The sequence below is a fragment of the Chryseobacterium viscerum genome (genome assembly GCF_002899945.2).
Classification (GTDB): Bacteria; Bacteroidota; Bacteroidia; order Flavobacteriales; family Weeksellaceae; genus Chryseobacterium; species Chryseobacterium viscerum.
The window spans coordinates 177,337-292,679 of sequence record NZ_PPEG02000009.1 but is presented as its reverse complement, the minus strand read 5'-3'; the positions used below and the strand labels follow the sequence as shown (position 1 = coordinate 292,679).

At 35.4% G+C, this 115,343-nt stretch carries 96 protein-coding genes, 8 tRNA genes and 1 other RNA gene (1 of these 105 running past the window's edge); 24 read left to right on the top strand and 81 right to left on the bottom strand.

Going from position 1 to position 115,343, the window contains the following annotated elements; genetic code table 11:
• A protein-coding gene (locus C1634_RS20945) for a M43 family zinc metalloprotease (RefSeq protein ID WP_165835373.1) crosses the window boundary here: on the top strand, nucleotides 1–852 show its final stretch. 930 nt of this gene lie to the left of the window's left edge; the window shows 852 of its 1,782 coding nt (coding positions 931–1,782); the start codon falls outside the window, past its left edge; the stop codon is at nucleotides 850–852.
• A gap of 326 nt (nucleotides 853–1,178) precedes the next feature.
• Here the strand turns inward: C1634_RS20945 and C1634_RS20940 are convergent, their stop codons facing one another.
• The 3 genes from C1634_RS20940 to truA form a co-directional block, all read right to left on the bottom strand.
• Nucleotides 1,179–2,936 (bottom strand): ABC transporter ATP-binding protein, encoded by a 1,758-nt coding sequence (locus tag C1634_RS20940; protein WP_109739075.1) that lies wholly within the window; start codon nucleotides 2,934–2,936, stop codon nucleotides 1,179–1,181.
• Nucleotides 2,937–3,224: 288 nt separating this feature from the next.
• Nucleotides 3,225–3,566, bottom strand: a complete 342-nt coding sequence (locus C1634_RS20930) for a hypothetical protein (RefSeq protein ID WP_103231912.1) — start codon at nucleotides 3,564–3,566, stop codon at nucleotides 3,225–3,227.
• A gap of 28 nt (nucleotides 3,567–3,594) precedes the next feature.
• Complete coding sequence (truA, locus tag C1634_RS20925) at nucleotides 3,595–4,326, bottom strand: tRNA pseudouridine(38-40) synthase TruA (protein WP_103231911.1); 732 nt, start codon at nucleotides 4,324–4,326, stop codon at nucleotides 3,595–3,597.
• A 109-nt stretch (nucleotides 4,327–4,435) separates the two neighbouring features.
• On the opposite strand from truA, the gene lpxK reads away from it, so the two are divergent.
• The 6 genes from lpxK to C1634_RS20895 all read left to right on the top strand — a co-directional run bounded on the left by lpxK (nucleotide 4,436) and on the right by C1634_RS20895 (nucleotide 10,323).
• The gene (lpxK, locus tag C1634_RS20920; RefSeq protein WP_103231910.1) at nucleotides 4,436–5,461 is read left to right on the top strand and encodes a tetraacyldisaccharide 4'-kinase; all 1,026 of its coding nucleotides are present in this window, start codon (nucleotides 4,436–4,438) and stop codon (nucleotides 5,459–5,461) included.
• Nucleotides 5,445–6,260: a purine-nucleoside phosphorylase gene (locus C1634_RS20915; protein ID WP_103231909.1), complete on the top strand. Its 816-nt coding sequence runs from the start codon at nucleotides 5,445–5,447 to the stop codon at nucleotides 6,258–6,260. Before lpxK ends, C1634_RS20915 begins: the two co-directional genes overlap by 17 nt.
• A 205-nt stretch (nucleotides 6,261–6,465) precedes the next feature.
• Nucleotides 6,466–6,981, top strand: a complete 516-nt coding sequence (locus C1634_RS20910) for a TlpA family protein disulfide reductase (protein ID WP_109739074.1) — start codon at nucleotides 6,466–6,468, stop codon at nucleotides 6,979–6,981.
• Nucleotides 6,982–7,069: 88 nt separating this feature from the next.
• Nucleotides 7,070–7,522: a GNAT family N-acetyltransferase gene (locus C1634_RS20905; RefSeq protein ID WP_103231907.1), complete on the top strand. Its 453-nt coding sequence runs from the start codon at nucleotides 7,070–7,072 to the stop codon at nucleotides 7,520–7,522.
• 186 nt (nucleotides 7,523–7,708) lie between these two features.
• On the top strand, nucleotides 7,709–8,806 hold the full coding sequence (dinB, locus tag C1634_RS20900) for a DNA polymerase IV (RefSeq protein WP_109739073.1): 1,098 nt from the start codon (nucleotides 7,709–7,711) through the stop codon (nucleotides 8,804–8,806).
• Between the two features lie 44 nt (nucleotides 8,807–8,850).
• A complete protein-coding gene (locus C1634_RS20895) occupies nucleotides 8,851–10,323 on the top strand; it encodes an alpha-amylase (protein ID WP_103231906.1) in 1,473 nt (490 codons plus the stop codon).
• 73 nt (nucleotides 10,324–10,396) lie between these two features.
• Here C1634_RS20895 and C1634_RS26140 read toward each other — a convergent pair whose 3' ends face one another.
• From C1634_RS26140 to C1634_RS20885, 3 genes are all read right to left on the bottom strand, one after another.
• The gene (locus C1634_RS26140) at nucleotides 10,397–10,564 is read right to left on the bottom strand and encodes a hypothetical protein (RefSeq protein ID WP_153816327.1); all 168 of its coding nucleotides are present in this window, start codon (nucleotides 10,562–10,564) and stop codon (nucleotides 10,397–10,399) included.
• Nucleotides 10,565–10,811: 247 nt separating this feature from the next.
• Entirely contained in the window at nucleotides 10,812–12,152 is a 1,341-nt protein-coding gene (locus tag C1634_RS20890) for a carboxylesterase family protein (protein WP_103231905.1), read from the bottom strand.
• A gap of 228 nt (nucleotides 12,153–12,380) precedes the next feature.
• Nucleotides 12,381–13,283: a helix-turn-helix domain-containing protein gene (locus tag C1634_RS20885; RefSeq protein ID WP_109739072.1), complete on the bottom strand. Its 903-nt coding sequence runs from the start codon at nucleotides 13,281–13,283 to the stop codon at nucleotides 12,381–12,383.
• Between the two features lie 131 nt (nucleotides 13,284–13,414).
• On the opposite strand from C1634_RS20885, the gene C1634_RS20880 reads away from it, so the two are divergent.
• Together C1634_RS20880 and C1634_RS20875 are read left to right on the top strand one after the other, a co-directional pair.
• Nucleotides 13,415–13,825 (top strand): cupin domain-containing protein, encoded by a 411-nt coding sequence (locus tag C1634_RS20880; protein WP_103233290.1) that lies wholly within the window; start codon nucleotides 13,415–13,417, stop codon nucleotides 13,823–13,825.
• Between the two features lie 14 nt (nucleotides 13,826–13,839).
• A complete protein-coding gene (locus C1634_RS20875; RefSeq protein WP_103233289.1) occupies nucleotides 13,840–14,892 on the top strand; it encodes an NAD(P)-dependent alcohol dehydrogenase in 1,053 nt (350 codons plus the stop codon).
• Nucleotides 14,893–14,941: 49 nt separating this feature from the next.
• Here C1634_RS20875 and C1634_RS20870 read toward each other — a convergent pair whose 3' ends face one another.
• On the bottom strand, nucleotides 14,942–15,370 hold the full coding sequence (locus C1634_RS20870; protein WP_103233288.1) for a winged helix-turn-helix transcriptional regulator: 429 nt from the start codon (nucleotides 15,368–15,370) through the stop codon (nucleotides 14,942–14,944).
• An 83-nt stretch (nucleotides 15,371–15,453) separates the two neighbouring features.
• Between C1634_RS20870 and C1634_RS20865 the strand changes: the two genes are divergently transcribed.
• Complete coding sequence (locus C1634_RS20865) at nucleotides 15,454–16,332, top strand: NAD(P)H-binding protein (protein WP_109739071.1); 879 nt, start codon at nucleotides 15,454–15,456, stop codon at nucleotides 16,330–16,332.
• A 157-nt stretch (nucleotides 16,333–16,489) separates the two neighbouring features.
• Here C1634_RS20865 and C1634_RS20860 read toward each other — a convergent pair whose 3' ends face one another.
• The 29 genes from C1634_RS20860 to tuf form a co-directional block, all read right to left on the bottom strand.
• A complete protein-coding gene (locus tag C1634_RS20860; RefSeq protein ID WP_109739070.1) occupies nucleotides 16,490–17,773 on the bottom strand; it encodes an alkaline phosphatase family protein in 1,284 nt (427 codons plus the stop codon).
• A 109-nt stretch (nucleotides 17,774–17,882) separates the two neighbouring features.
• Complete coding sequence (locus C1634_RS20855) at nucleotides 17,883–18,728, bottom strand: GNAT family N-acetyltransferase (protein ID WP_109739069.1); 846 nt, start codon at nucleotides 18,726–18,728, stop codon at nucleotides 17,883–17,885.
• A gap of 183 nt (nucleotides 18,729–18,911) precedes the next feature.
• Nucleotides 18,912–19,670 carry a T9SS type A sorting domain-containing protein gene (locus C1634_RS20850; RefSeq protein WP_103233284.1) on the bottom strand — a complete coding sequence of 253 codons (759 nt, stop codon included), beginning with the start codon at nucleotides 19,668–19,670 and terminating at the stop codon, nucleotides 18,912–18,914.
• A gap of 1 nt (nucleotide 19,671) precedes the next feature.
• Nucleotides 19,672–20,196 (bottom strand): ankyrin repeat domain-containing protein, encoded by a 525-nt coding sequence (locus tag C1634_RS20845; RefSeq protein WP_103233283.1) that lies wholly within the window; start codon nucleotides 20,194–20,196, stop codon nucleotides 19,672–19,674.
• Entirely contained in the window at nucleotides 20,193–20,738 is a 546-nt protein-coding gene (locus C1634_RS20840) for a YceI family protein (RefSeq protein WP_103233291.1), read from the bottom strand. The genes C1634_RS20845 and C1634_RS20840 overlap by 4 nt, the downstream gene beginning before the upstream one ends.
• Before the next feature lie 10 nt (nucleotides 20,739–20,748).
• Nucleotides 20,749–21,096: a hypothetical protein gene (locus C1634_RS20835; RefSeq protein WP_228410126.1), complete on the bottom strand. Its 348-nt coding sequence runs from the start codon at nucleotides 21,094–21,096 to the stop codon at nucleotides 20,749–20,751.
• Nucleotide 21,097: 1 nt separating this feature from the next.
• Nucleotides 21,098–21,940: a DUF5777 family beta-barrel protein gene (locus C1634_RS20830; protein ID WP_103233281.1), complete on the bottom strand. Its 843-nt coding sequence runs from the start codon at nucleotides 21,938–21,940 to the stop codon at nucleotides 21,098–21,100.
• 126 nt (nucleotides 21,941–22,066) lie between these two features.
• Nucleotides 22,067–22,717, bottom strand: a complete 651-nt coding sequence (locus tag C1634_RS20825) for a Crp/Fnr family transcriptional regulator (RefSeq protein ID WP_103233280.1) — start codon at nucleotides 22,715–22,717, stop codon at nucleotides 22,067–22,069.
• A 202-nt stretch (nucleotides 22,718–22,919) separates the two neighbouring features.
• Entirely contained in the window at nucleotides 22,920–25,076 is a 2,157-nt protein-coding gene (locus C1634_RS20820; RefSeq protein WP_103233279.1) for a TonB-dependent receptor, read from the bottom strand.
• 35 nt (nucleotides 25,077–25,111) lie between these two features.
• A complete protein-coding gene (locus C1634_RS20815) occupies nucleotides 25,112–25,630 on the bottom strand; it encodes a hypothetical protein (protein ID WP_103233278.1) in 519 nt (172 codons plus the stop codon).
• Between the two features lie 47 nt (nucleotides 25,631–25,677).
• The gene (locus C1634_RS20810; protein WP_123921536.1) at nucleotides 25,678–26,148 is read right to left on the bottom strand and encodes a hypothetical protein; all 471 of its coding nucleotides are present in this window, start codon (nucleotides 26,146–26,148) and stop codon (nucleotides 25,678–25,680) included.
• Between the two features lie 3 nt (nucleotides 26,149–26,151).
• Nucleotides 26,152–28,989 (bottom strand): T9SS type A sorting domain-containing protein, encoded by a 2,838-nt coding sequence (locus C1634_RS20805; RefSeq protein WP_103233276.1) that lies wholly within the window; start codon nucleotides 28,987–28,989, stop codon nucleotides 26,152–26,154.
• 252 nt (nucleotides 28,990–29,241) lie between these two features.
• A complete protein-coding gene (locus C1634_RS20800; protein WP_002976436.1) occupies nucleotides 29,242–29,547 on the bottom strand; it encodes a DUF3467 domain-containing protein in 306 nt (101 codons plus the stop codon).
• An 87-nt stretch (nucleotides 29,548–29,634) separates the two neighbouring features.
• Complete coding sequence (gene rpoC / locus C1634_RS20795) at nucleotides 29,635–33,900, bottom strand: DNA-directed RNA polymerase subunit beta' (RefSeq protein ID WP_109739067.1); 4,266 nt, start codon at nucleotides 33,898–33,900, stop codon at nucleotides 29,635–29,637.
• A gap of 83 nt (nucleotides 33,901–33,983) precedes the next feature.
• The gene (gene rpoB / locus C1634_RS20790) at nucleotides 33,984–37,805 is read right to left on the bottom strand and encodes a DNA-directed RNA polymerase subunit beta (protein WP_103233641.1); all 3,822 of its coding nucleotides are present in this window, start codon (nucleotides 37,803–37,805) and stop codon (nucleotides 33,984–33,986) included.
• Between the two features lie 454 nt (nucleotides 37,806–38,259).
• Nucleotides 38,260–40,857 carry a T9SS type A sorting domain-containing protein gene (locus C1634_RS20785; protein WP_165835372.1) on the bottom strand — a complete coding sequence of 866 codons (2,598 nt, stop codon included), beginning with the start codon at nucleotides 40,855–40,857 and terminating at the stop codon, nucleotides 38,260–38,262.
• A 30-nt stretch (nucleotides 40,858–40,887) separates the two neighbouring features.
• On the bottom strand, nucleotides 40,888–42,027 hold the full coding sequence (locus tag C1634_RS20780; RefSeq protein WP_123921534.1) for a hypothetical protein: 1,140 nt from the start codon (nucleotides 42,025–42,027) through the stop codon (nucleotides 40,888–40,890).
• A gap of 131 nt (nucleotides 42,028–42,158) precedes the next feature.
• Complete coding sequence (locus tag C1634_RS20775; RefSeq protein ID WP_109739066.1) at nucleotides 42,159–42,605, bottom strand: hypothetical protein; 447 nt, start codon at nucleotides 42,603–42,605, stop codon at nucleotides 42,159–42,161.
• A 326-nt stretch (nucleotides 42,606–42,931) separates the two neighbouring features.
• Nucleotides 42,932–43,297 carry a 50S ribosomal protein L7/L12 gene (rplL, locus tag C1634_RS20770; protein WP_007845452.1) on the bottom strand — a complete coding sequence of 122 codons (366 nt, stop codon included), beginning with the start codon at nucleotides 43,295–43,297 and terminating at the stop codon, nucleotides 42,932–42,934.
• A gap of 46 nt (nucleotides 43,298–43,343) precedes the next feature.
• Nucleotides 43,344–43,937, bottom strand: a complete 594-nt coding sequence (gene rplJ, locus C1634_RS20765; RefSeq protein ID WP_103235447.1) for a 50S ribosomal protein L10 — start codon at nucleotides 43,935–43,937, stop codon at nucleotides 43,344–43,346.
• 17 nt (nucleotides 43,938–43,954) lie between these two features.
• Entirely contained in the window at nucleotides 43,955–44,647 is a 693-nt protein-coding gene (gene rplA / locus C1634_RS20760; RefSeq protein ID WP_047099699.1) for a 50S ribosomal protein L1, read from the bottom strand.
• 11 nt (nucleotides 44,648–44,658) lie between these two features.
• Nucleotides 44,659–45,102 (bottom strand): 50S ribosomal protein L11, encoded by a 444-nt coding sequence (gene rplK / locus C1634_RS20755; RefSeq protein ID WP_103235446.1) that lies wholly within the window; start codon nucleotides 45,100–45,102, stop codon nucleotides 44,659–44,661.
• A 268-nt stretch (nucleotides 45,103–45,370) separates the two neighbouring features.
• On the bottom strand, nucleotides 45,371–46,039 hold the full coding sequence (locus tag C1634_RS20750) for a hypothetical protein (protein WP_109739065.1): 669 nt from the start codon (nucleotides 46,037–46,039) through the stop codon (nucleotides 45,371–45,373).
• 6 nt (nucleotides 46,040–46,045) lie between these two features.
• On the bottom strand, nucleotides 46,046–46,693 hold the full coding sequence (locus C1634_RS20745) for a hypothetical protein (RefSeq protein ID WP_109739064.1): 648 nt from the start codon (nucleotides 46,691–46,693) through the stop codon (nucleotides 46,046–46,048).
• Nucleotides 46,694–46,701: 8 nt separating this feature from the next.
• A complete protein-coding gene (locus C1634_RS20740; RefSeq protein WP_103233342.1) occupies nucleotides 46,702–47,322 on the bottom strand; it encodes a hypothetical protein in 621 nt (206 codons plus the stop codon).
• Between the two features lie 555 nt (nucleotides 47,323–47,877).
• A complete protein-coding gene (nusG, locus tag C1634_RS20735; RefSeq protein ID WP_103233341.1) occupies nucleotides 47,878–48,420 on the bottom strand; it encodes a transcription termination/antitermination protein NusG in 543 nt (180 codons plus the stop codon).
• Nucleotides 48,421–48,440: 20 nt separating this feature from the next.
• Nucleotides 48,441–48,647 (bottom strand): preprotein translocase subunit SecE, encoded by a 207-nt coding sequence (secE, locus tag C1634_RS20730; protein WP_103233340.1) that lies wholly within the window; start codon nucleotides 48,645–48,647, stop codon nucleotides 48,441–48,443.
• Nucleotides 48,648–48,659: 12 nt separating this feature from the next.
• Nucleotides 48,660–48,730 (bottom strand) — tRNA-Trp (locus tag C1634_RS20725).
• A 56-nt stretch (nucleotides 48,731–48,786) separates the two neighbouring features.
• The gene (tuf, locus tag C1634_RS20720) at nucleotides 48,787–49,998 is read right to left on the bottom strand and encodes an elongation factor Tu (RefSeq protein ID WP_103233339.1); all 1,212 of its coding nucleotides are present in this window, start codon (nucleotides 49,996–49,998) and stop codon (nucleotides 48,787–48,789) included.
• Between the two features lie 322 nt (nucleotides 49,999–50,320).
• Here tuf and C1634_RS20715 point away from each other — a divergent pair, with 322 nt between their 5' ends.
• The gene (locus C1634_RS20715) at nucleotides 50,321–51,820 is read left to right on the top strand and encodes a DUF4394 domain-containing protein (RefSeq protein ID WP_103233338.1); all 1,500 of its coding nucleotides are present in this window, start codon (nucleotides 50,321–50,323) and stop codon (nucleotides 51,818–51,820) included.
• A gap of 91 nt (nucleotides 51,821–51,911) precedes the next feature.
• Here the strand turns inward: C1634_RS20715 and C1634_RS20710 are convergent, their stop codons facing one another.
• From C1634_RS20710 to rpsU, 15 genes are all read right to left on the bottom strand, one after another.
• Nucleotides 51,912–55,010: an efflux RND transporter permease subunit gene (locus C1634_RS20710; protein WP_109739063.1), complete on the bottom strand. Its 3,099-nt coding sequence runs from the start codon at nucleotides 55,008–55,010 to the stop codon at nucleotides 51,912–51,914.
• Between the two features lie 69 nt (nucleotides 55,011–55,079).
• Nucleotides 55,080–56,165, bottom strand: coding sequence for an efflux RND transporter periplasmic adaptor subunit (locus C1634_RS20705; RefSeq protein ID WP_103233163.1), 1,086 nt, complete (start codon nucleotides 56,163–56,165; stop codon nucleotides 55,080–55,082).
• Nucleotides 56,166–56,169: 4 nt separating this feature from the next.
• The gene (locus C1634_RS20700) at nucleotides 56,170–57,411 is read right to left on the bottom strand and encodes a TolC family protein (RefSeq protein WP_103233162.1); all 1,242 of its coding nucleotides are present in this window, start codon (nucleotides 57,409–57,411) and stop codon (nucleotides 56,170–56,172) included.
• Nucleotides 57,412–57,630: 219 nt separating this feature from the next.
• Nucleotides 57,631–58,995, bottom strand: coding sequence for a sensor histidine kinase (locus C1634_RS20695; protein ID WP_103233161.1), 1,365 nt, complete (start codon nucleotides 58,993–58,995; stop codon nucleotides 57,631–57,633).
• On the bottom strand, nucleotides 58,996–59,676 hold the full coding sequence (locus tag C1634_RS20690) for a response regulator transcription factor (protein WP_103233160.1): 681 nt from the start codon (nucleotides 59,674–59,676) through the stop codon (nucleotides 58,996–58,998).
• Between the two features lie 255 nt (nucleotides 59,677–59,931).
• Nucleotides 59,932–60,003: transfer RNA gene (locus tag C1634_RS20685), tRNA-Thr, on the bottom strand.
• Between the two features lie 41 nt (nucleotides 60,004–60,044).
• A tRNA-Gly gene (locus tag C1634_RS20680) sits at nucleotides 60,045–60,117 on the bottom strand.
• Between the two features lie 87 nt (nucleotides 60,118–60,204).
• Nucleotides 60,205–60,285, bottom strand: a tRNA-Tyr gene (locus tag C1634_RS20675).
• Nucleotides 60,286–60,305: 20 nt separating this feature from the next.
• Nucleotides 60,306–60,379, bottom strand: a tRNA-Thr gene (locus C1634_RS20670).
• A gap of 89 nt (nucleotides 60,380–60,468) precedes the next feature.
• Nucleotides 60,469–60,541, bottom strand: a tRNA-Gly gene (locus tag C1634_RS20665).
• 88 nt (nucleotides 60,542–60,629) lie between these two features.
• Nucleotides 60,630–60,710 (bottom strand) — tRNA-Tyr (locus C1634_RS20660).
• Nucleotides 60,711–60,730: 20 nt separating this feature from the next.
• Nucleotides 60,731–60,804, bottom strand: a tRNA-Thr gene (locus tag C1634_RS20655).
• Between the two features lie 108 nt (nucleotides 60,805–60,912).
• The gene (locus tag C1634_RS20650; RefSeq protein WP_103233159.1) at nucleotides 60,913–61,203 is read right to left on the bottom strand and encodes an HPF/RaiA family ribosome-associated protein; all 291 of its coding nucleotides are present in this window, start codon (nucleotides 61,201–61,203) and stop codon (nucleotides 60,913–60,915) included.
• On the bottom strand, nucleotides 61,200–62,087 hold the full coding sequence (locus C1634_RS20645; protein ID WP_103233158.1) for a tyrosine-type recombinase/integrase: 888 nt from the start codon (nucleotides 62,085–62,087) through the stop codon (nucleotides 61,200–61,202). The genes C1634_RS20650 and C1634_RS20645 overlap by 4 nt, the downstream gene beginning before the upstream one ends.
• Before the next feature lie 83 nt (nucleotides 62,088–62,170).
• Complete coding sequence (gene rpsU, locus C1634_RS20640; protein WP_045501128.1) at nucleotides 62,171–62,368, bottom strand: 30S ribosomal protein S21; 198 nt, start codon at nucleotides 62,366–62,368, stop codon at nucleotides 62,171–62,173.
• A 270-nt stretch (nucleotides 62,369–62,638) separates the two neighbouring features.
• Here rpsU and ssrA point away from each other — a divergent pair.
• Nucleotides 62,639–63,036, top strand: a transfer-messenger RNA (tmRNA) gene (gene ssrA, locus C1634_RS20635).
• 439 nt (nucleotides 63,037–63,475) lie between these two features.
• Here the strand turns inward: ssrA and C1634_RS20630 are convergent.
• The 3 genes from C1634_RS20630 to C1634_RS20620 all read right to left on the bottom strand — a co-directional run bounded on the left by C1634_RS20630 (nucleotide 63,476) and on the right by C1634_RS20620 (nucleotide 66,374).
• On the bottom strand, nucleotides 63,476–65,107 hold the full coding sequence (locus C1634_RS20630) for a hypothetical protein (RefSeq protein WP_109739062.1): 1,632 nt from the start codon (nucleotides 65,105–65,107) through the stop codon (nucleotides 63,476–63,478).
• A gap of 2 nt (nucleotides 65,108–65,109) precedes the next feature.
• Nucleotides 65,110–65,754 carry a hypothetical protein gene (locus C1634_RS20625; RefSeq protein ID WP_103233155.1) on the bottom strand — a complete coding sequence of 215 codons (645 nt, stop codon included), beginning with the start codon at nucleotides 65,752–65,754 and terminating at the stop codon, nucleotides 65,110–65,112.
• A gap of 65 nt (nucleotides 65,755–65,819) precedes the next feature.
• Nucleotides 65,820–66,374 (bottom strand): hypothetical protein, encoded by a 555-nt coding sequence (locus C1634_RS20620; RefSeq protein WP_103233154.1) that lies wholly within the window; start codon nucleotides 66,372–66,374, stop codon nucleotides 65,820–65,822.
• Between the two features lie 177 nt (nucleotides 66,375–66,551).
• Here C1634_RS20620 and C1634_RS20615 point away from each other — a divergent pair, with 177 nt between their 5' ends.
• Entirely contained in the window at nucleotides 66,552–66,959 is a 408-nt protein-coding gene (locus C1634_RS20615) for a helix-turn-helix domain-containing protein (protein WP_103233153.1), read from the top strand.
• Nucleotides 66,960–67,074: 115 nt separating this feature from the next.
• Here C1634_RS20615 and C1634_RS20610 read toward each other — a convergent pair whose 3' ends face one another.
• Together C1634_RS20610 and C1634_RS20605 are read right to left on the bottom strand one after the other, a co-directional pair.
• Nucleotides 67,075–67,686: a DUF1700 domain-containing protein gene (locus C1634_RS20610; RefSeq protein WP_103233152.1), complete on the bottom strand. Its 612-nt coding sequence runs from the start codon at nucleotides 67,684–67,686 to the stop codon at nucleotides 67,075–67,077.
• A gap of 2 nt (nucleotides 67,687–67,688) precedes the next feature.
• A complete protein-coding gene (locus C1634_RS20605) occupies nucleotides 67,689–68,021 on the bottom strand; it encodes a PadR family transcriptional regulator (RefSeq protein ID WP_109739061.1) in 333 nt (110 codons plus the stop codon).
• Between the two features lie 514 nt (nucleotides 68,022–68,535).
• Between C1634_RS20605 and C1634_RS20600 the strand changes: the two genes are divergently transcribed.
• Together C1634_RS20600 and C1634_RS20595 are read left to right on the top strand one after the other, a co-directional pair.
• Nucleotides 68,536–68,889, top strand: a complete 354-nt coding sequence (locus tag C1634_RS20600) for a hypothetical protein (protein ID WP_103233150.1) — start codon at nucleotides 68,536–68,538, stop codon at nucleotides 68,887–68,889.
• A 105-nt stretch (nucleotides 68,890–68,994) separates the two neighbouring features.
• Complete coding sequence (locus tag C1634_RS20595; protein WP_123921532.1) at nucleotides 68,995–69,339, top strand: hypothetical protein; 345 nt, start codon at nucleotides 68,995–68,997, stop codon at nucleotides 69,337–69,339.
• 396 nt (nucleotides 69,340–69,735) lie between these two features.
• Here the strand turns inward: C1634_RS20595 and C1634_RS20590 are convergent, their stop codons facing one another.
• From C1634_RS20590 to C1634_RS20495, 20 genes are all read right to left on the bottom strand, one after another.
• Nucleotides 69,736–69,912 carry a histone H1 gene (locus C1634_RS20590; RefSeq protein WP_103233148.1) on the bottom strand — a complete coding sequence of 59 codons (177 nt, stop codon included), beginning with the start codon at nucleotides 69,910–69,912 and terminating at the stop codon, nucleotides 69,736–69,738.
• A 178-nt stretch (nucleotides 69,913–70,090) separates the two neighbouring features.
• Nucleotides 70,091–71,845 (bottom strand): TonB-dependent receptor, encoded by a 1,755-nt coding sequence (locus C1634_RS20585; RefSeq protein ID WP_109739090.1) that lies wholly within the window; start codon nucleotides 71,843–71,845, stop codon nucleotides 70,091–70,093.
• Between the two features lie 8 nt (nucleotides 71,846–71,853).
• The gene (locus tag C1634_RS20580) at nucleotides 71,854–73,215 is read right to left on the bottom strand and encodes a PKD domain-containing protein (protein ID WP_103234470.1); all 1,362 of its coding nucleotides are present in this window, start codon (nucleotides 73,213–73,215) and stop codon (nucleotides 71,854–71,856) included.
• A gap of 33 nt (nucleotides 73,216–73,248) precedes the next feature.
• Nucleotides 73,249–76,497, bottom strand: a complete 3,249-nt coding sequence (locus C1634_RS20575) for a SprB repeat-containing protein (RefSeq protein ID WP_228410125.1) — start codon at nucleotides 76,495–76,497, stop codon at nucleotides 73,249–73,251.
• Between the two features lie 13 nt (nucleotides 76,498–76,510).
• Nucleotides 76,511–78,616 (bottom strand): fibronectin type III domain-containing protein, encoded by a 2,106-nt coding sequence (locus C1634_RS20570; RefSeq protein WP_103234468.1) that lies wholly within the window; start codon nucleotides 78,614–78,616, stop codon nucleotides 76,511–76,513.
• Nucleotides 78,617–78,680: 64 nt separating this feature from the next.
• Nucleotides 78,681–80,102: a hypothetical protein gene (locus C1634_RS20565; protein WP_123921530.1), complete on the bottom strand. Its 1,422-nt coding sequence runs from the start codon at nucleotides 80,100–80,102 to the stop codon at nucleotides 78,681–78,683.
• A 108-nt stretch (nucleotides 80,103–80,210) separates the two neighbouring features.
• Nucleotides 80,211–80,846, bottom strand: a complete 636-nt coding sequence (locus tag C1634_RS20560; protein WP_109739059.1) for a hypothetical protein — start codon at nucleotides 80,844–80,846, stop codon at nucleotides 80,211–80,213.
• A gap of 69 nt (nucleotides 80,847–80,915) precedes the next feature.
• On the bottom strand, nucleotides 80,916–81,917 hold the full coding sequence (locus C1634_RS20555) for a hypothetical protein (RefSeq protein WP_109739058.1): 1,002 nt from the start codon (nucleotides 81,915–81,917) through the stop codon (nucleotides 80,916–80,918).
• Nucleotides 81,918–82,013: 96 nt separating this feature from the next.
• The gene (locus C1634_RS20550) at nucleotides 82,014–83,045 is read right to left on the bottom strand and encodes a hypothetical protein (RefSeq protein WP_109739057.1); all 1,032 of its coding nucleotides are present in this window, start codon (nucleotides 83,043–83,045) and stop codon (nucleotides 82,014–82,016) included.
• Nucleotide 83,046: 1 nt separating this feature from the next.
• Nucleotides 83,047–88,899, bottom strand: a complete 5,853-nt coding sequence (locus C1634_RS20545; RefSeq protein ID WP_103233658.1) for a fibronectin type III domain-containing protein — start codon at nucleotides 88,897–88,899, stop codon at nucleotides 83,047–83,049.
• Between the two features lie 62 nt (nucleotides 88,900–88,961).
• Complete coding sequence (locus C1634_RS20540) at nucleotides 88,962–93,665, bottom strand: hypothetical protein (RefSeq protein WP_185145153.1); 4,704 nt, start codon at nucleotides 93,663–93,665, stop codon at nucleotides 88,962–88,964.
• 355 nt (nucleotides 93,666–94,020) lie between these two features.
• Complete coding sequence (locus C1634_RS26545) at nucleotides 94,021–94,395, bottom strand: toprim domain-containing protein (RefSeq protein ID WP_394337110.1); 375 nt, start codon at nucleotides 94,393–94,395, stop codon at nucleotides 94,021–94,023.
• Nucleotides 94,396–94,868: 473 nt separating this feature from the next.
• Entirely contained in the window at nucleotides 94,869–95,504 is a 636-nt protein-coding gene (locus C1634_RS20530) for a hypothetical protein (RefSeq protein WP_123921528.1), read from the bottom strand.
• Nucleotides 95,505–95,529: 25 nt separating this feature from the next.
• Complete coding sequence (locus C1634_RS20525; protein ID WP_103235579.1) at nucleotides 95,530–96,684, bottom strand: relaxase/mobilization nuclease domain-containing protein; 1,155 nt, start codon at nucleotides 96,682–96,684, stop codon at nucleotides 95,530–95,532.
• Nucleotides 96,677–97,126 carry a plasmid mobilization protein gene (locus C1634_RS20520; RefSeq protein ID WP_109739055.1) on the bottom strand — a complete coding sequence of 150 codons (450 nt, stop codon included), beginning with the start codon at nucleotides 97,124–97,126 and terminating at the stop codon, nucleotides 96,677–96,679. The genes C1634_RS20525 and C1634_RS20520 overlap by 8 nt, the downstream gene beginning before the upstream one ends.
• Before the next feature lie 147 nt (nucleotides 97,127–97,273).
• A complete protein-coding gene (locus C1634_RS20515; protein WP_165835369.1) occupies nucleotides 97,274–98,152 on the bottom strand; it encodes a toprim domain-containing protein in 879 nt (292 codons plus the stop codon).
• A 389-nt stretch (nucleotides 98,153–98,541) separates the two neighbouring features.
• Nucleotides 98,542–99,528, bottom strand: a complete 987-nt coding sequence (locus C1634_RS20510) for a replication initiation protein (protein WP_109739053.1) — start codon at nucleotides 99,526–99,528, stop codon at nucleotides 98,542–98,544.
• A 129-nt stretch (nucleotides 99,529–99,657) separates the two neighbouring features.
• The gene (locus C1634_RS20505) at nucleotides 99,658–99,978 is read right to left on the bottom strand and encodes a DUF3853 family protein (RefSeq protein WP_109739052.1); all 321 of its coding nucleotides are present in this window, start codon (nucleotides 99,976–99,978) and stop codon (nucleotides 99,658–99,660) included.
• 246 nt (nucleotides 99,979–100,224) lie between these two features.
• Nucleotides 100,225–101,145 carry a hypothetical protein gene (locus C1634_RS20500; protein ID WP_109739051.1) on the bottom strand — a complete coding sequence of 307 codons (921 nt, stop codon included), beginning with the start codon at nucleotides 101,143–101,145 and terminating at the stop codon, nucleotides 100,225–100,227.
• Nucleotides 101,142–102,359, bottom strand: coding sequence for a tyrosine-type recombinase/integrase (locus C1634_RS20495; RefSeq protein ID WP_449397349.1), 1,218 nt, complete (start codon nucleotides 102,357–102,359; stop codon nucleotides 101,142–101,144). The genes C1634_RS20500 and C1634_RS20495 overlap by 4 nt, the downstream gene beginning before the upstream one ends.
• An 809-nt stretch (nucleotides 102,360–103,168) precedes the next feature.
• Between C1634_RS20495 and C1634_RS20490 the strand changes: the two genes are divergently transcribed.
• The 5 genes from C1634_RS20490 to pyk are packed head-to-tail and all read left to right on the top strand — an operon-like array spanning nucleotide 103,169 to nucleotide 107,350.
• On the top strand, nucleotides 103,169–103,408 hold the full coding sequence (locus tag C1634_RS20490) for an acyl carrier protein (protein WP_002976354.1): 240 nt from the start codon (nucleotides 103,169–103,171) through the stop codon (nucleotides 103,406–103,408).
• Nucleotides 103,409–103,442: 34 nt separating this feature from the next.
• Nucleotides 103,443–104,687, top strand: coding sequence for a beta-ketoacyl-ACP synthase II (gene fabF, locus C1634_RS20485; RefSeq protein WP_103233925.1), 1,245 nt, complete (start codon nucleotides 103,443–103,445; stop codon nucleotides 104,685–104,687).
• A gap of 9 nt (nucleotides 104,688–104,696) precedes the next feature.
• Nucleotides 104,697–105,461, top strand: coding sequence for a ribonuclease III (rnc, locus tag C1634_RS20480; RefSeq protein ID WP_103233926.1), 765 nt, complete (start codon nucleotides 104,697–104,699; stop codon nucleotides 105,459–105,461).
• A complete protein-coding gene (locus tag C1634_RS20475; protein WP_103233927.1) occupies nucleotides 105,439–105,912 on the top strand; it encodes an IPExxxVDY family protein in 474 nt (157 codons plus the stop codon). Before rnc ends, C1634_RS20475 begins: the two co-directional genes overlap by 23 nt.
• Nucleotides 105,905–107,350: a pyruvate kinase gene (gene pyk / locus C1634_RS20470; RefSeq protein ID WP_103233928.1), complete on the top strand. Its 1,446-nt coding sequence runs from the start codon at nucleotides 105,905–105,907 to the stop codon at nucleotides 107,348–107,350. The genes C1634_RS20475 and pyk overlap by 8 nt, the downstream gene beginning before the upstream one ends.
• Before the next feature lie 113 nt (nucleotides 107,351–107,463).
• Here pyk and C1634_RS20465 read toward each other — a convergent pair whose 3' ends face one another.
• The 4 genes from C1634_RS20465 to hutI form a co-directional block, all read right to left on the bottom strand.
• On the bottom strand, nucleotides 107,464–108,759 hold the full coding sequence (locus C1634_RS20465) for an aldehyde dehydrogenase family protein (RefSeq protein WP_103233929.1): 1,296 nt from the start codon (nucleotides 108,757–108,759) through the stop codon (nucleotides 107,464–107,466).
• Nucleotides 108,760–108,893: 134 nt separating this feature from the next.
• Nucleotides 108,894–109,808, bottom strand: a complete 915-nt coding sequence (gene hutG, locus C1634_RS20460) for a formimidoylglutamase (RefSeq protein ID WP_103233930.1) — start codon at nucleotides 109,806–109,808, stop codon at nucleotides 108,894–108,896.
• 9 nt (nucleotides 109,809–109,817) lie between these two features.
• Entirely contained in the window at nucleotides 109,818–110,219 is a 402-nt protein-coding gene (locus C1634_RS20455; protein WP_103233931.1) for a hypothetical protein, read from the bottom strand.
• Between the two features lie 14 nt (nucleotides 110,220–110,233).
• Entirely contained in the window at nucleotides 110,234–111,457 is a 1,224-nt protein-coding gene (gene hutI / locus C1634_RS20450; protein ID WP_103233932.1) for an imidazolonepropionase, read from the bottom strand.
• A 246-nt stretch (nucleotides 111,458–111,703) separates the two neighbouring features.
• On the opposite strand from hutI, the gene ruvB reads away from it, so the two are divergent.
• The 4 genes from ruvB to coaE are packed head-to-tail and all read left to right on the top strand — an operon-like array spanning nucleotide 111,704 to nucleotide 114,899.
• The gene (gene ruvB, locus C1634_RS20445) at nucleotides 111,704–112,726 is read left to right on the top strand and encodes a Holliday junction branch migration DNA helicase RuvB (protein ID WP_109739049.1); all 1,023 of its coding nucleotides are present in this window, start codon (nucleotides 111,704–111,706) and stop codon (nucleotides 112,724–112,726) included.
• A 42-nt stretch (nucleotides 112,727–112,768) separates the two neighbouring features.
• Nucleotides 112,769–113,380, top strand: a complete 612-nt coding sequence (locus C1634_RS20440) for an FMN-binding negative transcriptional regulator (protein WP_103232024.1) — start codon at nucleotides 112,769–112,771, stop codon at nucleotides 113,378–113,380.
• 13 nt (nucleotides 113,381–113,393) lie between these two features.
• On the top strand, nucleotides 113,394–114,260 hold the full coding sequence (locus C1634_RS20435; protein WP_103232025.1) for an MBL fold metallo-hydrolase: 867 nt from the start codon (nucleotides 113,394–113,396) through the stop codon (nucleotides 114,258–114,260).
• 9 nt (nucleotides 114,261–114,269) lie between these two features.
• The gene (gene coaE / locus C1634_RS20430) at nucleotides 114,270–114,899 is read left to right on the top strand and encodes a dephospho-CoA kinase (RefSeq protein ID WP_103232026.1); all 630 of its coding nucleotides are present in this window, start codon (nucleotides 114,270–114,272) and stop codon (nucleotides 114,897–114,899) included.
• Between the two features lie 136 nt (nucleotides 114,900–115,035).
• Here the strand turns inward: coaE and C1634_RS20425 are convergent.
• Nucleotides 115,036–115,343, bottom strand: a 308-nt coding sequence (locus C1634_RS20425) for a T9SS type A sorting domain-containing protein (protein ID WP_165835368.1), incomplete at its 5' end; no start/stop codon positions are given.

Below are 115,343 nucleotides of genomic sequence, written 5' to 3'. Positions count from 1 at the left end.
AGAAATTTATTTACCCAGGGGCAGACTGACAGAGCAACCGCACAGCTTTTACAGTACAGACTGTCATTAATCAATTCACCGGTAGCATCTACAACTACTATTAATAACAGTGCAACATTAACGAATGCATGTACTCCTGCTTCAATCACGAATCCTGGAGGATACAATGTAGGAATTACTTCAGTAAAATTCGGCAGCATCAACAATTACTCCAGTAATTTTAAACAGGCTGCCAATAATTTTTATGAGAACTTTACCGGCACTTATTGCTCAGGTATCTCAAAAACCACTATTCCTCAAAACTCAGCTACAACCCTTACTGTAGCTCCGGGAACAAACAATGCTCACGTTATCAAAGCGTATATTGATTATAATAATGACGGTCAGTTTAGTGAATCTACAGAATTGGTTCTTAACCAAAGCGGGGTGAGTAACGGCTCATTTGCAACCGCTCAGGTAACCCCTCCAGCCAGTGCAGTTCTCAATACTCCTTTAAGGATGAGAGTGATTGGTGAATTCAATGGTACGGCTGTAACAGCCTGCTATACTCCAAAATACGGACAGGTGGAAGATTACTCTGTAATTATTGAGTCTCAGGGCTTATTAGCGGTAGAAAATGCTGGATTGAAAAATTCACCTTCTATTTTTAAAGATGAAAATTCTGTATCGGTAAGAAGTCATACGAAAATCTCTTCAGTGCATATTTATGATGCTTCAGGAAGGTTATTGATGAGAAAAACAGATGTCAAATCTTCAGAATTCAAATATCCGGTTGATCAGAAGAATCTGGTTATTACTGTAACTGCAGTCCTGGAAGATGGAAAAGTAATCACTAAAAAATTAAAATTCTAAGATTTATTCATAAAAGTAGTCTCAACCTTACAAAACCACAAAAGACACAAAAGCTTTCGTTTTAAAATACTTGAGTCCACATTAAGTAAGTTTAAAAGATGTCACAGAAAAGCTCACATAAGATGAAAATCAAAGATTTTTACAAAACTTAGGTATACTTATTATGCATAAAGCTTGCTTCTAAAAAACTTAAGTGTTTAAAACTTTTGTGCCTTTTATGGTTAAAATAATCAATGTAAATGGTTAGCCTGCTTCATAAAAAAAGAGAGTCATAAATGGCTCTCTTTTTTGTTTATTTAATTTCTCAGGAATGATTTCTTCCTGGATTACGATTCTTTTTCGTCCTCCACTTCTACTTCGTGACGCAGCTGAGCTTTGTACAGAGTAGAGTAATATCCGTTTTTATCAAGAAGCTCAAGGTGCTTGCCTTCTTCTACAATTTTCCCGTGCTCCATTACAATGATCTTATCCGCTTTTTCAATCGTAGAAAGTCTGTGGGCAATAATAATGGACGTTCTGTTTTTAGTGATCTTTTCCGTCGCTCTCTGAATCAGTTTTTCACTTTCATGGTCTATGGAAGACGTTGCTTCATCCAGAATTAAAATTTTCGGATCGGATAAATAAGCTCTCAGGAAAGACAGCAATTGTCTCTGACCTAAAGAAATGGATGAACCCCTTTCACTTACTACATAATCATATCCGCCTGGAAGCTGCTCGATAAACTGATCTACTTCAATTTCTCTGGCTCCAGCTTTTATTTTATCAAGCGTTATGCTGTCATCCCCGAACGCAAGGTTTTCAAAAATACTTCCATGGAAAAGGAAAACATCCTGCAATACCACTCCGATATGGCTTCTCAGATTATATAGTTCATAGTCTTTTAAATCAATATCATCAATCAGAATATTCCCGGAATTGATATCATATAATCTTGTGATCAAACTGATAATAGTAGATTTTCCGGCACCTGTAGCTCCTACAATCGCTACTGTTTCGCCTGGATTTACTTTAAAATCAATTCCTTTCAGAACTTCTTGTTTCTCATCATAGGCAAAATGCACCTTCTGGAATTCAATTTTTCCGGCAAAATGATCTTTCTTCACCGTTCCGTGGTTCGGCATTGAGTTTTCTTCATCCATTAATCCCAACACCCTTTCTGCGCCTACAATTCCTCTCTGGATATTATTGAAACGGTCTGCAATCTGCCTCAAAGGACGGATCAACATTGAAATATACTGAATAAAGGCAATCACTACTCCGGCACTGATCGTAATATACCCTCCGTAGAAAAGGATAAATCCTATGAATAATGAAGAAATAAGCTCCACTACAGGAAAGAATAGTGAGAAAATAAATACCGTTCTCAACAACGCTCCTTTCAATGTAATATTGATATCATCAAATTTCTTAAACTCAGATTCCTGTCTGTTGAATACTTGAATAATCGACATTCCGGCCAGCCTTTCCTGAACAAAAGAGTTTTGATTGGACGTCCAGTTTCTTTCATCCCCAAAAGCTTTTTTAAGTCTTTTCTGGAAGAATCTTGTAATAAGCACCATTAAAGGTAAAATAGCCAGCGTAATATAACTCAGGTGAACATTGGTACTGAACATCATCACCAATACAAACAGAATTCTCAGAATATCTCCGAATACCATCAGGAAACCATCTGTATATACCGTCGCAATTGTTTCCACATCTCCTACAGCACGCGTTACTAACTGCCCGATAGGTGTTTTATCAAAAAATGAGGTCTTAAAATAAATCAGCTTGGCATATAACCTTTCTCTTATATCCCGGATCACATTCTGCGAGATAAAATTTGAGAAATACACTAAGAAAAAGTTTAAAATCGTTTCTGCAAATACCAATCCTACAAGGATATAGATATGTTTCATCATCAAAGCTTTGTCATGCAGCTTTGTAATATCATTATCCACCACCTGCATGGTAAGATAAGGTCTATAAGTAGAAACTATTGAAAGGATGATGGAAATTATAAGAGTAAGGATGAACCATGAACGAAATTTCATTCCGATAAAGAACAGCCTTTTTATAATCTCCCAGGTATCTTGTTTTTTCATTGTACGAATCGAAAGAAAGAATTAAAATAAAATTCTATGCAAAAATAAGACTTTATAAATTGCCAGCCTTTACAACTTCAACAAATCGTCATAGAAAATTTCAGATACCTATGATTTACAATATGAATATATTAAGCATTCTTTTGTATCCAGCCCAAAACATATCCCGCTGCTGCTTCCCAATTTTTTTCTCCGCAAATGAAATGACTTCTGCCTGCAAACTCTTTGAAATTCACAATACTATTGGAATCTTAATTTCTAATACTAAAAAGAAAAATGTTCCGGTTCTTACTGATCAATAGTTTTCCCTATTTCTTCAATTTCAATTGTTTTTGTTGGTCTTTCTCTTATAAATTTGTTTTCAAGAAGTTTATAAACTCCCCAAACTGCTACAATAGAGATTAACCAACTTAGGATGTTAATTCCTGAAAACCCTGTATAATTTACATTGTCTAAAGATTCAGGATCTGTTGAAGCTAAATAAACACCATAGCTGAGTCCTAAAATAATCTGGGTTCCCAAATAAATACCTATTGCCAAAAGACCGTAATGCCATTTTGTTTTCCCAAACCTTTCGGCTAGCTGTGCATAATATCGGTAGGCACCGATAAGAATGAAAATTGATAACATGATTATTATTTTGTTTTTAGTTTTTTATTTAAAATTCATACCCCACATCCACCAGATACAATCCATGCCCTGGTGCTGAAGTTCCTGCTGCATTTCGGTTTTTATCTTCAATCACTTGACGAAGATCTTCCGGCTGCAGCTTTCCGGTTCCTATTTCTACCATGGTACCGACAATAGCACGAACCATATTTCTGAGAAAACGGTTGGCCGAAACGGTGAATTTCAGTTCCGTTCCATTTTGTTCCCATTCTGCTTTATACATTTTGCAGATATTGGTTTTGTTGTCAGTCTTTAATTTTGCAAAACTGGTAAAATCCTCATACTCAAAAAGAATTTTGCAGGCCTCATTCATTTTATCAATATCAAGAGTTCTTTTCCAGTGCTGCCAGGCAGATTCTTGTGTGAATGGATTTTTTTCAAGTGAGATATAATACTCATACGTTCTGTAAGTCGCATCAAAACGGGCGTGAAAATCATCTTTTACCGGAAAAATCCTTTTAATGGATATATCAGGCGGCAGAAAGCCATTCAGCCTGCGTGGAAACTGATCGTTCAATTCCTGCTCTGTATCAAAATGGGCAAATATTTTCTTGGCGTGAACACCCGTATCTGTTCTACCAGCTCCTGTCGTTTTAATCTCTTCCCTTAAAATAGTGGAAAGTGCTTTTTCCAGTTCCTCCTGTACAGAAATAGCATCTGGCTGTATCTGGTAGCCAAAATAATTCTTTCCGTTGTAAGAAAATTCTATAAAGTATCTCAATGTATTATAATAACTCCACAAAAATACTTTAATTTAACGAAATATTTATTGAAAAGTCTTTGAGAATATTGCTCAAAATGCTTGTGAAAATTCCTATTTTTGCAATCGTATGAAAAGATGGTACCTTTATCCTTTTTCCCTTGGTTATCATTTGGTAACGGGTATCCGGAACACGATGTATGATCTGGGAATTTTTAAGTCGACAAAATTCAAGACACCGATAATCAATGTCGGAAACCTTTCTGTGGGTGGAAGCGGGAAGTCACCCATGGTGATGTATCTTGCCCAGTATTTATCCAAACATTACAGAACAGGTGTGCTTTCTCGAGGTTACGGAAGGCTGACCAAAGGTTATGAAGTAACCAATTACGAAAGCAACTACAAAGTAGTGGGTGATGAAGCCATGCAGCTTTTTGAACGTTTTAAAAACCGTTTTGTTATTGCCGTTTCAGAAGAACGTGTTCCCGGAGCTAAAAAAGTAATTGATGATATGGACCTTCAGGTTCTTGTACTGGATGATGCCATGCAGCATAGAGCTATTAAGGCTGGATTCAATATTTTGATGACTGATTTTAATGATCCTTTTTTTAAAGATTATGTGCTTCCGGCAGGAGATCTCAGAGAATCAAGATCCGGTTACAAAAGAGCAGACATCATTATGGTCAGCAAATGTCCTGATGAGCTTACTGAGGAAACAAAAAGATATTACATCTCAAGAATCAGACCTTCTTATGGGCAGAAAGTTTTCTTTTCATCCATTGGTTATGACGAAAATGTATACGGAAAAGATAAAATGCTTCCGGATAACAACCTGAATTATTATGATATTTTACTGATCACCGGAATCGCCAATCCTAAACCGCTTCTGGAACATCTTGCAAAATTTTCAAAAAGGGTAAAACATTTAAAGTTCAGAGATCATCATAATTTCACCGATGATGATATTAAAAAAATCGTTGCTGAGTATAAAAAATTAGGAGAATATAAACTGATATTAACCACAGAGAAAGATTATGTACGTCTGAAAACTTTTGACTATCTTAGAGATATTGTTTACTACTGGCCTATCAATGTACTTATTGATAAGAAAGAAGAATTCAATCAAATCATCTTAGATTATGTTAGAAAAAATTAAAGAGACTACAGATTTTATTAAAAATATTATTCAGGAAACCCCTGATTTTGCAGTCGTTTTAGGATCCGGGCTGGGGAAACTACAAAATGAAATAGAACCGATCCATGTTTTAGAGTACAAAGACATTCCTCATTTTCCGCAAACCACAGTAGCCGGACATACCGGAAAGCTCATTTATGGACTTCTGGAAGGAAAAAAAGTCCTGATGATGAGCGGCCGTTTCCATTATTACGAAGGGCACTCAATGGAAACTGTGACTTTCCCTGTAAGAGTTTTTCATCTATTGGGAATTCAAAATCTTATTCTTTCCAATGCCTGTGGCGGAGTGAATCCTGCTTACAGCGTTGCCGATATCGTTATTCTGAAAGATCACATCAACATGATGCCTGAGCATCCGCTTCGTGGAAAAAATATTGATGAGCTTGGACCTCGTTTTGTGGATATGAGCGAGCCTTACAACAAAAAAATGATTGCTATAGCAGAACAGGCTGCTGCTGACCATCATATTAAAATCCATCAGGGAGTGTATGTGGCATTACAGGGACCAACTTTTGAAACTCCTGCCGAATATGGTATGATCAAAGCCATTGGTGGCGATATGGTAGGAATGAGTACTGTTCCCGAAGTAATCGTTGCCAGACATATGGGAATGGATGTATTCTGTATTTCCGTGATCACAGACCTTGGCGGACCAGATGTAGCTTTTGCCGTTTCTCACGAAGAAGTTTTAAATGCTGCTAACAAAGCAATGCCCAACGTAATTGCCGTTGTAAAAGGCTTGATTAAAAACTATCAATAAAAATATTTCACAAATACAACAACTGAAGACGTAATATTCCCCTCCCACGGAGGGGTGGCGAAAATTCAAAGAATTTTTGACGGGGTGGTTTACACATTCTCATATCCCATAGAATCCATCAATATTATAAATTTTTCCTAATTCAACAGAAATCAATCTCAGATTGCAATTCATTGTTTAGATTTGTACAAATGAAATTGTCGAGATGAAAAAGTTGATATTAATTTTTATGATGGGTATTTTTGGGATTAGCTATTCACAAAAAGTCCCGGCCACTCTTAAAACAGGATTTTCAAAGGAAGCGTTACAACAGAAACTGGAAGATGAAGATGGAAAAGCCATTACCATTCAGCAGATTCTTGATCAGCATAAAGGAAAAGTTCTGGTTATCGATTTTTGGGCAGGATGGTGTAGAGATTGCTTAAATGCCCTTCCCAAAGCAAAGGAATTAGAAGAAAATAACAAAAATATTGATTTTGTTTTTCTATCATTAGACCGTTCAAAAGAAGGGTTTGAAAAAAGTCTGGAAAGATTTGATATGAAAGACAAAGAAAATTACTGGTTTGCTTCCGGATGGAAAAATGATTTCAATAACTATGTAGATCTTAACTGGATCCCAAGATACATGGTGATTGATCAGAAATCATCTATTGCAAAATACTACGCAATATCACCCGAAGACCCTGAACTTCAGCAAACCATAGACAAACTTTTAAAATAATCATCATTTATTTTAATTCGAAAAACATAAAAACTCATTGAAAATCATCTGATTTCAATGAGTTTTAAAATTTTATTTATTAAACACCATGATCACAAGAGAAGCTACAGAAAAGGATTTAGAAATTCTTTTAGAATTCGAACAGGGAGTTGTTACGGCAGAAAGACCTTTCAACAGTACACTTATTGAAGGAGAGATTCATTATTATGATTTAAAGGCTCTGATACAGTCTCCGGATGCAACTGTAATCGTTGCTGAAGAAAATAACGAGATTATTGCATCAGGATATGCCCTGATCAAAAAATCGGAAAAATATTACAATCAATTCGAGAAGTATTCTTATCTGGGGTTTATGTACGTAAAGCCGGAACACAGAGGAAAAGGAATCAATAAAGTGATTACTGATGAACTTATTTCCTGGTCAAAATCAAGAGGAATCAATGAAATAAGACTGGATGTATATGCTCAAAATGAATCTGCCATAAAAGCTTATGAAAAAGCAGGTTTCGAGCCTCACCTTCTCACCATGAGACTGAAATAGAAAAAGGCTGGAAGCAGGAAGATCGAAGTAGTTTTAGTGCAATAAATAATCGGGTATTCTTTTAATTAATTTTCAATAAGTCGGGTTATAAATTTCTCTATCGACCACATTAACATCAAGCCTCCAGCTTCAAACTTCCTTCCTATAAAAAATTTACCGTAAATAAAGGAATCCATATCTTTGTATATGGATTTTTCTTTGCCTCTTCGTAAAATTATTCATGTAGATATGGACGCATTCTATGCTTCCGTGGAGCAGCATGATAATCCTACATTGAAAGGCAAGCCTATTGCGGTTGGAGGACAACATCGTGGCGTGGTTGCAGCAGCAAGCTATGAAGCCAGAAAATATGGAGTACGGTCTGCAATGCCCAGTAAGACAGCCAAAGAAAAATGTCCGCATCTTATTTTTGTCCCTCCCCGATTTGCCCGATATAAAGAGATCTCCAAAAAGATCCGGGAAATTTTCTATGAATATACTGATCTGGTAGAACCCCTTTCTCTGGATGAAGCCTATCTGGATGTCACGGAAAATAAAAAAGGGATGGAATCTGCCAACCTCATCGCCAAAGAAATCCGTCAGAAAATTTTTGAACAAACCGGGCTTACAGCTTCTGCAGGTATTTCAGTTAACAAGTTTTTGGCTAAAGTAGCTTCTGACATCAATAAACCGAATGGCCAGAAAACCATTCATCCCGATAAAATGGAGCATTTTCTGGAAGAACTACCTGTAGAAAAATTTTATGGTGTTGGAAAAGTGACAGCCAATAAAATGTTTAGCTTAGGAATTTATAAAGGAAAAGATCTCAAGAAAAGATCACTCGAAGATCTGGTAAGGCTTTTTGGAAAGTCCGGCCAGCATTATTACAATGTCGTACGTGGGATTCATACTTCCGAAGTAAAACCTCATCGTATTCAGAAAAGTGTAGCTGTAGAAAGAACTTTCTTTGAAGATCTTCTGGATGAACAGCAGATCAACGAAAAACTGGAAAGTCTTGGAGAAGAACTTCATCAAAGATTACAGAAAAATAATATTCTCGGAAGGACTTTAACTCTAAAGATAAAATATAAAGATTTCTCTCTTTTCACAAGAAGTATAACAAGGGAAGATTATTTTTCATCCCCGGAACAATATTTCAGCACCGGAAAAAAACTTTGGGAACTCCGACCTTTTGACAAAGCAGTACGTTTGCTCGGATTGTCACTCTCCCAACTGAATACGGAAGAAAAAAAACAGATTTCCGTTCAACTAAAAATCCCGTTTGAAGAATTCGAAAATGAATAGGTCATATTTTTTCGCTACCTTGTATCAACCAAATCAGCAAATTTATGAACCCAACCATGATTCAGTTTTTCCACTGGTATTCTGAAGGCGACGGAAAATTGTGGAAAGAAGCCGAAAAACAGGCCGGATACTTAGCAAAACTTGGAATTACTTCTGTATGGTTTCCTCCCGCCTATAAAGGCACCAATGGCGGTTATTCTATCGGATATGATGCCTACGACCTTTATGATCTTGGAGAGTTTGATCAAAAAGGAACCCTTCCTACCAAATACGGCACTAAAAACGATTATACAAAAGCAATTAAAGCCTTAAAGAAACAAAATATACAGGTCATTGTAGACATTGTGCTGGGGCATAAAGCCGGCGGTGATGAACTGGAAAAATTCAAAGTCGTAAAAGTAGATGAAGAGAACAGGGAAAAAGTAATTTCCGATGTTATCGAAATAGAATCTTATACCAAATTTACCTTTCCCGGAAGAGGAAAAAAATATTCTGATTTTGAATGGAACTTCACCTGCTTCAGCGGCGTGGACTATGCAGAAGGTATGGATTCCCATATCTTCAAAATACAGTCAGAATACGGAAATGACTGGGAGGAAATGATAGATGATGAAAAAGGAAATTATGATTACCTGATGTATAATGATATTGAGCACCGGAATCCTTTTGTACGGGAAGAGCTCAATAATTGGGCAAAATGGTACTTTGACCAGACTGATTTCGATGGCGTGAGACTGGATGCTCTAAAACATATTTCTTTTGATTTTTATAAAGAATGGCTTATGCTGCTCCGTTCCAATTCAGGAAAAGATATTTTTGCTGTTGGAGAATACTGGGCTCCCGGCTATCTTCATCTGCTTCAAAAATATATTGAAGTGACAGAAGGCTGCATGAGTCTTTTTGACAGTTCGTTACAGAATAATTTCCATACAGCTTCCAGAGAAGGAGATTCTTATGATCTCAGGAGAATTTTTGAAGAAACTCTTACTCAGGCAGATCCTATGCATTCTGTAAGTTTGGTGGCCAATCATGATACACAGCCTTTACAAGATCTTGAAGCTCCTGTAGAACCATGGTTCAAACCAATTGCCTATGCGCTTATCTTATTGAGAAAAGAGGGCTATCCATGTATTTTTTATCCTGATCTCTATGGAGCTCATTATGTGGATAAAGATAGAGAAGGCAATGATCAGGAAATATTTATGCCCAAAGTAGATGGTATTGAAGAATTATTAAAAGCGAGGAAAGATCATGCCTATGGTGACCAGCAGGATTATTTTGAAGATGCCAACTGTCTTGGCTGGGTACGTATGGGTGATGATGAACATAGCGGATGTGCTGTTGTTCTGAGTAATAAAGATTCTTACAACAAGCCTATGGAAGTGGGAACGCTTTATGCCGGAAAAAAATTCAAAGATCTGTTGAAAAGATCCAAAAATAAAGTAACCATTGATGAAAACGGATGGGGAGATTTTCCTGCTCCGGCAGGAAATGTGAGTGTCTGGATTCCTGAATAAGATTAAATTTTAAAATCTCTCTTTCAATGACCCTTGTCAAGGTTTAAAACCTTGACAAGGGAAAGACATTATATTAGCAATAGATATATTGACAATTCCAAACATCTATCGCCCATTCACAGCATTGTCCATCTTCGTTGGAAGTACAGCATACTTTACCTCTGTTAATATCTCCCGCTTTTAAACTCTTCAATTCCTGACGGTTCAATTTTCTTACTTTAACATCTTTGTTTGTTTTCATAATGACTGTTTTTATGGTTTAGTAATTAAATATACATTAAAAATAACAATTATGAATACATATTCAATATCAACTACACGATTAAACATACATAATTCACATAAAAACAAGTGAATATTGAAGATATGGCTGAACTACCCGTCAAAAATTCTTTGAATTTTCGCCACTCATCCAGAGAAGGGGAATGTTTACGTCTTCCGTTGAGAAGTTTGTTAAGATGAGAGATTTTATAAATTTTGATGTGTGGCTACATTTTTCTGAGTTCCAGGATTTCCGGTCTCTCTGAGGTATCAGATATCTTTCCGGTGCGGGCAAATTCAGCCCAGAGTGCCCTCAGCTTTTTACCATTCTCATGAATACGACTCCAGGGAATATCTTTCAGCAGTTCGGAAGATTTCCAGGCTGACTCATTCCCAAAAATCAAAGGAAGGTCAATGCAATGCGGCGCCCCGATAGGATTGTCTTTTAATTTTGAATGAATTCTGAAAAGATAGACATTTCCACCAGCTTCAGCCAGATTCTGTGCAAACTGTCTTGCCGGATTCCCATAGATAAGTGCGGTGGTTTTTTCTACAGCTTTATCCATAATTGTTAATCCCAGCCCTTTCCCGAAATATTTATTTAAAGCTTCGGATGTTTTAAGATAAAAAGCAGTTTCGTCATTATTGAAACCAATCAACACATCATATTTCTGAGCATTCTTTTTCCACATTTCTACCGACTCCTCTTCTTTACACAAAGGAAAATATCCGTATTGAGTACCAAAAGGCATGACTGCTTTCAAACCATATTTTATTACCGATGGTAAAAATTTTCTGTACCCATCCATCATTTTTAAAACATCGGCTTCATCTTTCAATATTTCTGTTTTTGTCAGAAATTCCGCAGACATTTTCTGTCTTTTATGCCGTAGCCCCAAAGGAGCACTTTGAATAATCACACGCTGAAATAAATTCTCCACTCCTTCTGAAATCATTAAGTGTGCAATGGCATCACCTCCTGAAGACTGTCCGAGAAGGGTAATATTATTTTCATCACCTCCAAGATCTGCAATATTGGTTTTTATCCACTTCAATGCTTCAATCATATCCAAGAGCCCAAGATTAGCGGGCCTATCCTGATCTCCACCTAAGAAACCAAACAATCCTAAGCGATATGAAACAGCAACCACGACAATATGTTGTTCCCTCACCCATTCCGCAGGATCGGCAGTGGCAAGATCGCCACACCCTATCTCATGAGAACCTCCGTGAATCCAAACTACAACAGGAAGTTTTTCGTTTTCAGAAATTACTTCCGGACGGGTTATGGAAAGGTATTGTGTAGATTCATCGACCTCGAAACTTTCGACAGGTGTTGCTCCAATCATTTTTTCCACAAGCGGGCTTAGGGCCTGTGGACATACCGGAGTTTTTTCCGGAGAAATAATCATTGAGGATAAAGAGGCTTCTACGGAAACAGGTTTTTTAAATCTTTCAGAATAGGCATAACGAATACTTCTAGCCCTGATAATTCCTTCTTCTTTTAGCGCTAAAATTCTTCCGAAACGGGTTTCAAAAATAGGAGTGTCTTGCTGATTTGGTGTCATCTTTAAAACTGTGAAACTTTTCTCTTTATAAATTTAATTATTTAAACACAAATTTCACAAATGAAAACACAAATATTCACAAACCATCATTGTCTTATTTGTGAAAAAAGTTAGTGTTATTAGTGTTTAAAAAAAATCTAAACACAAATTGCACAAATGAAAGCACAAATGTCCACTACCATAATGGTGTTATTTGTGAAAAGATTAGTGCTATTAGTGTTGAAAAAACTAGTTCAGCATTTTGTATTCACTTGGAGAAATTCCTACCTTGGTTTTGAACAGTCTTGTAAAATGCTGTGGATATTTGAACCCCAAATCATAGGAAATTTCGCTGATTGTTTTTGCCTGATCCAGAATTTGTTCTTTGGCAATATCAATAAGTTTATTGTGGATAAATTCCTGAGCAGAAATTCCCAGTTCTTTTTTAATCAGGTCTCCGAAATAATTGGCAGAAAGATTCAGTTTTTCTGCAAAGTAATTGACCATGGGAAAACCTATATTTTTGGGATTCTCAGATTTTAAATAATCATCTACCAGATTTTCAAATTTTCCGATAACTCCCTGGTTGATATGGTCTCTTGTAATAAACTGACGGTCATAAAAACGCATGCAGTAATTCAGGAACAGTTCAATATTATTAACAATTAAAGATTTGCTGTGTTTATCAATAGCCTGTTCCAGCTCCAGTTTAATATTTTTAAAGCAATCCAATACCACTTCTCTTTCTTTTTCAGAAAGATGGAGCGCTTCATGTACATCATAAGAGAAAAATGAATAGTCTTTGATATTTTTTCCTAAGTTGGTTCCTTTTATTAAATCCGGATGGAAAATTAAGGCAAAACCTGCAGGCTGAACAAATCTGTCTTTATTATAAATTCCATAGGTCTGCCCGGGAGCGATAAAAACTAAAGTTCCTTCCTGATAATCGTAGCTGTGTTTTCCATACTGCATGTCTCCACACATTACATCTTTCAGAAAAACGGTATAAAACCCAAACGTTCTTTTATACTGGCAAATAGGATCGGATTTGGAAAAATCTATGATACTTACCAGCGGATGCAGGGTTTCATGATTCGCCATTTTATTATATTCCGAAACCGTATTATAGATTTCAACCTCCTGATTTTCCATGAAGTATATTTTTATTACTATTCAAAATTACCACTTTCATTTGTAATTGAAATAAGGTCTGTAAAATTGGTAAGTAATTCGGTAATCTGTATAAGTCTGGTTTACGGGAAAGTTTCGACTTTTGTATCGTTATGGAAACTTTTAATACAACCATCTTTCCGAAAGGGGAAAAAGCTCCTTCGGATTATTTCTCCGGAGGAACAGCGTGGGTTCATATCCTTAAACCCAATGAAGATAACCTGAACTGTCAGATCGGAAATGTCTTGTTCGAACCAGGATGCAGAAATAACTGGCACTCTCATGGCGGTGGACAGATTTTAATCGTAACTTCAGGAACAGGATTCTATCAGGAAAAGGGGAAGTCTGCTCAGGTTTTACATGCTGGAGATATTGTCAACATTCTTCCAGATGTCATCCACTGGCATGGGGCTGCTCCAAACAGTGAGTTTACCCATATTGCCATCAATCCTAATACCCAAAACGGAATTGTGGAATGGCTGGAACCTGTAACAGACGAAGAATATAATAATTTATCAACCTAAACTAAATATAAAAAATGAGTACAATCACAGTAAAAGCTTATGGTGCAGAGTCTACCACAGCAGATCTGAAAGAAATGAATATTGAAAGAAGAGAAGTAACCTCAAAAGATGTAGAAATTGAAATTCTATACTGCGGGGTATGCCACTCTGATCTTCATACCGCAAGAAACGACTGGGGAGGATCTTTGTATCCTGCAGTTCCGGGCCATGAAATCGTGGGAAGAATTACTAAGGTAGGAAGCGAAGTTTCCAAATTTAAAGTAGGTGATCTTGCAGGCGTAGGATGTATTGTAGATTCTTGCGGACATTGCGAAAGCTGCAAGCATGATCTGGAGCAATATTGTCTGAATGGTTTCACAGGAACCTACAACGGAAAGGACAAGCACTTGGGAGGTCATACTTTTGGAGGATATTCTCAAAAAGTAGTTGTAGATTCTCACCACGTTTTAAAAGTGCCTGAAAATCTTGATCTTGCAGCTGTAGCTCCTCTTCTTTGTGCAGGTATTACAACCTGGTCACCTTTAAAGCACTGGAATGTAGGTCCTGGTTCTAAAGTAGCTGTTGTAGGGCTAGGTGGCTTGGGCCACATGGCTATCAAACTGGCAAAGGGATTGGGAGCTGAAGTTACCCTGTTTTCAAGAACTCCGGGAAAAACAGATGATGCTAAACAGCTGGGTGCTGATCATGTTGTTATTTCTACAGATGACGCACAAATGGATTCTGTAAAAGGAAAATTCGATGTGATCATTGATACGGTTCCTTATGTACATGACGTAAATCCATATGTTTCCACGTTAAATATTAATGGAACACATGTTCTTGTAGGATATTTGGGAGGTTTAGAACCTATTCTGAATACTGTTCCTATGATATTGGGAAGAAAGTCTGTAGCCGGTTCAGTAATTGGTGGTATTGCAGAAACTCAGGAATTACTGGATTTCTGTGGTGAACATAATATTGTTTCAGAAATTGAAATGATCAAAATGCAGGACATCAACGAAGCTTATGAAAGAATGTTGAAAAGTGATGTAAGATACCGTTTCGTCATTGACATGCAGTCTTTGTAATCCTTCTATAGAATAACAAAAACAGGCTCTTCGAATTGAAGAGCCTGTTTTATTTTTTAAGGTTTTCGCTAAAGGCATTCTGATCGTTATTCAGCATATATTTGTTTTCTTCAGCATATTGACTGTTATTTCTTTCCATATCCTGAAAAGCCCATGCTGCCATAGCATCAATAACAGGAGCAAGTTTGTTGCCTGCTTCACTCAGTTTATAAGTCACATGAGGTGGCACTACAGGTCTTGCTATTCTGATAATTAATCCATCTGCTTCCAATTGTTTCAAATGTTGGATCAGCATTTTTTCTGTTACGGCAGGAATTGCTTTTTTCAATTCACTGTATCTTTTTTCTCCTGTGGAAAGATTGAACAGGATAATGGGTTTCCAGAATCCGCCAATTCTTTCCATAACGTACATTACTGGACAATCCTGTACTGTCTTTTTATTTTCCTGGATAGTTGAACTCTCTTTAATCGCTGTCATAGTTACATACTTTAGGGTAAGTACTTGTATAAAAGTAAGTACAAATATAACTTTGTTCTCAGAAATAAAAAAATATTTTACCTATGAAAATTATAATCACAGGATCATTAGGAAATGTAGCCAAACCATTAGCACAACAATTAGTTGCAGAAGGACATGATATTATCGTTATAAGCAGCAGCGATGCAAGAAAACAGGATATTGAGTCTCTGGGAGCAACGCCGGCCATAGGGTCTATCACAGACGTTCAGTTTTTAACTCAAACATTTGAAGGAGCAGATGCTGTTTTTGTAATGACTCCTCCAGCGATCAGTCCGGATAAGATTGTGGAAAACACGACCAATGCAGGAAAAAATTATGCTGAAGCTTTAAAAAATGCCCATGTAAAAAGAGCGGTTATGCTTAGCAGTGTAGGTGCTGAATCTCCAGTTGAAAACGGTCCGATTGCCGGTCTTCATAATATTGAAAAAATATACAATGAAGTAGAAAATACCGCTTTTACTTTTTTAAGAGCCGGGTATTTCTATAATAACTTTTTCAATGATATTCCATTAATTCAGAATGCGGGCATTATTGGAAGTAATTATTCTGCAGGTATTGAAGTACCGGTAGTACACCCTACTGATATTGCCAAAGCTGCTGCTGAAGAACTTGTGAAAGCCCAAAATAATAACAGCATCAGATATATTGTGAGTGATGTACGAAAAGCTTCTGATTTTGCTAAAGTTTTAGGAACCTCAGTCAATAAGCCGGAACTTCCATGGGTGGAATTTTCTGATGAAGAAGCCCTAAACGGAATGCTGCAGGCCGGACTTCCAAAGGATATGGCAGAACTGTATGTTGAAATGGGTAGAGGAATAAGAACTGGAGTTGTACAAAAGGACTTTATTGATCATGGTTCTCTTGTAACAGGAAATGTTAAGTTAGAAGATTTTGCAAAGGAGTTTTCTTCTCGATTTTAAATTCTTTTGTCTTGAAATCGAAGATTCGACTTTGTCAAACAAAGGAATCAAAAGTTCAAGACTGGAATCAAAATGCTAAGTCAGTTATAAAACTAGTTTCGGCGCACCTTTGGTGCGCCGAAACTTATATTACCATATTATCTTTTTACTCTTCAGACTATTTCTGTTCTTTCAGAGTTTCTTTTAATACTTTCAGTTTTCCATCAATAGGCTGATCAATTTTTAATCCTAAAATTTCTGCAACCAAAGGATAAACATTAATATTAGCGAATTCACTGATGACCAGATTATTTTTAAATTCCGGTCCCCAGGCAAAGAAAGTAGCTTTCATTTCCGGAACAACTTTAGGATTGTATCCATGTTTTCCAACGGATGACTTTTTACCTTTTTCCAGGAATATTTTCGGAGCTTTCGGGATCAGAAGAATCTGTCCTATTCTGTTGTATTGATCGTCTCTTGTTGCAAAGTGCAGATATTTAGGAAGTTTTTTATCCAAATATACTTCGTAGTCATCTGTTTTACTTGCTTTCAGTTGTTTGTAAACCGCCTTTACCTCATCAGGATTTTTAACGTAAACTCTTAACAAAGTCTGGGAATTATAAAAGTCAAATCTATTTTTATCCAAAAGAACAGCTGGGATTTCCAAAGGTACACCTCCGTCTACTTTGATCATTCCGTGATCGGAAACAAAAATAAAGTTGACATTTTTTAAGCCTAATCCATCTACTTTTTGAACAAGATCGCCAATTGCCTGATCGATCAGATGAACAGCATCTTCTGTTTCTTTGGTATCGGGGCCGTAATGATGCCCGCTTCCATCCACTTCCGGGAAATATAATGAAATAAAATGCGGTCTCTTATCTTCCGGTAATTTCAGCCAGTTGACTACTTTTTCTACTTTTTCGGAAGGTTTGAATTTTTCGTGATAAGGATAATAATAAGTAGGTCTCATTCCTCCGGCATCACTTGCAGATCCTACCCACATTAAAGAAGCTGATACCATTCCTTGTTTTTCAGCGAGCCCCCAAAGTGGAGTTCCCCCATACCAGCTGCCGTCTTCAGCATTTTTCTTATTGCTCATCGCATAAGTTTCCTTCCTCTTGTAATCATAGAAAAAGTTATCAATCAAACCATGATGAGAAGGGTAAAGTCCGGTGATCAAGCTCCAGTGATTGGGAAATGTAATACTTGGATAGCTGGGAATCATTGCTTCTGCTTTTACTCCACCATTAGCAAGCTTCAACAGGTTTTCAGCATTATATTTTTGAGCATAATCATAACGGAAACCATCTGTAGATATCATAATCACATAAGGTTTAGACTGTGCTTCCGTACTGTTTTGTCTACCCGGTATAACGACCTGGGCTGTATCAACATTTACCTGTTGCGCAAAAGCCGTAAAGGAAATGAGCAGCAGTAAAAAATGGATTCCTCGCTTCATTATTTAAAAATTTTCAGCAAAGTTACATCCTATACTTCTCCCTGAAAAGTTTAAGAGATTAAAAGTATATTAAAACCTCTTATTTTTTTCGAATCAAAATTAATATCTGTTAAATAGGTCTTTTCATTTCAAATTGTGACAGCCAATTGTTGAGGCCAATCTTTTCACTGAGAAACTTACTAATGTTTTCTGAGGAGTCATCCACATTGTTCAGGGCTATAGGCTGCCCGTTATTTTTTTGTAAGATAGCATTGAAAAGCATGGTGCCAATTCCCTGATTTCTATAATTCTTATCAACAGCAATCTGATATATTTTTTTTGATGCAGGACCGTAGATGATATAGCCAACCAATCTTTCACCATCATAAGCTCCCAGCGTTACATAATGTTCGGGCATGGGTTCCAATACAAAAACAGATCCCTGCCAGGAAGGTTCAATATCCCAGAATGAACATAATTTCTCCCATTGAAAGTCTTTCAGTTCCTGGATAGAAACCTCAGCATTTTCTTTTCCTTTATTAATATTTCCATTAAAGCAAAGCAGTCTTCGAACAATCGTGAAGCCTAAATTTTCATAGGCTCTGATTGCATTTTGATTTCCTTCAATCACTTCAAGCAGTAATACATGGGCATTTCTTTCTTTCAATATAGGAATGATAAAGTCATACATTTTCCTCACCAATCCCTTGCCTCTGCTTTCCGGAATGACACCGGTACCTCCATTGTAAATCGTTTTCTCGCCATTTTCAATTTTTTCAGCCTGAAGAATAAAGCTTACCAACCGCCCTTCCTCAAATGCTCCGACAGAGATATTCATATCCAGTTTTTCAGCTGCAATTTTTGAAATAAGGACCTCTTTTGTTAAATGAAAAGGAACAATATAATCAGAAAACGAATGGTTGAACACAGATAAAATTTCATCTATACTTGTACTTGCTAATGTTTTGAACTCCATTGATATTTTAAATTATCAGATTAAAAATCACCATCCTAATAACACGATCTTCTTTCCAATCCGGGTATACACAAATATATGGATTTTACAGCAATCCCCCTAGAATAGCTACTTTAAGAAAAAATGATACCCCTGAAAAATCAGAGGTATACATTGCTAAATATTTAAGGTGTATTAAAAAAATTACTCTTTAATCAGTTTTTCGTAAGATGTAGTTCCATCTTTAAGCTGAATTTCAATATAATAGCTTCCTGTCTTCAGATCTTCAACACTGATGTTTTCTCCATCCGGTCTTATTGACTTCACTTTTCTTCCAGTGGCTTCATAGATATCAATGGATTTTATCTTATCCGCGTTTTTGAAATTCACTGTTGTTTTCGCTGGATTTGGATAAAGATTTACCTTCTTGCTATTGGCAGCAATTTCATTGGTTGATAAAGTAGCGGCAGCCATTGTTAATGACGCATATCCTCTTCCTATATCATGATAACCAATCCCTGTCCCTGTTTTTCTTGAATAAAAGATGTTGATTGTTCCGGCTGCGTTCGCAATAGCAAAATCTCCCGCTCCTCCGGAAAGTGATCTTGTTGCCACCACCGTTCTTGTAGATCCAGATATGGTATTGGAAGTTTCTGTCCAGTCTTGAGAACCATCAACGTTAGGTGTTGTCATTCCAATAAATGTATAATCTCTGTTAGTAGATGAATTATAAATAAATCCATCTGAGCCTGAAGCCATCCCACCCAGATTTACCCCATTTCCTCCAAAACCTATTCCCAACATAGAGTTACTGTCTCCTGTTACTGTAAGCGTTACTCCTGTTGGAGTCGTGTCTAATTTCACCGTCATGGCTGTTGCCGGTAAATTTACCGTTCCTGACGAAAACTGTGCCCAGGCAAAATTTGCCAGTGCTAAACTAAGTGCTAGTAGAGTTTTTTTCATATCAATTTTTTAAAAGATTAATAATTTCCTTGTTGTTGGTTTGTAATGCATATTCAAAAGGAGTCATTCCCATTGAGTCTTTTTTTGTTTTATCTGCTTTATATTTGAGCAGCTGTTCTATCAGTTCCTTATTTCCAGATTTTACAGCCCAGAATAAAGGAGTGTATCCTGTAGCATCTGCAATATTGGGATCTGCTTTTTTCTTCAATAGATGTTCTACCAGATCTTTGTTGTATTTTATGGCAAGACCTGCCAGTGCCGTTCCTTCACGGCTTTTATAGTTTACATCTTTCACGTTGTCGATCAAAAAATCAGCAACACTTGTATTTCCTCTGTAGCAAGCTAAAATAAGTGGGGAAAATCCATTCTCATTAGTTTGGTTAATGATATCCGGGTTTTGTTTCATCAGTTCCTGTACTTCAGTAACTGTTCCGCTTCTGGCAACATCAAATATTGATTTCGCCTTTTCCTGACCCAATAGCAATGAGCTCAGAAATAGTCCTAATACCAAGATTATGTTTTTCATTGTTTTACCATTACGTAGTTGTATTCAATATTGACATTTTCAGCTACTTTCTTGGTTACCATTTTAGGGATGGTCACTTTATAGTCTACGGGTCTCGCTACAAAACCACCCTGCATATAGATTTTACCATCTTTTGCATATAGAGTTGCTGCAGAAGTAATGGCTTTGTCTACTCCGTGAAAATTAAGAGTTCCCTGAACTGTATATTTTTGAGGGCTTGTGCTCAGCTTTGTTTTATCAAAGTTGATGATTTTCCCTTTGAAAGTTGTTTTCGGATATTTTGCAGATTCGGCATAACTTTCATTAAAATGTTCTTCCATTAATTTTGTTTTAAAATGAAAGTTTTTAACGGTTGAAACTGATGCCATTTCACCGTTGTCTGCATTTAAAATCACAACATTCGTGTCATCCTGAGCAAAAATATTATCAAACAGGGGTACAGAAGCTTCAAAAGTAAGTTTCCCTGTTTTAGAGCTGTATTTTTGTGCTGAAGCGTACCCTGCAGAAAGGAGTAATACGCTTAATAATGTTAGTTTTTTCATATCAATTTTTTTAATTTTCATTTAATCCGTCAGCTTTCCATTTGATGAAAATATTGATCTGGGCTGCAGACAGCGAGCCACCCTGCGGCATTTTTCCGGGATCACCGTTTGGTCTTTGGATACGGTCCAGAATTCCGTCTATGTTATTTTTTACCTGATTATAAGTAACCAGAGGTTTGAAGCTTCCTGCAGAATGGCAGCCTATACAGCTGTTATCTATAATTGGTTTCACCTCTGCAGTGTAATTTACAGGTGCTGTGATGGGTGTATTATCAGAAATCTCTTCATAAGTTCTGCTATCACAAGCCGTCAGTATGATTGCTGACGATACTATTAATAAGGATGTTAGCTTTTTCATATTAAAAAACTCTATAAAGATTAAACCCAAAGAAAATATGCCCTTTTCCCCATGCCCCTGTGGCATTGGTAAGATATCCGATATCGGAGTTTATCTGGGAGTTCGTGAGTAAAAGCTGGAAAACATGTCCTCCTGTTTCTATATCCATCCCCAATGACAGAGGGTTTTTATAAAAACTGTGATCATCAAAATTCACAAAGTATTCTGCATTCAGAGAAACTCTTTTTGAAATTTTATAACGTCCTCCCAAACCTGCCAAAAACTGGTTTTTGTTTTCAATGGTAGGTTCGTAAAGGTTTTTATGAACAAAGGAAGGAGTAAGCTGTAACGAGAACTTATCGCTGAACCTTCTTGAGATTAATGCCTGTGTAAGATAAGAAAGCCTGTCACTGAACTTAAGGTGCGGATAAGTATCTTTACCCAATTCTGTATTGGCAGCCATTACATTATAGCCTACAATATCTACAGGAAAGCTTTCGTTTTGTTTTACCAGTCTGTATTTCACTGCTCCTTCAAACGTTTTCATATTCGTTTCTCTGGAAAGACTTACTGATACAGCATCTGAAACGCCATAGATAACGCCTAATTTAGTTGAGGCATGATCCAGACCAAAAAAGTCTTTAAATCCGGCACTTATATCTCCAAATCTATGGGCTACGATGATGTACCATTCTTTTTTGGCAGCCAGTTTTGTGGATTGCCCTGTAACAATCTGAAGGGCTTTGAAAGCGGGTTGTGAAGTTTCTGTATTGGTTTTCACCGTGTCAATATCTTTCAACAGATCTTCCTGTGCAAAGGCAAGACCTGAAGAAAATATTGACAAAAATAAGAGAGTTTTTGTCATATACAATTTAGATTAAATTATTGCTATGACAAACTTATTGAGTTCTCAATTCATAAACAGGTGATAAAAGTCACCAAAGAAATTGTTTTTATCAATTAAGAAGATAAACTTTCCAAACAAATAAAATTAGTCAACTCTAACATTTTCATTTACAGGAACTTTTATTCCTTCTTTCGTCTGAACAATTTCACCTTCGCTTTCAATTTTTTTCAAAACCCGGCTTACCACTTCTCTGGAAGTTCCCAAACTACTGGCAATTTCACGATGGGTTATCTTAATAGGATTATTTCCGGTAGATGAAATCTGCTGGTTAATATAATTCAGAACCCTTTTATCCAATCTGTGGAATACGGCATCATTCACCATACTCATCACTTCTGAAAACCTCCGGTCGTATTCATGGTAAAACACTTTATTGATCTCAGGAAATTTTATCAGCCATTCATGCATTATAGAAACAGGAATCAAAACAGCTTCTGAATCTTCTTCTGCTATGGCATACACTCTGCTGATATAGTCTGTCAGAATGGAAGAAAAGGTCATAAGACAGCTATCTTTTGGCTTAATATAATAGTAGATCAATTCTCTTCCATCATTAAGAGTAAAAACCTTGATAGAGCCTTTTATTAAGAAGGGAACAAATTTATTTTTCTGCCCCTCCCTTATGATTTCAGTTTTTGCTTTTATATCTATTGCAACCGCATGCTTTTCCAGTTCAGTTAAAAAATCAGAACCTAAAAAGCCAAATTTACTTACAGCGAACGAGTTATCAATCATATCTTATATTTTCTAATTTTTCTAAAACAAAGATATAAAATTGCCATATCGTTATTATATTTTTTTATTTTATTAAATAAAATTAACAATTAGATAAATTCAATCTTCATTTCTTTATTTCGGAACTGAGGATATAAAAAATACCCTGATAAAAACCAGGGTATTTTAATTTTAAAACTGCTTTATAGGTAATAAAATATTTTTAGAATCTGTATTTAACATTGAATCCGTAAAAGAAATAGGCTTTTCCAGGTCCTGGATTAAGATCTGTAGTGACTCCTTTAGGATAACCATTTCCCGCATCGGAATCATTGATGCTATTTCCTAAGAACAGGAAGGTATAATTGATCTGGCTGGTAAGATTATTCCCCATTACATATAAATCAAGATCAAAATTATTGAAAGATTTTTTAAATCCTAGCTTGGAATTAAGAAGTCCGAAACCTTTTACGAGATTTGCATTATTAAAATCAGAATACACATTTCCAAGATAATTATAGGTATTCACAAGATAGAATCCTGGCTTGGTAAAGATATCCAATCCTATGGCGTATTTGTTTCTTGGAACTCCTACTACTGTTTTGTGATCGTAAGTATCCTTTCTTCCTCCGACAATTGTTGTAAAATCTTTGTACTTCGCATCATAATAAGAAAGATTTACAAATGGAACAATTCTTTCGATAAATGAATTATCCGTTCTGTACTGATATCCAACACTCAACTCAAATCCTGTATTTTTTTGGCTTCCGGTATTGGTCCAATAGGTTTGTCCCGGGGTAGTACTGTTAGGAATTACAAGCTGCGTAAGTTTATCCGAGTAATCGATTCTGAATGCAGAAATACGGTAATCTAATTTTGTATTCAGTAAAAGCCCATGCACACTGAAGTCTACCATTCTTGCGCGTTCAGGTTTTAAATCATCATTCACGGTATTGGTTGCAGTTATAAATGAAGAAGCTGCGGTAGGAGAATTATATCCTTCGCTGTAGCTTAGATTAAAGATCTGGTGTTTCCATTCCTTCTGTAGTGCAAAGTGAGGGGTATATGCCATTTCATACTTTTTGCTGAACGACTGGTCCTTACGGCCGGCGATCAAACCTGGCAATGCATAAAGATCTGTTCTGTCATAATTGGTTCTATTCCCACTCACACCTGCCAGTAATGTAAGCCCCCAAGGTTTGTAAGTAAGATAATCGATCACAAAGTAGGTGGATTGATTGTTATTGTATTTAAAGTATGAAGCACCACTCATCCCTGTCGTTTGTAAAGGTTCTGTTTCAGAACCTGTAAATCTATAGCTTGAGGTAGTAGATCCTGAATTTTGTATTTCGGCTCCAAAATCTAAACGGTTTTCAAAATCTTTAAACTCATTCTTTAATGTAAAAGTGGAACGCAACCCTACATTCGGGGCACTTGTAATTCCATATGCTCCTGCTGAGACACTTTCGGTATTGGCGTTGTAATAAAATAGAGTCGTATAGTTTCTTAAGTTTGAAGTAAGACTTACGGTATTACTCAATCCTACTCTTGTGGATTTTATTTTCGTCCCTGAATTTTTTCGGATATAAGCAGGATTCCCATTATCAATACCCGCATAATAGTCATCATATGAGATCTGTCCTGAGGTATGTTCATAGGAATAAGCCTGGCTTGCAAAGAAACTTAACTGGTCTTTTTTGCTTAGTTTTACTGTACCATTTACATTGAAGAAGTTTTTCAATCCTCCTCCATTAGGTCTGTATCCGTCTGTTTCAAGATGTCCGTATGCAGCACTTATTGAATAGTTATCGTCTGCAACATTCAACTGTGTTCTTGACTGAAAGGTTTTGAAAGCACCAAACATTGCATTTTCTGAAACGGATGCTCCTTTTGTAAAATCAGGACGGGTATAGAAACGAACAGCTCCACCTACACCACCTCCATACATCGTTGCAGCGGGGCCTTTGATGACTTCGACATTTGTTACGTAAGCAAAATCTACATCATCCAGAATTGTGACCCCTTCGGCATTTGTTAAAGGCATATTATTCCAGTATGCTTTTACTCCCCAGTTATTAAATTTCTGGTCATTTCCATATCCTCTCAGTACGAGTCTCTGGCCTCCGAAATTCGTTCGTTTGTCCACCTGAAGTCCAGGCATCGTAGATAAGGTCTGATCTATTGCTGCAGGATTATTTCTGTTAAGATCTTCTTCAGAAAGGGTTTCTACAGATTGTGCATGTCTTTTGAATTCTGCACGTTCCTGTTTAATCTTTTTTCTTCCAAGGATATTGACCTCATCAATTGATCCGTCCTGTGTTTGCTGACCATGTGCAATTGCACAGCCCAACAAAGCTGCTATGCATATATATTTTTTCATTATTTAAGTTTATTACCATTAATATTATTTTCACTTTATAATAAATCTCTTTCCGGAGGAGGAATAATAATGGCTAAATAATGAGTGTTTTCCTGTTGATTATAATATTTGAATATTGTTTCTAAGAAATGATTTGAGAAAAAGCATAATCCTTTCTTTTCAAAAATGGCAAAAAAGCCAGGGATCTTAAACATACTTTTATTGTGGCCGGGAAGATCAATCTGTAATTTTAAGCAAGTTTTTTTACCAGCAAGTTTTTTCGAAAAGTCTAATAAAGAATTGATGATAATATCTTTCCGATCCATATAACAGAAAAAATATTTCTTTCCATTGATGATACTGACTTTGATGATATCATAGGAAAAACCATTAAGGGTAAATTCTTTTTCTTCTTTCCATTCTGCTTCTTTAAGATCTTTTTCTGTAAAAAATATGGTTTCTGATTTTTTGAAATTACTCTGTACAATACTACATTGTGTCTTTTCATACAGTTCTTTTTTGACATGAGAAATAACAGAATACATCACATTACTGAATAATATGATTACCGGCATACAAAGAAAAATAAAGAGTAATTTTTTATTCAAAGAATGACAGATATTTAAGGGGCAGGCTCTTCAGACGATTCTACAGAAGTAAATTTTGAAATATTTATTTTGTAAAGTGTTTGAGATCCTTTTATAGTATATTCTATCCAATTATCTTTTGGATTTAGTTTTTGGGCAACAGTATTTTCTATAGGCGACCCTGCCGGTGCATCTTCAAGAACCTTAGTATCTTCATTATTTTTATAGGGAAGACTACCTTTTACTGTTATTGTATTTCCTACATTATTTTGAACAAATGGAATGTAATTTCCTTCTGCTCTCAACATTTTTACAGTAATGACACTGTTACTTTTCTTTTTCAGTTTAATTGTGTACACCGCTCCTCTTACTCCAGCTCTTCCCCCTACCCATTCTGTTTTTTCAGCAGAGATTACAACTACTGTCTTATCCTGATATAAAGAGGATACCGGCATCCCGCAGGAAGCCAGCATCCAAAATACTATTAAATATAATTGATTATTCATTTTCTAATCATCATCACCGCCAGTACGTCCCAATACCAGGAAGTTGCCACTATATACGATTTCACCTTTAGACTCGGCTTTCAGTATATAATTTCCAGGTATCATCTTCTGTCCAAACTCTTCATCAGACTTTACATTTTTCTTGCTATATACCAATCTGCCTGATCCATCCACAATGCTTATATCCACGCTACTGTATTTATTAGTATCAAATCTCAGATGAGAAATTCCCTTGGAAGGGTTTGGATATATAATGTTCAAATCCTTTTTAGATTTGGTGTCTGTTGTTGACAAAGTAGTTACAGTATTCTGCGTTGTCCATGCTCCTCTACCGTAAGTGGAAACCAAAACAGTCTTGGTTGCAGGTCTGTAATCTAAATTGGTAATTCTCACATTTCCTATATTTCCTGTTACTGAAGACCATTCAGGAGTTAAAGAAAGGAAGTTTGTAGTACCCCATACTCCCATTTCTGTTCCTACTAATACCTCATTTGGATCATCTGGATTTCTGAGTACAGTTCTTACTGGCATATCAGGAAGGTTTCCTTCTTTGTTCTGCCAAGTTGTTCCACCATCCGTAGAATAGAAAACACTGGTGAGATTATAGTTGGAGAAAGTGGTAATGATTTCATTCTCATTGGCTCCGAATTCTATATCAGAAACGGTTCCTGTTATTGGTGAAGTTAATAAGGTTGAGGCAGGTGTTGCAGTGTTGGCATTTGTCACTTTAAAGATTCTTCCCAGGTTGGTTCCTACAAAGAGTGTTGTAGAAGCAGTGGTGTAAGGAGATACCTTCATCCATGAAATCTGCTCATTTGTTTGTGCAGTTCCCACCGTCACTGTATTATTGGTAAATGATGTAGCAGTAGCAGAAAGACCGGATGTTCTGAAAAGCGTAAGCCCAGAACGGTAAGAATAGAAAACATCATTTAATCTGTCTAATGCTATCTCATTCACAAAGTGTCCCAAGTTCCTGTTAGCACTTGTAGAGATAAGGTAATATGAGTTGTTTGTCAATAAATAATGGCTATTGTAAACATAACTTGCAATTTCATAGTTATCCTGATCATCATATTCAGTATACATTCCGTCTCCACCTGTAGCAGACTGAGCGGTCAGGAAATTATTAGCCTGTGGCACTCCATAAAGCCACCATGAACCATTATCCTGTGCTCCGGCTAATAATTCTTCATCTGCCGGAGTTTTTGTCGGGTTCAGCATAGCAGAATAAAACTGTGTTACATTATATCGGGTATTTCTTGCAGCAAATCCTCCAACTGATCCAATAGTGGCTTTATTTGCGGCATAATAGATTCCTCCATCATTTCCAAACAACATTTGGCCTGTAGCATAGTTATTATAAGGATTGAATACGATTTCGTGCTGATCGGCATGTACCGTTGAAACCTGTAAAGCAGCCATGTTATTGTTATTGGACCACTTTGATATCTGTGTCCAGTTTGCTCCTCCATTGGTAGATTTATACAAGTCGATACCACCGATATACAGTGTATTATCAGCCTGAGGATCTGTCTCAATAATCAGATCATAAAAAGACTGCCCTCTTGTAAAATCATTAGCTGGAATACTTGTATCAGTTGCAGTAGGTAATGTTATAACAGGAGCTGCGTCATTTGTTGCCTGCCAGGTTGTTCCGCCATCTGTAGATTTTGCAATTCTAATAGGCTCTGAAGTAGTAGCTCCCTGCATAAATGCATACACTTTGTTGGCATCTGTTTTAGAAAGGGCAAAATTTACTCTTGCACCAGTGTTTCCAACATTGTAAACCTGATTAAAGGTATTACCGTCTGTCGATTTGAAAATTCGACCGCCTGAATCTATGTTTGAAAATCTTGATGTTCTGGTAGAAACCCATACTGCGTTATCTGCTCCTATTTCTATCTGCTGAATAGAATATCCTGTTGTGCTGGTTGTACCGGTAGTTGTATTGAGAGCAAGTAAATTATTGTTTTTTGTAAATGTTGTACCGCCATCTGTAGATTTGTATAATCCGGCCTGGCTTAATCCCTGCCATCCGTCGTTAAATGAGATTCCTACATAGGAACCGCTTACTCCTGCATATACTTCAGAAACACCGTTATTATTTCTTACTTTGATATCATTAATATAAAAGTTTCCATTTCTTACTCCTGAAGAAGAATAAGTAACTGGTATGGTAAAAATCTGAGTCCACGTTGCTCCCCCATTAGTAGATTTCCATATCCCCGACCCTACAGCATCAGCGGTTGGAGCTTCCCCTGTTCCTGCATAAAAAATTTGTGGGTTATTTGGGTCGTAAGTAATACTCGAAATGGAAGTATTTGCCCAGAATGTACTCAATGGCTGCCATTCATTAGTAGCCACGGAAGGATCCTGATTTACCCAAAGCCCTCCTGAAACACTTCCTGCAAAAACTCTTTTACCAGTAGAATCATTTGGATCGTACATTATTGCCCTTGTTCTTCCCCCTACACTGTAAGGACCTCTTTCAATCCACGGTTCATTTACTATTTTACCAGTAGTAGAGGTATTGTGATTGGAAATAAAAGATATTGGCTGTGATGCCTGGTATTTTCCTGTTAAGATATCCTCGTTTACCTTTGCCAGTCCTTCAAAGTTGGTTCTCCCTGTAACAGGATCCATGGTTCTCTTGTAATCCTCTTCATTGTATAAATTAGGAGGTATTCCTGCTGCTTTTGCAATTTTATGGGCTTTTTTAAGGTCCTTCTCATATTTTGCGTAAAGCTCTTGTAAGTGTTTCTGACTCTCCTTAAGCGTATTTTGCTTTTGTGCATATACATGCATACAGAGTAAGACAGCTGCAATAGGATAAATTTTCATTCCATTCAATTTTTTACAAATTTACCAAGAACAACAACACTTTTAGATCAAATAAAATAAATTATTTTTAATTTATAATAAGAATTAACAAAAATACCATAAATAAAACAATACACATTTATTTGTATTATTTTAAAAAAAAATTATGAATTATGAAAATAAAACAAAAAAGGAACAGATTGGTGAATTAATACTCATAAAAAAATGCCCTGGTAAAAACCAGGGCATTCTTATTTTATTGTAAAAGAAATCTTACGCTTGAACGTTGTTTCCTCCTAATACGAAAGGCTCAACTTCTTTGATTTCTCCGAACTGCTGCTCGTAATTAGCGATGTTCTGCTGAAGAGCGTTTAATACTCTTTTAGCGTGAAGTGGAGCAAGAATAACTCTTGATCTTACTTTAGCTTGCTGAACACCTGGCATCAACTGAATAAAGTCTACTACAAATTCAGATGGAGAGTGGTTTACTAAAGCTAAGTTAGCATAGATACCAGCAGCTACCATTTCGTTTAATTCGATGTTGATGTTTCCGTCTTGTGGATTTTGATTGTTGTCCATTGTTATAAATTATGTTTTTAAAATTCGAAATTTGAGATTGTGAAAATATAAAAATAAATTCAAACCCCAAATTTCAAATCATTAATTTTAGTTAAGGTCTTCGAATTCTTTCTTAGAACCTACAATAACATTCTGATATTCTTTAAGACCTGTACCTGCAGGGATTCTGTGTCCTACAATTACATTTTCTTTAAGACCACCTAGGGCATCTACCTTACCAGCAACTGCTGCTTCGTTAAGAACCTTAGTTGTTTCCTGGAATGATGCTGCAGACATGAATGACTTAGTCTGAAGAGCTGCTCTTGTAATACCTTGTAGTACAGGCGTTGCTGTAGCAGGTAAAGCTTCTCTTACTTCAACTAAAGCCTGATCTTCACGCTTCAACTTAGAGTTTTCGTCTCTTAATTCTCTTGCAGTAATCATCTGACCTGGTTTGAATTCTTTAGAATCACCAGCTTCTACTACTACTTTAAGACCGAATACTCTGTTGTTTTCTTCTAGGAAGTCATATTTATGTTCAAGAGCTCCTTCAAGGAATTGAGTATCACCTCCATCTACGATAGATACTTTCGTCATCATCTGTCTTACGATAATTTCGAAGTGCTTGTCGTCGATTTTTACCCCCTGTAGACGGTAAACTTCCTGAATCTCATTTACTAAGTATTCCTGAACCGCAGTTGGTCCTTTGATCTTCAAGATGTCGTCTGGAGTCACTGAACCGTCAGAAAGTGGAGAACCAGCTCTTACGAAGTCATTCTCCTGAACCAAGATCTGGTTAGAAAGTTTTACCAAGTAAATTTTTCTTTCTCCAGTTTTAGCTTCTACGATCAATTCACGGTTACCTCTCTTAATTTTTCCGTAAGAAACTACCCCGTCGATTTCAGTAACAACCGCTGGGTTTGAAGGGTTTCTTGCTTCGAATAATTCGGTAACTCTCGGAAGACCTCCGGTGATATCCCCTGTCTTTGCAGCTTTTCTTGGGATCTTGATTAAAACTTTACCTGCTTTAATTTTTTCACCATCGTTTACCATTAAGTGGGCTCCTACCGGTAAGTTGTAAGCTTTCTGCTCAACACCTTTAGAGTCTACCACCTTCAAGGTAGGTACGGCTTTCTTATTTCTAGATTCAGAGATTACTTTCTCTTCGAATCCTGTTTGTTCGTCAATTTCAAGTTGGAATGAAATACCCTGGATGATATCTTCATATTCTACTTTACCAGCAGTTTCTGCAATGATAACCGCGTTATACGGATCCCACTTACAGATGATATCTCCTTTTTTCACTTTATCACCTGGTTTTACAGATAATATAGCACCATAAGGTACGTTAGCGATCATTAATGGAGTTTTAGTCTCATTCTCAGCTACCAATCTGAATTCCGTTGTACGTGACACTACTACTTCTGCAGTGTTACCGTTTTCGTCTTCAGAAGTAATTGTTCTTACTTCATCCAATTCAACGATACCGTCTCTTCTAGCAACAATAGATGGGTTTTCGGAAACGTTTGTTGAAACCCCTCCCTGGTGGAAAGTTCTCAATGTTAACTGAGTTCCCGGTTCACCAATTGACTGAGCGGCAATTACCCCTACAGCTTCACCCATATGGATCACCTTACCTGTTGCCAAGTTTCTACCGTAACATTTTGCACAGATTCCTTTCTTAGCCTCACAAGTTAACGGTGAACGAACTTCAACCGCTTCTAGTCCAGCTTCTTCAATTCTCTTAGCTAATGCTTCGATGATTACCTGATCTGCAGTCGCAATTAGCTCATCAGTTTCAGGATCATAGATATTATGAAGAGATACTCTACCTAAGATTCTTTCAGAAATCTTTTCAACGATCTCGTCATTTTTCTTAAGTGCAGTAACTTCTGTACCTCTTAGAGTTCCACAGTCGTCTTCTGTAACGATAACGTCCTGTGCAACGTCTACCAATCTTCTCGTTAAGTAACCAGCATCGGCTGTCTTAAGAGCGGTATCCGCAAGACCCTTACGAGCACCGTGGGTAGAGATAAAGTACTCTAGAATCGAAAGACCTTCCTTAAAGTTTGCAAGGATCGGGTTTTCGATAATCTCCGCTCCGGTAGAACCGGCTTTTTGCGGTTTTGCCATCAAACCTCTCATCCCTGATAACTGACGGATCTGTTCTTTAGAACCCCTCGCTCCAGAGTCAAGCATCATGTATACAGAATTGAATCCACCTTGGTCAACTTTCATTCTGCTCATGATCATTTCAGTTAATCCAGCGTTGGTATTTGTCCAAACGTCGATTACCTGGTTATAACGTTCTGTATCTGTAATTAGACCCATGTTATAGTTGGCTCTAATTTCGTCTACTGTTTCAATAGAAGTAGCAATCATTTGCTTTTTCTCAACAGGAACTACAATATCCCCAAGTGAGAACGAAAGACCTCCTTTGAATGCGTTTGAATACCCTAGGTCTTTCATTGCATCCAAGAACTTCACAGTTGTAGGGAAATCCGTATCAGCAAGAATCTTACCGATAACGTTTCTCAATGATTTCTTCGTAAGAAGTTCATTGATATATCCTGACTGCTTAGGAACGATCTGGTTAAATAAGATTCTACCAACAGAAGTTTCAGTTAATTTCGTAGTGATTTCACCGTTTTCTTTGATTGGAAGTCTACATCTTACCTTAGCATTTAAAGAAACTCTACCTTCAGCATAAGCGATTTCCGCTTCCTCAGGAGAATAGAATGCAAGACCTTCCCCTTTTACTTTCATATCTTCTGTAGAGCTCAATTCTTTAGTCATGAAATAAAGACCAAGAACCATGTCCTGAGAAGGTACCGTAATTGGAGAACCGTTTGCAGGGTTCAAGATATTTTGAGAACCTAACATCAATAACTGAGCTTCAAGGATCGCTTCTGGTCCTAACGGTAAGTGTACCGCCATCTGGTCACCATCGAAATCGGCGTTGAATGCTGTTGTTACTAACGGGTGTAGCTGGATTGCCTTACCTTCGATCATCTTAGGTTGGAAAGCCTGAATACCTAGTCTGTGAAGCGTAGGTGCTCTGTTCAGTAGAACAGGGTGACCTTTCATCACGTTTTCAAGGATATCATATACTACAGGTTCTTTTCTGTCGATAATTCTCTTTGCAGATTTCACAGTTTTTACAATCCCTCTTTCAATTAGTTTTCTAATGATAAATGGTTTGTACAATTCAGCTGCCATATCTTTAGGAATACCACATTCGTGAAGCTGTAAGTTTGGACCTACAACAATTACGGAACGCGCCGAGTAATCTACCCTTTTCCCTAGTAAGTTCTGACGGAAACGACCTTGCTTACCTTTCAATGAATCTGAAAGTGATTTCAATGGTCTGTTTGATTCAGATTTTACTGCAGAAGATTTTCTTGTGTTATCGAATAATGAATCTACTGATTCCTGAAGCATACGCTTCTCGTTTCTCAAGATTACTTCAGGAGCTTTGATCTCCAATAATCTCTTCAAACGGTTATTTCTGATAATAACTCTTCTATAAAGGTCATTCAAGTCGGAAGTTGCGAAACGTCCTCCATCCAATGGAACCAATGGTCTTAGTTCTGGTGGGATAACAGGAAGTACACGCATAATCATCCACTCTGGTCTGTTGATCATTCTTGTATTAGCACCTCTTAATGCTTCTACAACGTTCAATCTTTTTAGAGCTTCTGTTCTTCTTTGCTTAGAACCTTCGTTGTGAGCTTTGTGTCTCAAGTCGAAAGACAATGCATCAAGATCGATTCTTTTTAATAGATCTTCAACAGCCTCAGCACCCATTCTGGCGATGAATTTGTTTGGATCAGAATCATCAAGATATTGGTTTTCTACAGGAAGGGTATCCATGATGTCAAGGTACTCTTCTTCTGTAAGGAATTCCATATTTTCAAAATCAGAACCGTCTAATTTTTTAGCAATACCCTGCTGAATCACTACATATCTTTCGTAGTAGATGATCATGTCTAATTTCTTAGAAGGAATTCCTAAAAGGTAACCGATTTTGTTTGGTAAAGAACGGAAATACCAGATATGAGCAATAGGAACAACCAAACCAATATGTCCGATTCTTTCTCTTCTTACTTTTTTCTCGGTAACTTCTACACCACAACGGTCACAAACGATCCCTTTGTAACGAATTCTCTTGTATTTACCACAAGCACATTCGTAATCCTTTACAGGACCAAAGATTTTCTCACAGAATAACCCGTCTCTTTCCGGTTTGTGAGTTCTGTAGTTAATAGTTTCCGGTTTTAAAACCTCCCCTCTTGAGTCTTGCAAAATAGACTCCGGTGAAGCTAAACCGATGGTTATTTTATTAAATCTACTTGATTTATTTTTATTTGACATTATTTAGATTTTAGATTTTGGATTATAAATTTTGGATTATAGAATTCTGAACTGATTCAAAATTCAACATTCAAAATTTAAAATTATTCCTCAAGTCTTACGTCAAGTCCAAGTCCTTGTAACTCGTGAAGTAATACGTTGAATGATTCTGGAATACCTGGTTCAGGCATAGATTCACCTTTTGCAATTGCTTCATAAGTTTTTGCTCTACCAATCACGTCATCAGACTTCACAGTCAGGATTTCTCTAAGGATATTCGATGCACCGAATGCTTCAAGTGCCCAAACCTCCATCTCTCCGAATCTCTGACCTCCGAACTGAGCTTTACCTCCTAACGGCTGTTGAGTAATCAATGAGTAAGGACCAATAGAACGTGCGTGCATCTTATCATCAACCATGTGTCCTAGTTTCAACATGTAGATAATACCTACTGTAGCAGCCTGAGTAAATCTTTCTCCAGTACCTCCATCATAAAGGTGAGTGTGACCGAATTTAGGAACTCCTGCTTTCTCAGTATATTCAGTGATCTGATCAAGAGTAGCTCCGTCGAAGATCGGCGTAGCGAACTTCATACCCAGCTTCTGACCAGCCCATCCAAGAACTGTTTCATAAATCTGACCGATGTTCATACGAGAAGGTACCCCTAGTGGATTCAATACGATATCTACTGGTGTTCCGTCTTCAAGGAATGGCATATCTTCTTCACGAACGATTCTTGAAACGATACCTTTGTTACCGTGACGTCCTGCCATTTTATCTCCTACATTCAGTTTACGTTTCTTAGCGATGTAAACTTTAGCCAACTTCATGATCCCTGCAGGAAGCTCATCTCCGATTGAAATTGCAAATTTCTCACGGTTTTTAACTCCTTGGATATCGTTATATTTGATTTTGTAATTGTGAATCAATTGTTTGATCAATTCATTCTTGTCAGCGTCAACTGTCCAGTCTGCACCACTAACGTTTACATAATCTTCAACTGAAGTCAATAATTTGTGAGTGAATTTTACCCCTTTACCGATAATTTCCTCATCAAGGTCATTTTGTACCCCTTGAGAAGTTTTACCGCTTACCAGTGTATTTAATTTTTCAATTAAAGTATTTCTTAACTCATCAAATTTAGCCTTGTAAGTGTTTTCAATTTCTTCAAGTCTAAGTTTTTCTTCAGTTCTTTTCTTTTTGTCTTTGATGTTTCTTGAGAACAATTTCTTGTTGATCACCACCCCTCTTAATGAAGAGTCTGCTTTCAATGAAGCATCTTTTACATCACCAGCTTTATCACCGAAGATTGCTCTCAAAAGTTTTTCTTCAGGAGTCGGATCAGATTCACCTTTTGGAGTAATTTTACCAATCATGATATCTCCAGGCTTCACTTCAGCACCGATTCTGATCATACCGTTCTCGTCAAGATCTTTAGTAGCTTCTTCAGAAACGTTTGGAATATCTGCTGTAAGCTCTTCCATACCTAGTTTGGTATCACGAACTTCAAGAGAGTACTCATCTACGTGGATTGAAGTAAACCAGTCTTCACGTACAACTTTTTCGTTGATTACGATTGCATCCTCAAAGTTGTAACCTTTCCAAGGCATGAACGCTACCACTAAGTTTCTACCAAGAGCCAATTCTCCTTTTTCAGTAGCATAACCGTCGCAAAGTACTTGTCCTTTCTCTACTACATCCCCTACTCTTACGTTTGGTCTTAGTGTGATCGTTGTACTCTGGTTAGTTTTTCTAAACTTAGTAAGTTTATATGTTTTAGTAGCAGACTCGAATTGTACTAAATCTTCGTCTTCGCTTCTTTCATATTTAATAATAATTCTGTCAGCATCTACGTACTCTACAGTACCTGTACCTTCAGCGTTAATTAAGATTCTTGAATCTCTTGCAACTTGCTGCTCAAGCCCTGTACCAACGATTGGAGCTTGTGGCTTCAATAGAGGAACGGCCTGACGCATCATGTTAGATCCCATCAATGCACGGTTCGCATCATCATGCTCCAAGAATGGAATTAATGAAGCGGAAATACCAGAGATCTGGTTTGGTGCAACATCGATAAGGTTAACCTGAGCTGGTTCAACTACCGGGTAGTCACCATCTAATCTTGCAATAATTCTATCTGTTAAGAAATCACCGTTATCGCTCAATTCAACGTTTGCCTGAGCAATTACTTTGTCTTCTTCGTCTTCTGCATTCAGATAGATAGGATCTGCATTAAGCTCAATCTTACCACCTTCTACTTTTCTATACGGAGTTTCGATGAAACCTAGTCTGTTGATTTTTGCATAGATCCCTAGAGATGAAATCAAACCGATGTTTGGTCCTTCCGGAGTTTCAATCGGACAAATTCTTCCGTAGTGAGTATGGTGAACGTCACGAACCTCGAAACCTGCTCTTTCTCTTGATAAACCACCAGGCCCTAGTGCAGATAATCTTCTCTTGTGAGTGATCTCTGATAGAGGGTTGGTTTGGTCCATGAACTGAGAAAGCTGGTTGGTACCAAAGAACGAGTTGATTACAGATGTTAAAGTCTTAGCATTTACAAGATCAAGCGGAGTAAAGATTTCGTTATCTCTAACGTTCATTCTTTCCTTGATTGTTCTTGCAATTCTTGAAAGACCTACCCCGAACTGTCCTGCTAATTGCTCACCAACAGTTTTAATTCTTCTGTTTGATAAGTGGTCAATATCATCAACATCAGTTTTTGAGTTTACTAACTCAATTAAGTGTCTTACAATCGCAATGATATCTTCTTTTGTAAGAACTTCAGTGGTAGTTGGGATGTTTAGGCTTAACTTTTTGTTTAGTCTGTAACGTCCTACTTCACCTAAAGAGTATCTCTGCTCAGAGAAGAATAATTTTTCAATGATTCCTCTTGCAGTTTCCTCATCGGGTGGATCTGCATTTCTTAACTGACGATAAATGTACTCTACCGCTTCTTTTTCAGAGTTAGTAGGGTCTTTTTGTAATGTATTCTGGATGATAGAGAATTCGTTGCTGTTTTCTTTGTGAATCAGGATAGATTTCACACCAGCATCCAAGATAAGATCTAAATGTTCTTTTTCAAGAATAGTTTCTCTATCTAAGATGATTTCGTTTCTTTCGATAGAAACTACTTCACCTGTATCTTCGTCTACGAAATCTTCGAACCAAGTGTTCAATACTCTCGCAGCCAATGTTCTCCCTTCTACTTTTTTAAGGGCAGCTTTAGAAACTTTCACTTCTTCAGCAAGGTCAAAGATCTGAAGGATGTCCTTGTCAGATTCGTACCCGATTGCTCTTAATAAAGTTGTTAATGGTAATTTTTTCTTACGGTCGATATACGCGTACATTACGCTATTGATATCTGTTGTAAATTCCATCCAAGATCCTTTGAAAGGGATAATTCTTGAATAGTATAGTTTGGTTCCATTCGCGTGGTAAGTTTGTCCGAAGAATACACCAGGTGAACGGTGAAGCTGCGTAACAATAACTCTCTCTGCACCATTGATGATGAAAGAACCACTTGGCGTCATGTAAGGAACCGGACCTAGATATACGTCCTGAACCACAGTTTGGAAATCTTCGTGTTCCGGGTCAGTACAATACAACTTAAGTCTAGCTTTTAGAGGAACTGAATAAGTAAGTCCTCTTTCCACACACTCATCGATTGAATAACGTGGAGAATCTACCAGATAGTCTAAGAATTCTAATACGAATTGGTTTCTTGAATCCGTAATTGGGAAATTCTCTTGGAAAGTCTTGTAAAGAGCTTCTGTCTTTCTGGCTTCAGGAAGTGTATCAAGCTGGAAAAATTCTCTGAAAGACTGGATTTGGATATCCAAAAAGTCAGGAGTGATAATTTTTCCTTTCGCTGATGAGAAATTAATTCTCGGATTTCCTTGAGTTGTTGATTTTGTTTTACTCATAAAACTTTTAAGAAAGGGTTAAAAAATATTTTGATTTATTAAAAAAATATCAGGAGAGAAAAAGTGAAAAGAAGCTGTAAAAAGAAAAAGTAATGAAAATTTTGGCGCAATTATCGGTCTTTGTTCTTTATTCTAAGTTCTTTAGATCTTTTATCTGATTCCTAACTGCAACACTGGTATATCTTTTCACAGTGTAATGCAAAATATTTTTACTACTTTTGAGGCTGTATCACCGCAATATCTATATATACGAAATCCCCTTCATGTTTTCACAATGAAAGAGTTGATTTTCAATATTTTATAAATTTACAAACAATTTTCCGCGCCAAAAGAGGGGCAAAGATACAAAAATTCATCCACAATAACAAATAAATCATCTCATTTTGAGGCTCTTAAAATAAGAGAGACTGCTCAAACATGAGCAGCCTCTCCACAACACAAGCTAATCTTATGATTATTTCACAATAACCTTATAAGATTGTATTTTTGATTTAGTTTCTATTTTAATAATATATACTCCTGTCGGAAGTGAAGAAGTATCAATCCCTGTATTGGCATTAAACTTATCGGTCTTCACGACCTGTCCGTGTGCTGAGAACAGTGTATACACCCCTTCTTCCGCTGATGTAATTCTAAGATTTTCTCCCGCTTTTACCGGATTTGGATATACTTTTACATCATTAGCCGCCTTATTGATTTCGGTTGCCGCAGCTCTTGTAGCAGCATTAGATGCATTTTTCAGCAATGAAGCGTATGGTGAAAGTGGAGAATTTGGAGATCCTCTCTTCACAAGGTCTGTATCTACAACTGCCTGGATACCATCTCTGTCCTTATCATCAATCGTAGAAATAAATCCACCACCCAACGTATCAAGATTCCCTTTTCCGATCTTATAAAGGTCAAGCTCTGAACCATCGGAAGTAATATCCAGGAAGTCCGGTTTATCATCCCCGTCTGTATTTTTGATTGGGTATTTCAAGATTCCTGAATCAGGTGAGGTTTCCAGAATATCTGCAATCCCATTTTTACCTACAGGAACATTGCTGTCGATCACTCCATTGTGGTCTGCATCAATCTGATTGATTACTGCTACCGGAATTCCGGATTCGAACAGATCTAAAATACCATCATTATCAGAATCAAGATCAAGATAATTAGGAACTGAATCTCCTAATACAGGTGTTAGAAGGATATCCCCTTCATCATCGTCATCCTGGAACTTGCCGTTTTTATCAAAATCTTCAATAGCATCAGGAATACCATCATTATCAGAATCCATATCACACGCATCTACAATACCATCACCATCGGTATCCAATGTTGGAGATTTATCATTTACAGCTGTACATCCTTCTGCACAGTCAGGAATTCCGTTTCCATTATTATCTATGCTGTCATCTCCTCCCGAGCACTGATCGAAGCAGTTGGGTACTCCATCATTATCATCATCTCTGCTTGCAAATGCATTGTAGATATAATAATTCTGCGGAATACGAATTGCCGTTCCGCTATTGAATGTAATCTTCATACGGTTGAAAGGTTTTGTAGCCTTCCCTCCAACATAGAACTTATTGGAATTTGTAGTGAAGAAGTTTCCACTGATAAGACTTCCTGAACTCGTAAAAGTATCAGTTAATGTATTTCCATTGTATAATGTTACCGTGATATTTTCCAGCACGCTTACCCCGAGAAGGTTTCCTGCTTTTTCTACTGTGAATCCAGCCATCGTATTGACAGGAAGCACAACATTACTGCTTACAGTAGCAAACGCTGAGAAAAGACTAAGGATAGAAGCTGCCGGAACGGTAGCTGTTGCATAATTGGACGGATTATTATCTACAATCGCTTCCGGATTGGTCATTTTAGCTAAAATAAGACCTAGAAACCCTGGTCCTGATGTCCATGAAGCTCCTGTTACCAGATTTCCAGGAACAGAAGAACCGCTTGTCTGGATCTTATCATCACATTCACAAGAAATAGGTTCTTCGAAAGCATAGTACACTTTAAGTGCTCCTAAATTAAATCCTACAGTCTGGGTAATTTTTAACCTTACTTCATTAAATGGTTTAGTGGTCGTCAACGTAACTTTTTGTTTTCCTGAACCATATCCTAAAACTTTAATATTAATCAAGCCTCCTCCGTCAGATAACTGCTTAGAATCCTGAAGCTGCCCGAAAAGATAAGTTTCTATCGTAATATTTTTTAAAAACTCAGCACTTAATAGTTTTCCCTGATCATCCGGCTCTATGACAAATCCCGTTCTGTTCCCTGCAGGATACACCTGATTTTTATCCAAAACTCCCACTGAATAAGATCCCAGTAATCCGATTGGAAGAACGATCGATCCATAAGAGTTCTTATTTCCATCCCCTATTCTTTCTTTATTCTGAACATAAGAAAGCGGAGCCAGGAAACTGCTGCTTCCGGATACATTCCCGTCAACACCACTTCCTGCAATGATATCATCACAAAGACCATTATTATCTGTAGGTACTTTCGCTGGATCAAATGCAAATGCATAATACACATTCATCGCACTGAATACGGAAAGTACATTGGTTTGATATAATCTCACCTCATTAAATTCTTTTGATGTTTTGAAGTGGAGAAATATCCTGTTCTTACTTCCTCCAAATGCAGGCACTGATAAAAGTGTACTGCTGGTAGTTGTTTCCTGAAGAACACCATTTTTATAAGTACTGATCCTCAAAGAACTCAAAAGATCTACCGTAATAAAACTTGTCCCAAGATCTACATTGAATCCTGTAATATACCCGGCAGGATAGGTTGTATTTTTATTTTTTACAGATATTCCGTTTCCACTTAACAAGGAAGCGAAATTTCCCATGCTTACACTGTTATCCAGGCTGGCATCCACCACCGGATTCATACTTCCGTTATAACATGCTAAGCAAATCCCTGAATTGTTCACAGGTTTTGCTTCTACACCCATCCCACGGATTGGTTCATAGCCCTGCTGCCCCAATACTACTGCAGACATTATGAATGTCATCAGCATAGCAGCTAGCTTTCCGAATAATTTTTTGGTCATATTCATTTTTTTTAAGTTTGTGTTTTTTGATTAGTTAGTGTAAAGTGCTTTCCAGTTGGTTCCATTACAGCCCTCGTGTACTTTTGCAGTCGTATTATATCGGATCGCTCCTTCCTCAGCACCACTACATGCTGCATCAGCACCAGAAGCAATTCCTTTCATCTGAATCGCAGCTCCTGTAGATGTGGCCGCAGTAGGGACCATATTGATTCCTAATATAGTATCTGTCCCATTGCTTTTATTGAAGAAAACATGCGATTTATTGGCATAAACCATTTGCCCGGCAGCTGCCTGACCTGAAAACCCTATCACTAAAGCTTCTGTACCAGAGGCAGTATTTGCCGAACCGATAGCAATATTATTCAATGATGTTGTATTTCCACTTCCTATGGTAATTCCTCCACTGTTTATATTACTGTTCCCAACCGTTAGCCCCGTTAAACCTGTTACTGTATTTAAGTTACCAAAGACTAAATTATTCGGGCCGGTAGCACTATTCGTATTCCCTATGACTTTAGCACCATTGTTGGCGGTATTTCCTAGTCCAATAGCTACTGCAGGAAAGTTCCCTTGCGCGGAGACAGTGTTATCTTTTCCTAAAGCCACATTTGAAGAAGTACTGTTGGTTAATGTATTATTTGATCCCCAGGTAAATGAAGCATAAGGACCTGTTGCAGAATTAGAATTCCCTCCTTGTAACGTTCCATTAATATCCAGTATTCCTTTTACATTTTTCTGAGTGGCCAAAACCAAATTTTGACTATCACTTGTTCCTAAGTAATTTCCGGTACCAATATTTGCTCCCAAAGCAGCTGTTGTTGCTGTTGTTCCGGCATTCCCTACCGTACGCCAGCTCCCGCTTAAGCTTCCCCATTTGGCACCATCAAAATAATAATACCCAGGTGAGACCACATCAGCAGTCTGCCCGGTAGGTGCAGCTTCAGCTACAGTAACGTATACGATTGCTCCTGTTTGAGCGGTAGTATAGTTTTTGGCTTTCAACTCTATTCCTGTGAGCCTTGGAGCAATCACACCATCAAATTTATTTGTATTGGAAGGTGATCCTACTATATCAAAGGTAGCCTGAGGTTGAGGAGTATTAATCCCTACCTGAGCGACCATGGGCAAACCAGATGTTAAAAGAGCTAAGGTTAATAATTTGTTTTTCATTGTTAATGGTATTTGCTGTTTTTATGTATATGTGTTTTTTATTAAAAGAACAATTCTCTGGCTTTCTCATTTAAATAATAAATGAATTGCCGGATGATTCGCTAAAGAGTGGTAAACATTATGAGAACTATTTAAGATACAAGAGTATGGGCCGATTTGTCGGGGATTTTAATGAGAAATTTAAAACCATCAATAAGTTTAAAAGAATTCGTATAGAACTCTTTGATTTCTTTGAATGCCGGAAGAGTATCTTCTTTGTAGATCGAGTAGAGATCCCCCCATTTATTCCAGGCTGCAACAAATTTTATATCTCTGAGGAATACAATCTGAATATGGCTATCACTAAAAGAAAGAAAGTTGTATTGGGAAGGGATACTATAGAATCTATTGGATTGTTTTTGATCAGCAGACCGTTCATTTACTTTTATGAGATCTCTCTCTTCTGCAGACCATTGATGAACTGAAGTACTTGCTAAGCATTGTTGTAGATAACTATTTATATCTGTGCAATATGGTAATTCAGGTTTACCCATAGCTACAGATATAAACTTAGCGTTTAGTTTTCCTACAGCCGTCATTAGCAAAAGAATTGCTATCTTATGACTACAGGAAAGAAAATAATTTCTATCCAATTATGTTGTGTTTTTTTCGATACAAATATAATATTTTTTCAATCAAAACAATAATTTATTAAATAAAAATCAATCAAAACAGACAAATAATAAAATACAGATAATATATACTACTGATTTTTATCAAATAATCAATCATAATAAAATATTACACAATAAGAAATAAGGATATTCAAATACTATTGTATATTAAAATTCATATTTACAGAGTGTTACAACAAAAAAAGCCCGGGCATTTGCCCGGGCTTCTATATTTATAATAAAATTGAAAATTATTTCAATTCTACTTCAGCACCAGCTTCTTCTAATTGCTTCTTAAGAGCTTCAGCTTCGTCTTTAGAGATACCAGTTTTGATTGGAGCAGGAGCACCATCTACGATATCTTTAGCTTCTTTAAGACCAGCACCAGTTAAATCTTTTACTAATTTAACGATAGCTAATTTAGAAGCACCTGCAGACTTAAGAATTACGTCGAATTCAGTTTTTTCTTCAGCAGCTTCCCCACCACCTGCAGCAACTACTACAGCAGCAGCAGCTGGCTCAATTCCGTACTCATCCTTAAGGATAGTAGCTAATTCGTTTACGTCTTTTACTGTTAAGTTTACTAGCGTTTCAGCTAAATTTTTTAAATCTGACATTGTTGTAATGTTTTTGTTGATTATTTATTTAATTTTTTGAGAGTAATTATTCAGCACTTGGAGTTTCTTCCGTGCTTTCTGCAGCAGGAGCTTCTGGAGCCGCCTCAGCAGGAGTTTCTTCAACAGCAGGAGCAGCTTCTTCAGCTTTAGCTTCTACAGTTTCAGATTTGTTTTGAAGAGCAGAAACAACTCTTTGAATTGGAGATTGAAGTAATCCAATGATTTCTCCGATCATTTCTTCTCTAGACTTGATGTTAGCAAGTGCAGATAAGTTTTCGTCTCCAAGATAGAAAGTTTCCTGAACAAAAGCAGACTTTAAAGCTGGCTTTTCTTCTTTCTTTCTGAACCCTTGGATTAATTTTGCTGGACCGTTTGCAGTCTCAGAAATCATTAATGCAGAGTTTCCTTTAAAAGTCTGGAACATTTCAGAGTAATCTACTCCTTCAATTTGTTCCATTGCTTTTTGCAAAAGTGTATTTTTTACAACTTTTACTTTGATATTTTGCTTGAAAGCCTGTCTTCTGAATTCTGAAGACTTAGCAGCGTTCAAACCGTCTAGATCCGCTACGTATACTACTTTTGCATCCTGAAGCAAGTCTTTGATCTCTTGTATTGCTACAACTTTTTGGTCTTTTGTCATTGTCTTAAGGATTTATATTAGTTAACAGATTTAGTATCAATTGCAATACCAGGGCTCATTGTAGAAGACAAATAAATGCTTTTTACATAAGTACCTTTAGCAGCAGTTGGCTTCATTTTGATCAATGTAGAGATCAATTCCTGCGCGTTTTCTTTGATCTTAGCAGCATCGAAAGATACTTTACCAATACCAGCGTGGATGATACCATACTTGTCTACTTTGAAATCAATTTTACCTGCTTTCACTTCAGTTACTGCTTTACCAATTTCCATTGTTACAGTTCCTGATTTAGGGTTAGGCATTAGACCTCTTGGACCTAATACTCTACCTAATGGACCTAATTTACCCATTACAGCTGGCATAGTAACGATAACGTCAACATCTGTCCAACCTTCTTTGATTTTTTGTAAATATTCGTCAAGACCTACATAGTCAGCACCAGCAGCTTTAGCTTCTGCTTCTTTATCTGGAGTTACAAGAGCTAATACCTTAACATCTTTACCAGTACCATGAGGAAGAGATACTACACCTCTTACCATTTGGTTTGCTTTTCTAGGGTCTACACCTAATCTTACAGCGATATCTACAGAAGCATCAAACTTTGTAGTGTTCACCTCTTTTACAAGAGCTGAACCTTCTTCAAGGTTATAGATTCTTCCTTTTTCTACTTTACTTAAAGCTTCCTTTTGCTTTTTTGTCAATTTTGCCATTTCTTTAGGTTTTAAGCGTTAGTTGGTTTAGTTCCTGTTACTTTTAATCCCATAGATCTAGCAGTACCTGCAACCATAGAAAGAGCAGAGTCCAGTGTAAAGCAGTTAAGATCTGCCATTTTATCTTCAGCGATCTTTTTCACTTGATCCCAAGATACAGAACCTACTTTGTTTCTGTTTGGTTCACCAGAACCACCCTTGATTTTAGCCGCATCCATTAACTGGATTGCTGCAGGAGGAGTTTTAATTACGAATTCAAAAGATTTGTCTTCGTATACTGTAATTACTACAGGTAAAACTTGTCCTGGCTTATCTTGGGTTCTTCCGTTAAATTGCTTACAAAACTCCATGATGTTCACACCTGCAGAACCCAATGCTGGACCTACTGGTGGAGAAGGGTTAGCTGCGCCACCTTTCACCTGAAGCTTTACCATTTTAAAGACTTTCTTAGCCATTGTTTGTTTTTTAAATTTGAATAATTAATGAGTTTGGAAGCATTTATTATTCAGCAGGTTATCCTACTCACTTATGATAAACCTACTTTTTGGACTGCAAAAGTATAAAATATTTTTGAAATAGCAAACGGAAATTGCTGATTTTTAAAAAGTTTAAGAAAAAAAAATTATAAAGTACAGCAATCCATTTTATAATATTGTGAAGAAGACATAAAACAAAAACGGCCATTTGATGTAAATGACCGTTTTTTATAAAAAGAAAGTATTTTTAAAAACCAGATGGTTTATTAATCGTTTGTGTAGAACCATCAGTTCCACCAAGATCAGCATTGATATCGCTGATATTCTGTTTTTCAATCAATCTTCTATACGCCATCAGATAAAGGTCAACAGTAAAGTTGTTATACGTTCTTGATGGAGTGGCTGAAGACACTGAGAGAAGTCTGCTGTCGGTAAACCTTGCTCTGATATGCCATGTTCCGTTACTTTTAAAGGCAACAACATCCGGAGATCCCTGTTTGTTATCATTCACACCATTGTCTCCATAATCAAGCATAACATTTGTAGTTCCATCATTTAACTTGAATGAATAATTATGAAGGATAACCAGAAAATTGTTTGCATCAATTTTGGTATCATAGTCTGTGATTCCTGCTCCAGATATTCCTGTAAGGGTAAGCTTAAGATAATTAAATAATCCACTGCTTTCTAAGGTCGGATCATACAACTGCAACCCATTTTGTGAAGTTGCTAAAAAGCTTCCTCCCGTCATGGTAGGCTCTCCCGGATTTCTTAAATATAAAGAATTTGTATATGTTTTTCCGTTAACGTCAAGTGTCTCTGTAGGGTTTGCTGTATTGATCCCTACTTTTCCTTTCTGGGCATTCAAAAATATCCCAAGGCACATGATTATTGTGATATAAATTTTTCTTTTCATAGTTTTTTATTGAAGCCCTATAGGCGTATTGGTTGATACTCCTGAATAACCAGGTGATGCTGATGCAGAAACTGAACCGTTGAAGGTTCCCCAGTCTTTCACCAGTGATTTTTCAAAAACATTCAGCGTAAGGGTCCATGTTCCGTTTTGGGAAGAAACAGTTCCGGCACCTTTAAAAGCTAAATTAATAGCATGGTAATTTTTACCTCCACTCGTAACCTGAGTAACTTCTGTGGCATAAGAACCATATGATTTTGGATTGGTTGTCGTGTTTGCTGCCGACACCGCTCCTGTAAAAACAGCACCTGTAATTGCTACTACATATTTATTTACTTCTAATCCTGTATTGAGGTTTACAACTTCATCTTGTCTTACATTGGTCAATACAACATTATACATATTTACAGGAGCTACATTACGGAGCGAAATATCCAACAGCTTCACCTTGCCTACCGGCGAAGTATCTTTAGAACGGGTAAGGAGAAGATAATTTCCGCTTGCCTTCGTATTTTCAGTATCTATTAAATAGGACTCTACCAATGTTTCTCCTTCAACATCAAGAGTTCCTTGAGGTGTTTTAGTATTAATTCCTACTTGAGCATTTATGCTTAAAGCAGCAAAACCCGTAAAGAGTATCGCAATAATTTTTTTCATATTGAATTTTATTGAATTAATGGAGCTGCTGCAGCACCTGTAGTTGAAGTATTAAGATTTTGTGTAGTATTAAAATCTTTGGCATATGATCTGTCAAATACCAATAAATTCAGTGTCCAGACTCCCGTCGGGAAAGAGTTATCAGGAGCAAATCCTTGATAATCTGCTTTAAGCTTCCATGTTCCTCCTGATGAATACGCAAAGATCTGAGGCATTGGAGTAACCCAGTCTGCAGTAAAAGTTCTTGTGGGCTGTGTAAATCCAAAAGATGAGATAACCACCAAAAACTTAGTAGAATTAATCATGGTGTCAAACTGATTTACCCAATCTTTATCAGAAGGATCGCAGGTAATTTTGAATTGAATAAGATTAATTGGCGCTGGTGAATTGGGTACAAAAGAGTCATTGTACGCTGTAATTTTGTTTTCAGGAGCAGGAGATTTGATAATGAAAGTGTAATTCTCATCCGCTTTCAGTTTTTCCATGGGCTGCTTGAAAACAATTCCTGATGTCTTCATTGTACCGTTTACGCTAAGTTGCTTCTCCGGTGTTGTAGTATTGATGCCAACCTGCGCACTGGTGAGCACAGATGCCCCCACCAAAATAATCATCGAAATAATTTTTGTCATTGGGTTATGTGTTTATATAAGCTTGTGTTTTTGAATACCTAATCCAATATTGTATGCTTTTAGTTAAAAAACATAAAACATTCATACACCTGCAAATAGTGTATAAAAATAAAAAGCATAAAATTTTATGGATTATTTAACAGTTGGTTTGCAAGAAGTATGCCATCCAAAAGTGAATTAAGTAAAAGAAAAAAGCTTTGGTGTAAAAAAAAACACAAATAATCTCCAAATGGTGAAAATTAATATAAAGCAAAGTACGCGGTACAAGTAATCAGCAGAAGAATATATTTTAAACTATCAAAAAATAATCATCAGAAAGTTTATATGCATGTACTCTATAGACAAAATCGAAATTTATTTTCGCTATTTAAGCAAAATTTTACAGTAAGGGGATTTCATCTATTGAAAAATTTTAAGCTAAAATCTAATTCCATGGATTGCTTCCACCTTCACTTCAACGTTCATCATTCATCATTTATAATTAATAAGTAACTCATGTATAAAGACAAAAAAGACCGCTAGTAAGCGGTCTTTTATATTTTATATAAGTAATTATTATACTTTTTCTACTTGCATGTAGCTAAGCTCCATTGGAGTTTTTCTACCGAAGATCAATACAGAAACTTCAATTTTCTTTTTGTCTTCAAGAATTTTCTCAACTGTACCATTGAATCCGTTGAAAGGTCCATCGATTACTTTAACGTTTTCACCTACTACATAAGGAATTTCAATATCGCTTGCAAATTCTGAAAGTTCATCCATTCTTCCAAGCATTCTGTTGACCTCTGATTTTCTCATTGGAACAGGATCTCCTCCTTTTGTTAAACTTAAGAAAGAAATAACCCCAGGAATATTCTTGATAGCGTGAGGAATCTCTCCCATCAGATCAGCTTCAATCATCAAGTATCCAGGATAGTAAGGTCTTTCTTTAGGAACTTTTTTACCGTTTCTAATTTGGATTACCTTTTCCATAGGAATAACCACTTGAGTAACGTACTGCTCAAACCCTAAACGTTTGATTTCTGTCTCAATATAGTTTTTCACTTTATTTTCCTGTCCGCTGATTGCTTTCAGCACATACCATTTCAATTCGCTCATTATGGGAAAATACTTAATTATTAATTGAACAAGTTGATTAGCATTCCTATTATGTTGCTGACTGCTTTTGAAAACAATTCATCAACTCCAAAGGTAAATAATGCCAGAATCACTGTCGCAATAGTCACCACGATTGTAGAAGACTGAAGATCAGCCCATTTTGGCCATTCAACCTTATGTCTGAATTCGTTATAAGAACCTTTTAAAAAATCGACAAATGAACTCATAATTTATATTTGCACGGGCACAAGGATTCGAACCCTGATCAACGGTTTTGGAGACCGGTATCCTACCATTGGACGATGCCCGTAGATTAAAAGCTCCGTAAAGAAATTCCTTACGGAAGCTTTTTATATTTTAAGATGATTAGTCTAGGATTTCAGTAACCTGACCTGAACCAACTGTTCTACCTCCTTCTCTGATTGCAAATCTAAGACCTACGTTAAGAGCGATTGGTTGTAACAATTCTACAGTGATCTCTAAGTTATCACCAGGCATTACCATTTCTACACCTTCTGGTAAGAAGATCTCACCTGTAACGTCAGTAGTTCTTACATAGAACTGAGGACGGTACTTGTTGTGGAATGGAGTGTGACGTCCACCTTCTTCCTTAGAAAGGATATAAACAGAAGCTTTGAATTTTTTGTGTGGCTTAACTGAATCTTTCTTAGCGATAACCATACCTCTCTTGATGTCAGTTTTTTCAATACCTCTCAACAATAGACCTACGTTATCTCCAGCTTCACCTCTATCTAGGATCTTTCTGAACATCTCAACTCCTGTAATAGTAGAAGTTAATTTCTCATCACCCATACCAACGATATCAACTGGATCACCAGTGTTGATAACACCAGCCTCGATTCTACCAGTTGCTACAGTACCTCTACCTGTAATAGAGAATACATCTTCAATAGGCATCAAGAATGGCTTATCCATATCTCTTGTTGGTTGCTCGATCCAATTATCAACAGCATCCATTAATTCTTCTACACTTTTGAACCATTTGTCTTCTGTGTTAACAGGAGATGAAGTAGCTGCAGTAAGTGCACCTAGTGCAGAACCTTGAATTACTGGAGAGTTATCTCCGTCAAAATCATAAGTAGACAATAAGTCTCTAAGTTCCATTTCAACTAGCTCTAATAATTCAGCATCGTCTACCATGTCAACTTTGTTCATGAAAACAACAATTCTAGGTACGTTTACCTGACGGCAAAGTAAGATATGTTCTCTTGTTTGAGGCATTGGTCCATCAGTTGCAGCACATACTACGATTGCTCCATCCATCTGAGCAGCACCAGTTACCATGTTCTTAACATAGTCGGCGTGACCTGGACAGTCAACGTGAGCATAGTGTCTATTTTCAGTTTCGTACTCAATGTGAGCAGTATTGATAGTGATACCTCTTTCTTTTTCTTCTGGAGCAGAGTCAATAGCAGAGAAATCTTTCTTCTCAGCAAGACCTTTGCTAGCTAACACAGCACTAATTGCTGCAGTAAGTGTTGTTTTACCATGGTCAACGTGACCAATAGTACCAATGTTCAAGTGTGGTTTGTTACGATTAAACGTTTCCTTTGCCATGATTTAAATTATTTATTTATTGTTTTTCAAATTTTCAGTGTGCAAATATAATGAATTTTTAAATACCAAAAACTTTTTATTAAAAAAACTTTCAATATTCTCATCCACTGAAGGACAAACCTTACATTTCCACGTATTGAGAATGCAAATTTACACAAATTTCTTAATTGAAAAAAATCCTTAGAAACGTTTTATTAAAAATATAAACTATCTTACTAATTATGAATACAATATACCGGTAAAAAAATCCTAAAAATATGTCTACCTATAAATCCATTTCTATTTTTTTCTCGTACATACAAAAACAACTAAAATTAATATTATGAGAAAACTATTACACATCTACTTCGCCCTGTTTGCCATTGCAACTTTGTTTTCGTGTGACAATTCGGATGAAAACTATATGTCGGAAAATACCCCTCAGGGTCCGGATCTTATGGTATACGGAATAACAGCAATGAATGAGCTTGTTTATTTTAATTCCAATAATCCAAAGACTTTCACCTCAAAAACTGCTGTAACAGGTATTACATCAGGAGAAAAATTGTTAAGTATAGATTTCAGACCTGCAACAGGAGAACTCTATGCATTATCTAATGCCAGTAAATTATATATCATCAATACTTCCAATGCTTCAGCAAGAGCCGTAAGCTCCACAGCATTTGCTCCTTTGATTTCGGGGACCATAGCTTCTATTGATTTCAATCCTACCGTTGACAGAATTCGCCTGGTGAGTAATACCGGACAAAATCTGCGTTTACATCCGGAAACCGGAGCTATTGCCGCCACTGATATTACTATTAACGGTACCGGAAGTCCTTCGATAACAGGATTAGCTTACACAAACAGTAAAGCCGGTGCTACTGCGACTGTTTTATATGATATTGATCCGGCTTTAGGAAAATTATACAAACAAGATCCTCCCAACAATGGAACTTTAGTGGAAGTGGGAAGTTTGGGAACCACTTTTACCGGGCAGGCTGCTTTTGACATTAAATTTGATAACAGTACTGCTCTATTAGCGCTCAGTGATAAATTGCATGTTCTGGATCTGAATAATGGAAAAACAACATATGTAGGTTCTCTTCAGCAGGCTGTCATTGATCTTGCCATTCCTACAGAACCGGTAGCCTATGCCATTGACAATTCTAATACTCTCCAAATTTTCAATCCAAACAGTCCGATGCCAGTTTCCAAGACAGTAGCAGGATTACAAAGTGGTGAGAATATTTTAGGGATAGATTTCCGTCCTGTAAACGGACAATTGTATGCATTGGGAAGTTCAAGCAGAATTTACACCATCAATTTGGGTACAGGTGCCGCTACGGCTGTGGGTACTACTCCTTTTGCTACTTTACTTTCCGGAACAGATTTCGGCTTCGATTTCAATCCTACGGTGGATAGAATAAGAGTAGTGAGCAATACAGGACAGAATCTTCGCTTAAATCCTAACGACGGAACAATTGCCGCTGTAGATCTTGTCTTAAATCCAGGAAGCCCTATGATAAGCGCTGCAGCGTATACTAATAATTTTGCGGGAAGCACGGCTACTACTCTATTTGTCATTGATCATAATACGGACAAATTATACCAGCAAAACCCTCCTAATAATGGAACTTTAGTAGAGACAGGCTCTTTAGGAATTAACATTACAAGTGCTAATGGTTTTGATATTGGAAGCATGAGCCAAAAAGCCTATTTAATGGCATCGGTAGGTTCATCCACAAAAATTTACTCCATCAATACAACAACAGGAGCAGCAACTTCAGTTTCCGATTATCCGAATGCTGTAAAAGCTTTTACAGTGGGATTAGGATTTTAAACTTCGACTCATCCTATTTTTATTTCAATAAATGCAGAAGCGCGGAAAACTTTGTTTTCCGCGCTTCTTACTAATATAAATGAAAGATAATTTAAATATGACTGAGCTTCTTCGTCCTGTTGAATATCCAGAAGATAATCGGGAAAATAAGCAGTGTAAGAACTGTTGCTGTAATAAGTCCTCCAATAATTACAATAGCCAAAGGTTTTTGTGATTCCGAGCCAATACCTGTAGATAAAGCTGCCGGCATCAATCCTATAGACGCCATAAGTGCTGTCATAATTACTGGTCTGGTTCTGGATTTCACTCCGTTTAATATCGCTGAGTCTATATCCATGCCGTCTTTAACGTTCTGATGGAACTCCGTGATAAGGATGACACCGTTCTGGATACAAATTCCCAAAAGGGCAATCATTCCTACTCCGGCAGAGATTCCAAAATTGATTCCGGTAACATGCAGTGCAATAATCCCACCGATTAAAGCAAAAGGTACGTTGGCCAATACCAAAAGGGAATCCTTCATATTTCCAAACAGAATAAACAGCAGGAAGAAAATCATCAGAATACTCACCGGTACCACCTGCGTCAGCCTGTGTGATGCACGTTGCTGGTTTTCAAACTGACCGGTCCATCCTACGGAATACCCATCAGGAAGTTCAATAGCATCCACTTTTTTCTGGGCATCGGCGATCGTACTTCCTAAATCTCTATCCCGAATGGAGAATTTAACTCCAATATATCTTTTGATATTATCTCTATAAATAAATGCAGCCCCGTTGTCTTTAACGATAGTACTGATTTCTTTTAAAGGAATCTTTGCCCCATCCTGTGTAGGAACCATCAACGCTGCAATGTCATTTTCATTGGTTCTGTATTCCTGGGAATATCGCAGACGGATTGGGAACTTTCTTTCGCCATCGAACATTTCTGAAGCGGTTTTTCCTCCAAAAGCCATTTCCAGTACGGCTTGTGCATCCGCCGGCATTACTCCATAAGCAGCCATTTTATCTCTGTCCAGCACAACACTTACTTCTGGCTGTCCTATATTTTTAATAATTCCCGGATCTTTTACCCCTTGTACATCTTTAATTTTTAATACCACTTCGTTGGCTAATTTATCAAGGGTTTCCAGGTTATCACCATAAATTTTGATTCCGTTTTCGGCTTTAAAACCAGCTACAGCTTCTGCTACGTTATCGGAAATCGGTTGGGAATAGTTGAACGTAATTCCCTGATAACTTCTGAGCTTTTTGTCAATTTCATTAATCAATTCATCGTAGGTGATCTTACGTTTCCATTCTTCTCTTGGCTTAAGGTTAACGGCAAACTGTACAAACCCGAATCCATTGGGATCTGTTCCATCATTACTTCTCCCTGTCTGCGCAAGAACATCTGTCACTTCTGAGAAGCTCATAATGTCTTTCTTTAAAAGATCTGCTGTTTTCAATGATTCTTTCAATGAAGAACTCATTGGCATTTCAGCAGTGATCCAAAGTGAACCTTCGTTGAGCTGCGGCAAGAATTCTGTTCCTAAAAATTTACCGGAAAACAAAGTAACTACCAGAAACGAGATCGCAACAATCATACTCGTTTTTTTATGCTTAAATGTTAAATTAAAGCCTTTCAAAACGATCCTATCCCAAAAATTAACAAACGGATTGTTCTTTTCTCTTACATTTTTATTTAAAAGGAGATGGGAAAGAACAGGAACCAATGTTAATGTAAATATCAATGCTCCTATCAATGCAAATCCCAACGTAAACGCTAAAGGCGAGAACATCTTCCCTTCCACTTTCTGGAATGAGAAGATGGGAATAAGAGAGGTAATGATAATCAATTTTGAAAAGAAGATTGCTTTTCCTAATCCGGTTCCGGTCTGCTTGATCCAGCCTCCCTTTGCAAGTTTATTAAATTTCTCCATGCCATACCGTTTGGCTTTATGATCCAGCATTACGAAGAGTCCTTCTACCATGACGACGGCTCCGTCTATGATAATCCCAAAGTCTACTGCTCCTAATGAAAGCAGGTTGGCACTCATCCCGGCTAGTTTTAAACATAAAAATGCAAATAGTAAGGATAGAGGAATAATGATGGAAACAATCAATGTTGTTCTCCAGTCGGCCATAAAGATCAAAACGATTACCGTTACCAGTACAATTCCTTCAATAAGATTATGCATTACAGTATGGGTCGTAAAATCCATCAGGTTATCACGGTCATAGAAAGTAACCATTTTCACATCTTTTGGAAGAACTTTTTCGTTGAGCTCTTTAATTTTAGCTTTCACTCCCACCAAAACTTCTCTTGGATTTTCTCCTTTTCTCATTACCACGATTCCTTCTACTGTATCATCGTGATTATTCAGAGCCGCCTGTCCTACTCTAGGCATAGAACTTTCATGTACTTCTGCTACATTTTTTACCAAAACAGGGTTTCCACTATCATTTTGAATGGTAATATTTCCGATGTCGGCAATCGATTTTACCAAGCCAATTCCTCTTACAACATAGGCCTGCCCATTTTTCTCAATCACATCACCCCCTACATTCAGATTACTCTTGGTAACGGCATCATATACCTGAAGCGGTGTCAGGTTGTATTTATCTAATGCGCGTGGATCGATACTCAATTCGAACACTTTATCCTGTCCTCCGAAAACGTTAATATCTGCTACACCGGGCACTCCTCTTAAAGCACGGTCTATCACCCAATTTTGCAGCGTAAGAAGACTACGGGAATCCTTTGTTTTACTTTCCAGCGTATATCTGAAAATCTCACCGGTTGGCCCGTAGGGTGGCTGTACTTCCGGGTCTACCTCATCAGGAAGGCTAATGGTTCTTAACTGGTTATTGACCTGATTTCTGGCAAAAGTATCGTCCACCCCATCGTCAAACAGAATTTTAACAATGGAAAGTCCAAACATCGTGGTACTCCTCACACTTGTTTTCTTCTGAACCGGGCTCATCGCCAACTCAATGGGGGTAGTAACAAAACGTTCTACTTCTTCTGCACTACGCCCATTCCACTGGGTAATGATTACAATCTGGGTATTGGTAACATCCGGAAAAGCTTCAATAGGCATATTTTTGAAACTTATAAAACCGGAGATCGCTAAAATCGCCACCCAGATAAAGGTAAATGCTTTATTTTTTAATGAAAAAGCAATTATATTTTTTATGAATTTATTCATGATAGATAAATTGATGACCTAAAAAAGCCGTTGAAAGAAAATACAAATATTCTTAATGGTTTAATAAGACTAGCTGTTCAGTGAACGGTATATCAGCAGCTGATTGTTGGTAATCACTTCTTCTCCTTCTTTCAGTCCATCTGCAACATAGGTAACATCTCCTACCTGCTTTAATACTTTAATTTCTCTGATTTTCACATCTGTTCTAGATTTGAAAATAACGACAAAGCTTTTGTTGTCATCAAAAATGACAGCCTTTGACGGTAAAGTAAGCATCGTACTGCTTTCTAAGCTGGATACTTTTATCGTAGCTTTACTATCCGGAATCAGAAGTCCGTTGGCGTTGTCCAGCACTACTCTTGCCTGCATGGCATTGGTCTGCGGATCAATAATCTTGAATATTTTATCGATTTTCCCATCAAAAAATTTATCCGGATAAGAGAGGGTAGATACCTGCGCTTTCATTCCAAGGCTGATCTTATCAATATCAGATTCATTGACGTTCATGATGGCCCATACATTGGTTGTATTGGCAACATCAAAGATATTATCACTCCTGTCACTTCTCAGCTGCATATCTTTATTGATACTTTTCTGAACAATATAACCGCTGATAGGGGCTACTACACTGTATATATTTCCGCTTTTCACATTATAGACCGTACTTATTGCTGCTGTTCTCTGCATTTGGTCTTCGGCTTTTTGCAATTGGCTTTTAGCTTCCAGGACATCTCTTTCTGTATTAAGTTTTCCTTCATACAATTCCTTGGCAACACGAAGATTATTTTTAGCCACTACCATATCGGTTTTAGCATCACTTACATCTTTTTGAATTTCTGCAAGCTCGGTACTTCGGATCGTTGCCAGCACCTGCCCCTTTTTTACATAATCTCCAAGCTCTACATTTACACTCATCACGTTTCCTCCTACCAATGGATAAACATCTATATAACTGTTTTTATCTGCAGAGATCTTTCCGTAGAAGCTATACTGATCTTCTATATTCTTCTTTTCAACTTTTGCCAGAGAAATAGAACTCAACATGGTATTGCTAAGCTCAAATCCTTTTTTAGCCTGATTGGTTTTTTCTTCCTCTTTTTTTGAACAGGCCAATAATGAGAGGGCTATCAATACGGGGATAATATATGTTTTCATGATTTTAATAGAAGATTTTCGTTTGTACTAGTTGATTAAGCTGTTCTGCCGACTGCATGATTTCATTTTTCATATCATAGATCTGAAGGGCTGTTTCCCTATAGCTGTCCATGAAATCTGTAAATTCTATCAGGTTGACATTTCCTTTTCTGAAATTGGTCAACATTCCGTTGTATACAAGATCCATATTCTGCAGATCTGTCGTTTTAATATCCAGAAGCTGATCATACTGGGTCTTCCAGGTTTTATAGGCAGACTGAATTTTGGTTTGTAGTGTGAGTTTCTGAAAGTCTGCATTTTTCTGGTTCTGCTGAATAGCATAGTTTGCTTTTTCCACATTCCCCTGATTTGATTTCCATAAAGGCAAAGGAATTCCTAGAGTCAGGTTGGCTTCATTATTAAATGTTCCTCCTGCCTGATCCCATGCAGCACCTACTGTCACATCAGGTACATTCAATGATTTCTGCCATTGTGCATATAGCTTACTGTTATCAATAAGCTTAAGGTTATATCGGTAATCTGCATTATTTTCCAGCGCTTTGCCTTTAAGCTCTTCTTCATCGCCGAAGGGTTGTGCCGCCAATGCTTCTTTAGCTTCAGCCTCAGACATTGTGGGCTCTATATCTTCTGAAATTCCCGTTAACACTTTTAAATTCTGTTCAAAATCAAGAATGTTTTTATTGATCTCCAGTTTATCATGATTCAGTTGGATCACAATACTCTGAAGTCTGACAGCATCTTTAAGGGAAACGTTTCCTTTTGCCGACTGTACACGATAGGCATTTAAGAGGTCATTCATATACCCTAGCTGCTTATTGGTGTTCTCAAGTTTTAGTTTTTCGTAATAAAGATTAAAATAAGCAGAACGAAGCTGAGATCTTAAATCGGCAAGCAATTGGGAAAACTGAAGCTGCGCCAATTCTTTATTGGATTTGGCAAAAGCAATTTCATTTTTCTTTTTCCCACCCATATAGATCAACTGTGTAATTCCCGCTCCTTTTGAATGTCCTACATCAAAAACCTTTTTATCTTTAGGATTATAAGCATTAAACTGCCCACTCAATTGGGGCAATTCCCAGATTTTAGCCTGCAGAATATCTGCATCAGCCATATTGATGTTGTATTGTTCGGCGAGCAGTTGTAAGTTGTTCTTCTGAAAAGCTTCTTCACAATCCAAAAGAGACATCTGCTGTTGTGCCGCCATGAATGAGGAAATGGTGAGGCACAGCACTGCAATTCTGTTCATTATTTTTCTTTTTAAAATACAAAATTGCTTTGATGCGATTAAAAGAAACTTAAATGACGCTTAAAAAAATATTAAAATAGGCTTGAATAGCCCATTTACAAGAAGTCTGAAAGAATAAAAAAAGTATTTTATTCTCTTATTGTTGAATTTTTAATTAAAAATTTAATCCGTAGTTTAACAAAAAAGCAACTGTTTTTTTAAGACCAGTTGCTTTTATACTTATTTTTTGAAAAATAATGTGAATTTATTAATGTAATCTTCAGGAGAAGAGTATATAATATCAGCATCGTGGTATTCAAGGATTCTTTTAACGATTCTAAGACCTAAGCCTGATCCTGATATATTTTGAGCATTATTTCCTCTTGTGAAAGCTTCAAACAGTTTCATCTGTTCTCCTTCAGAAATGGTATTTCCGTGAGAAATAACTTCTATAGAAAGATTATCGCTTGTTTCGGTAATCAAGACATTCACTTCCGTATTGTCTGAATATACCGCTGCATTTTTGAAAAGATTAATAAAGACAATCACCAGCAGCGACTGAATCCCTTTTATCGTCAGAAAAGCATTTTCAGAACTATCTTCATTAATCAGGAAATCCATCTTAAGTTTCGGGTAACTTTTCTCGACTGCTTCAAAGGCCTCAAAAATGACTTCATCAATCCTTACCTCTTCATAGATACTCTGGATATTTTCTTTATCAAATTTCGTAAGCAGCAAGAGAGAATTCGTCAGATCTGACAACTGGTATACATCCCGCTGAATCTGCTGCAGGGCGGATAAGGTTTCTGGAGAATGTTCCTCAAATTTAATAAGGTTTTCCAACTGAAATGCCATCCTTGTAATGGGTGTTCTGATCTCATGTGAAGCACTCGCTGTAAAATCCTTTTGTGACTGAAATACATCATCCAATCTTCCGATCATGGTATTAAAAGATTTTGCAAGGACACTCACTTCATCATTGGACTGCTGAACAGGAATCTGCGTTGTCAGTTTATGGGCCGTAACTTCAGAAATTTCCTTATTCAGGTCTTCCAGCGGACGGAGGAATTTTTCAACAAAATAATAACTAAAAAACCCAATAAGCATTGTACTCATAACATATGCTGTGATCAAAAGATATTTAAGATACCCCAGCTTTGATTTTCCATTAGTATCAAAGGCACTGGTCAAAATATAATAGTTTTCACCATTGATATTTCTAAGCGCAGCATAGATCTCCGGAATTGTTTTCTCTGTGTAAATAATCTTCTTTCTATCCAGCTCTTTAAGCATCGCACTATCCCAGGTAACATTCCGATCCTTGATTGTACTATAGATCAGTTCCTTTTTTTCATTGAAAATTAAAATCTTTTCATTCAAAAGGATATTATCAGAGTTCTCATTGAAAAAAACCGGAGCTTCTTCTTCAAAATCTTTGGATTTTGAAATGAAATGGGAAGTAAATTCAAGTCTCTGCCTGAACCTTTCTTTGAACTCATCTCTTCTAAAATCATTAAAAGATAAATAAATAACCGCCATCACCATTCCAAAGAGTAATGAAAAGGCGATACTGATCGTCAAAGCTATCTTTCTTTTTAAAGACATTTATAATGGACTTAGGTAATATCCGAAACCGGAACGGGTATGAATTAATTTTACTTTGAAATCTTTATCAATCTTTTTCCTTAAGAAATTGATATAAACTTCCACTGTATTCGTATTTGTATTAAAATTGTGTTCCCACACATGTTCTGTGATCTGCTGTTTGGAAACCGTTCTCCCTTGCGCTTCCGCAAGATAGACCAGCAGTTGAAATTCTTTCAGCGTAAGTGTTATTTCATTTCCACCTCGATAGACCTTTTGCTCAGTTTTATTGATAATGAGGTCATCTATCCTCAGAATATCTTGATCCGAATTATCTGAAGGTGCTTTTCTCCTCAACAAAGAATTTATTCTTAAAAGAAGTTCTTCAAACTGAAAAGGTTTTACCAGATAGTCATCAGCCAGCCTGGTAAAGGCATCCTTCTTATCAGAGATATCTCCATAAGCAGAAATGATAATAATGGGTGTGTTCTTGTCGAAAGAACGAATCGTCTGGCAGACATCAAGTCCATTTATTTTGGGAACATTGATATCCAATAAATACAGATCATATGTATTATTTTTTATCTGGCGGAGAAAAGTCTCTCCGTCATAGATCTTATCACAGCTAAAATTATTTGATTCTAAAAATCTGCAAAGCTCTGCAGAAAGAATGAGATCATCTTCTAATAAAAGAATATTCATCAAAAATTTATTTTACACGAATTTAACGAAAATTTTATGATTGAGATTCTAAAGATGAAGTAAAAGTTTTTAGAACCTATCTCTATTTGATATTGAAGAGAGATTAGGTAAAAAAATTATGAAGCAATGGGTCATGATTTTATCTAAGCAGACGTTTAGCTATAAAATGGCTTTAAAAACAAAATCGTTTTCCTTTTCTTTTTTAAAATAAAATTTGGGCAAAAAAAAATCCCGAAGAAATTCGGGAAAATCGAGAGCCAACTACGGGACTTGAACCCGTGACCTCTTCCTTACCAAGGAAGCACTCTACCGCTGAGCTAAGTCGGCATCAAATAAAAAAATCACACTGAGTAGCGTGATTTTTTTTGAGCGGAAGACGGGGGTCGAACCCGCGACATTCAGCTTGGAAGGCTGACGCTCTACCAACTGAGCTACTTCCGCAATTTTGTTTCCAAAATTATTGGTAAACGCTGTGCAAAACTAAGAAAACTTCTTTGATTTTGCAAGTTTTTTTTATAATATAAAAAGTGGGGAGAGCAGGATTCGAACCTGCGAAGCCGAAGCAACTGAGTTACAGTCAGTCCCATTTAGCCACTCTGGAATCTCCCCAAATATGTTATATTAAAATGAGCCTCCAGAGGGATTCGAACCCACGACCCCGAGATTACAAATCACGTGCTCTGGCCAACTGAGCTATGGAGGCATTTTAATAAAAGACTGAAAGTGATAGAGAGACTCTACTCTACACGTTTCAGTGTTAAAAAAAATCACTTTAAAAAGATGATTTTTTTGAGCGGAAGACGGGGGTCGAACCCGCGACATTCAGCTTGGAAGGCTGACGCTCTACCAACTGAGCTACTTCCGCAATTTTGTTTCCAAAACCATTGGTAAACGCTGTGCAAAACTAAGAAAACTTATTTAATCTTGCAAGTTTTTTTTATAAAAATATAAAGTGGGGAGAGCAGGATTCGAACCTGCGAAGCCGAAGCAACTGAGTTACAGTCAGTCCCATTTAGCCACTCTGGAATCTCCCCAAATATGTTATATTAAAATGAGCCTCCAGAGGGATTCGAACCCACGACCCCGAGATTACAAATCACGTGCTCTGGCCAACTGAGCTATGGAGGCAAATATAAAAAAGAATTCAAAAGATCGCTGTTCCTTTTTTGCGAGTGCAAATATAGAACGGATTTTTTGAATTCTCAAATATTTTATAAACTTTTTTCGACTTTTTTTTTAAGCCATTTCTTTCTTCTTGATTAAGAGCTTTTTAGCAGTATCAACACAAAGGTCCATACTTTCTTCAAAACTCGCTGTTGTCTTTTTTACTACGATATCGTCACCCGGAACCGCCAAAATAATCTCAGCAGTTTTATTCGCTTTATCCGCGTTATTTTCTACTTTTAAGAATACCTTACACTCATGAATCTTATCATAGAAGGTATCTAATTTGCTTACTTTTTTTTCGATGTGTGATTCTAGTGGTTCGTGTGGAGTTAAACCAATTGATTGTACTGAAATCTTCATAATTCTTCTTTTTTTGATGCTCGAGGGTGAGCCTGATTAAACACTTTTTTCAATTGTTCAATATTAGCATTCGTATAGACTTGAGTACTGGCAAGACTGGAATGCCCTAATATTTTTTTCACTTTGGAGATCTCCGCCCCATTATCCAATACGTGAGTAGCAAAGCTATGACGAAGGATGTGAGGACTTCTTTTTTCTTTCGTTGTTATAAGACTAAGGTACTTATTAACTACCACATAAACAAATTTTTCGCTGAGTTTTTTCCCTTTCTTATTTACAAAAAAATACGATTGATATTCTGCCTGTGGTTTTCTTACTTCCATATAGCTCTTAAGAAGCTCAGACAATTCATTGGAAATGGGAACTACCCTTTCTTTATTCCCTTTCCCTATTACTTTTAATTCATTTCCGTATAAGTCAACATTCTCAAATATCAGGCCACAAAGTTCGGCTTTACGCATCCCTGTTTGGTAAAGTACCTCCATAATGCATTTTTCAAGCACATTATGTACCTGTTCGAAGATTCTTTCATTAAGATCCTTCATTTCTTCTTCAGACATAGGGATCTGTTTTTCAGCGTAAAACTTCAGGGAAGAGATTCCTTCTGTAGGAGAAACTTTAATTTCCCCTATTTTCAAAAGAAATAGATAAAAACTACGAAGAGAGGACAACTTCCTATTAATACTTCTTTTGGAAATATTGTTTTCACTCAGTTCAACAATAAAATTTCTTATAATTTTCTTGTCTGCTTTGGCTAAATTGTCGGAAGATTCTGTTCGGAGACAGAAATGGGAAAAGTCTGCAAGGTCTTTTTTGTAGCTTGTAATGGTATGAGGAGAATACCTTTTCTCGAATTGTAAGTAGTCTATAAATTTATCCAACATGAGCTAGGGCATAAAATAAAAAATTCACTCCTCAAATATAATATTTAAGAAGTGAATTTAATATGTGTTTAAGAAAAAAATTCTTAAGCCTGCTCTTCCTTGCTAAGTGCTCTTTGTTTGTAAGCAGCTTTTAACTTAGATTGTCTCAAAGTTACAGAAGGCTTGATAAACGCTTGTCTAGATCTTAATTGACGAACTGTACCTGTTTTATCAAATTTTCTCTTGTATTTTTTTAAAGCTCTGTCGATGGATTCACCATCTTTTACTGGAATTATTAACATATTTTACATCTCATTTTGGATTGCAAAGCTAGACTTTTTTTCTTAAAGTACAAAATATATTACAACAAACAATCACTTCCTCATTCAAAATTTGCTTAAAAATCCAGTATTGAAGACTATTAACACGGAATATTATTTTTATCCACAATGATCAAATATAATCATCACAAGATCATTAATCCATATACTCTACACCCAATTTTCATTAAAATCCAACCATATTAATGAAATGTAAACTAAAAGCATTATCTTTGCATTCACTTTATTCATGGGGTTGACTGGTTTCGACAGCAAGACCAATGGGTAAGTAAGCATGCAGAGAACCGTAGCGCGATCTCTATAATCCCTTGCTACAAAATTTTAACTGGCAACGAAGAGTTCGCTCTTGCAGCTTAATATCGAAGTATAGTAGATCAAGCGTTTTCCCGAAGATAGTAAGGAAGCAAGATATTCCACAAATGCTCTGTTCTGCGGCGTTTGATTCTGGGATATAGGAATGCGGAAATAAGGTTTTAGAAACTTCGGCTAAAACACGAAAACTTAGAAGATAAGCTGGAAGTTGGGTGTCTGCTCTCTGCCTCCAGTCGAAAATCAATAGTAGAATAAGCATGTAGAAAGCTTATGTATTGCTTGTTTGGACGAGGGTTCGAATCCCTCCAACTCCACAAATACACTTGTAAATCAATACTTTACAAGGATTACTCCCAAAATCACACCCAGTTTTAAAATAAAACTGGGTGTTTTTATTTTTATTTCTTGATTGACTTTCATACCTTGTTTAGATAAATCATTTAATATTGAAAGTCGATTGAAATTGAATTAAAATAACAAACAATCTATTTCTACAAAAACCCTTATAAACATTCTGTTTATAAGGGTTTTTAACTTAGGTGCTAATCTTTATCTTCACCTTGGTTTTCAATTTCATCCTCTATTTTGTCCAGAAGAATAAAAAGTTCTTTAAAATCAAACAGAATGTTATCCAGATCATTTGGAGTTCATCCCTTTAAAGTATAAATATAGTCTACAAATAATGAAAAAAGATTTCTTTTCATAGTTTTTGGTGGGTGGTCTTCTATAAACCGAATGATAGCTTTGCTTAGAGGTTCATTCAATTGTTGCATCCTTTTCTGTTTTGTCAATTAAGCCCTCTTCTATGACCAATTCATCAAGTTCATTCATCAGCTTTTCCACAAGAACTTTCATTTGATCTATTACTTCCTTATCAAGACAAGTATACTTATGACGCAGAATCTTATGGTATTCCAAAGTGGGAATAAGTTTTTGCAGGAATCCATCATATAAATGTTGATAATGTATCAGATCCGGATTGCCATATAAACATAGTTTCCACAATGATTGAAAGGACAGATAATTGGGCATATAGCAAAGCTTCACAAAAATGTAGGTTCTGCAAAAGGAAAGGAAGAATAAAGCGAAAATATATGGTATTCCCTGATGGTTTTCGTTTTCATTCCCAACCATACTCAAAAACTGTAAGGCATTACCTTTTTCTGATTTGTAATAATCATCCAAGTCTTGATGCGGATGATGGGGAAACTCCCAATGAGGCTTGGGATGATAAGGATTTGAAGCATAAATCCTGTTTTTACCCTGTATAATGTTCACAAAGAAATTCTGATACTTGTACAGGTGTTGCTGAATCCAATTGCGGTCGTGGCTGATAAGCACAAAATCGTATTGTTTCCCAGTTTTACTTTTAAGATAATATTGTTTCTCTCTAAGTTTCTCATTGCTCACGTTTTGAGCAATTATAAGCAGATAATAGGTAATATTGTTTCCATAGATGGCTTTATGAAACAGATAGATCTCTTCTGTATTCTCCAACTTTATAATGATTTTGACAGCTTTATCAACAATTTTATCTTTGTGATCCGCCAAAACATCAGGTATTTCATAAGGTATCGCAATGTCACGAGGTGATTTCTTGATCTGTTTTTTTAATTGGTCTAAGCGTATTTCTATCATACTGAAAAGACTTTCTTCTGCAATACCGATGGCTTCAAAGAATTCGTTGTCATACATAGGTTCATCCTCACGAGCAGAATTTCTTGCTTTGTCAAATAAACTGATCAGATAATACTCCTTTCCATTTTTTTTCACAAAATATTTTTGAATCTCGGGAGCATAGCGTATTAAATGATAAATACGCTCGTGCAAATTTTTTGAATCAGAGGAAGATCCTGTATATAGGTTTTCCAGATATTCCAAGTCATACCTGATCACCTTTTCATAGCTGAGGAAAACACTTACAAACGATTCATCCTTAATGAATTCAAGGGTTTGAGACAGTAATAAATTGTGATCGTGGTAAAATCTTTCCTTGTAATTTTTGAACTTTTTATTGAACTTTTTCCAATTTCCGTTAATTAAAAGGTGATTTCGGTATTTTTCATTTTGATAGATCAAGGCAGATGGTTTGCAGTAAAATTTGACAAAGGGATGTCCTGAATCAAATTTTTGATGGAGTTGAGTATTGTAAAATAGATGGATGTGTACTCTATGCTCAGCATAGGCATTTCTAATCCAGAGTTTTTGTTTTAGCTTATCAATATCCGTCTTGTGTTCTAAATGTATAATTAAATGGGAATCCTCAGAATGTATACTTTTATTATAAAAGATCTGAATGACAATGTAATCTTGGTTAAGCTGTTTGATAGAATCTTCTAAAAATTCGTTTTCGAGTTTTGAGAATGAAAGTTGTTCTGAAGTTTTCATAGTTATGGGTTTTTGGTATTGTGATTTTCGGGATTGAAGTAGAAGTACAGGGATTCTAAGAGTATTCGAACCAATGCAAACCAAATCATTAAATCGATATGCTCCTGCAATTCGGTATCGTTTTCAAGTTTCTGGATCTCATCAATTGTAAAGTCGGGATTACCTGTTTTTTCGATAAATTTTCTGTAATATTCTTCTCCCGTCGCAGAAACGACAGTAAGGAAAAGATCCTCTATATAGTCATCTAAAGGGATTGAATTAATTATATAATGTTCAGCTTGATAGGATTTATCATTTTTAATTTCATCCGCAGGAATAATACGCCCTGATTGGTCTATAAAGTCGGGAATGCTTGAAATCAGAAATTGCAGGTATGTGAGTAGTCCGGCAATCTTTAGATTGGCTGAATCAATGTTAGGAATTTCTATGTTTCCCGAAAACAATTCTCTGCTACTGTACTTTTGTATCAGTCTGGGATAGCGGTCAAAAAGTTCAGTGACTTCCGAATTTCCTAATTTACCTAATAGCTGAAAGATTCCTTTATTCAGTTCATCTATCTGCCTTTTGTCCGACAATAATTTAAAGCTCGTTTCCACCATCTCTATTGAGTTGATGATTCTTTCTTTCCTTGTTTCTTTATTTCTCATATTAAATTTTAAAGAATTAAAGTTGGTCAGAGATCATTTGGTATTCAATTCCTTTAGAAGATATATTATTCTGCGGATGTGGGTTTTTTATCCTTTATTTTCTTTAGGCCTCTTTCACGAATGATCTGCGCTGAATCAAGCATTTTATTAAGATGGATAAAAAGAGTAACGATATTTGCTTCCAACTCATCTGAATAAGAGCCAAGAGAGAAATAAACAATCTCTGTATTGAAATACTCAAATTCATTAAGAGTAAACTCTTTGAAAGCTTTTTCAAAAACAAGAAATGGATTTCGATATTCTTCATCGGAAAGAGAACCTTGCAGTAATCTGGATGGAAACTTTGGAGGACGTTTCACTTTCCATTTTTCTGCTTTAAATTGTAAAACATAGCTTGCCCTTATGAATGAGCGCATACAGAGGTAGTAATGGAATATTAGCGACGGGTCTTCTTTCGTCAAAACTTCGCATTTTGTCGAGTAGTTCATCACATCATTTAATCTTTCTCTTACAGCAGAAAGAAAGTCCATCTTAAAAAATGCATCTATCAGTGTCAAACAAGAATGCTTTGTATGACCATCCCAAAATTCAGATTCAAAATCTATTTTCTTCTTTTTCATAATACTTAAAGTTTATTCTAAGCGAAGTAACTAATATCAAAGCAGGATAATCAATACCATAAACGTATATTATACCTATGTAAAAGGATATTTTACAGGATAATTTTTTAACTTTACAATTCAGACGATTTAACAGAAATGGCTTTATCTTTAAGCCTTTAAAATTTGATAACCGCTATGGAACAGAAAATACATCAGGGAAGAAATGTAAAACGCTTTAGAGAGATGCTAGGCATTAAGCAGGAAGCTTTAGCTCTTGACTTGGGCGATGATTGGAATCAAAAGAAAATTTCTTTGCTTGAACAGAAGGAAATAATCGAAGATCCTTTGTTAAAAAAGATTTCTGAAGTATTGAAAATTCCGGTTGAAGCTATTCAAAACTTTGATGAAGAGCAGGCTATAAATATTATTTCTAACACTTTTGGAGAACACGCTTTTAGCAATTCTTTCAATTACGGAACTATAAATTTTCATCCGATTGAAAAATTAGTTTCATTGCACGAAGAAAAGATTGTGTTATACGAACGTATGCTGAAGGAGAAGGATGATATGATGGATAGGCTTGAAAAGCTTATCAATAAATAAAATATAAGTAATTCGGGATAATTACTTTTTCATTTTAATAAGTAAGGCTCAACTAAAAGTTGAGCCTTTATTTCGAAAGAAATTTTACGAACCAGAATTGACTTTGTATCTTGTTCTACGCTATGTTCTTATTCTTTCCCATTGATTGTTTTATTTTCAATAAAAATGTAATAAAAAAATAGAATATGAGTCCAAGAAGAATTGTAACTGGGATAAACCAATACCCAAGAACTTCATATTTCTTTAAATATTCATTTGTAACAAAACCACCATATTGAAATATTTCTCCCTCTTTATAATAAAAACCTACATTATTGGGATATAAAAGCTTGACGGGCACCATAACAATAAATGAAAAAAGGAATAAGTATAAAATAAAAAATATAAGATATATAATACCATAAGAAAAGTTTAAAACTAATGCTTGAAATATATGTATAGGATTAAAGGTTTTTGTTGCCTGACTTAATTTTTTCTCTGCTACTAAGGGTTTTAAAACTTCTTTTGGAATTCCAATTTTGTTAAGTGTTATTGTCAAGTTTTTAGTTTCATTGCTATCATTATTAATTTTAGACATACTTTCATAGATATGACTATTTATTTCCATTATAACATCGTATTGGTCTTCTTTATTTAATTTTTTGGTTGCCGACTGAATTTGCTTCAAATAATTATTATAATTTTTTTGAGCATCAGGATTTTTAAATTGTATTTTTTTAAATTCCATTTTTATATTATTTTAGACATTAAATTTTGTAAATTATTCCATTGAGTTTTCATTTCTTCAAGAGTTTTCAACCCAGTTGTTGTCAAGGAGTAGTATTTTCTTGGGATTCCAGTTGTTTGTTCTACCCATTTAGATTCTAAGAGATTTTCGGTTTTCAGCCTATTCATCAATGGATAAAGTGTTCCTTCAGCAATTTCTATATCGGTTATTGATTTTATTTTTTCTAAAAGTTCATAACCATACATTTCATTTTCTTTTAACACAAGGAGAACAATAAATGATAAAGTTCCTTTTTTAACTTGTGATTGCCATTTGTAAATAAATTCCTTATTCATTTGGCAAATATACAACACAATACATAGTATAACAAAGTATAATGTATTAAATTTTATAATCCCAGAAAGGATTTGATTATAGCTTGTTAGGATGAATAAGCATTATTATCTCAAACACGTTTAATAATTATCAATAAATAGCATAACTGATTTACAATTCAACCTTTCTTAAAAGATTTATAAAGATGAAATGATGGAGAGATTGGGAAAGCTAATCAATAAATAAAATATAATTCAAAAAGTATTTTTTACTTAAATTTTTCGTTCAATAGAAATATTAATTTTTTCACTTATAAGAAATCATACAAACAACACATAGATGAAAAAAAGCATTTCCATAGTTTCTTTTGTTTTTTGCACACTAAGTATGTGCACAAAACATAACCCCTCCAATCATTAAAGACCCATTAACAACTTACAGTGGTCTAAAAATTAAGGAACACTGATTGAGAAGCGAACTGTTGAATTAGCTAAATTCAAAAATTTAAATATTCAAAAAATCGTTACAAAGGATATGTCTGATGATTCTACAGAAACGGTTCTTGGAATTATGTATGAATATGAAAACTTTGATAATGTCTCAAAAAATACATACACTATTGAAAAACCTGAGCTTTCTAAATTAATCCAGTCCCTTCAACTTTTGGAACAGAAGGAAAATGAAACAAAATCAAGTCAAGAAAGTAAATATAAGTTCCTTACAATGAGCAATATTGAATTTGGAGGTGTTTACAATGAAAGACGTAAAAGCTGGACGAATTATGTAAAAGTACCTTTGACTTTTATGAATCAAAGTCCAAACGAGTTCAACAAAGACGAATTAAAAGAACTTATAAATATTTTGAAAAAAGCTGAAAAAGAACTATAAAAAACGTTCTTCTAAATGGCGATTTATCTGAATGGTGGATAATCCATTAATTAAAAAATATCTTCCTAATTCTACAATGGTAATATATTTAAACTAACACACCCAATGAAAAAATCAACAATTATTAGACTTTTATCATTACTAATTCTTATGTACTCTTGTAGCGTTTCTACAAAAGATATTAGCAGTTCTGAAGAAAATGGATTTTTCTTTAAGATGAAGCATAAATTTACTGAAATCAATTATGAAAATTACCAAATATTGATTCCTAAAAAACTAAATACAGAAGAAAAAGCAATTGTGAAAATTAAAGATAAGACCAAAAGAAATTCTGAGAAAGAGCTAAATCAAGATGAGCATTTAAGAATTCAATTAATTTTAAAATCAGATAATAATTTATATGAAGAAAATGAAAAATCAATTATAAAAATATTGAATTTAGATTCTTAATAATAACATTTTTATTGTAGATACCATTTGGTAGAATGTAAGATTGTCCAATAATATTTTATAATACTAACGGGAATAAGGATTTTGTGTTATATAAATTCTATACGAAAGAATATTGAATGTAAATTCCAGTGATAATTTACTCCGTAATTACGTGATCAATTTGACGGTCTTTTTCAGGTTTGATAATAACCTGTAACTATTTTATAGTTATTGATAATTGCTACGAAAAGAAATAGGCTCTATTTATTTTATATCGGTTTAGATGTGACCTGTATGTAATTTATGCAGGTTTAATAATGACCTGTAAAATTTTTTAGGACTGGGCAATTTCCTATACCTATAAAAATCCCTGCTTTTTGTAAAGCAGGGATTAAACTAAATGCGTTTCAATTCTTAAATTTTGCTTGCATCAACAGATACTTTTCTAAATTCTTTAAATAGCTTGCTTAATTCCAAAGCTGATTTTCTAGCTCTTGTCCCAGCTGCTTTATTTCCCTTTTCTGATTGTTGATTCGCTTCAGTGGTGAATGCCTCAAATTCTGCGTTGATCTTTTCGATTAGTTCTTTCATTTGTTTATGATAAATAATTGTTAAAATGGATTGCAAATATAATTGTTTATTTGAAAAGAATGATTTCTTAAGTTTTATCTGATAGTACACTTTTATGATGCTTATTAGATCTCATTTCGATAGTTTATAAGCAATTGAATCGCTTCACCCAATTACCACAAACATATCTTTCTGAATTCTAAAAACTATAATTATATCCCACTGTACAAGTCATTTCATTGAGATTTGGATTTTCTATATTCTGATCTGTATTTCTGAACATTTGGATAACATTAAGATTAAAATTATGCTGTTTCCAAGGCATATAATTAGCTCCCAATCTAAAATTCATCACGTTAATATTAGCAGTCGCACTTCCCGAATGATTGTAAGATGCACCAAAACTTGTTTTTAGCTTTTCATCTTTTAAGAAGGATTTGGTCACATTTACGCCAGGTCCCCATATTGTTGATATCTGCGAAGCAGCGTACGTATGGGTAAAATTAAAAGAAGTCGCAATATTCATTTTCTTTTCGGGGAAACCTAAATTATAATTCACATTGGCATTATGAAATCTTGACAATCCACCTCTTCTTACGATACCGTTTTCCCTGTTAACCATATCATTCAATGAATAATTAAAATTGATATTTTGAACTTTTTCTTTCGTGTTAGAAAGAATATAATTCACATTAATATTGGTGTTTTGCGAAATCTGTTTGTAATCAATAGAATCTTTGGGCTGTTGGATAATTAATGGATTATCATTAATCGTGTTGAACTGATTCAACTGATTGCTGGTAAACATCGTAAAGTTGGAATAACTAGCGGTAATCATTAGTTTCTCAGAGGCTTTAAGATTAGCATTCACGGCACCCACCCAACGGCTGGTTTGCTTAGCTTTTTTATTATCCAGATTATCTCGTTGTCTTCCAATGTTTGTAGAAAGAGACAACCTATCTTTCAGCATCGTGAAAGAAGAATTAAGCGTAATGTTTTCCAGATCGTTATTAAAATAATAAGCTCCTAACGTTTTATATCCCGGGTCTATTTTTTCGTATCTAATGCCAACCATTCCTTTTTTCAGTTTAAGGTTGACTCCTGTATTGAAAGCCGAGTAACTTTCCATAGAAGAATTGGGCGAAAGAAATCTGGATGCAATTCCTTTTTTTACTGAACCATTGGTTGTTGCTCTTAAATCATTTATGACAGATGTATTGGCGTATTCTCCGAAAGCCTCCAAATTTTTATCAAGTTTAAAACTTCCTGTCATTGAAAGTACCAAGTTTTCTTGTGGCAAGACTCCTTTTGCATCAGGTGCTATCTTGAGAGAACCTACATCATCTTTTGCATAGAATCCAATCAACCCCAATTTATATTTGTCTTTTTCCCATTTCAAATGAGCTCCATATCCCATTCTTTTATAGGCGGGAATTGTATTAGGATTTCCGTCGTCTTCCACCGCTTTGTTGAGTCTTCCCGTCATTAAGGCAACTTTCAACGGTATTTTGGGTGTCAGTTCCAAACCGGCTCCGGTAAATAAAAGTCCATTGAACGTGTAAGGAGAAAATGTCATATTGGCATCTCCAATATAAGCCTTTACCCATTTATATTTTGGAGCTATACTAATTCTGTTAAATTTGAAAGGAACCTGATATCCCAATTGACTTCCCTGATTGGTTAAACTGTATGATATGGGCATAGACCATTTGTATAATCCGAGATTCAGATTCCCGTTAAGGAAATAAGTAAACGGCTCTCTTCCGCTGTAGACATTTGAACTATAAAAAACAGAAGTAGCTGAAATTCCACCACTTATTTTAAAAGGGTTTTTCTTCAGCTCCTCTTTTGTTTTTTTTCCTAGGTTTTCTAAATCCACCTCTTGTGCATTATATAAAGTATGTGCAGAAATTAACAGCAATAATGTGATACTTTTGGTATAAGTCTTTTTCATAAAAAACATTATGGTTGTTTTTGAACTTTAATATCTACTAATATATATGAGCCTGTTCCTGCCGATACAAAATCTGTGATTTTGATTGCCCCTTTTCTGCCATCCTCGGTTTTAAACAAAACCACTCTTGGAGTGACTGTATTGTTGAAAGGAGTTTTTCCTGCATTGGTTTCATTCACAGTAATTGAATTAAAATCACTTCCTTGATTAATAGCGTTAAATCCTGAGCTTGAAAGTTGTGTTCCTACCAATTCTTGCGAGTTGACAATTTTACTATGAGTAGCATTTGGAATTGAAGAAAACGCTGTATTCTGAACTTCATCCGGAGATACAAATTGATTATAGTTAAAGGAAGAGTTAAGTCCGAAAAATCCAAAATCTATTTTAGAACCATTCGCAGGAGTAACATCTCCTTGTTTAATGACCGTGCCTAAATAGGAAGAAAAGAAGCACCCAATCGTAGAGTGAGCAGTGCTGATTCCCAATTTTACATTACTAAAAGAAAACAAATTGGTATTTGGTTGGATTGTCACTTGCTTTTGAAGTATTTTGGTCTCTTTATCGTTGGTCGCTTTCAAAATAATGATATATGTTCCGGCAGCACTGAAATTAACATCAGGATTGGTTGCCGCAGATAAAGAAGGCGTTGCTCCTGCTATTTCCCATTCATACGAATATGCATTGGTAGACAAGTTATTTAAATGCAGCAATAGAGGTGCTTCGTAGTCATTGTCAATAGGATCTACGCTCCAATTAAAATCAATGGTCATCGCAGGTTGCATCGTTACCGTTTTTTGGCTAGAATAGGTTTCCATACCATTTGAAATCGTCAGTTTGATAATATGGTCTCCTGGTGTTGTAAATACCACACTCGGATTCTGAACATTGGAAGTAGCGGGATTACCTCCATCAAATTCCCATAAATATTGAGTAGCTCCAAGTGATTTGTCTACCATCTGTAAGGTTACAGGAGAAATATCGCTTCCCTGCATCTGCCACTCAAAATCTACCTTCATAGAAGCATCTGCCTTTACCTCTATTGTTTTCTCCTCTTCATTTCCATCTTTGTTGGAGGCTTTCAGTGTTATTTTATATACTCCTGCTGCTGCATAGGTAATAGGTTGGGGATTTTTTTCTGTGGAACTTGTAACGGTTGCTCCTTCAAATGACCATTCGTAGGTGTCAGCTCCTGTAGATTTGTTGGTAATTTCTACTTTTACAGGTACTGAATAATCATTATTGACTACTTTTATTGTAAAATCAGCCTTTACAGGAATTCCTTCTTCAACTGCACAGGCATTCAATGTAAAAGCAAAAATTGCCCAAAGGATTATGTAATGTATTCTTTTTAATTTATTATAAAAATTCATGGATTGTATTTTGTCTTTAATCATCATTTGTTTTTATTGTACAAGCATTCTTTTTACCAATACTTCATTAGCAGTTTCTAGAATAACCAAGTAAGTTCCTGCCGGAAGAGAGGTGTTATAAGGCACAGCAAAATAAGCAGCTTTCGGCTGAGTAACTGCAGGATAAGCTTCATGGGAAACCATATCGATAATTTTTATTTTGATTGGTTTTTCCTCGCTTAATCCTACTAAAACTTTAAACACTCCATTATTAGGATTTGGAAGAATTGTGAATTCTGTGATATTGGAGGCTTTTGTAGGATTAAGTGTAACTCCTGAAGTGTTTTCTTCAACAATCACTTTTTTGTAGAAAGTTTTCACACACTCTCCCTGAATTCCTTTCAATCCTATTTCATAAGAACCTGGAACTGAAAATTTAAGCTCCAAAAGATTGTTTGTTTTCTGAATGACCTGAATATTATTACTTGTTGGAATTATCCATTCTACCGCTTGCGGCTGAGTTGGCGAAGTATTAACCAATACCACACTGGATTCCGCATAAGCGTGGGTAGCCAACATAAACTGAGGATTTAAGACTTCTGATGAGTTTTTAATCTTTACGCTATCAGTCGCTGTACAGCCTTTTGAATCAGTAATAATTACAGTATAAGTTCCTGCGTTCGACAAAGTGATGGTTGCCAAATTACCAATTACATTCCCATTTTGGTCTTTCCATTGATAGGTAGCGAGAGGGTCGTTTATTGTTACATTATAAACTTGGGTATCTCCTAGACACAAAGTTACATCTGCTCCTAAATCTACTGTAAGCTGTACAGGGTCTGTCAATGTATATTGCTTTGATGAGCTACATCCATTAGCATCAGTAACCGTCATTGTATAGGTGCCTGCAGGAATTCCAACATTATCAACTCCATTAGTTCCATTAGACCAACTAATAGAATAAGGTACTTTTCCACCTGATATAGTAGTTTTTATTTCTCCGTTATTTGCTCCAAAACAAATAGGATTTTGAACAGAAACATCAGCAATGATAATTTGGTCTAGTTGTATAACCTGTACATTTTTTTTCACACTGCAGCTTTTGGAATCGGTAACGAGTACAAAATAATTACCTCCGGCTAATCCTGAAACTGTTGGCGTGTTATCTCCTGAACTCCATTGATAAGACATTGCGCCTGTGCCTCCAGTTACAGTGGCAGAAACGATTCCGCTGTTTTGGTTGTAGCAAGAAATCGTATTAGCGGAAGTGGTAACTACTAGTTCAGCCGGAAAAACAAAGGTATATTCAGCACTTGTAGTATTACCATTGAAATCTCTTATTTCTATTTTATAAGTCCCTACAGAACGATTGGATAATAAAGCTTGTGTTGCTCCTGGAATATCCTGAAAAATTCCTGCATTTAAGATTTGCCATTTATATTCGTATGCTCCCACACCTCCGGTAACTACTACTTTTAGATTTCCATCTTCGGCATTATCATTTATACCGTTTCCATTGATGTCTATTTGATAAGCATCATCATTATATCTATTACATGAAATCTGTTTTTCAATTTCAATAACAGCAACCAAAGGTTCTGGCTGTGCTACAATAAATTCCTGAGAAATAATTCCGCAATTCCCTAATTGAGAAGTTGCATCAGCGTAGTTTTTATCTTTGACTGTCAGGTAATAATTTCCGGCAGGAAGATTATTAAGCCTTATTGTAAATGGATTATTGGTAGCGTCAACAGTACTTTGAGTAATAGGAAGTAATATTCCAGTTGGGCTATCTTTTCTCCATTCAAAAAAATAGCTTCCATCGGTATTAGGCGTTCCACCTGTCACTCTTACCGAAATATAACCGTCGCTTAATCCGTAACCTAATGGTTGTGCAATTTCAATATCAGCGGTTGGTAGAGCAATGGCTGCCGAAGGTTGGGTAATGGTTACCGTCATTTCTTTTTCAAGATTTGAATTGGCTGGGTCTTTTGCCATACATAAATTAGAATCTCTTACTTTTATTTTATAAACACCAGAAGCTAAGTTTTGAATTGCAGTAGTGCTTCCGCTTGTAAAATTAGTCCAATCTAAAAAAGGTTGTCCGTCTTTGGTTACATAGTATTGGTATTGGTTTTGTCCACCACCTGCACTAAGGTTAATCACTCCATCATTTCCTTCAAAACAATATACATCTGTTTTGGAAGTCATATCAAAAGTAACCGGTGTAGGTTTTGTAATTTCAAAATTAATGGTATGGGTAGGACTGTCGGTATAAGTTGCATTACTCCCATTTAAAGTTCCTAGTATATCCAATTTATAAGTTCCTGGTGCAAGGTTTTGTAACGTATAAGAGGTGCTGGTTTGTAAAAACGTCGTTAAATCCCCATTTGGAACTCCTGTATTAACTGCCGCTCCTGTTACAGTATTGACCAAAGAGATTTTTAATGTTTCACCCGAAATTAACGTTCTGTCAAAATTTAGTGTAGCTGTACCTGTTTCGTCATAAGAACATAAATTAGGGGTTATTGAGCTTGTAAGAATGTGAGGAGCAGACTGAAGAAGTGTTAGAACAACAGGAGGAGAAACCGAAAGGTATGTTCCACCGGATAAACAAGATGCCGCTCGAAAATAAATATTTTGCCCCACATATTGGGTGTAATTAGGTCCGAAAATATCTTTTGCCGAAACACTCAATTTATTTAAAACAGACAAAGCAGGATTAATATCCACCCAATTTACATTGTCTACACTGTACTGATAGCCATATAGATTGGCAGCAAAGCCTTGTCTGGCATATAAATTTACCTTATCATCGCTGGGTAAAAAAGTATTGGTTGTTCCTGTATCGGTCAAGGATATTAATGTATGAACAGGGGTAATTCTTGTCTTAAATGTGATATGTGACATTCTTGGCGTGTGAGTATCTACATCATAATTATCTAAATTGCAATCATTTAAACCATCTGTTTGATCATACCAAGCATCAGTCCCTGATCTGAAATGCACAAATCCTGTTGTACGAATAGATACAGGTTTTTTACTTCTTATTATCGGTGGATTAAGATTCCAATCCCATTCATCATGTTCTTCTTCACTGATATGGCGATAGTAGATTTGCTCTTCCGAATTATCTTCATATTTAAGGGTAAGTGTAACATTTGAAGAGGTACTATTTTTAACAGGGTTTTTAATTTCAAACCTTAAATTATACAATTCGAATTTATATTCTGCCTGTCCTCCTTGTCCCCAAAGGAAAGCAGCATTCATTATCAATAATAAAAATAAAATCCTTTTCATCATTTTTTTGTGTTTTTTAATATTCTATGGTTATTTTTTCAGTTTTTGCTACCTGTTTAGTTTTTAGCATTGGTTTTAAAAGATAGGTATAAGCATTTCCTATTTGAACCGCTTCATCCTCCAAGAAGTTTTGTGATCCTGTTAATGTTCCCCAAAGGGTTGGTTTTTCTATTCCTTTTTGGCGGTACACCAAAATTTCTCCCATATTTTTGGATTCTACTTTCCAGATCAATTCTATCTGATGCTTGTTTCTGTTGGCTGAACCTGATAAATTCGTAAGAATAGACAATGCTTCAAAACTGTTGCTCCTTAATGTAATTTCAGGTGATTTCTCAGATTTCAATTTGTTTTTGTCAATCGCCAATAGATAATAAACATACCGTTTATCTGCTTCTACATTTTTATCGGTATAAGTGAAATTTGGCTGAATATCTTTTGTTTCGTAGATCATTTTCCAGCTTTTATCTGTTCCGTCTTTATCCTGACGGTACAGCTGATGCAGTTCAACATCTTCACTATAACTTCTTAGCCAATTCAATGTAATTTTACCGTCTTCTTCCAGCTTATATTCTGTAAAAACCGGAGATTGTGGTTTTACTTTGTCGGGCTTTTCCAATTCCAAAATGATGGATGGCTTAGACTGGTTTTTCCTTATATCTGTAGCGGTTACATAGTAATACACTTTGGAATTTAGGTTTTCTAAAACCACATTGTCTTTATATGTATTTTTCGTAATGGCTTGCGGAGTAATTCTTACCATCTCATCTCCCTTTTGGATTCCTCGGAAAATATGATAACCTTCCAAATCCTTCTCGGTGTTGGCTTTCCATTGCAGATGTACAACTCCCAAAGAGTCTATTTTTCCTTTAAATTCAAGTGGAATTTCTGGTGGTGTTGCATCATTGGGTTGTGCGAGAACTGAGAAAGATTCTCTTTTATCCTTGTTCTTCCCTATCGCCTGAATTTTATAATAATTAGATGGCGCTAAACTTTTGGTCACCAACGTTCTGTCAATAACAGGGATTTTATTTTTAACGACTTTGTAGGTATTTTCCAAATCTGTTTCAGAGTGGAGGAGTTCAAAAGAAGCAATATCTTTTTCGGCTTCCTTGGGGAATTCCCAATTGATGGTGATTTGTTCGTCTTCGGCAATCTTAAAATTTGAAATTCTGGGAGTTGTTTCAAGACTTTTCTTTCCTTCTCCCGAAACCGCATCTGAATAGGGTCCATAATCCCCAAAAATGGTTTTTCCTCTGATTCTGTAACTGAATTTTGAATTATTTTGAGCCAGCGAGTCTACAAATGTCATTCCTTGTGCCTGTCTTCCGTCGGCATCATTCATATTCATAACCGGAAGGTCGCCCAATGATTTGAAAGCGCTTCCATTCTCAGATTTTTCTACATAATACGAGGTGTAAGTATCTCTCAATTGTAAATATTCCCAGGAAAGTGTAACGGTTTTATCTTTAAAAATTCCTATAAAATCTAATGGTTTTGGGAGTTCTGTATTTGTTGAAACAGAAGCTACCGCATCTCCTTTCACTACCAAAGTTGAAACTCCGGAATTACTGTTTTGATTAATGCTTACAGAATACAGATAACGTTCATTAGCTTTTACATCCTTATCAGTGTAGCCCCAACCTGCGAGTTTAGCAACCTCAAAGTCCAAATCGGCAGCCATTAATGCATAGGCAAAACGCTGGTCTACTTCCTGAGATTTGTTGACTACACCTTCAAGTTTCCCTTGCTTTTCGCCCATTTCCACTTCAAAAGTTTCTCCGAAAAGAGACTGTGCCACTATAGCAGCATTGTCATTTTTTTCGACAACTTTTTTCCATTCTGCCTCGGAAGCAGGCTTGAAAAAGCCTAAATCTTTTTCTTCAGGTTTCTCCAGAAGCTTGCCATCTCTTGAAAGGGTGTATCTTTTTAAAACAAAACCTGTCTTGTTTGCTTTTTGCCATGTTATAGGTTCGTCTACCGCCCACCGCAGCGAGATATGGTCTTTTTTGCTGTCTGCTTTCAAACGTATATGCGGAATAATAACTTTGTCTTGTTTTTCTTGCGAAAAAACAAAAATTGAGATGACTAGAAAGCAAAAACTCAATAGGTATTTTTTACTCATAAGATATAGTGAATAAAATCTTCCCGCCTTTTTATTCAGCAGGAAGATGAATAATTAATAGGGGTTATTTTTTACATTGGGCAGAATAATCGGCAAGAACCTGTACCAATCCTTCTTTGGTTTTGGTGTCATACTTAGAAAAATCCAAAGTTGGACAACTTACATATTCATCAAAAGCTTTTTTGATTTTCTCAGGCTTTCTTTTTCCAAAACCGCCTTTTTCACCTAAATAAACTGCTTTGGGCTGATTGGCTAATTTCAAATAATAATCTTCCGGGTATCTTAAATCATTAAGAACATATCCTTCGTTTTTTTCTTCTAAAATCTCCAAAAACACACTTCCTCCTAATGAACTTGTACCTGCAACACCTATAAAACATCTTTCTCCTGCACAAAATTTTACGCCGTCTTTTGCTTTGAGAAATTCAGTTTTATCACTGCTATGCAGCGTAGCTGTATCTCCGTAAGCTTTAGTATCGTTTACCCCTAATTTCACAGCGATAGATTCAAACATTATAGTGATTTCTCCATTTTTTTTAGTTCCGTCTTTACCTATAACATATCCAGGAATGTTGTATATGTTTTTGGAATCTGCTTTGGCTCGGCTTTCTGCATCATTATTCTGTTGGTTATTAGCTTCTGCATTTTCCTGATGGGCAATCTCGGCCATAGATTTCATATCACCCAAAGTGTAACCATTGGCGTATAATTTTTTGATGACTCTTGGTGCAAGCTCATCATATTCTAATCTTTCGGAAGTGTAATTCGCCAATTTAATCGGGAAGGATTTTCCGTCAAATGTTTTTAGGACAAGTCCGCTTTGGATATTGGCTTTGTCATAGCTGGAAAAATCTATCTGTGCAACAGGGATTTTGTTGATGTCCAAAACCGTGTAGGAAAGGAATTTTTGTATCCCATCAGTTCCTGTTACTTTACGAACAATGTAACCGATTTTTTGGTTGTTGGCACTGATAATCCCTACACTGCTAATTAAGATTTTGTTGTCAGCCGCCAAAGCATCTTCTGAACGATTTGTTTCTTTATCTTTCTCTATTCTTATATCTTCTGCTGTAGAAATACTGCGGTCTTCGGTTTGGAAAAAGCTATTGATTTTGCTTTCATCAATTCCGGATACTGGCAACAAAGGATTGTCGCTCAATATAAGATTTTGTGTAATTGGTTTTTCAAATCCGAATGAGAAGCTGGTTTTGTCGATAAGCTCCAGTTCTCTTATCACACCATTGCTTCCCGTCAATTGTAACCAGTTTTTGGAAACATTATTCTTTAAAGGGGTTTGACTGGTAATCGTAGCAGTGAATAATGCTTTTCCCGACAAATCGCTGATTGTATAATTGTTTTTCTCTTTATCGATTTTGGCAACAGATTTTCCGTCGATTTGTATTTCGCCTTTCTTTACTTTTATTTCTTGTGAGAATACGGAAATGCCTGCGAACATTGTCGCAACGAGTACTAATTTAATTTTCATCTTTGTTGTTTTTGATATTATATGTGATGTAATCTCATCACGTTATGTATATGGTTTTTAATTATGTTTAATTTTTTTATTACTTTAAATAATAACTATTCACTTCTATTATTCAATCAGGTATATAATTTTATCAGGGCTTCCCGAATCGTGTTCTGAAATTGTTAAATAGAATGGTTTTTCAATCCTAAAACTTAACTGAAAAATATTTTCCTGATTGGTTTTTGAAAAAACTTTATAAGCTAAAATGTGCGCTGTTGCTTCATACAAAGTGTACATTGTCATTAAGTCATCCCAGTCGTCAAAATTATTTTCTTCACCTTGAATTTTCATAGTAAACTCATTGAGAGGAAAAATTGTAAATGCTTCGAGAGAAGAAATATTTTCTAAGTATTCAATTCTACTATCCATTGTTTCAAGTCTCGGAAAATCATTTGAATCATTTTGGAAATTTAGTGCAAATGCTTCTAATCCTCCTCCGTAGACTCCTGAATGGGAAAACAAAATCATATTAAATGATTGATTCAAATCTTTGTTAAACTTAGGATTTATCCAAAATTTAGATATATTTTCTTTAAATTCTAAAAACATTTCCTCTAATGCTAATTCTCTATTCAAACCTTGCCAAAACTCAAAAAGACTTTTAAATATTTTACTATTTGTATTTTTTAGAATAGCCTCAGCATTTTCTTTTGCTATATTTTCTTGATTTTCTAATTGATTGAGTAATTTTTCGTTATTCATTTGTTGGATGTTTGATTAAATTAGTATTAGATTTTTTCGTCTGGTGGGAGCATCTTGCTCGTGCCTCATCTAATCCTTCTCAAAAATATGCAAGGTGTTTCCAGAATCTAATAAATACAAAGCTGTTTCACTTTTTTGAAAATCTTTGTAATAAACATCAGAATTATCCAGACTGTGCTTCCATACAATCTCCTTAGTCTTAATATTTAGCACAACGATTGATGGAAAACTGAAGGAACCAAATCCCGAAATATAAAAATAAAGTAGGTCGCCTTCTATTATATAAGAATGAATATTATCGTGTAGCTTTTCCTTTTCTAATTTTTCTTTGATATCAAATTCATAGATAATTTTATTTAGTTTCAAATCATATTCTGCATATTGCCCAAATCGATAATAGATTAGCGTACCATTCTGAAATTGAATAAAATTGTATTGTGCAGTTATTTCGTTTTCTGTATTAGAAAATAATACCATTTTGAAATTATCTTTTATCTCTCCTGTCTCAATATCGATTCTTAAAATGCTGGAATCGTCTAAAACAACTAATAAGTCTTTTTCAAAAACTCCTAAAAATTTATACACCTCTATTCCTTGTTGAGATTTATGAGAAATATGGAAAATCCACTTTTCTTTTTCATTTTTAAAATTCAAACAAACAATATTCTTATTTTTATTTAGTAAAAAATAGTGATTTTTTGAAAGAACATTTTCAGAATTAAATTTTTCAAATCCAACTCTGAAAATTAATTGATTGTTTTTATCAATTAAAGACTCGTAAATATTATTATTTTCAATATACTGTTTGCCAACATAATCTTTAGACACATAAAAAAAAGCTTGATTAATACCTTGTTCTACTAAATTTCCTTTATTATCATAAACTGAAAAATTCCCTTCCCAATCATTAATGTAAACATTATTAAATAGAGTAATTTCAATTTGTTGAATAAAATTGCCTAATATCAAATCATGAAGTAAAAGATTACCATCAATTTTTTGGTATACTATCCCTTCATTACCAAGATAAAACTTGGTTATACTGTTTATTGCTTTTGAAAATCTATACATTATTATTTTATTTCTATAAAGTTGTAAAGTTTAGAGTTTGTATCATTTATCAAATCTTCAAAATCAAGTTTGGTATCTAGCCTTGAAATATTAGCTTCAAATCTTCTCAAAAATATGCAAGGTGTTTCCAGAATCTAACAAATACAAAGCTGTTTCGCTTTTTTGAAAATCTTTATAAAACACATCTTGATTATCCCATATATGTTTCCATACAATCTCCCTAGTTCTAGTATTTAACACAACGATTGAGGGAAAACTGAAGGAACCAAATCCCGAAATATAAAAATAAAGCAGGTCATCTTCTTTAATATAAGAATGGATATTATCGTGTAACTTTTCCTTTTCCAAATCTTCTTTAATATCAAATTGGTAAATAATTTTATTTGATTCTAAGTCATATTCGGCATATTGACCATATCTGTAATAGATTAGTTTATCATCTTGAAACTGAATAAAATTGTATTGTGCAATGACTTCGTTTTCTGTATCGGAAAACAATACCATATTGAAGCGTTTTTTTATTTCTCCCGTTTCAATATCTATTCTTAAGATACTAGAATCATCTAAGATAACTAATAGGTCATTTTCAAAAACACCTAAAATTTTATACGCTTCTATTACATTTTTATCTTGTTTTTTATGAGTATGATTTAATTGCGAAATATCTATCTGCCAAAGAATCTTGTTAGAAGGCAGCAAATAGGCAACTAATTTCTCCCTATTATAATTTTGAATACCAATTTTATCATGAATAAACTCTATGATAATATTTTTAAAATCAATGTCCTGTTTAACTTCAAAATTATTATTCAGTAAAACTATTGTAGAATTAAAGTTATCATCATATTGATACCCTAAGTAATAATTATTATATACTAAATTTTGTACATTCATTTGACCTATATTCTTGATTACATCAGTCTCAATGTTGAAAACATATGTTTTGTAATCTGTATAATTTGAATAAATCAATAAATTTTTATTTAAGAAAATTCCCAAACAATCGGTATTGTCTGTTAGTAACTTATCTTCAAGATATAAGCTATTATTACTAATGTATTGTAGTTTATTAAAAGATACACTATAACTATTTACTTTCTCAATATTTCTACTTCGTATAAATTTCATATTAGTTTATTTTAATAAAATTATAAATTTTGCTATCTGTTGAGTTAATAAGGCTATTAAATTGGTTATTAAAATATTGCTGTTTAACTTGCGGAGTTATATTCTGCGGTAAATTTGGAAATAAATCGTTTCTCAAATTCTGATTACTCCAAATTGCATCAAAAATTTCTTCTTTTTTAGGTCCGGAAAATATTGTTTTGAATTTTCCTTTTATTGCATCTGTTGCCTCATTAATACCTGTAGAAGAACCAGTACCAAACTCTTGCAATAATTTTCTTTTATCAAAGAGATAATTTAACTCACCTAATTTAGTTAAATCAGGCGAAGCCAAATACTGCTTGAATTGATTTATACTTACATTGCTTATACTTTCAATCTGATAACTTTTAAATTCTCCAAATCCATTTGTGAACTTAACATCAAATCGGTTTAAAACATCTTCTGAAAATCTAAGGTCAATTGCTGATACTTGTCCTTTGGTAAATAATCCTCCTGGATTTTCTTTGAACATTCTTACAGCAAAAGCACCACCTTCTACAGTATACTGAGCTCCGTTCTTCAATTCAGTAATCAATCTCTGAGCATCTGAAACGTCATTAAAATTAGTCACAAAATGTTCAACATCGTCTAAATACTCATCCATATTTTTTAAATATTTAGAACCACTATTGCCACAAGATTTACACGGTGCCTGTACGTTGTTTTTTATAATTTTCTCCAAACCTTCATTTCCACCGATATGTTGCATAAACGAACTGTTTTTCTTTAAATCAGCAACTTTGTTTATTAATGCTACATCTTTTTTAAGAACAGAATTTGCTCCTCGAGCATTTAAGACAGTCTTCCAAGCATCTGAAAATTCCTCTGTTTTATCTACATTTTTTACAAACAGATTTTTCAACTCAGCTGATGTATTGATGTCTGTTTTCAGTGCATTCTTTTCTGCCGCAGAAAGGTTAGGCAAATTATCTATTCTTGTTATAATTGTCGCAAGGTTATCAGCAAGTGTATTAACCGCATTCTTGACAGAATTCTTATCAATAAAATTATTTGCATCGTCAAGTGCAGCGGTTTTTATTTTCTCTGCTAATTCTTTCTCATTGGCATAACTGATAGAACTTATATGGAATTCATCTGCCTGTATATCAGAAACTTTCTTTACGTCTAAAATAAATCCGTCTGTATTATCTGCTTGTTTAGCTACAATCCCCCAAAGGTCATCCACTTTATGGAGCCCTTCTTTTAAATAAATTGACCCTCCCAATGGAATGGCTGAAGTAATTCCATAAATAATTGTATTATTAGTATCCCCTCGAATGCCGGCATATACAAAACCAGCAGGATCTGTAAATGTATCAAAACCAGGGATTGTGCCCACACCATCTAATACAGCATATACTACATCATCTAATACAGCAAGTTTGCTGAAGTTATAAAAATGCTTATCAGCTTGTAAAATACTGTTTTGATTTATTGCTATTTGGAACTTGGAACCCCATGTCCATTTTTCTTTACTATCTGTCCAAAGTCTGTCTGTCTGATTTACCTTATCCATAAAAGGCTCTCTGAACTTGCCCAAGTCATCTGTACTTATCTTATTCCAAATATCTTTATTTTGAAAAGCTCCTTGCTTAAGTTCAAGATTAGTATACTTTACATAGAGTGCATTAGCTTGGTCAAATTTTTCTTTTTGACAAGAGAAAACTTGGTAGCAAGGGATTTGCATTCCATTAACATTGATAAGTTGTTGTAGCCCTTCAATAATAGGCTTAATCTCAGTGTATCCTTTAGACTCAAAAAACTGTAAAGCTTTAATTGCTGCATAGCCTCTTACATTTCCTGAAGATTTATTTACAAATTGAACAAGCCTTCCTGTTGCCAAAAGATAATAAGAATTAACAATAAGTGGCTTTTCAACATTTGAGAATAATTTTAATACTTTAGTATTCCAGTTTCCTGTTAATGCTTCTATATCCTGATCTCTTAAAACATTAGATCCTTTCTTGGCAATACCTAAAGGCAAACACCTTGTATCTTCCCTTCCGTTATCAAAAGGCAATATTATCAATACATCATTATCCCCAAGACCAGTACTTTCAAATACATTTTTAGCTAATTTGTTTACAGTTTGTTTATCGTAAAAATATTGTTTACCATTTACGACATCAGGAGCCATAGAAAAAGGAACGAAATAGATATTTTTTCCTGTATATTGGTTAAGTAATCTAAATCTATCTTCCAATATATCTAGTAAATCTCCTTTATGTAGGGTATAATTACCTAATTTATGTACATATTTTTTACTACTTAAAGGAGTATTTTCATTAACTACTAAAGATTTTGCTGCATTTATTTTATTTTTAATATCTGTTTCATGTTGAGAAATAATTGCAGTGGTATAATTAATTCCATCACAATTCTCCATAGGAGAACCAGAAGAACTGTTTCCATTATTATACTGATCGCAATCTGTTTGAGATAATGTTTTTGTAACAAAAACATTATCATCATCAATTCCAGTTATCACACATATTCCTGGATTACAACTCGTGTATTGGTCTTTCTTTACCAAAATATATTTAGGTGGTACTTTACTACCAGACCAAGTTGTAACTTCTTTCCCTGTTTTATCAAAGTTTTTAATTTTAGGAATATCACTATCTGAAAGAATACAATTTATACATACTAAATCTGAAGTATAAGAGAGTTGTACAATAGGAGTTCCCTCTGGAGTGCTACCAACATTATTATACAATACTGAAAATGAATAAATACCTGATGCTTTATTTAGAGTATTATTTTCTTTAAGTTTAACAGATTTTAAAATTCCATTCTCAATATTTAAGCCCTCTAAATTAGCATATGTGCTATTGTCAAATGTTACAAATTGTCCATTTCCAAGTGCAAATTTTAAACAAGAGTTTTGATTAGGTAGATTAAATAAAGTAGTTGGTGTTATATTATTCAAAGCTCCAAGCATAAAAGAGCTTTCTCCATCACTTTGCCCTTGAAACGCATATAATTTAAACTTCGGATCATTTACCTGCTTCCAATCCAAATGCGAGAGTTCTTCTCCAGAAACTTCGTCATCCATTAACAATGTAGTTGTTCCTTTTGTAGTTCCGTAAGCTTTCCAAGGATGTTCCAGTTTAAACACACCGTGTCCAAGCTCGTGGGCTCCAGTTTTGTCCTGTGCATTGTTGTACACATACCCAAACTGACCATTCAAACGCATATAACCTTTTTGCGTGGTAGAAGATTGTTTATCGGTTACAAATAATACATAACGTGCATCAGTACCTTTATAAAGAGCATTGATTTGTTGCTGTTGTGTACTATAGTTGGTCATCAACTCAGCATCTTCACTGTTGATGGTATCTCCGCTTACCACACTGCTGATGTCTAAAACAGGCTCTTTCTTCACATTGAAAGCAACTCCTATTTTTTTGTAAATATTTGTCAGCTTATCACTTTGCGATTGTAATTTAGATTGCGAGCCAGCATCCAATGGTACTAAACTTACATCTACCGTTTTCGGGCTTAAATGCACCAATCTAAAACTACTGATGATTTTTTGTTTGGAAATACTGTCTTTAGGCATCAATACCGCAATTACTTCATCTTCTGCATAATCAAAAGTACCTTTCAGTTGAAGCTGGTAAGTTCTTTCCGTATCGGTTTTGTTCAGTTCAGTAGCATCAATCGCTTTACCGATGCTCAATGTCTTGAAGACGATTTTAGCATCTTTCAATGCAGGGTCTGTAATGCTAACTTTAGCATTAAATATTTCTGTCTGTTTGTTTACTGTTGCTTTGTAAGGAACAGAAACCGTATTGTTCTCCGAATCTTTTACAGAAGGATATTTGTTGGTCGGCAGTTTTGTTTTTTCCTGCGTATCGTAAGCAAATTTAGTGTGTGGAGTCTGCTCATTTATATACGGAATTTCCTTCCATTCTATTTTAATGCCTTTTGCTGTGTATTGGTTGATGGTAGCGTTGTTTCCACTTCCCGTTACGCCATCGGTATTAGATGATGTAGATGCACCACCTTCAGCTGCTTTTTGAGGTCCGGTAATATTTCCGTTTTCATCAACCGTCCAGATATTGCCGTCTGGATCAATAAATGTGTAATCTTTACCGCCAGGATATTCGGTCGTACTACCACTTCCGGAACCTCCATCGCTTCCTGTAATGGTTATTTTACCAGGAGGAGGCGTCGCAGAATAGGTAATACCGCCAATTGGGAAATTGACAAAAACATCCTTCACGCCTGCATCACCAAATGTTTCTCCCAGTCCTCCAGAAGCATAATTTACCGCTGTTTCATTAGGATCATACGTGGTTTCAATAATACCTTCAATTAATTTCTTGTCGGTATTAAGCATAATATTATTGAAGCTTACTTTCACCTTGGTATCGGCTAAATAAGGAACTACAATATAACCTATACCACTATAGATGCCATTACTTCCTTGCGCAGAAAGTACCGTAACAGGGAAATCTCCTGCAGTAAATACTTCATTGACACCCAACATGGTCTGCAAAGGATTTTTGTTGGCAATGTCAATTGCAGGCATTATCCCGCATTGATAGTTATTATCTACATCATTGGCATTGGTCGTAAAATATTGTATTGCGCTGTAAGAGTACGCATTTCCCGAAGTATTACCATCTGTATTACCACAAACAGAACCTACACGGTATTCGTATTCCGTAAGGTCTTCCAAACCTGTAAGAGTTGCCGGAGATTGGTAACTTTGCTGGGTCATCCATTCTGTATTGCTGTCTCTTTTTCGGTATTGTACTTGGTATAAACCTGCAGGTTGTGCACCGATGCTCCAGCTGATCTCAACCCTTCCTCTTCCTATATTTTTTGCCATCAAAAACGTCGGAATAGTACAGTTTTCTACGTAATCAAAATAAAATATTTCAGAAAGTCCATTGTTTTTGTAAACTCCGTTGTCCTCTGTTGGGTTGGCTCCCAAAACAGGATTTCCGCTTTTGGCTTGAACCTGCCAAGCATATCTTTTCCCTGGAATAAGCTGGGTTTTATCCAATCCGTAATACAATGTTGGTGCATAGGTTTCTTCCTGCCAAAGTGGTGGGGAAGACAAAAATCCTGAAATTGGAGATTGTCCTGCATCCCACAATTCTTTTAGCGTAAAAATGTATCTGGTATTGTTTGCAATTTGCCTTGGCATCCATTGAAAGACAATTCCGCTTCCTCCAGCATACGGAGACATTGCCTGTACTTTCTCAGCATTTTGCGGAAGATTAAGCATTGGTGGATCGTACTGTGTAAGAAATACCGTTGCACAGGTTTTGGATGAAAGATTGTTTTTGGTGTAATAATCATACGCCTGAAAGCAGAACCGATAAACTCCGTCTGATAAAGGCTGAGCGTACTGAACTGCATTGATTCCTCCTAAATTCTGTAATTCAAATAAAGCTCTTAAATCTACATTGGTAAGCGTAACGTTACTTCCCGGATACAGAAGAAAAGGGTTCATTCCTACAACAAATTCATTGCTTTGTGCAAAAGGAGCAGCATTTAATCCTGCTTCCAAAGTGAACTTGATACCGGTTTGGTGTTGTGGCTCCATCAAATCGGTCATCAACACCTGCAGCTGTAATTTGTTATCTGTAGAAGTAGCGTAGTCGCCTAAACGCATACTGTACGGTGGAATTACTACGGGTACTAATTTTACAGGGTATTGCTGCGATTTCACAGAAATAGATTGCAAGCCAAATAGCATAAGCATTGTCAATGCCCACATTTTAATTCCGAAATCTTTAAACTTCAGTGTGCTATATGGATTATATTTTCTTTTATCGTTGTAGGAATGGTTCATCATTCTGTTTTGTGTTGTTGTGTTTGTCAGCTTTAAATTTTGATTTCTAGTTTGAAATTAATAGATTACTTAAACTCGTAGTCTATTTGTTTTTCAGAACCTGCTTTATCTCCAGGCAAAGTATATTTTGCTTTTACTTTATATTTTATGGTTGGGATAACACCATAAGTAGAGAGAAGTAGGTTGTTAATTGCCTGTGGTCTTGCATTTACCGGCACACCTACATATTTTGAAGCAGATTTAGAAACCAATTCATACCAGTCTGATTTGTACAATCTGAACAAATCGTATTTGTATGGGAAGGTTTGCTTCAGGAATGTATTTCCTTTGTCACTTCCTAAATATTGCATATAAGCTGTAAAAACAGGGAATGCTTTTATAGGTGGGATTCCTGCAAAATTTTCTTCGTCTTCTGCTCTGTTCAATGTCAGTTGGTCAATAGGATATGCATCATAGAACAAGCCTTTGAACTTAGCCGCAAAAGAATCATCCATCAAAGCTGTAAGATTGATGAGCGGTTTGTTATCTGTATATTTTGTTCCTGTAATTTCGGTTACATCAAAATATTCATCGGCATTCATATTATTCTGAAGGAACACTACTTCCGAGTCTACTTTTACCCATAACGGATTAAAGTTCAGTGCAGATAATTTATCAGACATCGTATTGTATTTACTTGTTCTGAAAACAAATGAAAGTCTGTCAATTTCGCCGTCTTTGGAAAGGTTTTGCGCTACTTTTGTTTCTGTTTCCGTGGTTACAGACGAATCATCTCCGTTATTTCCTGTTGTTGTGGTGGTAACCTGTGTGGTATTTCCTCCCTGTGTCTGTACTCCGTTTTTATTTTTAGCAATTAAAGCCAGCGTATAATCTTTCTGCTTATCAAGAGTTGGAACATTGAAGTTCACTACATTGTCATTTCCGTCATAAGAGAAGTTACTTTCCGTTTGAGAATCTGCTGCGAAAACCGTTTTTGTACTCCAGTTAGGGTCGTCAAATAAGTAATCTTGTCCTCTTTTCAGTTTGATATACCCCTTATTACTTTCCGCAGTGTAATAATTTTCTTGTTCGGCAACAGGATAAGCATATTTAATATTAGACAAAGGAATCACATTTGGAGCTGTTCCCGTGGTAAAGCTACGTTCTTCCACTTCAATCGCTTTTTGCCCGTCTACCATTACCACTTCGTACATCCCGTTCTTTTTCTCCATAAAACTTACTTGCGTTATTGCTTTTAGAGTTTTACTTGGAGGAAGAATGTCATCTGAAACAAAATTGGCAACGTCTTTAGAGTTTGCATATTCTATAACTCCTTTTATCTCTTTTCCTTGGTCGTCTAGGATTGTCATTTTTTCTACAACAATCTTATAGGTGTGGTCTCCATCATCTTCAGGAATAACAATCGGTTCATTCACTCTCATTGCAAATGTCGCTTGCGGAATTGCAAATACATCCACATTGGTGTCATCTTTCTTAGGAGTAAGATCGGTAATGATTTTCATTCCGCCTAAAACGGAAGCGTTTTCCAGAATACATTCTTCTCCAAATTCCATTTTGAATCTGAATCTTCCTTTAATCATCCCTCCAAGTAAATTATAATATCCACCCAGATATCCTCTTACCCAATAAGGATTCGGACCTTTTGTCTGAAGTAATGATGCAACACCTGCCTTAATAATTGGAATTTTCTTTTTAATAAACCATAATTTTATTTTAATCCCGAGTTCTCCCTGAAGATAAACGTAAGCCTGTCCGTTAGCATACCATCCATTGATTCCGATCTGGTCTCCTCCTCGGTTTGAACATTTTGCATCACCATAATCCTTCAACATAATATCCGTTCCTAATCCTGCCTGAAATCTTGCATAGAGGAATAGAGCCGTCATATCTCCTGTATCAAATTTAAGGTGTGTTCCGAAGGCAAAGCCTTTTCCCTCTCCTAAAGCATTAAGGCTGCTCATATAATCGATGTCACTCACTTGAAGTCCTAAAATTTCTGCAACTTCAGGTGGCGGTGGCGGACTTCCAGGAATACGATTTCCAACCATGAAATAACTTCCTGACTGTAAAGAAAAACTTCCAAATCCTACTTTTAGACCGATCATTTGAGTTGGTGTCCCGATATGCATATACCATTCACTTGGTGCAATGTGTACGACTGCCCATCCTGCTCTACCATTCGGTCCTATACCTGCTATAATTCCATTTGCGATATTAACAAAAACGTCTAAACTTGCGTGGAAAACACTGTTGTTGAAGTCATAGTTCATTGCCAACTTGGCATAAATAGCACCTTTAACATCTTTGGTTACTGGATATTGCTCATCAACCACTTGGGTATCTAGAAAAGAATTAACGTGGGTATTGTCTTTCAGCTCATTAAGAAATTCGTTGTTGCCCGTCATTTCTTTGAACTTATCTTTAACTCCCGCTAAAGGATCTCCGGGAATCAGCTTAGATAAATCGGCCATAACCAGCGCCTCTCCAATAAATCCAACATTGGCTAAACCACCGTTTGGATTGGTTGACATATTAAAACCAGCCATAATACTAATTGCATTTTTGCTGGCAACAGATCCATAAATACCTGCTCTCAGTGCTAAACCAACTGTGTTGTCAGGTTTTAACACCAAAGCTTTATCTTTATATGCAGGATCTAATGACATATCTCTGTTCGGGATCATTCTGTAAAATGCTCCACCGGTAAACCCTGTAATTGTTAATGCGGATGCCTGGATTTTTAATCCGTCTACGGAACCTTCAAAGCCCCAATATCTAAAAGTACTGAATCCATAGGCTGCATTGACATTCACTTCAATATTCAACTCTTTCAACTTTGCATTCAAATGTGCAGTGAAACCGTCTCCATATAATGGGTCATTACGCATGATCTGGAATTCCCCAGAAACTATTGCTACACCTATATCTACATTTTTCAGACCTAACTTCGTTAGATTGAATCCATCATACTTCCAACGTTGGCGATTGTTTTCATTGACAATCAAACCATTGATTTTCATTCCTCCTGTTGCAGAGAACCTTTCTTCCTGTAACCCTACAGTTATCTCGAAGCCCAGATTAGCGTAGCCATTGTCTGCTTCTACAAAAATATTCTTTATACTTGCAGGGAAGCCTACCAGTTTTTGTTCTCCCTGTACTCCAAAATATTGTGCTGTAATGTAAGGCGCTTTTGTCTGAAGCGTAAGTTCCCTGAATTGGATTCCTTTAAAATCAGCATCCTTTTTTGCATTTGGATCTGTACTATTATCAGAAGGTTTGCCATTAGCGCCAATTGCCAAAGTTCCGGTAAGAACTGCTTTAGGTAAGAATTCTCTGTTTTTAACCTTTAATTCCAAATAGGAACCGGGAGCAATAGTTGCTTTTGCACTCCAGATATCAAAACTAATTGTATCTAAAGTTGCTACCGTAATCATATATTCTTCTTCGGTAATTACCCCTTGATAACCAAGATGATTGGGCAAATTATTATTCGGATTAGCATTATCTTGTTTCTGAACAGGAAGCTGAACTTTTCCTTTTAAATTTGCTCCTACAATCTTTGAAGCTGCTAGATCTACACCAATCTGGTCAAGAGAATATCTCCAGGAATTTTGCTCACTCGTGATTCCTTTTTCTAAAGGAAACAAATTATTGGCAGAAAAGCTACCTGAAACTCCATAAGAGTCTATCAGAAGATTTTGTGCTTGAAAGGAAACTCTGTTGTCAATATGGTCTTCTGTTTTAAATTCCTGTGGAAGACCTACATATAATGATTCTACATAAAGACCACGCCAAGTATCTGTCCCTCCTATCAAATATCCGTGAGTAGCATAATATTGCGGGAATAACACACTAGAATCTGTCCTCAAGTCACTTAAATCCAAAACTGCATTATTGACATAGAAAGAGAAAAAACCTTTATCTTGATTTTTGATTTGTGATGTGATTGCAAAAGGTGTAATGCTTACATTGACTAGAATATCATTCCAATCACTGGCTTTTAAAGCAAAATCACCACGTACCCTGTTGGTAAATCCATCATTTCCGATTTCAGGAAGCATTTTTCCGTTACTATCCAAAGGAACGAGAACGTTTCGGGAAATCTGAACGTTTCCTTTTAAAGATAGTTCTTTTATTCCGTCACAATCGATGATCACGTAAGTTTTATCATTTACGCTTTGTCCATTGAATTTATTAATCATTCCTCCCTCCAGAGTAAGCATCCATTGATTTTGATTAAAAGGAATGTTAACATCTCCAAGTAACGAAAGCTTTGCATCACCAATAATCTTTCCTCCATAGGAAAGCTTAACTCCTTCTGCTCCAAAATACAGCGTTCTTTTACCTCCTTCTGCGCCAGCTTGTGGTGTTACGACCCTCGCATAAACATTAATTAAAGCATATTCAGGAGTAAAGGAGGCTTTTGTTACAACGATACCATATTCTACATTTGATACATTCTCTTTAAGTCCTATAGGAAATTCTGTAAGTTCGTTAGGATTAATGGTATTCGTAAAATTCCCACTTTTTTCTAACTCTCCAAATGCTCCGATTGCTTTTCCAATTTCTTTGTCAGTATCTGGATCATTTTTTAAAGCAAGAGAAAATAGGTCGGATGGGAAATTGGAAACAGAAGCGAATCCTGAATTATTATGAAACGTATTTCTATTTAACTGCAGTGAATCACCTATTTTGTAGCCGTTATTAGCTTTAACATTATTAAAAAAAAGGCAGAGTAAGGCAATAAATAGAGAATATATTTTGGTCATCAATTTGAGTTTTTGCAAATGTAGCAAAAAAATAAAACAGTACTGACTGTCAACAAATTAACAATCGATACAATTAGCTACCAAACAATTTATTAAAAATCATCATATTTAAAATATATTTCATATATTTTAAATATAATTAATTATTAAAATTAAGTTCACATTTTACATAAGAAAAGTAAATAATCCATTATGTTAAAATCTAAAACTCATTTTTATTTTTGCAACTATAAAACTATTATTGTTTTCAGTTTGAATAAACAAATAATTCTCAACTTGCCTGTTTCAATATTACGTAGTTAAGCTGCCAAATTACATCTTGTTGAATTAAGAAAACTTTGGTTAGTTTCGTTATTTAGATATTAGAAAAGGATGTACTGAAACAAAACCACTCGTTCAAATCTTTGAAATCTTTATATAGTAAAGAACAATCTTCCACATTTCGATACTTCTTTTGAATGATTTCCTTTGTCACTTCTCCATTTGAATCATTGTCCAGGTAAAGTGAAATTTTGTCGTACTTCTTTAGCCTTCCTTGAGCTTTGAAGAGCTTTGACGTGGAATTTAAAATCAAAAAGTCGGAATTTGAATCTTCTTTTTCGAGATTTCTGAAAATCAGATAATCAAAAAAGTCTTCAAAAATAGAAACTTCTTTAGTCCTATTGATTTTATTCTCAATAAGAGTAATACCTTTCCTTCCAAGACATATTTTCAAATATTTATTTCTCACCTCAAAACCTCCAAAATCATTTTTAAATCCAATTCCAAAAAGGTCTTTCCTTTTTAATCGACAATGAACCTATCTAACCAAATTAGTCTGCTTTGTAAAATATAACCCTGTTCTGAAAAAATATTTCCAGAAACTATATTTTGTACATATACCGAAATACTAAATAAAAGAAAAAATAAATATTTCATATAAAATACGTCATATTATAATGTTTGCCAAGAATCGAAGGTAATGAAAAAAACAATTTAGTAACTTTGAATAATGTATTAAATTTTATTCCTTACTGTAATATAATACAAGGTAATTCTTTGAACTTGCGAAAAATGAATAAGACTACACTTTTTTTTAACTTGGCTGTTGTTGTCCTCTGTTGGAATGTGGGAAAATCTGCTGTTTTGGTGAGGCTGATTTTTCCACATTTCAATAGAGTGGGTTAAGAAAAATTCGATAAAAACCAGAACTCAAACTGATTGCTATTTGTTGTTTTTAGCTTCAAACCCATCTTTAAACCTTAAAAAATCTTCTGCTTTCTTAGGATTATTCTTGATCCACAATTGCATTACTTTAGTATTTTCAGACAAGATTTTCACCTCATTTTCGTTATAGATCTTTTTTCCTTCATAAGCAATATCATTTAAAATATCTTGGCGCAGTTCACTTTTTGCTTTGATGCTTTCTTTGTACCAATTGGTTGCGAAATTGATAGAAATAATCAACACCAAAACTGAGAAAATTGCAACTCCAATTCCGCTCCAAGTAAATTTCTCCATCCTTTTTGCTAGTTTTTGAAAACTTACCAAAAAATCGCTGGTTTTTTGTGAAATAACGGCTCCTATTATGGTAGCAATATCTTTTAAATATTGATTTCTTGAAAGTTGTTCTTTTTCATAAAAAGCCAATACCTCATTAGGAATTTCTTTCACGACTTCCAAGTCTAATTGCATTTGACCAATTGCCAATACCAGATCTTCAATATCCGCTTTCAATTCCGCATTAGATTCGTTATTCTCCAAATTTGAGGCAATGTTATTGTCATTAGATTTTATCACGTTTTCCAAAAGTTCCATTCCACTACTTTTAGATTCTTCGTTTTGATTTTTATTTTCCATTTTTTTATTTTTGAATAGTTGATATTTATCTTGATTTTCTTTTCTTTTTCCATAGTTCATCATCGTTTTGAGCAACATAATTCGGTTTCAAAAGTTCTTCTAAAAGTTCACCTGCAATTTCTGCTACACTTTCTTTTGATGGTGATTGTGGTTGAGTGTTCAGACTATTTATTTCGCTGGTTCCAGACATTGATTTTATAAGATCTTGAAAGTTGGAATCGATCTCAGAAAGAGAAAAACCTTTGTATTGATTAAAAAGTAATCCGTTTTTCTGCTTGTTATTTCCCAATTGTTCAGTTTTACCTATCCAAACGTCTTGAATTTCATTTTTTTGATTGGGTTTGAACTCTTCTTTATATTGAATTTTAACAGAGAATCCTTTCTGATGCAGACTGGCTCGGAACTCTTTCCAATTCTCAGTCGATTTTTCGGCTTCCCGAACCGCATTTTTCACCTCAAACAAAGATTTTATTTCAGAAATTTTCAATCGGTTTGAAATTTCAGACAATTTGTAACCCGCTTTATAAACTCTTTCGGTTTGATGGTTTTTGTCCTTTTCCATAACAATCCGCATTCCCGAAATCCCGTCTTTTACATTGGATGACAATTGAATTTCAAAACCTTTTTCTTTCATTTTGAAAACAAGAGCATCAAAATCTTCCACTGCTTTTAAAGTTTCGGTCAAATTTTTAAGCATTTCTGCTTTTTTCTGAATTCCAATTTCAACATCGGTTAATAATCCTTTCTCTTTACAAACTTCTCTGACAGCTTCACCAAATCTCTTTCCGATATAGTGTGCTTTCACAGTGCACTTTCCCGAAATATCAATCCTATTGGCGACAAAATGAATATGCTTATGTTTTGTACTGTTGTGAATATCCAGTCGGTATTGATTTTTGTTTGTCAAACCTACTTTTGCAAGAGCTTCTATCGCAATTTGTTTGAATTCTTCATCCGTCAATTTTCTGCCGATCTCGTCCGGTTGAGAAATGTAGCCCGTCAATGCCCATTTATTTACTTTGGTATTTCTTTCAGCTACGGTTTTCATTTCGTTAAACTGACCTTCAGCAGTGTCACTCAAAAGATAGCCTGAAGCCACCATTTCTGCTGTTCCTTTATCGTTTGCATTGTATTCCAAAGCAATTTTTGTAATGGTTCTTGTGGTTGCCGAGTTATTCATTTTTCTGAATTTTTGAGTACAGGTATTGATGAACTAATTCGATCAGATTCTCAATTTTTTCTAAAATTTCTTTTTTATTTTCAAAAACATTCCATTCCTGATTTCTTAAAAGATTGGTTATTTTTTTGAAATGATTACCAAATTGAAGTAAGACTTCATCGGTTTGAAATTCATTGATCTTTAATTCTTTTTCGAATAAAACATTCCGAATATAGGTGGACAATTTTAGTGGATGTTTTTTTTGTTTTTGAATGAGGGTTTCATATTCAGAATTGGTCATTCTTATAGAAATCACTTTATCCAGTTTTTTATTTTCTTTGGTCTTCAAACCACCTTTCCGACCTAGTTCCTGGAAATATTTTTTTCTCTTTTCCTGAGCAATCTTTGCTTCATTTTCTTTGGCGACTTGGTGTATAAAATCTTGTAAAAAGTCTTTTTCCATTGTGTTAATTTTAGTGTGTTTCAAAACATTTCTGACGATAGGAAGAAATCAAAAATCCCAATTTTACAATCAGCGGCTACGCTTATTGTAAACTTTGGGTACTTTTTGCACTAACGTACTACCATATTTTACCTGTGTTTATTTTACTCACCTTCGCCTTTGTTTGACTTGTCTTTCAGGTAATGGATTTTTGTGAATCATCCAGTCATTTAAGTCTTTAAAATCTGAATATAAAACCCGACAATCTTCTGCGCTTTGATTTTCATTTCTAATAATTTCAACGGCACGATTTCCAGCTTCGTCATTGTCAAAATAAAGCTCAATATTTTCATAATTTCCTAGTGAACTTTTAATATTGTGAATCATCGAAACGGAATTCAAAATGAGATAATCGACAGGTTCTTTTTCTAAAAAATTCTCTACATTTTTAAAGGAAAGAAAATCGAAAAAGCCCTCGAAAATCCGAAGCGATTCTGATCCGTTTTTTATGGTTGAAATATCTTTTTTGCCCAAACAAATTTTAGAATATTTATTGCGGATTTCATAACCGCCAGAATCGTTCTTGAAACCAATTCCGAAATAGTTTTTATCATTCATTCGGTAATGAATTTCGTGTAAGAACTGAGTTTGATTTCCAACTTTTCTTTCTCTTAAATATTCCAAAAGTGCAGGATGCTGGATTCCATTAACGTCCAGTATCTCATAATTTTTACTCGGGCTTTTGAACTTCTGATCAGGAATATTTTGATTTAGAAAAGAAGAAAAGTTCTGATTTTCTGCCCAAAGTAAAACTCCATTTACTGAAGTATTCAGATACTTCTTCATAAAGTCAGTATTGTTTCCACCGATTCCTTCTGAGAATAAGTACCACTTGTTAAGACTTTTATTGATTTTAAAAGAGGCTTGGGATTCGCTGGCAAAGGGGTTGAGATACCAAGCTTCTTTTTCATTTTGTTTCGCTGGAAGGTGTCCGAGAGAAAGGAGGACTTCTTCCAACGATATGCTGTTAAATTGTTTGCAGTTCATTTTGTAATTTTTTGCTATTTTTTTCTTTTTTCTTTCACCATCAAAAATATTTACGGAGATAATATCCAAATTGTCAACAACTTTTCTATTTTTAGAACAATTGATTTTCAACCCATTGCAAATAGATAATTCTTGATATTTTATCCACATTTATTATTTTAATTATTAAGATTATAATACTTAATAGGCATTAATATAATTAAGCAGATTTTCAATACACTTATAAGATTTTGAAAATGAACAACTTAAACAGGATCGAACCGTTATTATTCGGAGATAAAATCCAGAAATACGGAGATAATATCTGTTTTTTCGGAAATAATATCCAGAATATCGGAGATAACATCTGAAAAAACGGAGGTAATATCCAGAATTACGGAGATAATATCCTACTCATTTTCAAGTAATCGAAAAGCTGCTTTTATGTAATCAATTCCTATCAAATTCGGATCAATTTTTCGTTTCAATCGAATTGATAGTTCTTTGTAACCTCTTACTTCAAAAAGCTTCCGTAGGACGGATAAACTTCTTTCGTCAAGCTTCCGTGTTTTTTTTAAATATTTCAATGCCCGATCAGTCTGAAGATTGTTTAATGATGAAAACACTTCCCCTAAACCAACAGCGTTCTTTGTGTAATAAATCAAAAAGCTATAATTTCCTTTGTCATAGGCATAATTAAAACTTAGCTCATTATAACTATCCAGATCCGCCTTTACATTATTCAAAAAATCTCTCTCAAAGCGATAATGCCCTTCATAGTGATCTTTATGAATGAATAACTCTTTAAGTATCTGCGAATACGATTTTATAATTCCTCCGTGCTGTTTGTATTTCAATAGCCACATTAAAAATCTGAGAGTATTGGAAGTCGAGGCTTGGTATGGGAGATCTTTTTTGATAGAGAAATAAGAATTCATATTTACGAGATGTCTCAGTACAGCCTTATCCATTTTGAAAAATATATTTTTCTTGTTCCATCCCGGCTCTATTATGAAAGGGACAGCCTTGTAACCGTTGATAGTTTCATCTTTTAATCTCAGCCAGTTGATGTTGGCCATATTGATCAATGCGGACTGGATATATTCATTTTTCATCCTTCTGTCTGGATTTAAATCGTGGAGTGATAATAAAAAATCTATCGTTCCTTGATTTGCCCACCCTTCATAGTAATCATCAAAGGAAAGCGGATTCTCTTCTTTTTTCAAAGCCGATTTCACCGATATAAATAAAGACTGTTGCTCTTTGATCGCAGATAAGATGACCACCAAAATTCTCTGCTCGATAATGGTTGTCTCCTGAGAAATTAAAACCTCCCGAAAATCATTAGAAATAAGCACTTTTTTTCGAGTTTTTGGAGTGAAAATTTTACTTTCCATCTATAATTGCTTTACGTTTTAAAATATTGTAATCAACCAAGATTGAAGTTTTGTCTTCTGAAATCAATGACTTTTCAATTTGCTTATAGTAAACCGTGCCTATTCGTAGATATGGAATTTTATTTTTCATTATTTCTTCTTTAGTCCTGGTTTACCATTGTTCTTTAGAAGTTCCAATGCTTTTTCAACATCGATAATTATTTTTCTACCATTTTGAATAATGGCTTGGTCAATCGTGCCACTCTTTTTCAACCTTTTAGCCGAAGATTCACTACAATTCAATAAGCTTTGAATACCTGAAATGCCATAGACATATTTTTTCTCTATAATTTTTGAATTTTCAAAGTTTTCAGTATTTGATTTTACGCCACTTCCCTCAATTAAATCAAGAAATTCTTTGCCTGTTAGTTGCCATAATGGTTTTTCTTTTAATGAATTAATATTTTCCATTTTTTGAAATTTAGATTTGATTAAATAAATGCCTTGTACTTTGGCTTTCGTTTGTTCGAACAGGTCAAATTTCTAATAACTATTTGGTGATTTTTCGTGATTCTCTTGTAAAATAAAAATGCAAATAATTGAATAACAATTATTTGCATTTATGGAAATTTTATTTTTCGTGATTTTAAACCGTCTACAGGTTTTATATAGTTCTTTGCAGTTTATTCTTGAAGTTTATTGACCATTTTTAACCGTTTACGAGTTGATAATTTCATCAAAAATTTTATTTTTATCTGTTCGGTAAAATCTACTTTCCAATGTGCCCACTCTTAAATTAAATTCTTTAATTACAAAATTTTCCCAATCTTGCTTTTTAAATCCCTTTTTCTCAACATCATCTGATAATAATTTGAAAAGATAACCGAAGTGTGTCACTTTCAAAGCATTAGTACAGCTTTGTTTTGGGGTTTTTAAATTTAAAATGAGATGGAAATTTTCAGATGTAAGCTGAGATTTTGAATTGATGTATTTTTCTTCAATCATCGTTTCAAAAATTCTTTTGGTCAGTTTTGAATCAAAAATCTCATTGGTTGATTTTAAAAGAGAAACTTTAAAATAATTTCCGATTTTTTCAATTATTTCATCCGCTTTATTAAGGATTTTAAAATAATAATTTGTTTTAACCCAAGAATATTTATTGTAAATCCGTTCTTTCTCTTGTTCTAAATGAAATAATTCTTTTTCAAGTTCATTTATTATATTTTGTTTTTCTAACTGAGCCATTCCAGAATTATACTGTTCTACTTCCAAAATTTCTCTTTCTTTCAATTTAACCCATTGCTGGATTTTGCGCAGTTCTGGTATATTCTCAAAATAAAAATTTAAAAATCGATCATTTGTAATGACTTTTTTTTCAAAAACAAGATCATTATATTTACTTATCTTCCCTATTAAATCGTTGAAAATAATCTCTTTAAATCCTTCATTAGCTAATTGCATAAAAAAAACATCAAAGTTTTTTTCATCAAGTTCTTCGCTGATTTCTTTACTTTTATATAGCTTTTTCATTTGAGCTTCACCGTAATGAAATTTATCATTATGTAATAGAAAAAAAGCACCATCAAAAATTTTTATGAGGTAAGATATTTCTTGTAAAAATTGATTCTCATTTTTCATATTAAATCAAATTTTTTCATAGCATTAGCCTTGATATTATCAGCAATATCAATATATGGCTTCATAGATTTATAATCAGAATGTCCTGTCCATTTCATTATTACATTCACCGGAATTCCCAAAGAAAGAGCAGTACAGATAAATGTACGGCGTCCTGCGTGAGAACCCAATAAATCATATTTTGGAACTACTTCATCAATTCTTTTGTTACCTTTATAATAGGTGAGACGGATGGGTTCGTCAATTTCTGCAAGTTTGGCTAATTCCTGTATATATTCATTCATTTTTTGATTAGAAATTACTGGTAACGCTTTATTATTTGGAAAAGGTATTTCATTATATTTTTCAAGAATTTCTTTACTTTTTTTGTTAAGCTCAATTATTAAACTGTCTGCTGTTTTCTGGGTGGTGATTTCGATATATTCATCTTTCACATCTGACCGTTTCAAATTGAACGCATCACTATATCGAATTCCGGAATAACATAAGAACAAGAAAACATCCCGAACTCTTTCTAAATAATTTTTACCAGCAGGTATTTCATAATCATTTAGCTTTTTTAACTCTTCTTGTGTTAAAAAAATAATTTTCTTTTGGGTAGATTTCAGTTTAGGTTTATAAGTTTCGAAGGCTAAATTTTTATTATACCCTTTTGCTTTTGCCCACTTCAGAAACCATTTCAAAAAACTAATTTGTTTTTCAATGGTTGAATTTCTCATTTTTAAATTATCTCGCAGAAATTCAGAATATAGAGTCAATCCTTTTTCATTAAAAAATGAAAAAGAAAGCTTATGTTTGAATTCACTCAAATGATTTTTTACTGTTGCCAATTTTGCAAAAGTACTTTCACTCCAGTTTTTAAGTCTTCCATTATCCGTTATAAACTCATCATAATAATCGAAGAAATTTTTTGAACTAATTTTAGACTTTTCTGTTACGAAAACAGAATTGAAAATAAATCTAACTTCTTCTTTGGTAGGTATTTCTTCTTCAAGTTCAAATTTTTTAAAGATATTATGAATTTCAGTTTCGTAATCTGAAAGTTTACCATTTATATCGGAAGCAGATTGCATAAGCTTATTAAAGGTATTTGCTTTTACCTTCTTTTTTTGGCTATCCCATTTATTTCTGTCAACACGTATTCCTGTAAATATTTCAAGCCTGTTACTAGCGTATGTGATTCGCATACGAATAGGAATATTTTCAGTGATCAATTCTCCTCCAGTTTTTCTGTTTTCGAGATCGAAAACAATGTTTCGTTTAATAATCATAGTCTAAAAGTTACACCCAGTTTTACACCCATTTTTTAAATATCTTTGTGGTCTTTTATAAAACACAAAGATACTAAAAAATTGCAAACAATTGATTTTTAGACTATTAAAACTTTAAAAAACTGTCATGAACCAATAGGTAAGAATCCCTCCAACTCCACTAAAAAGAGAATCTAAATAATAGATTCTCTTTTTTATTTATCATATAACACAAGAAATCAGAACAAGCCATTAACACAATGCCTATATAATAATATGAGTCACATACTATATAGTATATCTATTCAACATAAAGAACTACTTAACATTTAATAGAATAAGTTTGTTCGATTGAACTTATTAATTATCTTATTATTTCCCGAATTTAATTTCTATAATACTCTTTCATTAAAATGATTCAGTCTCTATTATATTGTACTAATATTTTTAAATAATAAAATCTTTCTATTACTTAAAGTAAAATCTTTGGAACTAAAAAACGAAGATAAATTACTTTTTAAAGATCATATTTCATGAAATTAAAGTTCTCAATAGTGAAATTTGGAAGATATATCTTATATCACCTATTAGACTTTCTATGATTGATTTTATATTTATACACAAGCAACAAATATAACCTACTGAAAATTAAAAGACTAAATCGGGACAATCCAAAATGAAAGCTTCTACCCCACAAAAAAGACTAAAAAAATGTTTTATCGTAAAGAATTTTATATATTTGCACCATCTAACAATTAAAAAAATAATTTACTATGTCAGACATTGCATCAAGAGTAAAAGCTATCATCGCTGATAAGCTTGACGTTGAAGAAACAGAAGTAACTCCTGAAGCTAGCTTCACTAACGATTTAGGAGCTGATTCACTAGATACAGTTGAACTTATCATGGAATTTGAAAAAGAATTTAATATTCAAATCCCTGATGACCAGGCTGAAAAAATTACTACTGTAGGACACGCTATCGCTTACATCGAAGAAGTAGTAAATAAATAATATTCTTCAACAAAAAAGAAATTAAACAAAGTTTATGGAATTAAAAAGAGTAGTTGTAACAGGATTTGGAGCAATAACACCAATAGGAAATAATGCAAAAGAATACTGGGAAAACCTTGTAAAAGGTGAGAGCGGTGCCGCTTCGATTACTCTTTTTGATGCCACAAACTTTAAAACAAAGTTCGCCTGCGAGGTGAAGAGTTTCGATCCACTACAGCATTTCGATAAGAAAGAAGCTAAAAAAATGGACCGAAATACTCAATTGGGACTTGTTGCTGCCAGAGAAGCAGTGGCACATTCCAGAATTATTGAAGACAATGTAGACAAAAACAGAGTTGGTGTAATCTGGGGATCCGGAATTGGAGGTTTAGAGACTTTCGAAACTGAGGTATTAGGATGGGCAAATACGGAAATTCCGAGATTCAACCCTTTCTTTATTCCTAAGATGATTGCAGATATCACTCCTGGTCATATCTCAATTGAATATGGTTTCCACGGACCCAACTATACTACTGTTTCTGCATGTGCATCTTCAGCAAATGCTATAATTGATTCCAAAATGCTGATCCAGTTAGGAAAAGCAGACGTGATTGTATGCGGAGGCTCTGAAGCAGCCGTTACAGCAAGTGGTGTCGGTGGATTTAATGCAATGATGGCCCTTTCTACAAGAAACGATGATCCAACAACAGCTTCAAGACCTTTTGACAAAGACAGAGATGGATTTGTATTAGGAGAAGGTGCAGGAACAATCATTCTTGAAGAATATGAGCACGCAGTAAAACGTGGGGCTACAATTTATGCAGAATTATTAGGAGGAGGTTTGAGTGCTGATGCACATCACATGACGGCTCCACACCCTGAAGGTCTTGGTGCTTATCTGGTAATGAAGAGTTGTTTGGAAGATGCAGGTTTAACTGCTGATGAAGTAGATCATATCAATATGCATGGTACATCTACTCCATTAGGAGACATCGCAGAATCCAATGCAATCTCAAGATTATTAGGCGAGCATGCTTACGACATTCAGATTAATTCTACAAAATCAATGACAGGACACCTTTTAGGTGCTGCAGGTGTTATTGAAGCTATCGCTGCATTGGGAACTATTATTCATGGTATTGTTCCTCCTACCATCAACCATTTTACTGATGATGAAAATATTGACAGCAGACTAAACTTTACGTTTAATTCAGCTGTGAAGAAAGATGTAAAAGTAGCCATGAGCAATACTTTCGGATTTGGCGGGCATAATGCTTGCGTTCTATTTAAGAAAATCTAAATTCAATGAATGGAGTTACAGAAATACTTTTCTAAATTCCTTATCAAAAAAAGAAAAAGACAACTCACGGAGAGAGAGTATTTTCTCAGTACCGAGCTTAAAAAAGTATTGGGTACGGAGGTACAAAATATAGCTCTTTACCGCGAAGCTTTTTCTTTGAAAAATTCTTCTAAAAATCAAGACAGCAATTACGAAAGACTTGAATTTTTAGGAGATTCTGTTTTGGGTACAATTATTTCTTGTCATTTGTTCCAGACTTATCCTCAAGCTAATGAAGGATACCTGACACAGATGAAATCTAAGATTGTTAATAGGAAAAACCTCAATAAATTAGGAGAAGACCTTAAGCTTACCAGCCTTTTGCAAAAGCAAAACAATTCTTCAGCCCTAGGTGAAAATATCTCCGGAAATTTATTCGAAGCTTTAATTGGTGCCGTTTATTTGGACTTCCACTATGATGCCTGCAAAAGGATCATTCTGGAAAAATTACTGACCCCTTCCGAGATCAACAAGCTTGAAAACAAAATTGTAAGCTACAAAGGCCTCCTGCTTGAATGGAGCCAAAAGAAGAAGGTTAATATCAAGTACGAAACCTGCGAGGAAATACAAGTTAATAAATCTGTTGTATTCAGGTGCCACGTGTGGCTGGGAGATGAAAAAATTGCAAACGCATCAGAGACTTCCAAGAAGAAAGCAGAGGAAAAAGCAGCACAGAGGGCATTTTATATTTTAAATAAAAAAGAAAATATACTTGGAAATTCAAAAACTTTATGATCTTGATGATATAGAATTTGAAGATATTGCCATAGGATTGGTAAGATTAGCAAAAGATATACCTGCTCATGAGTTTTTCTACAAAATAAATCAAACCAACAACCTCAATTTTGCAAGAAAGAAAGACCTGGTCTTTCATGGGGGATATTACGATTATTTTTTTCCTAGATATGAGGCCTACCACAAGTTTTCAAAAACTTGTTTTACCTTTATTTCAAATAAATCTTCGGAAAGTAAGCAAAAAAAAGTTCAGACGGAACTCTTTACAGAAGAAGAAAACATTAAATTTTTATTAAATAATCAGGTAGATGTCGAATATATTTTACATAGTTCGGAACAGTTTCCTGATTTTTCCGTAATTTTGCTCCCTGAAAATCTTGTGTTTCCAATTCAAGATTATACACTGAGTTCTGATGAGGAACTTTATCAAATTATCCAGTATTATGAATAAGTATTTAAAGAAGACAAAAATTATCGCAACACTAGGACCTGCTTCGTCATCGAAGGAGATAATGTTAGATTTAATGAAAGCGGGTGTTGACATTTTCAGAATAAATTTTTCCCATGCAGATTACGACTTAGTTCGATCAAATATTGAAATAATTAGAGAGCTAAACAGCGAGTATGGGTATTCAGTGGGTATTCTAGGAGACCTTCAGGGACCTAAACTAAGAGTAGGTGTTGTAAAAGAAGGTTCTTATCTGAACCCTGGAGATATTCTTACTTTCACTAATGAAAAGATGGAAGGAGATTCTACCAAGGTTTATATGACTTACCAACAGTTTCCACAGGATGTAAAAGTAGGGGAAAGAATCCTTATTGACGATGGGAAGCTAATGTTGGAGGTTATTGAAACCAATGAAATAGATACTGTAAAAGCAAAAACCATTCAAGGTGGTCCGTTAAGTTCTAAAAAAGGTGTTAATCTACCTAATACGAATGTTTCTCTTCCTGCTTTGACAGAAAAGGATGTTCAGGATGCTAATTTCATGCTTGACATGGAAGTTGACTGGATTGCCTTATCATTCGTTCGCCATGCTCAGGATATTATCGACTTGAAAGAGCTTATCAATGCGCATCCAAATGGTAAATTCAAAACACCGATCATTGCGAAGATTGAAAAGCCTGAAGGGGTAAAAAATATTGAAGAAATCCTGTTAGAATGTGACGGATTGATGGTTGCCCGTGGTGACCTGGGTGTAGAAGTTCCAATGGAAGAAGTTCCTGCTATTCAGAAAAATCTGGTAGAAAAGGCAAGGTTCTACTCTAAGCCTGTTATCATTGCTACCCAGATGATGGAAACTATGATCAACAGCTTAACGCCAACCAGAGCAGAAGTAAATGACGTTGCTAACTCTGTATTGGATGGAGCTGATGCTGTAATGCTTTCAGGAGAAACTTCTGTAGGGAGATATCCGGTACAGGTTGTGGAAAATATGGCCAAAATTGTAAAGAATATCGAAACAACTCATTTTTATCAACATAAAAATGAGCCTATCGAAAAGGATTACAACTGTATCGATGAGAGATTCATTACCAATAGAGTTTGTCTTGCAGCAGTAAGAATTGCTAAAACAACCAACGTTTCTGCTATTGTAACGCTTACTCATTCTGGGTATACTGCTTTCCAGCTTGCAGCACACAGACCTAACTCACAGATCATTGTTTACAGTGGAAACAAAAGAGTAATCGCTATGCTGAACCTTCTTTGGGGCGTTCACGCTTACTATTATGATATGAAAAAGTCTACTGACGAAACGATCATCCAGGTAAATATGCTAACCCATAACTATGGCTATATTGAAACAGGAGATTTCGTAATCAACATCAATGCTACTCCATCATACGAAGGTGGAAAAACAAATACATTGAGATTGACTACCGTTTAAAAGAAGAAAAGGCAAAGTACTTTTGTCAAAACATACAAAAACAAAAACTCCCGGAAATCGATTTCCGGGAGTTTTTTATTTATAAAAATAAGGCTGTGTCATTAATACCAACCTTAATAATGTCCTACGATAGTTCTCGCTGTTACAAACTCTTTTAGAGCCAGCAAAGAAAGCTCAGTTCCATATCCTGAAGCCTTGCTTCCACCGAATGGAAAACGCGGATCAGAACTCGTCATTCTGTTGATATTTACTGTTCCTGATTCAAGATTCTCAATAAAGAATAATTGACGCTCTGGTTTCTTGGTCCAAACAGAATTGGAAAGTCCGAAAGGAATATCATTTGCCATTTGTAAAGCTTCTTCATCATTTTTTGCAATCATGATCATTCCAAGAGGTCCGAAAAGTTCTTCTTTTAAAATTGGATTTCCTTCCTGAACTCTAATTAAACCGGGTTTAAATTCATTCTCTGAAATTCTCTCCAAAGGAATAATAATTTCTGCACCATTTTCCAATGCTCTATTGAATTGAGCTTCTAACTCATCAGCAAGGTCGGGTCTTGCCATTCCTGTTAATTTAGTTTCCTTATCTAAAGGATCTCCGATTTCATATTTTTTATATTCTTCAATGAATTTAGGTAAAAATTCACCTTCAATCTTTTCATCTATGATAAATCTTTTTGCCGCAGTACAGGTTTGTCCACAATTTTGAAGTCTGGATTTTACTCCTGCTTTTGCTGCTGTTTCCAGATCTGCATCATCGAAAATGATAAAAGCATCACTTCCTCCTAATTCAAGTAAAGATTTTTTGATATTTAAACCAGCTATTGAAGCCACTTCTCCCCCTGCTTTACCACTCCCTGTTAAGCTTACTCCTTTTACAACATCATGTTCAAGAATTTCCTTTACAGCCTGATGTCCTACTTCAAGATTCTGGAAAATACCTTCCGGAAAGCCTGCTTCCAAAAGAACGTCTACTATTGCATTTCCACTTCCGAAACAAATTGAAGCATGTTTCAAAACGACTGTATTTCCAGCTAAAATTGCAGGAACAGCAAATCTTAATACCTGCCAGAAAGGAAAATTCCATGGCATTACTCCTAAAATCACTCCTTTTGGAACATAATGAACTTCAGAATAAGCAAATTCAGATTCAATTTTTTCTGGTTTTAAAATATTCTCAGCGTCTGCATAATAATTCATCATTAAAGCACACTTTTCTACTTCAGCAATGGATTCTGAAACAGGCTTATTCATTTCCTTAGTAATGATTGTCCCAAACTTTTCAGAATTATTCTTTAAAATTTCTGCTGCTTTTGCAATTAACTTCTGCCTTTCCTCAAACGGCACTTTTCTCCACACTGAAAACGCTTTATCTGCTTTAATAAGCTTGCTTTCAATTAATTGTTCCATAATATAATTTCTGTTTTAAATTCAGCTAATGAATTTATGAGCGCTTTTATTTTAAAAGCACGATGAAGTCAGCAAATTTCATTCCTTAAGGGTTAATAAAATAATGATTTTCTCTATCGGAAGAATATAACTTTTTACATCATTAGCCATTCATTCACAAGACATGCTGCCAGCCTTGCCGTCCTATCCTGAATATCGAAAGACGGATTAACTTCTGCTACATCCAGTGCAACCAGTTTTTTGTTTTTTAAGATATGTCTGTAAAAATGCATAAAGGTTGTATCTGCAAAGATACCATTATATGCTGAAGCGGAAACTCCGGGTGCGATAGATGCGTTAAATACATCCATACAAATAGTAAGATAGGCGAAATCCACATTATCCAGCAGCTCATCTATACGCTGATAAATAGAAGGAAGGTTTTCAAAAAACAATTCATCTGAAAGGATGTATTTCATCCCATACTGATGAGCTGTATCGAAAAGCTTTAGCGTATTCGAGTTTCTCTGGATGCCGATATGAAGAGAATTGATAGGACCTTCCTGGGCAATCTGCCAGAAACCGGTTCCGGAACTTGGTCCTACCCCTTTTTCCGGCTGTCTGTTATCAAAATGAGCATCAATATTAATGATCCCTATTTTTTGTTCAGGAAAGGCTGTTTTTACCCCTAAATAATGGGCATACGTCACTTCATGCCCTCCGCCCAGTACAAGAGATTTTCCACCTTTTAAAAGTACTTTTGAAACATTTTTGGCAAGATTATTCTGAGTATTTTCCAGATTTTGGTCTTCACAGGTAACGTTCCCAAAATCCAGCATTGAAAAACCCGGAATAATCACTGGAAAATTAGCCATATTCTTTCTGATCACATCAGGTGAATCTTTGGCTCCCTGACGACCTTTATTTCTCCTTACTCCTTCATCTACAGCAAAACCATGCAAGACAAAATCATCTGTAGAAATGTTGTCGTAATTACGTTCTTCCTTTACTCTTTGAAATAATCTGTGATAGAGAAGTTCTTCTCCGTCCAATCTGCCTTGCCAAATCATAATCTAAAATTATTCTCTAAACCTACCTTTTATAGTAGGTATAAATGTTCTGAAAAATAAAACTATAAATACTAATAAAGCACCACCGAGTTTAAACTGCATACTTCTATTTTCTTTATTAAAATAAAAAGTCACAATACCTAAAGCAACAATGGCTATTAGGTAAAATGTAGAATAAAGATATCCTCCTCTATTTTCATGTTTAAATTCTCCTCCATTTGCAGCAAACATTTCATCCAACATATTATTGGCTATAGCAGGCTCTACTTTTCTAATATCTGAAGTCAAGTTCTTCATGATAAAGTCTTTTTTCGTGCCTGATTTTACAGCATTTAATGCATAATCAACGTTTTTTTCTGCAATACCAAGAGAGACATATTTTTCTTTAATCTCTTCTAATTTAATTTTCATGGATGTGTTTTCTATTACTTTTTATTACCATCAATGTATACACTTTCCGCTTTTAAGCTTCCCTGATTATAAAGTACATTCTGGAAATTATTGGTTTTGAAAGTGACAAAATCTGCCTTTTTTCCTGCCTCCAATTGTCCTCTATCCTCAAGATTAAGTGCATAAGCAGCACGGAAGGTCATTCCTGCCAAAACTTCAGCAGTCGTCAGTTTCTGGAAAGTTGCCAGAATAGAAGCCTGAGTAATTAAATTTCCCATGGGAGCTGATCCCGGATTCCAGTCACTTGCGATAGCTACGATAGCTCCTGCATCTAATAATTTTCTTGCCGGAGTAAATTTTTCACCCAATCCTAAGCTTGCCCCAGGAAGAGCTGTTGCCACCGTATCTGATTCAGCCAAAAATTGAATATCCTCGTCAATGGTTGCTTCCAAATGATCTGCAGACTTCGCTCCTACTTCCACCGCAATTCTTGAACTTCCAGGGGTAAACTGATCCGCATGTACGGTAATTTCAAAACCTAATGCTTTTGCTTTAAGTAAGAATTCTTTACTCTCGTCAGGCTGAAATGCTGACTTTTCAATAAAAATATCTACTCTATTTGCCAATCCTTCTTCTTTTACTTTTGGTAAAATTTCGGTAATGATATATTCCAGATATTCAGAATTGCTTCCTTCAAAATCTCTTGGTTTTAAATGGGCTGAAAGACAGGTAGGCACCAAAGTTGCCTTCGTCGAATTTTGTGCATTTTTAATAATTCTAAGCATCTTCAGCTCATTTTCCACATCCAGTCCGTAACCGCTCTTTACTTCAATGGTGGTAATTCCCAGATCAACCAGAAAGTTGATTCTTTCTATCAAAGTTTTCAATAATTCTTCTTCTGAAGCATTTCTTGTGTGCTGTACAGAACTCCAGATTCCACCGCCGCTTTCTGCAATTTCCAGATAAGTTTTTCCAGCATTACGCATGGCAAAATCGTTGGCACGGTTTCCTCCGAAACAAATATGGGTATGTGAATCTACAAAAGCAGGAAGTACAATCTGTTCTCCTTCTATCTTTTCGATTTCTATGGTAGGATTTTCTGCTTTTAATGTTTCAAAATTTCCAACTTTCTGAATGGTATTCTGATTTACTATAATTCCTCCGTCTACAATAATTTCCAGTTGTTCATCGGAAAGTTTTCCTCTTAATGGTAAGTTAGCAAGCGTTACCACCTGCTTAAATGGTCCTATTAATTTCATTTATTTAATATTAAGGCGAATGTTTACTTTATCAATTAGTATTGATCTATCTAAACAATCAAAATTTATTAATTTTTATTAATAATTTCTCCTCTCAAAAATACTTAAAATATCCCAATTATTTCAATCTTAGCGATTCTCATTTTTAACGTGAGTCTAAACGTCTGTATCAATCTTAACCTTTTCTCAATCTGCCCTTCAACCTTAGTCTAAATTTGCTATCTTTGAAGTAAATGAAATGAATTAATGCCAGATTTTTTACATCCAGATAAGGAAAACTACTCACGAGAGGAGCTCATGCAGGAAGAACAGATCCGTCCCCAAAGCTTTAAAGATTTTGCGGGACAGAGAAAAACGCTGGAGAACCTTGATGTTTTTGTTACCGCTGCGAAAAGACGTGGTGGAGCACTAGATCATGTTTTATTACATGGCCCGCCAGGGCTTGGAAAAACTACTTTAGCCAATATTATTGCCAATGAACTTGGGGTAAATTGTAAGATCACGTCGGGTCCTGTATTGGATAAACCCGGAAGCTTAGCTGGTTTGTTGACCAATCTGGAAGAAAATGATGTTCTTTTCATTGATGAAATTCACCGTCTATCTCCTATTGTAGAAGAATATTTGTATTCTGCAATGGAAGATTACAAGATTGACATTATGCTGGAAACAGGTCCTAATGCCAGAAGTGTACAAATCGGACTGAATCCCTTTACCCTAGTGGGCGCAACAACCAGAAGCGGAATGCTTACGAAGCCCATGCTCGCCCGATTCGGGATTCAAAGCAGGCTGGAGTATTATTCTATTGAACTTTTATCAATGATTATTCAAAGAAGTGCAAGGGTTTTAGGAGTTGTTATTTATGAAGATGCCGCGATAGAAATTGCAAGAAGAAGCCGTGGAACACCAAGGATTGCCAACGCATTATTGAGAAGGGTACGTGACTTTGCCGAGATCAAAGGGAATGGTGAAATTGAAATCAATATTACAAAATATGCATTAAATTCTCTGAATGTGGATGAATTCGGTTTGGATGAAATGGACAACAAGATCATGCGTGTTATGATTGAAAACTTCAAAGGAAAGCCCGTTGGTATTTCTGCTCTGGCTACATCTATTGCTGAAAATCCGGAAACTTTAGAAGAGGTTTATGAACCATTTTTGATCCAGGAAGGATTTATTATCCGGACTCCCCGAGGAAGAGAAGTTACTGACAAGGCTTACAAACATTTAAATATTACAAGACCTAAAAATCCGGGTGAGCTTTTTTAATTCAAAGTTCAAGGTTTAAGGCTAATTAGAATTTCTTAGTTTATGTTTATACCCAAATTATACAGAAGTGAAGATTTTGATGTGATGAGAGATATCATCAAGGAAAATTCTTTTGCTTTACTGATTTCTTCCGCTGATAAAATCAGGGCGACTCATTCTATGATGCTGCTGAATGAAGATGATCCTGAAAATGCTTATATTGAGACTCATATTTCGAGAGCAAATCCTCAGGCAAAAATATTAAAAGACGGTGATGAAGTTCTCTGTGATTTTTTGGGAGCCCATACTTATATTTCCAGCAGCTGGTATGATCATATTAATGTTTCCACATGGAATTACGAGGCAGTACAGATCTATGGAAAAGTTGAATTGATGAACCATGATGAGCTTTATGCCCATTTGGATAAATTAACATCCAAATATGAAAACTTCCAGCAATGTCCGATGATGGTGAAAGATATGGGAAAAGAATTTGTAGAAAAGGAAATGAAAGGAGCTTTTGGGATAAAAATAATTCCTACCGAAATATTTATCAAGCAAAAACTTTCCCAGAACAGGAAAGAGCCTGATTTTAACAACATCATTACGCAACTTGAACAATCTGATGATAACGGGAAAAAGATTGCGGAGAAAATGAAATTAATAAAGAAATAATCAAAATATACATATGAAGTTATATCCAATACAATGTGGAAAATTTAAACTGGACGGCGGCGCTATGTTCGGAGTCGTCCCAAAGAGTCTGTGGGAAAAAACAAACCCAGCAGACGAAAAAAACCTAATCGAGTTGGGAACACGTTCCCTGCTTATAGAAGACGGAAAAAAGCTCATCCTTGTAGACTGCGGTCTCGGCAACAAGCAGGATGATAAATTTTTCGGACATTATTCTCTTTGGGGAGATGATACTCTTGATAAAAATCTAAAGAAATATGGCTTTATAAAGGAAGATATCACCGATGTATTCCTTACTCACCTTCACTTCGACCATTGTGGTGGCGCTATAGAGTGGAATGATGACAGAACCGGATACAGACCGGCTTTCAAAAATGCCAACTTCTGGACTAATGAAAACCACTGGCAATGGGCAACTGAACCTAATGCGAGAGAAAAAGCAAGCTTCCTGAAGGAAAATATTATGCCGATACAGGAAAGCGGCCAGCTTAATTTTTTACCCCTTCCTACTACCGGCAATTACGGTTTTGCCCCGGATCTGAAAATGGATGTCATCTTCGTAGATGGCCATACGGAAAAGCAAATGCTTCCAGTAATCCAATACCAGGAAAAGACTGTTGTTTTTGCGGCAGACCTTATTCCTACGGCAGGGCATATCAATCAGGTTTATGTAATGGGATATGATACGAGACCTCTTTTGACCTTGGAAGAAAAAGGAAAATTCCTTAAACAATGTGTAGACAACGAATATCTATTGTTCTTTGAACATGATGCTCATAATGAACTTGCAAGCCTTACAATGACTGAAAAAGGCGTAAGACTTGATGAAACGTTCACCTTTAATGATGTTTTTGGATATTAATTTTTAATTATGGAAGAATTACATTCAGAAATACAACAGACAGAACCGGAACCATCGCCCAAGGTTATAGGATTAACAGGCGGAATAGGTTCTGGAAAAACAACAGTAGCCCAATTTATAGAAGAGCTCGGTTTTCCGGTTTACTATTCTGATGACAGGGCAAAAGCGATCGTTAATGAAAGCGAAGCACTGAAAATAAAAATAAAGGAACTTCTTGGTGAAGAATCCTATGATGAAAACGGATTGTATGATAGAAAATTTGTTGCAGATAAAGTTTTCAACAATAAAGATCTGCTCCATCAGCTAAACGAAATTATTCATCCTGCTGTACGGATTGATTTCGAAGATTGGGTACAAAAGCAGAGTAAATATTTAGTATTCAAAGAAACAGCACTCTTGTTTGAACTAAAGCTCAACAGAAAATGTTATAAGTCTCTTTTGGTAACAGCTGAGGATAATATCAGAATCAAAAGAGTGATGGACAGGGATAACAAAACCTACCGTGAAGTAGGAGTTGTCATGGAGAAACAAATGCCGGAAAGGGATAAAATTAAAATGGCAGATTGTATTATCTACAACAATACCAATCTGGAAGAATTGAAAGAACAGACTGAAAAAGTGATTTTCAGTATTGAATAAATAAAAACTCGTTAGAAGCTTTTCTAACGAGTTTTTTTATGTAAAAATATTATTCTGGAATTGTTCTCCAACGAGATCTTTTAACAAAAATAAGCCTCCATTTCTGGAGGCTTATTCTATTTGAAATTTAGTTTACTTATTCTTTGATAAATTTCTTCTGAACTGTTTTACCATTATCATCGATATCAATCACATAAACACCGTTGATCAATCTGCTTACGTTGATCTGGCTGTTGAGTAAAATACCATCTCCGATTACCTGTCCTGCAGCATTGTAAATCTTATATTTAGCTCTCTTGCTAATATTCTTCACAAACAATACTGAACTTACAGGGTTTGGATAAATCATGATTCCAGTCTGATCTATCGGGTTAGAAACGATAGGCTTAGAGATTCTTACCGTGTAATCCTCTACTTCTCCATTCTTGAAGTCTGCACAGTTTA

Coding starts and splice junctions, on each gene's coding strand:
- C1634_RS20940 (WP_109739075.1), bottom strand. CDS start 2,936: ATGAAAAAACAAGATACCTGGGAGATTATAAAAAGGCTGTTCTTTATC.
- C1634_RS20930 (WP_103231912.1), bottom strand. CDS start 3,566: ATGTTATCAATTTTCATTCTTATCGGTGCCTACCGATATTATGCACAG.
- lpxK (WP_103231910.1), top strand. CDS start 4,436: ATGAAAAGATGGTACCTTTATCCTTTTTCCCTTGGTTATCATTTGGTA.
- C1634_RS20915 (WP_103231909.1), top strand. CDS start 5,445: ATGTTAGAAAAAATTAAAGAGACTACAGATTTTATTAAAAATATTATT.
- C1634_RS20910 (WP_109739074.1), top strand. CDS start 6,466: ATGAAAAAGTTGATATTAATTTTTATGATGGGTATTTTTGGGATTAGC.
- C1634_RS20905 (WP_103231907.1), top strand. CDS start 7,070: ATGATCACAAGAGAAGCTACAGAAAAGGATTTAGAAATTCTTTTAGAA.
- dinB (WP_109739073.1), top strand. CDS start 7,709: ATGGATTTTTCTTTGCCTCTTCGTAAAATTATTCATGTAGATATGGAC.
- C1634_RS20895 (WP_103231906.1), top strand. CDS start 8,851: ATGAACCCAACCATGATTCAGTTTTTCCACTGGTATTCTGAAGGCGAC.
- C1634_RS26140 (WP_153816327.1), bottom strand. CDS start 10,564: ATGAAAACAAACAAAGATGTTAAAGTAAGAAAATTGAACCGTCAGGAA.
- C1634_RS20890 (WP_103231905.1), bottom strand. CDS start 12,152: ATGACACCAAATCAGCAAGACACTCCTATTTTTGAAACCCGTTTCGGA.
- C1634_RS20885 (WP_109739072.1), bottom strand. CDS start 13,283: ATGGAAAATCAGGAGGTTGAAATCTATAATACGGTTTCGGAATATAAT.
- C1634_RS20880 (WP_103233290.1), top strand. CDS start 13,415: ATGGAAACTTTTAATACAACCATCTTTCCGAAAGGGGAAAAAGCTCCT.
- C1634_RS20875 (WP_103233289.1), top strand. CDS start 13,840: ATGAGTACAATCACAGTAAAAGCTTATGGTGCAGAGTCTACCACAGCA.
- C1634_RS20870 (WP_103233288.1), bottom strand. CDS start 15,370: ATGACAGCGATTAAAGAGAGTTCAACTATCCAGGAAAATAAAAAGACA.
- C1634_RS20865 (WP_109739071.1), top strand. CDS start 15,454: ATGAAAATTATAATCACAGGATCATTAGGAAATGTAGCCAAACCATTA.
- C1634_RS20860 (WP_109739070.1), bottom strand. CDS start 17,773: ATGAAGCGAGGAATCCATTTTTTACTGCTGCTCATTTCCTTTACGGCT.
- C1634_RS20855 (WP_109739069.1), bottom strand. CDS start 18,728: ATGGAGTTCAAAACATTAGCAAGTACAAGTATAGATGAAATTTTATCT.
- C1634_RS20850 (WP_103233284.1), bottom strand. CDS start 19,670: ATGAAAAAAACTCTACTAGCACTTAGTTTAGCACTGGCAAATTTTGCC.
- C1634_RS20845 (WP_103233283.1), bottom strand. CDS start 20,196: ATGAAAAACATAATCTTGGTATTAGGACTATTTCTGAGCTCATTGCTA.
- C1634_RS20840 (WP_103233291.1), bottom strand. CDS start 20,738: ATGAAAAAACTAACATTATTAAGCGTATTACTCCTTTCTGCAGGGTAC.
- C1634_RS20835 (WP_228410126.1), bottom strand. CDS start 21,096: ATGAAAAAGCTAACATCCTTATTAATAGTATCGTCAGCAATCATACTG.
- C1634_RS20830 (WP_103233281.1), bottom strand. CDS start 21,940: ATGACAAAAACTCTCTTATTTTTGTCAATATTTTCTTCAGGTCTTGCC.
- C1634_RS20825 (WP_103233280.1), bottom strand. CDS start 22,717: ATGATTGATAACTCGTTCGCTGTAAGTAAATTTGGCTTTTTAGGTTCT.
- C1634_RS20820 (WP_103233279.1), bottom strand. CDS start 25,076: ATGAAAAAATATATATGCATAGCAGCTTTGTTGGGCTGTGCAATTGCA.
- C1634_RS20815 (WP_103233278.1), bottom strand. CDS start 25,630: ATGCCGGTAATCATATTATTCAGTAATGTGATGTATTCTGTTATTTCT.
- C1634_RS20810 (WP_123921536.1), bottom strand. CDS start 26,148: ATGAATAATCAATTATATTTAATAGTATTTTGGATGCTGGCTTCCTGC.
- C1634_RS20805 (WP_103233276.1), bottom strand. CDS start 28,989: ATGAAAATTTATCCTATTGCAGCTGTCTTACTCTGTATGCATGTATAT.
- C1634_RS20800 (WP_002976436.1), bottom strand. CDS start 29,547: ATGGACAACAATCAAAATCCACAAGACGGAAACATCAACATCGAATTA.
- rpoC (WP_109739067.1), bottom strand. CDS start 33,900: ATGTCAAATAAAAATAAATCAAGTAGATTTAATAAAATAACCATCGGT.
- rpoB (WP_103233641.1), bottom strand. CDS start 37,805: ATGAGTAAAACAAAATCAACAACTCAAGGAAATCCGAGAATTAATTTC.
- C1634_RS20785 (WP_165835372.1), bottom strand. CDS start 40,857: ATGACCAAAAAATTATTCGGAAAGCTAGCTGCTATGCTGATGACATTC.
- C1634_RS20780 (WP_123921534.1), bottom strand. CDS start 42,027: ATGAAAAACAAATTATTAACCTTAGCTCTTTTAACATCTGGTTTGCCC.
- C1634_RS20775 (WP_109739066.1), bottom strand. CDS start 42,605: ATGACGGCTGTAGGAAAACTAAACGCTAAGTTTATATCTGTAGCTATG.
- rplL (WP_007845452.1), bottom strand. CDS start 43,297: ATGTCAGATTTAAAAAATTTAGCTGAAACGCTAGTAAACTTAACAGTA.
- rplJ (WP_103235447.1), bottom strand. CDS start 43,937: ATGACAAAAGACCAAAAAGTTGTAGCAATACAAGAGATCAAAGACTTG.
- rplA (WP_047099699.1), bottom strand. CDS start 44,647: ATGGCAAAATTGACAAAAAAGCAAAAGGAAGCTTTAAGTAAAGTAGAA.
- rplK (WP_103235446.1), bottom strand. CDS start 45,102: ATGGCTAAGAAAGTCTTTAAAATGGTAAAGCTTCAGGTGAAAGGTGGC.
- C1634_RS20750 (WP_109739065.1), bottom strand. CDS start 46,039: ATGAAAAGAAAAATTTATATCACAATAATCATGTGCCTTGGGATATTT.
- C1634_RS20745 (WP_109739064.1), bottom strand. CDS start 46,693: ATGAAAAAAATTATTGCGATACTCTTTACGGGTTTTGCTGCTTTAAGC.
- C1634_RS20740 (WP_103233342.1), bottom strand. CDS start 47,322: ATGACAAAAATTATTTCGATGATTATTTTGGTGGGGGCATCTGTGCTC.
- nusG (WP_103233341.1), bottom strand. CDS start 48,420: ATGAGCGAATTGAAATGGTATGTGCTGAAAGCAATCAGCGGACAGGAA.
- secE (WP_103233340.1), bottom strand. CDS start 48,647: ATGAGTTCATTTGTCGATTTTTTAAAAGGTTCTTATAACGAATTCAGA.
- tuf (WP_103233339.1), bottom strand. CDS start 49,998: ATGGCAAAGGAAACGTTTAATCGTAACAAACCACACTTGAACATTGGT.
- C1634_RS20715 (WP_103233338.1), top strand. CDS start 50,321: ATGAGAAAACTATTACACATCTACTTCGCCCTGTTTGCCATTGCAACT.
- C1634_RS20710 (WP_109739063.1), bottom strand. CDS start 55,010: ATGAATAAATTCATAAAAAATATAATTGCTTTTTCATTAAAAAATAAA.
- C1634_RS20705 (WP_103233163.1), bottom strand. CDS start 56,165: ATGAAAACATATATTATCCCCGTATTGATAGCCCTCTCATTATTGGCC.
- C1634_RS20700 (WP_103233162.1), bottom strand. CDS start 57,411: ATGAACAGAATTGCAGTGCTGTGCCTCACCATTTCCTCATTCATGGCG.
- C1634_RS20695 (WP_103233161.1), bottom strand. CDS start 58,995: ATGTCTTTAAAAAGAAAGATAGCTTTGACGATCAGTATCGCCTTTTCA.
- C1634_RS20690 (WP_103233160.1), bottom strand. CDS start 59,676: ATGAATATTCTTTTATTAGAAGATGATCTCATTCTTTCTGCAGAGCTT.
- C1634_RS20650 (WP_103233159.1), bottom strand. CDS start 61,203: ATGAAGATTTCAGTACAATCAATTGGTTTAACTCCACACGAACCACTA.
- C1634_RS20645 (WP_103233158.1), bottom strand. CDS start 62,087: ATGTTGGATAAATTTATAGACTACTTACAATTCGAGAAAAGGTATTCT.
- rpsU (WP_045501128.1), bottom strand. CDS start 62,368: ATGTTAATAATTCCAGTAAAAGATGGTGAATCCATCGACAGAGCTTTA.
- C1634_RS20630 (WP_109739062.1), bottom strand. CDS start 65,107: ATGAAAACTTCAGAACAACTTTCATTCTCAAAACTCGAAAACGAATTT.
- C1634_RS20625 (WP_103233155.1), bottom strand. CDS start 65,754: ATGAGAAATAAAGAAACAAGGAAAGAAAGAATCATCAACTCAATAGAG.
- C1634_RS20620 (WP_103233154.1), bottom strand. CDS start 66,374: ATGAAAAAGAAGAAAATAGATTTTGAATCTGAATTTTGGGATGGTCAT.
- C1634_RS20615 (WP_103233153.1), top strand. CDS start 66,552: ATGGAACAGAAAATACATCAGGGAAGAAATGTAAAACGCTTTAGAGAG.
- C1634_RS20610 (WP_103233152.1), bottom strand. CDS start 67,686: ATGGAATTTAAAAAAATACAATTTAAAAATCCTGATGCTCAAAAAAAT.
- C1634_RS20605 (WP_109739061.1), bottom strand. CDS start 68,021: ATGAATAAGGAATTTATTTACAAATGGCAATCACAAGTTAAAAAAGGA.
- C1634_RS20600 (WP_103233150.1), top strand. CDS start 68,536: ATGTCTGATGATTCTACAGAAACGGTTCTTGGAATTATGTATGAATAT.
- C1634_RS20595 (WP_123921532.1), top strand. CDS start 68,995: ATGAAAAAATCAACAATTATTAGACTTTTATCATTACTAATTCTTATG.
- C1634_RS20590 (WP_103233148.1), bottom strand. CDS start 69,912: ATGAAAGAACTAATCGAAAAGATCAACGCAGAATTTGAGGCATTCACC.
- C1634_RS20585 (WP_109739090.1), bottom strand. CDS start 71,845: ATGAAAAAGACTTATACCAAAAGTATCACATTATTGCTGTTAATTTCT.
- C1634_RS20580 (WP_103234470.1), bottom strand. CDS start 73,215: ATGAATTTTTATAATAAATTAAAAAGAATACATTACATAATCCTTTGG.
- C1634_RS20575 (WP_228410125.1), bottom strand. CDS start 76,497: ATGATGAAAAGGATTTTATTTTTATTATTGATAATGAATGCTGCTTTC.
- C1634_RS20570 (WP_103234468.1), bottom strand. CDS start 78,616: ATGAGTAAAAAATACCTATTGAGTTTTTGCTTTCTAGTCATCTCAATT.
- C1634_RS20565 (WP_123921530.1), bottom strand. CDS start 80,102: ATGAAAATTAAATTAGTACTCGTTGCGACAATGTTCGCAGGCATTTCC.
- C1634_RS20560 (WP_109739059.1), bottom strand. CDS start 80,846: ATGAATAACGAAAAATTACTCAATCAATTAGAAAATCAAGAAAATATA.
- C1634_RS20555 (WP_109739058.1), bottom strand. CDS start 81,917: ATGTATAGATTTTCAAAAGCAATAAACAGTATAACCAAGTTTTATCTT.
- C1634_RS20550 (WP_109739057.1), bottom strand. CDS start 83,045: ATGAAATTTATACGAAGTAGAAATATTGAGAAAGTAAATAGTTATAGT.
- C1634_RS20545 (WP_103233658.1), bottom strand. CDS start 88,899: ATGATGAACCATTCCTACAACGATAAAAGAAAATATAATCCATATAGC.
- C1634_RS20540 (WP_185145153.1), bottom strand. CDS start 93,665: ATGACCAAAATATATTCTCTATTTATTGCCTTACTCTGCCTTTTTTTT.
- C1634_RS20530 (WP_123921528.1), bottom strand. CDS start 95,504: ATGGAAAATAAAAATCAAAACGAAGAATCTAAAAGTAGTGGAATGGAA.
- C1634_RS20525 (WP_103235579.1), bottom strand. CDS start 96,684: ATGAATAACTCGGCAACCACAAGAACCATTACAAAAATTGCTTTGGAA.
- C1634_RS20520 (WP_109739055.1), bottom strand. CDS start 97,126: ATGGAAAAAGACTTTTTACAAGATTTTATACACCAAGTCGCCAAAGAA.
- C1634_RS20515 (WP_165835369.1), bottom strand. CDS start 98,152: ATGAACTGCAAACAATTTAACAGCATATCGTTGGAAGAAGTCCTCCTT.
- C1634_RS20510 (WP_109739053.1), bottom strand. CDS start 99,528: ATGGAAAGTAAAATTTTCACTCCAAAAACTCGAAAAAAAGTGCTTATT.
- C1634_RS20505 (WP_109739052.1), bottom strand. CDS start 99,978: ATGGAAAATATTAATTCATTAAAAGAAAAACCATTATGGCAACTAACA.
- C1634_RS20500 (WP_109739051.1), bottom strand. CDS start 101,145: ATGAAAAATGAGAATCAATTTTTACAAGAAATATCTTACCTCATAAAA.
- C1634_RS20490 (WP_002976354.1), top strand. CDS start 103,169: ATGTCAGACATTGCATCAAGAGTAAAAGCTATCATCGCTGATAAGCTT.
- fabF (WP_103233925.1), top strand. CDS start 103,443: ATGGAATTAAAAAGAGTAGTTGTAACAGGATTTGGAGCAATAACACCA.
- rnc (WP_103233926.1), top strand. CDS start 104,697: ATGGAGTTACAGAAATACTTTTCTAAATTCCTTATCAAAAAAAGAAAA.
- pyk (WP_103233928.1), top strand. CDS start 105,905: ATGAATAAGTATTTAAAGAAGACAAAAATTATCGCAACACTAGGACCT.
- C1634_RS20465 (WP_103233929.1), bottom strand. CDS start 108,759: ATGGAACAATTAATTGAAAGCAAGCTTATTAAAGCAGATAAAGCGTTT.
- hutG (WP_103233930.1), bottom strand. CDS start 109,808: ATGATTTGGCAAGGCAGATTGGACGGAGAAGAACTTCTCTATCACAGA.
- C1634_RS20455 (WP_103233931.1), bottom strand. CDS start 110,219: ATGAAAATTAAATTAGAAGAGATTAAAGAAAAATATGTCTCTCTTGGT.
- hutI (WP_103233932.1), bottom strand. CDS start 111,457: ATGAAATTAATAGGACCATTTAAGCAGGTGGTAACGCTTGCTAACTTA.
- ruvB (WP_109739049.1), top strand. CDS start 111,704: ATGCCAGATTTTTTACATCCAGATAAGGAAAACTACTCACGAGAGGAG.
- C1634_RS20440 (WP_103232024.1), top strand. CDS start 112,769: ATGTTTATACCCAAATTATACAGAAGTGAAGATTTTGATGTGATGAGA.
- C1634_RS20435 (WP_103232025.1), top strand. CDS start 113,394: ATGAAGTTATATCCAATACAATGTGGAAAATTTAAACTGGACGGCGGC.
- coaE (WP_103232026.1), top strand. CDS start 114,270: ATGGAAGAATTACATTCAGAAATACAACAGACAGAACCGGAACCATCG.